The 115,343-nt window shown below is 32.6% G+C and carries 120 protein-coding genes, 2 riboswitches and 2 other annotated features (2 of these 124 only partly in view); of the genes, 101 read left to right on the top strand and 19 right to left on the bottom strand.

What is annotated here, in order from left to right:
- The 23 genes from mraY to ileS all read left to right on the top strand — a co-directional run.
- Nucleotides 1-301: the 3' end of a phospho-N-acetylmuramoyl-pentapeptide-transferase gene (gene mraY / locus CLOST_RS09590; RefSeq protein ID WP_013362110.1), read on the top strand. The gene continues 668 nt to the left of window position 1, outside the view; 301 of the gene's 969 nt are visible here — the last part of the coding sequence; its start codon lies off the left edge, out of view; it ends in the stop codon at nucleotides 299-301.
- A 12-nt stretch (nucleotides 302-313) separates the two neighbouring features.
- On the top strand, nucleotides 314-1,654 hold the full coding sequence (gene murD, locus CLOST_RS09585; RefSeq protein WP_013362109.1) for a UDP-N-acetylmuramoyl-L-alanine--D-glutamate ligase: 1,341 nt from the start codon (nucleotides 314-316) through the stop codon (nucleotides 1,652-1,654).
- A gap of 85 nt (nucleotides 1,655-1,739) precedes the next feature.
- Nucleotides 1,740-2,846, top strand: a complete 1,107-nt coding sequence (gene ftsW / locus CLOST_RS09580) for a putative lipid II flippase FtsW (RefSeq protein WP_013362108.1) — start codon at nucleotides 1,740-1,742, stop codon at nucleotides 2,844-2,846.
- Nucleotides 2,847-2,900: 54 nt separating this feature from the next.
- Nucleotides 2,901-3,995, top strand: coding sequence for an undecaprenyldiphospho-muramoylpentapeptide beta-N-acetylglucosaminyltransferase (gene murG / locus CLOST_RS09575; RefSeq protein WP_013362107.1), 1,095 nt, complete (start codon nucleotides 2,901-2,903; stop codon nucleotides 3,993-3,995).
- 1 nt (nucleotide 3,996) lies between these two features.
- A complete protein-coding gene (locus tag CLOST_RS09570; protein ID WP_013362106.1) occupies nucleotides 3,997-4,728 on the top strand; it encodes a cell division protein FtsQ/DivIB in 732 nt (243 codons plus the stop codon).
- A gap of 7 nt (nucleotides 4,729-4,735) precedes the next feature.
- Nucleotides 4,736-5,443, top strand: a complete 708-nt coding sequence (locus CLOST_RS09565) for a DUF881 domain-containing protein (RefSeq protein WP_013362105.1) — start codon at nucleotides 4,736-4,738, stop codon at nucleotides 5,441-5,443.
- Between the two features lie 10 nt (nucleotides 5,444-5,453).
- On the top strand, nucleotides 5,454-6,173 hold the full coding sequence (locus CLOST_RS09560; protein ID WP_013362104.1) for a DUF881 domain-containing protein: 720 nt from the start codon (nucleotides 5,454-5,456) through the stop codon (nucleotides 6,171-6,173).
- Entirely contained in the window at nucleotides 6,173-6,544 is a 372-nt protein-coding gene (locus CLOST_RS09555; protein WP_013362103.1) for a small basic family protein, read from the top strand. Before CLOST_RS09560 ends, CLOST_RS09555 begins: the two co-directional genes overlap by 1 nt.
- 97 nt (nucleotides 6,545-6,641) lie before the next feature.
- Nucleotides 6,642-7,751: a cell division protein FtsZ gene (ftsZ, locus tag CLOST_RS09550; RefSeq protein ID WP_013362102.1), complete on the top strand. Its 1,110-nt coding sequence runs from the start codon at nucleotides 6,642-6,644 to the stop codon at nucleotides 7,749-7,751.
- Nucleotides 7,752-7,835: 84 nt separating this feature from the next.
- Nucleotides 7,836-8,300 carry a transcriptional regulator NrdR gene (gene nrdR / locus CLOST_RS09545; RefSeq protein WP_013362101.1) on the top strand — a complete coding sequence of 155 codons (465 nt, stop codon included), beginning with the start codon at nucleotides 7,836-7,838 and terminating at the stop codon, nucleotides 8,298-8,300.
- 100 nt (nucleotides 8,301-8,400) lie between these two features.
- Complete coding sequence (locus CLOST_RS09540) at nucleotides 8,401-9,093, top strand: response regulator transcription factor (protein WP_013362100.1); 693 nt, start codon at nucleotides 8,401-8,403, stop codon at nucleotides 9,091-9,093.
- Nucleotides 9,090-10,379 carry a sensor histidine kinase gene (locus tag CLOST_RS09535; RefSeq protein WP_049779791.1) on the top strand — a complete coding sequence of 430 codons (1,290 nt, stop codon included), beginning with the start codon at nucleotides 9,090-9,092 and terminating at the stop codon, nucleotides 10,377-10,379. Before CLOST_RS09540 ends, CLOST_RS09535 begins: the two co-directional genes overlap by 4 nt.
- Nucleotides 10,380-10,472: 93 nt before the next feature.
- The gene (locus tag CLOST_RS09530) at nucleotides 10,473-11,810 is read left to right on the top strand and encodes a DUF512 domain-containing protein (RefSeq protein WP_013362098.1); all 1,338 of its coding nucleotides are present in this window, start codon (nucleotides 10,473-10,475) and stop codon (nucleotides 11,808-11,810) included.
- A 127-nt stretch (nucleotides 11,811-11,937) separates the two neighbouring features.
- On the top strand, nucleotides 11,938-13,254 hold the full coding sequence (gene der / locus CLOST_RS09525; protein WP_013362097.1) for a ribosome biogenesis GTPase Der: 1,317 nt from the start codon (nucleotides 11,938-11,940) through the stop codon (nucleotides 13,252-13,254).
- Between the two features lie 18 nt (nucleotides 13,255-13,272).
- On the top strand, nucleotides 13,273-13,863 hold the full coding sequence (plsY, locus tag CLOST_RS09520) for a glycerol-3-phosphate 1-O-acyltransferase PlsY (RefSeq protein WP_013362096.1): 591 nt from the start codon (nucleotides 13,273-13,275) through the stop codon (nucleotides 13,861-13,863).
- A 9-nt stretch (nucleotides 13,864-13,872) separates the two neighbouring features.
- Nucleotides 13,873-14,898: an NAD(P)H-dependent glycerol-3-phosphate dehydrogenase gene (locus tag CLOST_RS09515; RefSeq protein WP_013362095.1), complete on the top strand. Its 1,026-nt coding sequence runs from the start codon at nucleotides 13,873-13,875 to the stop codon at nucleotides 14,896-14,898.
- Between the two features lie 126 nt (nucleotides 14,899-15,024).
- On the top strand, nucleotides 15,025-16,212 hold the full coding sequence (locus tag CLOST_RS09510; protein ID WP_231853128.1) for a biotin/lipoyl attachment domain-containing protein: 1,188 nt from the start codon (nucleotides 15,025-15,027) through the stop codon (nucleotides 16,210-16,212).
- Nucleotides 16,212-16,907, top strand: coding sequence for a YggS family pyridoxal phosphate-dependent enzyme (locus CLOST_RS09505; protein WP_013362093.1), 696 nt, complete (start codon nucleotides 16,212-16,214; stop codon nucleotides 16,905-16,907). The genes CLOST_RS09510 and CLOST_RS09505 overlap by 1 nt, the downstream gene beginning before the upstream one ends.
- A gap of 11 nt (nucleotides 16,908-16,918) precedes the next feature.
- A complete protein-coding gene (locus CLOST_RS09500; protein ID WP_013362092.1) occupies nucleotides 16,919-17,362 on the top strand; it encodes a cell division protein SepF in 444 nt (147 codons plus the stop codon).
- Nucleotides 17,363-17,379: 17 nt separating this feature from the next.
- On the top strand, nucleotides 17,380-17,652 hold the full coding sequence (locus tag CLOST_RS09495) for a YggT family protein (protein ID WP_013362091.1): 273 nt from the start codon (nucleotides 17,380-17,382) through the stop codon (nucleotides 17,650-17,652).
- Nucleotides 17,653-17,663: 11 nt separating this feature from the next.
- The gene (locus CLOST_RS09490; protein WP_013362090.1) at nucleotides 17,664-18,449 is read left to right on the top strand and encodes a YlmH family RNA-binding protein; all 786 of its coding nucleotides are present in this window, start codon (nucleotides 17,664-17,666) and stop codon (nucleotides 18,447-18,449) included.
- A gap of 10 nt (nucleotides 18,450-18,459) precedes the next feature.
- A complete protein-coding gene (locus CLOST_RS09485) occupies nucleotides 18,460-18,912 on the top strand; it encodes a DivIVA domain-containing protein (RefSeq protein ID WP_013362089.1) in 453 nt (150 codons plus the stop codon).
- Between the two features lie 52 nt (nucleotides 18,913-18,964).
- Nucleotides 18,965-19,196, top strand: a binding site (T-box leader).
- A 106-nt stretch (nucleotides 19,197-19,302) separates the two neighbouring features.
- Entirely contained in the window at nucleotides 19,303-22,407 is a 3,105-nt protein-coding gene (gene ileS, locus CLOST_RS09480) for an isoleucine--tRNA ligase (RefSeq protein WP_013362088.1), read from the top strand.
- Between the two features lie 196 nt (nucleotides 22,408-22,603).
- Here the strand turns inward: ileS and CLOST_RS09475 are convergent, their stop codons facing one another.
- Complete coding sequence (locus tag CLOST_RS09475) at nucleotides 22,604-23,935, bottom strand: MATE family efflux transporter (protein WP_013362087.1); 1,332 nt, start codon at nucleotides 23,933-23,935, stop codon at nucleotides 22,604-22,606.
- Between the two features lie 116 nt (nucleotides 23,936-24,051).
- On the opposite strand from CLOST_RS09475, the gene CLOST_RS09470 reads away from it, so the two are divergent.
- From CLOST_RS09470 to CLOST_RS09440, 7 genes are all read left to right on the top strand, one after another.
- The gene (locus CLOST_RS09470; protein ID WP_013362086.1) at nucleotides 24,052-24,459 is read left to right on the top strand and encodes an arsenate reductase ArsC; all 408 of its coding nucleotides are present in this window, start codon (nucleotides 24,052-24,054) and stop codon (nucleotides 24,457-24,459) included.
- Between the two features lie 131 nt (nucleotides 24,460-24,590).
- Nucleotides 24,591-25,283 (top strand): 5'-methylthioadenosine/adenosylhomocysteine nucleosidase, encoded by a 693-nt coding sequence (locus CLOST_RS09465; RefSeq protein ID WP_013362085.1) that lies wholly within the window; start codon nucleotides 24,591-24,593, stop codon nucleotides 25,281-25,283.
- A gap of 1 nt (nucleotide 25,284) precedes the next feature.
- Nucleotides 25,285-26,304 carry a tryptophan--tRNA ligase gene (gene trpS / locus CLOST_RS09460; RefSeq protein ID WP_013362084.1) on the top strand — a complete coding sequence of 340 codons (1,020 nt, stop codon included), beginning with the start codon at nucleotides 25,285-25,287 and terminating at the stop codon, nucleotides 26,302-26,304.
- Between the two features lie 17 nt (nucleotides 26,305-26,321).
- Entirely contained in the window at nucleotides 26,322-26,774 is a 453-nt protein-coding gene (gene lspA, locus CLOST_RS09455; RefSeq protein ID WP_013362083.1) for a signal peptidase II, read from the top strand.
- Nucleotides 26,771-27,691: an RluA family pseudouridine synthase gene (locus CLOST_RS09450; protein ID WP_013362082.1), complete on the top strand. Its 921-nt coding sequence runs from the start codon at nucleotides 26,771-26,773 to the stop codon at nucleotides 27,689-27,691. The genes lspA and CLOST_RS09450 overlap by 4 nt, the downstream gene beginning before the upstream one ends.
- A 72-nt stretch (nucleotides 27,692-27,763) precedes the next feature.
- Nucleotides 27,764-28,297 carry a bifunctional pyr operon transcriptional regulator/uracil phosphoribosyltransferase PyrR gene (gene pyrR, locus CLOST_RS09445; RefSeq protein WP_013362081.1) on the top strand — a complete coding sequence of 178 codons (534 nt, stop codon included), beginning with the start codon at nucleotides 27,764-27,766 and terminating at the stop codon, nucleotides 28,295-28,297.
- 94 nt (nucleotides 28,298-28,391) lie between these two features.
- Nucleotides 28,392-29,639: a uracil-xanthine permease family protein gene (locus CLOST_RS09440; protein WP_013362080.1), complete on the top strand. Its 1,248-nt coding sequence runs from the start codon at nucleotides 28,392-28,394 to the stop codon at nucleotides 29,637-29,639.
- Between the two features lie 172 nt (nucleotides 29,640-29,811).
- Here CLOST_RS09440 and CLOST_RS09435 read toward each other — a convergent pair whose 3' ends face one another.
- Nucleotides 29,812-30,657: a LysR family transcriptional regulator gene (locus CLOST_RS09435; protein WP_013362079.1), complete on the bottom strand. Its 846-nt coding sequence runs from the start codon at nucleotides 30,655-30,657 to the stop codon at nucleotides 29,812-29,814.
- A gap of 139 nt (nucleotides 30,658-30,796) precedes the next feature.
- Here CLOST_RS09435 and CLOST_RS09430 point away from each other — a divergent pair, with 139 nt between their 5' ends.
- Nucleotides 30,797-31,825 carry a YeiH family protein gene (locus CLOST_RS09430; protein WP_013362078.1) on the top strand — a complete coding sequence of 343 codons (1,029 nt, stop codon included), beginning with the start codon at nucleotides 30,797-30,799 and terminating at the stop codon, nucleotides 31,823-31,825.
- A gap of 4 nt (nucleotides 31,826-31,829) precedes the next feature.
- On the opposite strand, the gene CLOST_RS09425 is transcribed toward CLOST_RS09430, so the two are convergent.
- A complete protein-coding gene (locus CLOST_RS09425; RefSeq protein WP_013362077.1) occupies nucleotides 31,830-32,789 on the bottom strand; it encodes a YihY/virulence factor BrkB family protein in 960 nt (319 codons plus the stop codon).
- Between the two features lie 149 nt (nucleotides 32,790-32,938).
- Nucleotides 32,939-34,711, bottom strand: a complete 1,773-nt coding sequence (locus CLOST_RS09420; protein WP_013362076.1) for an Rqc2 family fibronectin-binding protein — start codon at nucleotides 34,709-34,711, stop codon at nucleotides 32,939-32,941.
- A gap of 228 nt (nucleotides 34,712-34,939) precedes the next feature.
- Here CLOST_RS09420 and dapF point away from each other — a divergent pair, with 228 nt between their 5' ends.
- The 18 genes from dapF (at nucleotide 34,940) to CLOST_RS09330 (ending at nucleotide 51,494) form a co-directional block, all read left to right on the top strand.
- Entirely contained in the window at nucleotides 34,940-35,785 is an 846-nt protein-coding gene (gene dapF, locus CLOST_RS09415; protein WP_013362075.1) for a diaminopimelate epimerase, read from the top strand.
- Nucleotides 35,770-36,654: a YicC/YloC family endoribonuclease gene (locus CLOST_RS09410; RefSeq protein ID WP_041487179.1), complete on the top strand. Its 885-nt coding sequence runs from the start codon at nucleotides 35,770-35,772 to the stop codon at nucleotides 36,652-36,654. Before dapF ends, CLOST_RS09410 begins: the two co-directional genes overlap by 16 nt.
- Before the next feature lie 14 nt (nucleotides 36,655-36,668).
- Nucleotides 36,669-36,926: an extracellular matrix/biofilm regulator RemA gene (gene remA, locus CLOST_RS09405; protein ID WP_013362073.1), complete on the top strand. Its 258-nt coding sequence runs from the start codon at nucleotides 36,669-36,671 to the stop codon at nucleotides 36,924-36,926.
- Between the two features lie 15 nt (nucleotides 36,927-36,941).
- A complete protein-coding gene (gene gmk / locus CLOST_RS09400; protein WP_013362072.1) occupies nucleotides 36,942-37,556 on the top strand; it encodes a guanylate kinase in 615 nt (204 codons plus the stop codon).
- A 1-nt stretch (nucleotide 37,557) separates the two neighbouring features.
- Nucleotides 37,558-37,812, top strand: a complete 255-nt coding sequence (gene rpoZ, locus CLOST_RS13920; protein WP_013362071.1) for a DNA-directed RNA polymerase subunit omega — start codon at nucleotides 37,558-37,560, stop codon at nucleotides 37,810-37,812.
- Nucleotides 37,813-39,009 carry a bifunctional phosphopantothenoylcysteine decarboxylase/phosphopantothenate--cysteine ligase CoaBC gene (gene coaBC / locus CLOST_RS09390; protein WP_013362070.1) on the top strand — a complete coding sequence of 399 codons (1,197 nt, stop codon included), beginning with the start codon at nucleotides 37,813-37,815 and terminating at the stop codon, nucleotides 39,007-39,009. It begins immediately after the preceding gene.
- Nucleotides 39,010-39,083: 74 nt separating this feature from the next.
- Nucleotides 39,084-41,330: a replication restart helicase PriA gene (gene priA / locus CLOST_RS09385; RefSeq protein WP_013362069.1), complete on the top strand. Its 2,247-nt coding sequence runs from the start codon at nucleotides 39,084-39,086 to the stop codon at nucleotides 41,328-41,330.
- 128 nt (nucleotides 41,331-41,458) lie between these two features.
- Nucleotides 41,459-41,917: a peptide deformylase gene (gene def, locus CLOST_RS09380; RefSeq protein WP_013362068.1), complete on the top strand. Its 459-nt coding sequence runs from the start codon at nucleotides 41,459-41,461 to the stop codon at nucleotides 41,915-41,917.
- Between the two features lie 6 nt (nucleotides 41,918-41,923).
- The gene (gene fmt / locus CLOST_RS09375; protein ID WP_041487469.1) at nucleotides 41,924-42,859 is read left to right on the top strand and encodes a methionyl-tRNA formyltransferase; all 936 of its coding nucleotides are present in this window, start codon (nucleotides 41,924-41,926) and stop codon (nucleotides 42,857-42,859) included.
- Nucleotides 42,852-43,367, top strand: a complete 516-nt coding sequence (locus CLOST_RS09370; protein WP_013362066.1) for a DUF116 domain-containing protein — start codon at nucleotides 42,852-42,854, stop codon at nucleotides 43,365-43,367. The genes fmt and CLOST_RS09370 overlap by 8 nt, the downstream gene beginning before the upstream one ends.
- 1 nt (nucleotide 43,368) lies before the next feature.
- Nucleotides 43,369-44,058 (top strand): zinc metallopeptidase, encoded by a 690-nt coding sequence (locus tag CLOST_RS09365; RefSeq protein WP_013362065.1) that lies wholly within the window; start codon nucleotides 43,369-43,371, stop codon nucleotides 44,056-44,058.
- Nucleotides 44,059-44,133: 75 nt separating this feature from the next.
- Nucleotides 44,134-45,438, top strand: coding sequence for a 16S rRNA (cytosine(967)-C(5))-methyltransferase RsmB (gene rsmB / locus CLOST_RS09360; protein ID WP_041487178.1), 1,305 nt, complete (start codon nucleotides 44,134-44,136; stop codon nucleotides 45,436-45,438).
- Nucleotides 45,439-45,491: 53 nt separating this feature from the next.
- Nucleotides 45,492-46,517, top strand: coding sequence for a dual-specificity RNA methyltransferase RlmN (gene rlmN, locus CLOST_RS09355; RefSeq protein ID WP_013362063.1), 1,026 nt, complete (start codon nucleotides 45,492-45,494; stop codon nucleotides 46,515-46,517).
- 15 nt (nucleotides 46,518-46,532) lie between these two features.
- The gene (locus CLOST_RS09350; RefSeq protein WP_041487177.1) at nucleotides 46,533-47,276 is read left to right on the top strand and encodes a Stp1/IreP family PP2C-type Ser/Thr phosphatase; all 744 of its coding nucleotides are present in this window, start codon (nucleotides 46,533-46,535) and stop codon (nucleotides 47,274-47,276) included.
- Between the two features lie 22 nt (nucleotides 47,277-47,298).
- A complete protein-coding gene (pknB, locus tag CLOST_RS09345; RefSeq protein ID WP_041487467.1) occupies nucleotides 47,299-49,266 on the top strand; it encodes a Stk1 family PASTA domain-containing Ser/Thr kinase in 1,968 nt (655 codons plus the stop codon).
- A 21-nt stretch (nucleotides 49,267-49,287) separates the two neighbouring features.
- A complete protein-coding gene (gene rsgA, locus CLOST_RS13915; protein ID WP_013362060.1) occupies nucleotides 49,288-50,181 on the top strand; it encodes a ribosome small subunit-dependent GTPase A in 894 nt (297 codons plus the stop codon).
- Between the two features lie 5 nt (nucleotides 50,182-50,186).
- Nucleotides 50,187-50,843, top strand: a complete 657-nt coding sequence (gene rpe / locus CLOST_RS09335) for a ribulose-phosphate 3-epimerase (RefSeq protein WP_013362059.1) — start codon at nucleotides 50,187-50,189, stop codon at nucleotides 50,841-50,843.
- Between the two features lie 3 nt (nucleotides 50,844-50,846).
- On the top strand, nucleotides 50,847-51,494 hold the full coding sequence (locus tag CLOST_RS09330) for a thiamine diphosphokinase (RefSeq protein WP_013362058.1): 648 nt from the start codon (nucleotides 50,847-50,849) through the stop codon (nucleotides 51,492-51,494).
- A 181-nt stretch (nucleotides 51,495-51,675) separates the two neighbouring features.
- On the opposite strand, the gene rpmB is transcribed toward CLOST_RS09330, so the two are convergent.
- Nucleotides 51,676-51,867 (bottom strand): 50S ribosomal protein L28, encoded by a 192-nt coding sequence (gene rpmB, locus CLOST_RS09325; RefSeq protein WP_013362057.1) that lies wholly within the window; start codon nucleotides 51,865-51,867, stop codon nucleotides 51,676-51,678.
- A 206-nt stretch (nucleotides 51,868-52,073) separates the two neighbouring features.
- On the opposite strand from rpmB, the gene CLOST_RS09320 reads away from it, so the two are divergent.
- From CLOST_RS09320 to CLOST_RS09295, 6 genes are all read left to right on the top strand, one after another.
- Nucleotides 52,074-52,430 carry an Asp23/Gls24 family envelope stress response protein gene (locus tag CLOST_RS09320; RefSeq protein ID WP_013362056.1) on the top strand — a complete coding sequence of 119 codons (357 nt, stop codon included), beginning with the start codon at nucleotides 52,074-52,076 and terminating at the stop codon, nucleotides 52,428-52,430.
- Nucleotides 52,431-52,449: 19 nt separating this feature from the next.
- Nucleotides 52,450-54,093 (top strand): DAK2 domain-containing protein, encoded by a 1,644-nt coding sequence (locus tag CLOST_RS09315; protein ID WP_013362055.1) that lies wholly within the window; start codon nucleotides 52,450-52,452, stop codon nucleotides 54,091-54,093.
- A 97-nt stretch (nucleotides 54,094-54,190) separates the two neighbouring features.
- Entirely contained in the window at nucleotides 54,191-56,248 is a 2,058-nt protein-coding gene (recG, locus tag CLOST_RS09310; RefSeq protein ID WP_013362053.1) for an ATP-dependent DNA helicase RecG, read from the top strand.
- 12 nt (nucleotides 56,249-56,260) lie between these two features.
- Nucleotides 56,261-56,827 carry a 16S rRNA (guanine(966)-N(2))-methyltransferase RsmD gene (rsmD, locus tag CLOST_RS09305; protein WP_013362052.1) on the top strand — a complete coding sequence of 189 codons (567 nt, stop codon included), beginning with the start codon at nucleotides 56,261-56,263 and terminating at the stop codon, nucleotides 56,825-56,827.
- On the top strand, nucleotides 56,820-57,308 hold the full coding sequence (gene coaD / locus CLOST_RS09300; protein ID WP_013362051.1) for a pantetheine-phosphate adenylyltransferase: 489 nt from the start codon (nucleotides 56,820-56,822) through the stop codon (nucleotides 57,306-57,308). The genes rsmD and coaD overlap by 8 nt, the downstream gene beginning before the upstream one ends.
- Nucleotide 57,309: 1 nt before the next feature.
- A complete protein-coding gene (locus CLOST_RS09295) occupies nucleotides 57,310-57,759 on the top strand; it encodes a hypothetical protein (RefSeq protein ID WP_013362050.1) in 450 nt (149 codons plus the stop codon).
- 66 nt (nucleotides 57,760-57,825) lie between these two features.
- Here the strand turns inward: CLOST_RS09295 and CLOST_RS09290 are convergent, their stop codons facing one another.
- Together CLOST_RS09290 and CLOST_RS09285 are read right to left on the bottom strand one after the other, a co-directional pair.
- Complete coding sequence (locus tag CLOST_RS09290) at nucleotides 57,826-59,058, bottom strand: nucleotidyltransferase (RefSeq protein WP_013362049.1); 1,233 nt, start codon at nucleotides 59,056-59,058, stop codon at nucleotides 57,826-57,828.
- On the bottom strand, nucleotides 59,055-59,630 hold the full coding sequence (locus CLOST_RS09285) for a hypothetical protein (protein WP_013362048.1): 576 nt from the start codon (nucleotides 59,628-59,630) through the stop codon (nucleotides 59,055-59,057). The genes CLOST_RS09290 and CLOST_RS09285 overlap by 4 nt, the downstream gene beginning before the upstream one ends.
- Before the next feature lie 72 nt (nucleotides 59,631-59,702).
- Between CLOST_RS09285 and CLOST_RS09280 the strand changes: the two genes are divergently transcribed.
- From CLOST_RS09280 to CLOST_RS09225, 12 genes are all read left to right on the top strand, one after another.
- Entirely contained in the window at nucleotides 59,703-60,410 is a 708-nt protein-coding gene (locus tag CLOST_RS09280) for a tRNA threonylcarbamoyladenosine dehydratase (protein WP_013362047.1), read from the top strand.
- Between the two features lie 60 nt (nucleotides 60,411-60,470).
- Nucleotides 60,471-62,069: a DUF342 domain-containing protein gene (locus CLOST_RS09275; RefSeq protein WP_013362046.1), complete on the top strand. Its 1,599-nt coding sequence runs from the start codon at nucleotides 60,471-60,473 to the stop codon at nucleotides 62,067-62,069.
- 11 nt (nucleotides 62,070-62,080) lie between these two features.
- A complete protein-coding gene (locus CLOST_RS09270) occupies nucleotides 62,081-63,622 on the top strand; it encodes a GAF domain-containing protein (protein ID WP_013362045.1) in 1,542 nt (513 codons plus the stop codon).
- A gap of 148 nt (nucleotides 63,623-63,770) precedes the next feature.
- Nucleotides 63,771-65,546, top strand: a complete 1,776-nt coding sequence (locus CLOST_RS09265; RefSeq protein WP_013362044.1) for an EAL domain-containing protein — start codon at nucleotides 63,771-63,773, stop codon at nucleotides 65,544-65,546.
- Nucleotides 65,547-65,609: 63 nt separating this feature from the next.
- Complete coding sequence (locus tag CLOST_RS09260; protein WP_013362043.1) at nucleotides 65,610-66,068, top strand: YbaK/EbsC family protein; 459 nt, start codon at nucleotides 65,610-65,612, stop codon at nucleotides 66,066-66,068.
- Nucleotides 66,069-66,156: 88 nt separating this feature from the next.
- Nucleotides 66,157-66,315, top strand: a riboswitch (Lysine riboswitch).
- Between the two features lie 165 nt (nucleotides 66,316-66,480).
- On the top strand, nucleotides 66,481-67,374 hold the full coding sequence (gene dapA, locus CLOST_RS09255) for a 4-hydroxy-tetrahydrodipicolinate synthase (RefSeq protein WP_013362042.1): 894 nt from the start codon (nucleotides 66,481-66,483) through the stop codon (nucleotides 67,372-67,374).
- Entirely contained in the window at nucleotides 67,371-68,132 is a 762-nt protein-coding gene (gene dapB, locus CLOST_RS09250; protein WP_013362041.1) for a 4-hydroxy-tetrahydrodipicolinate reductase, read from the top strand. The genes dapA and dapB overlap by 4 nt, the downstream gene beginning before the upstream one ends.
- 97 nt (nucleotides 68,133-68,229) lie before the next feature.
- Entirely contained in the window at nucleotides 68,230-68,946 is a 717-nt protein-coding gene (dapD, locus tag CLOST_RS09245) for a 2,3,4,5-tetrahydropyridine-2,6-dicarboxylate N-acetyltransferase (RefSeq protein ID WP_013362040.1), read from the top strand.
- Nucleotides 68,947-69,079: 133 nt separating this feature from the next.
- A riboswitch (cobalamin riboswitch) is annotated at nucleotides 69,080-69,256 on the top strand.
- 114 nt (nucleotides 69,257-69,370) lie between these two features.
- Nucleotides 69,371-70,318, top strand: a complete 948-nt coding sequence (locus CLOST_RS09240) for an ABC transporter substrate-binding protein (RefSeq protein ID WP_013362039.1) — start codon at nucleotides 69,371-69,373, stop codon at nucleotides 70,316-70,318.
- Nucleotides 70,319-70,340: 22 nt separating this feature from the next.
- Nucleotides 70,341-71,393, top strand: coding sequence for a FecCD family ABC transporter permease (locus tag CLOST_RS09235; protein WP_013362038.1), 1,053 nt, complete (start codon nucleotides 70,341-70,343; stop codon nucleotides 71,391-71,393).
- 3 nt (nucleotides 71,394-71,396) lie between these two features.
- Nucleotides 71,397-72,212, top strand: a complete 816-nt coding sequence (locus CLOST_RS09230) for an ABC transporter ATP-binding protein (RefSeq protein ID WP_013362037.1) — start codon at nucleotides 71,397-71,399, stop codon at nucleotides 72,210-72,212.
- A 12-nt stretch (nucleotides 72,213-72,224) separates the two neighbouring features.
- Nucleotides 72,225-72,935 (top strand): pseudouridine synthase, encoded by a 711-nt coding sequence (locus CLOST_RS09225; protein ID WP_013362036.1) that lies wholly within the window; start codon nucleotides 72,225-72,227, stop codon nucleotides 72,933-72,935.
- Between the two features lie 41 nt (nucleotides 72,936-72,976).
- Here the strand turns inward: CLOST_RS09225 and glsA are convergent, their stop codons facing one another.
- The gene (gene glsA / locus CLOST_RS09220) at nucleotides 72,977-73,894 is read right to left on the bottom strand and encodes a glutaminase A (RefSeq protein ID WP_013362035.1); all 918 of its coding nucleotides are present in this window, start codon (nucleotides 73,892-73,894) and stop codon (nucleotides 72,977-72,979) included.
- Nucleotides 73,895-74,074: 180 nt separating this feature from the next.
- Here glsA and CLOST_RS09215 point away from each other — a divergent pair, with 180 nt between their 5' ends.
- From CLOST_RS09215 to CLOST_RS09195, 5 genes are read left to right on the top strand one after another with little or no spacing between them, the layout of a single operon-like run.
- Nucleotides 74,075-74,626 carry a ribonuclease domain-containing protein gene (locus tag CLOST_RS09215; RefSeq protein WP_013362034.1) on the top strand — a complete coding sequence of 184 codons (552 nt, stop codon included), beginning with the start codon at nucleotides 74,075-74,077 and terminating at the stop codon, nucleotides 74,624-74,626.
- 2 nt (nucleotides 74,627-74,628) lie between these two features.
- A complete protein-coding gene (locus tag CLOST_RS09210; protein ID WP_049779787.1) occupies nucleotides 74,629-74,919 on the top strand; it encodes a barstar family protein in 291 nt (96 codons plus the stop codon).
- On the top strand, nucleotides 74,919-75,533 hold the full coding sequence (locus tag CLOST_RS09205) for a HutD family protein (RefSeq protein WP_013362032.1): 615 nt from the start codon (nucleotides 74,919-74,921) through the stop codon (nucleotides 75,531-75,533). The genes CLOST_RS09210 and CLOST_RS09205 overlap by 1 nt, the downstream gene beginning before the upstream one ends.
- Nucleotides 75,534-75,588: 55 nt before the next feature.
- Nucleotides 75,589-75,849 carry a hypothetical protein gene (locus CLOST_RS09200; protein ID WP_013362031.1) on the top strand — a complete coding sequence of 87 codons (261 nt, stop codon included), beginning with the start codon at nucleotides 75,589-75,591 and terminating at the stop codon, nucleotides 75,847-75,849.
- Between the two features lie 16 nt (nucleotides 75,850-75,865).
- Complete coding sequence (locus CLOST_RS09195; RefSeq protein WP_013362030.1) at nucleotides 75,866-76,171, top strand: hypothetical protein; 306 nt, start codon at nucleotides 75,866-75,868, stop codon at nucleotides 76,169-76,171.
- Here the strand turns inward: CLOST_RS09195 and CLOST_RS09190 are convergent.
- Both CLOST_RS09190 and CLOST_RS09185 read right to left on the bottom strand, forming a co-directional pair.
- On the bottom strand, nucleotides 76,123-77,178 hold the full coding sequence (locus CLOST_RS09190) for an aromatic acid exporter family protein (RefSeq protein WP_013362029.1): 1,056 nt from the start codon (nucleotides 77,176-77,178) through the stop codon (nucleotides 76,123-76,125). The two genes, CLOST_RS09195 and CLOST_RS09190, sit on opposite strands and share 49 nt — an antisense overlap.
- Nucleotides 77,179-77,270: 92 nt before the next feature.
- On the bottom strand, nucleotides 77,271-77,612 hold the full coding sequence (locus CLOST_RS09185; protein ID WP_013362028.1) for a 4a-hydroxytetrahydrobiopterin dehydratase: 342 nt from the start codon (nucleotides 77,610-77,612) through the stop codon (nucleotides 77,271-77,273).
- 243 nt (nucleotides 77,613-77,855) lie between these two features.
- On the opposite strand from CLOST_RS09185, the gene CLOST_RS09180 reads away from it, so the two are divergent.
- Complete coding sequence (locus CLOST_RS09180; RefSeq protein ID WP_417202188.1) at nucleotides 77,856-78,878, top strand: NAD(P)H-dependent flavin oxidoreductase; 1,023 nt, start codon at nucleotides 77,856-77,858, stop codon at nucleotides 78,876-78,878.
- Nucleotides 78,879-78,986: 108 nt separating this feature from the next.
- Nucleotides 78,987-80,231, top strand: a complete 1,245-nt coding sequence (locus CLOST_RS09175) for a competence/damage-inducible protein A (protein WP_013362026.1) — start codon at nucleotides 78,987-78,989, stop codon at nucleotides 80,229-80,231.
- A gap of 152 nt (nucleotides 80,232-80,383) precedes the next feature.
- On the opposite strand, the gene CLOST_RS09170 is transcribed toward CLOST_RS09175, so the two are convergent.
- The 4 genes from CLOST_RS09170 to CLOST_RS09155 form a co-directional block, all read right to left on the bottom strand.
- Nucleotides 80,384-81,295, bottom strand: coding sequence for an NAD(P)-dependent oxidoreductase (locus CLOST_RS09170; RefSeq protein ID WP_013362025.1), 912 nt, complete (start codon nucleotides 81,293-81,295; stop codon nucleotides 80,384-80,386).
- Nucleotides 81,296-81,320: 25 nt separating this feature from the next.
- Nucleotides 81,321-82,382 (bottom strand): pyridoxal-phosphate-dependent aminotransferase family protein, encoded by a 1,062-nt coding sequence (locus tag CLOST_RS09165; protein WP_013362024.1) that lies wholly within the window; start codon nucleotides 82,380-82,382, stop codon nucleotides 81,321-81,323.
- A 104-nt stretch (nucleotides 82,383-82,486) separates the two neighbouring features.
- Nucleotides 82,487-82,706, bottom strand: a binding site (T-box leader).
- Between the two features lie 154 nt (nucleotides 82,707-82,860).
- Complete coding sequence (locus tag CLOST_RS09160; RefSeq protein ID WP_013362023.1) at nucleotides 82,861-83,073, bottom strand: DUF3006 domain-containing protein; 213 nt, start codon at nucleotides 83,071-83,073, stop codon at nucleotides 82,861-82,863.
- Between the two features lie 10 nt (nucleotides 83,074-83,083).
- Nucleotides 83,084-83,989: a ComEC/Rec2 family competence protein gene (locus CLOST_RS09155; protein ID WP_013362022.1), complete on the bottom strand. Its 906-nt coding sequence runs from the start codon at nucleotides 83,987-83,989 to the stop codon at nucleotides 83,084-83,086.
- A 195-nt stretch (nucleotides 83,990-84,184) separates the two neighbouring features.
- Here CLOST_RS09155 and CLOST_RS09150 point away from each other — a divergent pair, with 195 nt between their 5' ends.
- The 5 genes from CLOST_RS09150 (at nucleotide 84,185) to holA (ending at nucleotide 89,325) form a co-directional block, all read left to right on the top strand.
- Nucleotides 84,185-85,087 carry a DUF2156 domain-containing protein gene (locus tag CLOST_RS09150; protein ID WP_013362021.1) on the top strand — a complete coding sequence of 301 codons (903 nt, stop codon included), beginning with the start codon at nucleotides 84,185-84,187 and terminating at the stop codon, nucleotides 85,085-85,087.
- A 9-nt stretch (nucleotides 85,088-85,096) separates the two neighbouring features.
- Entirely contained in the window at nucleotides 85,097-86,260 is a 1,164-nt protein-coding gene (locus CLOST_RS09145; protein WP_013362020.1) for a GNAT family N-acetyltransferase, read from the top strand.
- A gap of 72 nt (nucleotides 86,261-86,332) precedes the next feature.
- Nucleotides 86,333-86,836: an ECF transporter S component gene (locus CLOST_RS09140; RefSeq protein WP_013362019.1), complete on the top strand. Its 504-nt coding sequence runs from the start codon at nucleotides 86,333-86,335 to the stop codon at nucleotides 86,834-86,836.
- A 154-nt stretch (nucleotides 86,837-86,990) separates the two neighbouring features.
- A complete protein-coding gene (locus tag CLOST_RS09135; RefSeq protein WP_013362018.1) occupies nucleotides 86,991-88,295 on the top strand; it encodes a ComEC/Rec2 family competence protein in 1,305 nt (434 codons plus the stop codon).
- Complete coding sequence (gene holA / locus CLOST_RS09130; protein ID WP_013362017.1) at nucleotides 88,264-89,325, top strand: DNA polymerase III subunit delta; 1,062 nt, start codon at nucleotides 88,264-88,266, stop codon at nucleotides 89,323-89,325. Before CLOST_RS09135 ends, holA begins: the two co-directional genes overlap by 32 nt.
- 140 nt (nucleotides 89,326-89,465) lie before the next feature.
- Here the strand turns inward: holA and rpsT are convergent, their stop codons facing one another.
- Nucleotides 89,466-89,735 carry a 30S ribosomal protein S20 gene (rpsT, locus tag CLOST_RS09125; RefSeq protein WP_013362016.1) on the bottom strand — a complete coding sequence of 90 codons (270 nt, stop codon included), beginning with the start codon at nucleotides 89,733-89,735 and terminating at the stop codon, nucleotides 89,466-89,468.
- A gap of 317 nt (nucleotides 89,736-90,052) precedes the next feature.
- On the opposite strand from rpsT, the gene lepA reads away from it, so the two are divergent.
- The 6 genes from lepA (at nucleotide 90,053) to CLOST_RS09095 (ending at nucleotide 96,719) form a co-directional block, all read left to right on the top strand.
- Nucleotides 90,053-91,855, top strand: a complete 1,803-nt coding sequence (gene lepA / locus CLOST_RS09120; RefSeq protein WP_013362015.1) for a translation elongation factor 4 — start codon at nucleotides 90,053-90,055, stop codon at nucleotides 91,853-91,855.
- Between the two features lie 221 nt (nucleotides 91,856-92,076).
- Complete coding sequence (nadA, locus tag CLOST_RS09115) at nucleotides 92,077-92,994, top strand: quinolinate synthase NadA (RefSeq protein WP_013362013.1); 918 nt, start codon at nucleotides 92,077-92,079, stop codon at nucleotides 92,992-92,994.
- Nucleotides 92,991-94,502, top strand: coding sequence for an L-aspartate oxidase (locus tag CLOST_RS09110; RefSeq protein ID WP_013362012.1), 1,512 nt, complete (start codon nucleotides 92,991-92,993; stop codon nucleotides 94,500-94,502). The genes nadA and CLOST_RS09110 overlap by 4 nt, the downstream gene beginning before the upstream one ends.
- A complete protein-coding gene (gene nadC / locus CLOST_RS09105) occupies nucleotides 94,483-95,313 on the top strand; it encodes a carboxylating nicotinate-nucleotide diphosphorylase (RefSeq protein ID WP_041487175.1) in 831 nt (276 codons plus the stop codon). The genes CLOST_RS09110 and nadC overlap by 20 nt, the downstream gene beginning before the upstream one ends.
- A gap of 237 nt (nucleotides 95,314-95,550) precedes the next feature.
- Nucleotides 95,551-96,021: a thioredoxin family protein gene (locus CLOST_RS09100; RefSeq protein ID WP_013362010.1), complete on the top strand. Its 471-nt coding sequence runs from the start codon at nucleotides 95,551-95,553 to the stop codon at nucleotides 96,019-96,021.
- Nucleotides 96,021-96,719 carry a cytochrome c biogenesis CcdA family protein gene (locus tag CLOST_RS09095; protein WP_013362009.1) on the top strand — a complete coding sequence of 233 codons (699 nt, stop codon included), beginning with the start codon at nucleotides 96,021-96,023 and terminating at the stop codon, nucleotides 96,717-96,719. The genes CLOST_RS09100 and CLOST_RS09095 overlap by 1 nt, the downstream gene beginning before the upstream one ends.
- Nucleotides 96,720-96,862: 143 nt before the next feature.
- Here the strand turns inward: CLOST_RS09095 and hemW are convergent, their stop codons facing one another.
- On the bottom strand, nucleotides 96,863-98,023 hold the full coding sequence (hemW, locus tag CLOST_RS09090) for a radical SAM family heme chaperone HemW (RefSeq protein WP_013362008.1): 1,161 nt from the start codon (nucleotides 98,021-98,023) through the stop codon (nucleotides 96,863-96,865).
- A gap of 231 nt (nucleotides 98,024-98,254) precedes the next feature.
- Between hemW and hrcA the strand changes: the two genes are divergently transcribed.
- The 11 genes from hrcA to CLOST_RS09035 all read left to right on the top strand — a co-directional run bounded on the left by hrcA (nucleotide 98,255) and on the right by CLOST_RS09035 (nucleotide 109,037).
- Complete coding sequence (gene hrcA, locus CLOST_RS09085) at nucleotides 98,255-99,301, top strand: heat-inducible transcriptional repressor HrcA (protein WP_013362007.1); 1,047 nt, start codon at nucleotides 98,255-98,257, stop codon at nucleotides 99,299-99,301.
- A 35-nt stretch (nucleotides 99,302-99,336) separates the two neighbouring features.
- A complete protein-coding gene (gene grpE / locus CLOST_RS09080; protein ID WP_013362006.1) occupies nucleotides 99,337-99,936 on the top strand; it encodes a nucleotide exchange factor GrpE in 600 nt (199 codons plus the stop codon).
- A gap of 73 nt (nucleotides 99,937-100,009) precedes the next feature.
- Nucleotides 100,010-101,836: a molecular chaperone DnaK gene (gene dnaK, locus CLOST_RS09075; protein ID WP_013362005.1), complete on the top strand. Its 1,827-nt coding sequence runs from the start codon at nucleotides 100,010-100,012 to the stop codon at nucleotides 101,834-101,836.
- A gap of 127 nt (nucleotides 101,837-101,963) precedes the next feature.
- On the top strand, nucleotides 101,964-103,112 hold the full coding sequence (gene dnaJ / locus CLOST_RS09070; protein WP_013362004.1) for a molecular chaperone DnaJ: 1,149 nt from the start codon (nucleotides 101,964-101,966) through the stop codon (nucleotides 103,110-103,112).
- 39 nt (nucleotides 103,113-103,151) lie between these two features.
- A complete protein-coding gene (prmA, locus tag CLOST_RS09065; RefSeq protein WP_013362003.1) occupies nucleotides 103,152-104,090 on the top strand; it encodes a 50S ribosomal protein L11 methyltransferase in 939 nt (312 codons plus the stop codon).
- A 10-nt stretch (nucleotides 104,091-104,100) separates the two neighbouring features.
- Complete coding sequence (locus CLOST_RS09060; RefSeq protein WP_013362002.1) at nucleotides 104,101-104,847, top strand: 16S rRNA (uracil(1498)-N(3))-methyltransferase; 747 nt, start codon at nucleotides 104,101-104,103, stop codon at nucleotides 104,845-104,847.
- A 227-nt stretch (nucleotides 104,848-105,074) separates the two neighbouring features.
- Complete coding sequence (gene mtaB / locus CLOST_RS09055; protein WP_013362001.1) at nucleotides 105,075-106,439, top strand: tRNA (N(6)-L-threonylcarbamoyladenosine(37)-C(2))-methylthiotransferase MtaB; 1,365 nt, start codon at nucleotides 105,075-105,077, stop codon at nucleotides 106,437-106,439.
- Nucleotides 106,440-106,510: 71 nt separating this feature from the next.
- Nucleotides 106,511-106,852, top strand: a complete 342-nt coding sequence (locus CLOST_RS09050) for a histidine triad nucleotide-binding protein (RefSeq protein ID WP_013362000.1) — start codon at nucleotides 106,511-106,513, stop codon at nucleotides 106,850-106,852.
- Between the two features lie 123 nt (nucleotides 106,853-106,975).
- Nucleotides 106,976-107,152 (top strand): 30S ribosomal protein S21, encoded by a 177-nt coding sequence (gene rpsU, locus CLOST_RS09045; RefSeq protein ID WP_005367905.1) that lies wholly within the window; start codon nucleotides 106,976-106,978, stop codon nucleotides 107,150-107,152.
- A gap of 15 nt (nucleotides 107,153-107,167) precedes the next feature.
- A complete protein-coding gene (locus CLOST_RS09040; protein ID WP_041487174.1) occupies nucleotides 107,168-107,611 on the top strand; it encodes a GatB/YqeY domain-containing protein in 444 nt (147 codons plus the stop codon).
- 151 nt (nucleotides 107,612-107,762) lie between these two features.
- On the top strand, nucleotides 107,763-109,037 hold the full coding sequence (locus tag CLOST_RS09035) for an MFS transporter (protein WP_013361998.1): 1,275 nt from the start codon (nucleotides 107,763-107,765) through the stop codon (nucleotides 109,035-109,037).
- Here CLOST_RS09035 and CLOST_RS14350 read toward each other — a convergent pair.
- Nucleotides 108,999-109,334, bottom strand: coding sequence for a LiaI-LiaF-like domain-containing protein (locus CLOST_RS14350; protein ID WP_081455106.1), 336 nt, complete (start codon nucleotides 109,332-109,334; stop codon nucleotides 108,999-109,001). The two genes, CLOST_RS09035 and CLOST_RS14350, sit on opposite strands and share 39 nt — an antisense overlap.
- An 856-nt stretch (nucleotides 109,335-110,190) precedes the next feature.
- Here CLOST_RS14350 and CLOST_RS09030 point away from each other — a divergent pair.
- The 4 genes from CLOST_RS09030 (at nucleotide 110,191) to CLOST_RS09015 (ending at nucleotide 113,837) form a co-directional block, all read left to right on the top strand.
- Complete coding sequence (locus CLOST_RS09030) at nucleotides 110,191-111,474, top strand: NfeD family protein (RefSeq protein WP_013361997.1); 1,284 nt, start codon at nucleotides 110,191-110,193, stop codon at nucleotides 111,472-111,474.
- 1 nt (nucleotide 111,475) lies between these two features.
- Nucleotides 111,476-112,486: a flotillin-like protein FloA gene (floA, locus tag CLOST_RS09025; protein WP_013361996.1), complete on the top strand. Its 1,011-nt coding sequence runs from the start codon at nucleotides 111,476-111,478 to the stop codon at nucleotides 112,484-112,486.
- Nucleotides 112,487-112,567: 81 nt separating this feature from the next.
- Entirely contained in the window at nucleotides 112,568-113,104 is a 537-nt protein-coding gene (locus CLOST_RS09020) for a hypothetical protein (RefSeq protein WP_013361995.1), read from the top strand.
- Between the two features lie 16 nt (nucleotides 113,105-113,120).
- Nucleotides 113,121-113,837, top strand: coding sequence for an MBL fold metallo-hydrolase (locus tag CLOST_RS09015; protein ID WP_013361994.1), 717 nt, complete (start codon nucleotides 113,121-113,123; stop codon nucleotides 113,835-113,837).
- A gap of 29 nt (nucleotides 113,838-113,866) precedes the next feature.
- Here CLOST_RS09015 and CLOST_RS09010 read toward each other — a convergent pair whose 3' ends face one another.
- Together CLOST_RS09010 and CLOST_RS09005 are read right to left on the bottom strand one after the other, a co-directional pair.
- On the bottom strand, nucleotides 113,867-114,301 hold the full coding sequence (locus CLOST_RS09010) for a S1 RNA-binding domain-containing protein (protein ID WP_013361993.1): 435 nt from the start codon (nucleotides 114,299-114,301) through the stop codon (nucleotides 113,867-113,869).
- A 168-nt stretch (nucleotides 114,302-114,469) separates the two neighbouring features.
- Entirely contained in the window at nucleotides 114,470-114,844 is a 375-nt protein-coding gene (locus CLOST_RS09005; RefSeq protein ID WP_013361992.1) for a class II SORL domain-containing protein, read from the bottom strand.
- Nucleotides 114,845-115,151: 307 nt separating this feature from the next.
- Here CLOST_RS09005 and CLOST_RS09000 point away from each other — a divergent pair, with 307 nt between their 5' ends.
- On the top strand, nucleotides 115,152-115,343 hold the 5' end (the start) of the coding sequence (locus tag CLOST_RS09000) for a PhoH family protein (protein ID WP_013361991.1). The gene runs 834 nt beyond the window's last position; the window shows 192 of its 1,026 coding nt (coding positions 1-192); its start codon is at nucleotides 115,152-115,154; its stop codon lies beyond the right edge, outside the window.

Raw genomic sequence — 115,343 nt, 5'->3', positions numbered from 1 at the left:
CTTTCCTGCCAAGGTGTTTATGGGTGATACTGGCTCTATGGCACTTGGTGGAGCAGTTGCAGCCGCAGCAGTTATATTAAATCTATCACTACTTGTACCTATAGTAGGATTTATTTATTTTGCAGAGAGCTTATCTGTAATCATTCAAGTATTTTCATTCAAAGTTTTTAAGAAAAGAGTGTTTAAGATGAGCCCTATTCACCATCATTTTGAGCTTTCTGGATGGAAAGAAACTAAGGTAGTGAAGGTTTTTTATTTGGTTACTATAGTTTTATGCTTTATCGGAATATTTGCGATATAAAGGAGAACCTCTATGAAAAACAATATTATAATTGTGGGACTTGGAAAAACGGGCTTTTGTGTTTTAGACTATTTTATTAATCAAGATGTAAATATTCAAGTTTTTGATTCTAAAACAGATTATGATTCTGATAAAATAGTTAAACTTTCTTCAAATAGAAATGTAATTTTTAACTTAGGAAAGAATCCTACTGGAGATGAAGAAGCTGATATGGTTGTCATGTCTCCTGGAATTTCGCTTGACCTAGAGTTTGTAAAAAAATTTATATCAAGAAATATTGAAGTGACAGGTGAAATTGAGCTTTCATATAGATATGGAAAGGGCAGATTTGTTGGAATTACAGGGACTAATGGTAAGACCACAACGACTACTTTGGTTGGGGATATATTTAAGGCATATAAATCAGATACGAAGGTAGTTGGAAATATTGGATATCCAGCACTTGAGCAGGCAGTTGTATCAGACGCTGATACTTTTTTAATTACAGAGCTTTCTAGCTTTCAGCTTGAGTCAATTAAGACATTTAGACCATGTATTTCAGCTATTCTAAACATTACTGAGGATCATCTAAATAGGCATAAGACTATGAGCGAGTATATGAAAGCTAAATTTAGGATTTTTGAAAATCAATCATCTGATGAATTTCTCGTTTTAAATTATGATGATGAACTGCTTAGACTAAGTCAATCTGAAATTAAACCTAAAATAATTTATTTCAGCAGAAGGGAAATTCTAAAAGAAGGAATTTTTGTTGAAAATGAGCAAATAGTTGCTTGTATTGGCAATACTAAAGAGTATATTATGGATGTGAAAGATATTTTACTTCTTGGTCAACATAATTTGGAAAATGTTCTAGCTGCTGTATCGATAGCGGTACTAGCAGGGATAGATAAATCTATCATAAAACAGGAAGTAATGAATTTTAGAGGCGTAGAGCATAGATTAGAGCTTGTTAGAACTTACAACGATGTAAATTACATAAACGATTCAAAAGCCACAAATCCAGATTCATCAATTAAGGCTTTAGAAGCTATGAATACACCTGTTATTTTAATAGCTGGAGGAATGGACAAGCAAAGTGATTACTCAAGCTTTATTGATTCATGCATTCCAAAAGTCAAGCACCTTATTTTGCTAGGAGAAACAAAGGATGTTATAGAAAAAACTGCAATTTCAAAAGGCTTAGGAAACATTACTAAAGTAGAGGATATGAAACAAGCAGTAGATGTGGCTTTTTTAAAGGCTAAAGAAGGAGATACTGTACTGCTTTCCCCGGCATGTGCTAGCTGGGACATGTATGAAAGCTTTGAGCATAGAGGAAAAGATTTTAAAAACTGTGTACTTAGCTTATAGTTAAAGGGAAAGACTTCTGTGGCTGAGTAGCAATCCTTGGTTTTTTAAATAATCATATTTCCTAAAAATAATATGGGTGGTAATTATGGAAAAAAACATAAGAAAATCTTCAGGAAATTTTGATGCTTGGATATTTTCTCTTACAGGTATTTTAGTTTTATTCGGTACCATAATGGTTTTTAGTGCGAGCTATGTTCAATCAGGGGTCAAACATAATGACCCTTTATTTTTCCTTAAAAAAAATATTGTATTTTCGATAATAGGCTTTGCAGGCATGCTTTTCGTATCAAAAATTAATTATAAAGTTTATAAAAAATATGCCCTTCCCCTTATGGGCGTAAATATTTTATTATTGCTTATGACTAGATTTTCTCCACTAGGCATAGAATTAAATTATGCTAAGAGATGGCTTGATATTGGTTTTTCTACTTTGATGACATCAGAGGTTACTAAGTTTGCTTGTATTATAATGACAGCTACAATCATAAGCAATAGAAAAAACCAAATAAACAACCTTGGCACTATAATTCAGCCATTTATTTATGTAGGGCTATCGGTCCTGTTAATAATAATTCAGCCGGATTTATCAACTAGTGTTACTATTTTGTTTGTTACCTTTGGAATGCTTTTTATTGCTGGTATGCATTATATCTACGTAGTTGGAATAGCTGGAATGGGAATATTTGGAATCGTACTTCTGATTTTATTTGAACCCTATAGATTGAAGAGATTTACTACATTTCTAGATCCATTTAAAGATCCTCTTGGAAATGGTTATCAAGTAATACAATCTCTTTATGCTCTTGGTTCAGGAGGGATTTTCGGATTAGGGCTAGGCAAAAGCAGACAAAAGTTCTTTTATCTTCCAGAACCCCAAAATGATTTTATTTTTGCAATTATAGGAGAAGAGCTAGGCTACATAGGAGGTATTTTTGTACTTATATTATTTGCATTTCTAATTCTAAGATGTCTTCAGCTTGTTGTGAAAGCTCCTGATATGTTTTCTTCTATGCTAGTTGCTGGGATAACTCTTCAGATAGGAATTCAGGTGCTTATTAATATTGGAGTTGCTACCTCTTCTATACCAAATACAGGATTGCCACTGCCATTTATAAGCTATGGAGGAACATCACTGGTGATTTTTATGTGTGCTATGGGCATAATACTAAATGTGTCTAGATACTCAAAATGATTAATAGAATTTTTTATATAAATTATGAGATGTTGAAATAAAGGAGAAAATTTAATGAAAGTAATAGTTTCAGGGGGAGGAACTGGAGGACATATATATCCAGCTCTATCCATAGCAAATTCTTTTAAGGTCAATAATCCAGACTGTGAAGTGACCTATATAGGAACGCCAAATAGTCTAGAAGAATCTATTGTGCCTAGCTATGGATACAAATTCATACCTATTGAAGTAAAGGGATTTCAGCGTAAGCTCTCTTTAGAAAATATAAAGCGTTCATATAAGCTTATAAGCTCTATTTCTAAGGTGAGAAAAATTTTAAAAGAAGAAAAACCAGATATTGTAATAGGTACAGGAGGTTATGTTTCTGGTCCTGTTGTTATGATGGCTGCGCTTATGGGTATAAGAACTGCTATACATGAGCAAAATGTTTTTCCAGGAATAACAAATAAGCTACTTGGGAAAAAAGTCAATAATGTGTTTTTAGGCTTTGAAGAGGCAAAGAAGTTTTTTGATTCTAAGAGCAACCCCGTGTTCGTTGGAAATCCAGTTAGAAATGAAAATTTTTCTATGACAAAATCTGAAGCTAGAGAAAAGCTTAACTTAAAACAAGAAAGCTTTATTCTACTAAGTGTTGGAGGAAGCGGAGGGTCTAAGAGTCTTAACAAAGCAATAAGAGATATGATTCCACAATTTGTTACTAAGGATGTAGTTGTGATACATGCTACGGGCAAGTTCCATTATGATACCTTTGCTGAAGGTTTCAATATTGACGATTACAAAGAAAATATAAAAATATATCCATATATAGAAAATATGGGTACTTATATGGCAGCAGCAGACGTTATTGTGTGTAGTGCTGGAGCTATAACGCTGGCTGAAGTCAATTATCTTGGGAAGCCTAGTATAGTAATTCCTAAAAAGTATACTGCGGAAAATCATCAAGAATACAATGCAAAAACAATTGAAAGCGCTGGAGCTGGATTTTGCGTATTAGAGGATGAGCTTTCTGCTGAGGTACTTAGGGAAAAACTATATAGTATTATGGAAGATGATAAGCTTAGACAAGCTATGGAAGAAAACAGCTTGAGCTTATCGAAGGAAAATCCTGCTCAGCTGATTTATAATATTTTGATGAAGAAAAGTGAATGATATGGAAAGAATCAATATAAGCAAAAAAAATATAGTTATAGGGATATTTGCATTCTTGATTTTGACTGTTTTTGGATATTTATTTCTACCTTATTTTTATTTTGAGAATGCAATTGTATTAGGGGAAACTAGCCTATCAAAAAAAGAAATATTAGAGCTCTCTAAAATAGATAAGGATAATAATATTTATAAAATTAGCTTGAAGGCAGCAGAAGGTAACATAAAAAGTAATCCTTATATAAAAGATATAAAAATTAAAAGAAAATTTCCAAAGACACTTATTTTTTCTATAAAGCAGAGATTTGAGTCAGCTGTTATACCTGTTACTGGAGGCTATGCAATAATAGATGAAGAAGGAGTTGTCCTTAAAATTCAAACAGATGTTGCATCTATGCAAAAACCAATAATCAGTGGAATAAAACCAGTTAAAGTTCAGCTAGGGAAGAAAATCCCAATAGAAAATGAAGAGCAATTTACAGCTATACTTAGTATGATTTCAGTTTCTCAAAATGCAAGATTACTTGAAAGCATATCCGACATAAACTTAAAGAATCTAGAAAATATATATATGACAACCGCAAATGGTATAACAGTGCTTCTAGGTGATGGAACTGGACTTAATGACAAGATGCTTAGATTAAATAAGATTTTGGTCGACTTGCACACTAAAGGAATCCACTATGGAGTAATTGATATGAGATATAATAGCAATCCTGTGTATAGGGAAGGATAGATTTAGTATGAAAAAGGAAAAGTTAATTTTTCTTATTTTTAGCTTTATAATTGGTATTACAATTGCCCTACAGCTTAAGAGTATAGATGACTTGACAGGTGGGGTAGCTTCGTCTCAAAAGTCCAGACAGCTTCAATCGGAGCTTAAATCTCTTAGAGACAAGAAAATAGGTCTAGAACAAGAGCTACAGGCATTAGAATTGAAAGCCAAGGAGCTAAAGGATTCTGAACTTCAAGAAGATTATATGGAGCAGGAGCTAAGAAAGGAAATTGATAAATTTGAGCTCATGCTAGGTCAAAAGGAAGCTATTGGACCTGGAATCGTAATTAAATTTCAATCGTCAGATCAAGACTCTCAGCAAACAGCTCTACTTACATATAATTATGAGCTTTTACTTTCAGTTATCAATAAGCTAAATGCTTCAGGAGCAGAAGGTATTGCTATAAATGAAGAACGGTATGTAAATACTACTTTCTTTCAACTAGTTGGAGATAAGCTTTATGTCAATGGGAATCCTATTTTTGAGCCTTATGAAATAAGGGCAGTAGGGAATCCAGATACTATGGAATCGGCATTAAACTTAAGATATGGAGTTTTATGGGAAATTCGAAAACACTATAACATAAATGCTAGTATAGAAAAAAAACCAGAACTGAAATTGCCAAGGTTCACGAAAAATGTTGAATTTAAATACTCTATGCCAGTAGAAAATTAAGGGTGAGGAAATGTCAGGTAATAAAACAAAAATAAATATGTTGGTTTTTATGACTTTTCTGCTGGGGATTATTTTAGTGCTTCAAATAAAAAGTGTAAGTTCTACACATGGATTAGTCACTCTAAAATCAATCCAGGAAATAGAAGAGCAGATTGAAGTTGAAAAAAACGAAATTATAAATCTTAATAATTTAATTAATCAAAAAGAAGATGAATATAAACGATATGAAGATGAGCTTGACAATAGTGGCTCTATAGTTCCAGTACTTCAAGAACAAAAGTTTATGATGGCTGACATTTCTGGAAACACAGATATTAAGGGCAGAGGAATTGTAGTAGAAATCAGGGATAGTAATAGAGAAATAAAGGATGGAGAAAATCCAAATAACATAATCGTGCACGACCAAGACGTGCTTCATATCATAAATGATCTCAAGCTTTCAGGTGCTGAGGCGATATCAGTAAATGGACAAAGGCTTCTTTTTATGTCTGAGATAAGATGTAGTGGACCAACAATTACCATAAATGGAAAAACTTTTGGACAACCTTTTGTTATTGCAGCTACTGGTCCTCTAGATGAGATGAAGCAAGCTATTACCGCGCCAGATTCATATGCCTACTTACTAAAAAGTGTTTATGGCATAGGAATAGATTTTTTTACAGAAGAAAGCTTAACTATACCTAAGTATAGCAAGAATATTAATTTTAAATATCTAAAGGAGGCACAGTGATGATTTGGGCCATTATTGGATTAGCACTAGGTGTTGTAGTTGGTTATTATGTGCCATTTACTTACCCTGATAACTATTCACTTTATGTTTCAGTAGCAATACTTGCTGCGATGGATTCGGTATTCGGGGCTATAAGGTCATCTATGGAAAACACCTATGATAATCTTATGTTCATTACAGGTTTTTTTACTAATGCAATACTAGCTGGATTTTTAGCATACCTTGGAGACAGGCTAGGGGTACCTTTGTATTATGCTCCTATTATTGTATTTGGAGGAAGGTTATTCCAAAATTTCGCATCTATAAGAAGACTTATTTTTAACAAACTTTATGCATCAAAAAAGAGAACAATGACAAAAGAACTAGAATAAGTTAAAATAATATTATATATTATTTTGCGCAAATACTAGTTTATAGATTATAATAAAAGTATTAAAATGACGAATAGTAATTTTAGGAGGGCATGCCATGCTACAATTTGATATTAGTACCAATGACAGCAAAGAAAAAATAAGAATAGTAGGTGTTGGCGGCGGTGGGGGTAACGCTGTTAACAGAATGATTCATGCAGGAATAGTAGGGGTTGAATATATAGCTGTTAACACAGACTCTCAGGCTCTTAACAAATCAGAAGCGGAATCAAAACTTCAAATTGGAGAAAAGCTGACTAGAGGGTTAGGTGCTGGAGCCAATCCAGAAATTGGAGAAAAAGCAGCTGAAGAGAGTGTAGAGGATATAAAAAATACTCTAGATGGAACAGATATGATTTTTATTACTGCAGGTATGGGAGGCGGAACAGGAACTGGAGCAGCACCTGTTGTAGCTAGAATAGCAAAAGAATTAGGCATACTTACAGTAGGAATAGTTACTAAGCCATTCTTTTTTGAAGGACCTCAAAAAATGAAAAAAGCAGAAAAAGGAATTGATGAGCTTAAGAAGAGCGTTGATACTTTAATTGTTATACCAAACGACAGAATATTGGAAATCTGTTCTAAAGATACAAAAATGGAAGATGCTTTTGAAATGGCAAATGAAGTACTTAAGCAAGGCGTTAAAGGTATTACAGACATAATTAAAGTACCTGGACTTATCAACGTAGACTTTGCCGATGTTAGAACTACGATGCTTGACAGAGGAATTGCCCATATGGGTACTGGAAAAGCAAAGGGAGAAAACAGAGCTCTTGAAGCTGCAAAAGCTGCTATTCATAGTCCATTACTTGAGACTACTGTTAAGGGCGCAAAAGCTGTGTTATTAAATGTTACTGCATCTAAGGATACCTTTACAATACATGAGTTTAATGAAGCTTCTAAGTTTATTACTGAAGCAGTAAATAGAGATGATTCTGAAATAATAGTTGGAACAGCGTATAGTGATGATGCAGGAGACGAAATAAGCATCACTGTTATAGCAACAGGATTTGATGGACATCCAGGAGGGCTGGAATCAAAGACTTTTAATCTGCTTGATGAGGCTGAAGTGGTTGAAGAGGAAATATTAGCAGAAGAGGAAGAACCAAAGGAAGAAGTAGAAAGTCTTGAACTTCCGCCATGGTTAGTTAGAACCAACAAGAAATAAACTTTTACACATGACCTGAAAAAGTCTGTCTCATTTTGAGTAGACTTTTTTCTTTACTAATTTAAAAATTTTGAGGTGGATGAAATGAAATGCCCTTATTGTGATTTTGATACATCAAAGGTTGTTGATTCACGACCTATTGAGGAAGGTAATTCCATAAGACGAAGAAGAGAATGTGAAAATTGTAAAAAAAGATTCACTACCTATGAGAAAATTGAGCAAGTAAATGTAATGATAGTTAAAAAAGATGGAGCAAGAGAGTTCTTTGATAGAGAAAAAATTTTAAAGGGAATAATTAGATCCTGTGAAAAAAGACCGATATCAATAAAGCAGATGGAAAATATAGTTACTGATATAGAAAAAGAAATAGTAAACATGATGCAAAGAGAAATTTCCAGTGAAGAAATTGGAAATCTTGTTATGGATAAGCTCAAAGATATAGATGAAGTTAGCTATGTTAGATTTGCTTCGGTATATAGACAGTTCAAGGATGTAAACAGCTTTTTGGATGAACTGAAAAATATAATAGAGGAAAAAAGCAGAAAATAGCTCATATTTATTTACAAACTTAACATGAGTTTTACAAAACAAGGTTAAATTTCATATATACTTGTGCTAGAGTGATTGGAAAATAGCATGGAGGTTGACTATGAATAAAAAAGTATTAATTGTAGATGATGAAGAAAATATAGTTGAGCTTTTGAAGTTTAATATGGAGCTTAAAGGATACAAAGTTGAATATGCCTACGATGGAGAAGAAGCTTTAAAAAAGGCGAAGGATATAAAACCAGGATTAATTTTACTCGATTTGATGCTACCTATTATGGATGGAACTAAGGTTTGCAGTAAAATAAGAGAAGATGAAGAATTAAAAGATACACCAATAATTATGCTTACGGCTAAGAACATGGAAAAAGACAAAATTTATGGTCTTGAACTAGGTGCTGATGATTATATCACTAAGCCATTTTCTATAAAGGAATTGATGGCTAGAGTAAAAGCTGTCACTAGAAGATATGCAGCTCCGAGCCAACCTATTATGGACACAAGTTTAGAAATAAGTGAGCTTTATATTGACATGGAAAATTATGAGGTTTTTAAAAGAAATGAGAAAATTGATTTAACCCTAAAGGAGTTTGAATTATTAAAACTTCTTGCTTTAAATAGAGGAAAGGTTTTAACTAGAAATTATCTTCTGGATAAAATATGGGGATATGAATATTTTGGAGAAACTAGAACTGTAGATGTCCACATAAGGCATTTGAGAAAAAAAATTGAGGATAACGATAAAAAACCTCAGTATATAGAAACTATAAGAGGAGTGGGGTATAAGATAAAATGACAATGGAAGCCATTATGAATGTTTTAGTTTTTCTGTTAGCAGCAGCGACTATTCTAATGGGCAAGTATACTCTTTCACTTAGAAGATATGTAAAAGAGCTAGGAAAAGCTTATGATGAAGTAACTAAGGGAAATTATATGGCCCAGATAAATTCATCATTTTCTGGAGATTTAGGTAAGGCTGGAAAAAGCTTTAACCTTATGACTAAAGAAATATATGGTAATATAGAAACACTCAAAGATAGAAACTCAAAGCTTAAAGCAATATTAAAAAGTATATCAAATGGTATAGTTGCAATAGATAAAGAACAAAATGTACTTCTTATGAATAAGGCAGCTAAAAATATCTTTGATTACCATGAAACTGATTACGAAGGAAGACCTTTCGAAATGATAGTAAAGGATCAGAGATTGCTTTTATGTATTTTGGATTTGTTTCATAAAAGAGAAAGAGCGCATACCCAGCTTCATCTTGGAACGGTTGATTATAAAATAAATGTAGATCCAATTAGACTTGATGACAATGATAAGATTGTAATAGGGGCTATAGTAAATATCGAAGACATAACAGAGAGAATAAAGCTTGAAACAATTAGAAGTGATTTTGTTGCAAATGTTACTCATGAGCTCAAAACTCCACTAACTTCAATAAATGGCTTTGTGGAAACCTTAAAATCAAACGCTGGAATCAATAAAGCTATGAGAACAAAATTCTTAGACATAATTGAGGTTGAATCCAATAGGCTTCAAAGATTAATTGATGATATATTAATATTGTCATTTATTGAAGGTAATAAAAGCCATTATTCAAATGAACCAGTAAATTTCGCTGATACAATAAATGAATGTATCAATTTAGTTTCAGAAACAATAAAAGACAAAAATGTAACAATAGATTTCAGCCCTATAGATAATCAGATATATTTAAAATCCAATCCAGATTTGATGAAGCAACTGATACTGAATCTTATAGACAATGCTATAAAGTATTCTAAAGAAGAAGGCTTTGTAAGGCTGACACTGCTTGAGGATTCGAAAAAGGTTCTTTTTTCAGTTGAAGATGATGGAATAGGTATACCAAGTGAAGATATTGATAGAATTTTTGAGAGATTCTATAGAGTTGATAAAGCGAGAAGCAAAAAAGTCGGAGGAACGGGTTTAGGGCTTGCAATTGTAAAGCATATAGTGTTAAACTTAAATGGTAATATAAAAGTTCATAGTGAGCTTAATAAGGGAAGTAAATTTATTATTGAATTTCCAAAAAACGATAAAGATGACTCCAAATAACGATTGAGTTTATTGGAGTCTTTTTTTGCATTAATGCCAAAAGGGCGCTAGTGTGGTATATTAGTATGTAGTTGAATATTGGAGTGGATGAATGTGGAACTAAAAAAAATGAAGTTTGAAAACAAAATAACTAAAATAGAGCCAGATTCTATTGCAGAGGAACTAGAAATAGAAGTAGGAGATATCCTAGTTGCAATAAATGCACAAAAAATTGAAGATATAATAGAATATCAGTTTCTTGAAGCTGATGAATATATTGAGCTTGAAATAGAAAAGCAATCTGGAGAACATATTATATATGAAATAGATAAGGATATAGATGAAGCCTTGGGCTTGGAATTTGAAAATCCAATTATAGATTCAGTTAAAACCTGTAGAAATAAATGTATTTTTTGCTTTATAGATCAGCTCCCAGAGGGTATGAGAGAAACACTATACTTTAAAGATGATGATTCTAGGCTTTCGTTTTTGCAGGGAAATTTTATAACCATGACAAATATGGGCGATAAAGAAATTGATAAAATGATAAAATATAGAATAAGCCCTGTAAATGTGTCGGTACACACAACAAATCCAACACTTAGAGCAAAGATGCTTGGCAATAGATTTGCAGGAGATGTACTAGATAAAATGAAACGACTTAAGTCTGCAGATATAACCATGAATGCTCAAATTGTACTTGTGCCAGATGTAAATGACAAAGAGGAGCTAGATAAAACCATAAATGATTTAGCTAGCCTATATCCTCAGCTTAACAGTGTTGCTATAGTTCCAATAGGAATAACAAAGTACAGAGAAAATTTATGCAAGGTTGAAATTTTTGACAAAGAATCAGCAAACGAAGTTATAAATCAGATTGATAAAATTCAAAATGAGCTATTGGCTAAATTAGGAACTAGGTTTGCTTTTCTATCTGATGAATTTTATGTGATGGCAAATAGAAATCTTCCAACAAAAGAAGCTTATGAAGGCTATGTGCAATTAGAAAATGGAGTTGGGCTTATATCGAAATTAGAACATGAAATTTATGAAGAACTTGAAAAAACACCTAAATATCCTATAAATAGGCATATTTCTATAGCGACAGGAAAAAGCGCTTTTGAGTTTATAAATAGTATGGCTAAGCTCATCATGAAAGAATTTGAAGGGCTAAAAATTGATGTGCATATGATTAGCAACGAGTTTTTTGGCGAAACCATAACAGTAGCTGGATTAATAACAGCTAGTGATATTGAAAAACAGTTAAAGGACAAGGACCTTGGGGAAGAACTAATTATACCAAGAAGTATGATGAAAGCTGATGAAGACATTTTTCTGGATAATATTACTTTAGATGAACTCAAGCAAAGGCTTAAAATTGAAATTGTCATATCAGAGGTTGAAGGAAGAGACTTTATAGATAAGCTTGTAGGAAGAGTACAAAAGAATTAGGAAAATATATAAGGGCAGTTTAATGCCAAAAAGAAAAGCTTTTAATAGCTATTACCAAGATTGTCTTTTTAGATGAGGGTTTGGTGTTTGAATGTATAAAAATAAGAATTATAAAGGAGTATGATTTATGAATCCAATAGTAGCAATAGTTGGAAGACCAAATGTCGGAAAATCGACATTATTTAATAGGATTGCTGGAGAAAGAATCGCAATAGTTGAGGATACCCCAGGAGTTACGAGAGATAGAATATATGCTCAGGCAGAATGGGTGAGTAAGCACTTTACAATTATAGATACTGGAGGAATAGAGCCGGATTCTGAGGAGCTGATTCCTAAAAAAATGAGACAGCAAGCAGAGCTGGCTATGGATATGGCTCAGGTAATTCTATTTGTAGTAGATGGAAAAGCTGGGCTTACTCCATCAGATAGGGATGTTGCACTTATGCTGCTAAAAACTAAGAAGCCAGTGCTTTTAGTAGTAAACAAAGTAGACAATAAAAATCTACCAGATGATTTTTATGATTTTTATGAGCTAGGTTTTGGAGAACCAATACCAGTGTCTTCAAGCATAGGCCTTGGAACGGGAGATTTACTAGATGAAGTCGTTAAAAACTTTCCACAGGATATGGATACTGAGCTAGATGAAGATGTTGTAAAGGTAGCTATTGTCGGAAAACCAAATGCAGGAAAATCTTCTATTCTAAATAGACTTATTGGTGAAGAGAGAGTTATAGTAAGCCCGATAGCAGGAACTACTAGAGATGCAATTGACACCTATATAGAAATGGATGGAAAAAAATATCTGTTCATAGATACTGCAGGGATTAGAAGAAAAAGCAAGGTTTACGAAAATATTGAAAAATACTCAGTTATTCGTGCTTATGCTTCAGTAGAAAAAGCCGATGTAGTTTTAACTGTTATAGATGCTACAGAAGGAATTTCTGAGCAGGATAGTAAAATTGCAGGGCTAGCACATGATGCTGGAAAGGCGTCAATAGTTGTAGTAAATAAATGGGATTTAATTGAAAAGGATAATCACTCAGTAAAGGAATATACTAAAAAAATTAGAGAAGAGCTACCATTTATGCAATACTGCCCTATACTTTTTGTATCGGCACTTACATCACAAAGAATGGGAAAAATAAAAGAAACTGTAGATTTCATTTTTGATGAGGCATCAAAGCGTGTGGCTACAGGAGTATTAAATGATGTAATCGGAGAGGCTGTAATGATGAACCAACCTCCATCTGATAAAGGTAAGCGTCTTAAGATATACTATGCAACTCAAGTAGGGGTAAGACCACCAACGTTTGCAATTTTTGTAAACGAAAAAGAGCTATTCCACTTTTCTTATCAGAGATATATTGAGAATAAACTAAGAGAAAACTTTGGATATGAAGGAACTCCTCTTAAAATATACGTAAGAGAAAAAAATAGAAAATAGCTTTGGAGGTACAGTTATATGAGCTGGATTTCGATAGTATTGATAAGTTATTTATTAGGTAATATTTCACCATCTTACTTTATAGGCAAAAAATTTAAAAATCTAGATATAAGAGAGCATGGTTCAGGAAATGCAGGAACTACAAATACACTTAGAGTATTGGGAGCAAAATATGCGCTCGTAGTTTTTGTAGTTGATTTCCTAAAAGGTCTAATTGCAACTCAAATAGGCTACAAAGCAGGTGGACTGGAATTTGCTCTAGTTGCTGCAGTGGCTGTTGTATTTGGGCATGTTTTTCCAGTACTCCTTAAATTCAAAGGTGGTAAAGGAGTAGCAACTAGTGTTGGAGCACTTCTTGGTCTATTTCATATTTATGGACTTATCGCGCTTTTGCTTGCGATAGCGCTTATAATGAAGACAAGATATGTATCACTTGGCTCTATTGTTGGTATGTCAACGCTTCCATTTATTTTATACTCAGCGCGTCAGCCTAGAGAATCAATTATAACTAGCATTGTTTTGGCAGGGTTTATTATATTTACGCATAGAGAAAATATTAAAAGACTCATAAACAAAACTGAGAGAAAATTAGGAGAGAAAACAAAATAGGAGGATAATATGGATACTATTTGTATTATGGGAGCAGGAAGCTGGGGAAGTGCCTTAGCTTTGCTTTTAAATAATAATGGACATAAAGTGAACCTATATGTTAGAAATGAATCTCAAGCAAATGAAATCATTAGTACAAATAAGAACAGCAAATATCTAGGAGATATAATTATACCTTCTGAGATAAATATTTTTACAGATTTAGACTCAGCGATTAAGGATGCATCAGTAATAGTGCTAGCTGTCTCTTCTCAAGCTACTAGAGCAGCTGTTATGAGTCTTCAAAATAAAATCAGTTCAAAGGTAATTTTAGTAAATGTATCTAAAGGTTTGGAAAAAGGGACTAATAAAAGAATATCTGAGGTTGTAGGAGAACTTTTGCCAAGCAATAGTTTCGTGGTTCTATCAGGACCATCTCATGCAGAAGAGGTTGCTGTAAAAATGCCTACGACTGTTGTAGCAGCTTCTGAAAATATTGAAGCAGCTGAGTACATTCAGGATGTTTTTAGCAGTGAATTTTTTAGAGTTTATACAAATCCAGATGTAATTGGAGTTGAGCTTGGAGGATCCTTAAAAAATATCATAGCCTTTGGAAGTGGAATTATAGATGGGCTAGGTTATGGAGATAATACAAAAGCTGGAATAATGACTAGAGGACTTGCTGAAATAGCTAGGCTAGGAGTTGCTCTAGGGGCTGATATATCGACTTTTGCAGGTCTATCAGGTATAGGAGATTTAATTGTAACCTGTACTTCTATGCACTCAAGAAATAGAAGAGCTGGAATAATGATAGGTCAAGGTAAAACTTTAGATGAAACTCTAGCAGAAATACAAATGGTAGTTGAAGGTATAACTGCAACTGAGGTAGCCTATAATCTAGCTCTAGAAAAAAACATAGATATGCCTATAACAGCTGAAATATATAAGGTTTTATACGAAGGCAAAGACATTAAAGAAACTATAAAAAGTCTAATGACTAGAACAAAAAAACATGAGACTGAGGACTTGATTCATTTAAAATACTCAGAGTTTTAATTACTAGAATTTTATTTTGCCATCTTAGGCTATAAACTATCAATAAGAATAAGAAAGTGTGAAAAATATATGCCAAAGTCAAAAAAGAAACGTTTTAATTTACTATATTTTTTAATATTTGGTTTTATGCTGTATTTTTGCTTTCATGTATACTTTGTTGTAAATGCGGCTACTATTAAAACTTACACTTTAGATTTGGGAGAAATATCTAATACTATAGAAAAAGATGTACTTATCCTAAGAGAAGAATATCAGCTTAAGGCTCCATCTGCAGGATATGTATCCTACTTTGCAGATGAAGGAGATAGAGTTAAAAGAGCAGATTTGGTAGCAAAAATTCAAAATGAAGAACTAAGTGGAGATGAACAGTCGACGCTTCAGATTTTGAACAGAAGAATAAATGAGTTAAAAAACAACGCAGCTATTCAAAACCCTGAAAAAGAAATTGAAGAGATAAATAATAAAATTGATTTTTTATACACTGATATATCTCATAGAATTGCTGAAAATGATATATCTTATATACCAGATTTAAAAGAGCAAATTCTTACGCTTATGGATAGAAAAAAGCTTCTAACTGGTGCATCGAGCCTAGGGAACATGACTGTGGAGCAGCTTGAAGCAAAAAAAGCTGAAATTCAGAATAAGCTTAGCTCGGAGAAATTTTATATAAAATCTATTAATCCTGGAGTTCTAGCTTTTTATAGCGACGGTTTACAAGATGATTTTTCTATTCTAAATAAAGATAAGCTATCTGTTACAAAAATAAATAAATTTCAAGATAAAAATCTCGTATCAGAAAGTGAAAGTGTCAATCAAGGAGATGTAATAGCATCTATTATTAATAACCACGTATGGTATTTAGCTACTGAGGTTACTCCTGAGGACATAAAAGTGATAGAAAGAGGTAAAGCAGTTGAAATCATTATTGATAAGGAAACTATTAAAGCAAAGCTAGAAGACTTTTATAAAGGCGAAGATGAGAAGTTTGTTGGGTTATTCAGTATTGAAGATGAAAATTTTGATTTTACTAAAAAGAGAAAATATAGGGCTCAAATTTGCTATGAAAATCCTAGCGGCTTATTGATTCCAAAAGACACTGTTACTAATTATGAAAACAAAAAAGGGGTATTTATAGTAAATGAGGTTGGAAGTGCTGTATTTAAGCCGATTGATACTATAGCTGGAGAAAATGAAAAGTATTATGTATTGAGGTATGATCCTAATGCCTTACAAAACTCCGAAAATATAAATCTTTATGATGAGCTTATAGTATCTCCTAAAAATATAAAAGATGGACAGAGGGTGAGATAATGAGTCAAATTAAGACTAATATTGAATTTGTAAATGAAGAAATAAAAAAGACATTAAATAAATGCGAAAGAAATGACGATGTAACTCTCATAGCTGTGAGTAAAACTGTAGGAGTCGAACAAATAAATGAGGCTTTAGACTCAGGAATTGAAAATTTGGGTGAGAATAAAGTCCAAGAGGTAGAAAAAAAACATCCAAATGTATCAAAAAAAGCTGTTTGGCACCTTATTGGCACTTTACAGACTAACAAAGTAAAATATATAATAAAGACAATAGACTTAATTCATTCATTAGATAGAATGCCTCTTGCAAAAGAAATTGATAAAAGAGCTAAAGAAAATGATTTAGTCATGGATTGTCTCATTCAAGTGAATATATCACTTGAGGATTCAAAGCATGGGTTACTTGCAGAAGATGTTATGGCTTTTGTAAAAGAGGTTTCTTTGAACTATAATAATATAAGAATTGTAGGACTTATGGGAATGGCTCCTTTTGAAGCTGAACCTGAGCAAACTAGACCTTATTTTAAAAAGTTAAAAAGCCTATTTGATGAATTGTCAAGTTTAGCACTTGAAAATGTTGAGATGAAGTATCTTTCGATGGGCATGACCAATGACTATAAAATAGCAATAGAAGAAGGCTCTAATATGATAAGAGTAGGAACAGGCATTTTTGGTGAAAGAAATTATGTATAGGAGGATTAGTTATGGCAGAAAAATTATCAGGAAAGATTAAAGACTTCCTTTTTGGAGGATTACGAGAAGATGATTTTGAGGATGATGAATATTTTGAAGAGGAAAACCTTTCTGTAGCACCAATTATTTCAAAGGCTTCATCAAATAAGGTTGTAAATATCAATCCTAATCAGCAGCAGATGAAGGTCATAGTTTATGAACCAACATCATATGATGATGCACCTACTATAGTTAATAGCTTAAAAACTAGAAATGCTGTAGTTGTAAATCTTGAAAATATCCATGATCCAGAAGTTTCAAAAACTATTTTCCATTTCTTAAATGGAGCTATTTATGCTATGGATGGAGATATTAGAAAGATATCAAAAGCTATATTTGTTCTTGCTCCTTCGAATATCGATATCGATGGAAACATTAAAAAAGAGCTTGAAAGTAAAGGTCTATTTAGATGGTAGACAAAAGGAGATTTTAGATGTGGGCAATTAGGACAGCTGTTAATTATTTTTTTGAAATCGTACAACTATTGGTGCTAATAAGAGTAATATTGTCATGGGTTCCAAATGTAAATATGTATTCTAAGCCAGTGAAATTTATTTATAATATCACTGAGCCTATAATGGAGCCAGTTAGAGAATTTACTGCAAGATACATAAATCTTGGACCAATAGATATTTCACCTATAATTGTCTTGTTCCTTCTAAGTTTTGTTAGAAATGTAGTTTTAAGATTATTGTTTATTTTATAAGTGAGAGTTAAATGGATAAAGAAAAGCTAACTTCTTTTATAAAAAATGTTGAACTAAAAAAAACTATAATTAAAAATCTTTCTAAGGCTGAAGGGGTCATTGACAATTATGACATTAGAAATACTGACTTTATGAACCCTTTTGAAAAAAAGAACTTCATATCGATTCTTAAGGGACTAGATTCTATAGGGTTTAGAGAGTGTAGTCCTTCAGCTATGCCCGAAAGGAGTATAATTCAGATATTTCCAGAATATATAGCAGAGGAATCTTTAGAAAAACCCTATGATATTATAAAAATAAGCGGAAATTTTAAATTTAATAAGCTCAGCCATAGAGACTATTTAGGGGCATTATTAGCTCTAGGGATAAAAAGGGAAAAGCTAGGAGATATTCACGTTCATGAAGCCTGCGCTTATATAATAGCAGACAAAAATGTAAGCCACTATATAATGTTTAACCTAACTTCTATAAATAAGGCTTCAATAACAGCCAAAATAATAGATGAAGACGATTTTGAAGAATCTATACCAAATTATCAAGAAAAAATTATCACCACTTCTTCGAGAAGAGCTGATGCTGTAGTTTCTGAAATTTTCAATCTTTCTAGGGCCAAAATTCAAGAATATATATTAAAAGAAAGATTGTATGTGGATTTTGAGCTATTTACTACAAATTCAAGAGAAATTAAGGACGGCTCTTTGATATCACTTAAAGGATATGGAAGAGCTATTTTTGATGAAGTTATATCTGAAACTAAAAAAGGCAGAATGAGGGCTAGGGTAAAAAAAGTACTTTAGGAGGATATATATGATTACACCACTTGATATAGAAAACAAAGAATTTAAAAAAGGCTTAAGAGGATATAACGAAAATGAAGTTGATAGTTATTTAGATGAAATCAAAAAAGAATATGAGAATCTTTATAGAGAAAATATAGAACTTAAAGATAAGTTAAATGCACTGACGGAGCAGATTAAAAGATATAAAACCATAGAGGAGACTTTAAAGGAAACTCTCATTGTAGCTCAGCAGACTGCTGAGGAAGTAAATGCAAGTGCTCAGAGAAAATCATCGCTTATAATTGATGAGGCTTATCATCAAGCGAAGAAAATTGTAGAACAGGCAAACAACGATGTTATTCAAATTAAAAAGGATTACGAAAACATCAGAAAAGAATTTGTAGTATTTAAAGGAAAATTTAAATCCTTGCTAGAAGATGGAATTTCAAGTATTGAAGAGACATTCAAAGATATAGAATAAATTCTTGCGTTTTTTAGCAATATAGTATAAAATAATCACTAAATATGAATACAAAAAGGCTATGATTAGGAGAGTAACTGATATAAATATTTCAGAGAGTAGAGGAAGAGGTGGGAACTCTACATAGGATTATCAGTGAAAATCACCTAGGAGCTAAAAAATCGAAAATAAGAATTCTTTATTTAGTAGATTTTTTCATCTTGCACGTGTTAAGTGCATTTGAGAGGTTCTGGTTATATGCCATGAACAACTAGGGTGGTACCGCGGAATTATTCGTCCCTGCATTTTTGCAGGGATTTTTTTGTGCAGATAATATAAGTGTATTTTATAAGCTTATTGTGGAAATAATAAGGGTTTACATTTTGAATATGATTTGAAGGGAGATATATTATGAAGTTTGAGAATTTGAATAATGCTGCAGTAAAAGATAATGAACAAAGTTTAACGGCATTTTGGAATGAAATTGACTTGCTAAAAAAGAGTGTAGAGGCTAGAGAGGATTCTCCGTCTTTTGTATTTTACGAAGGACCTCCAACTGCAAATGGGAAGCCAGGAATCCACCACGTTTTAGCTAGGACACTTAAAGATTCTGTATGTAGATATAAGACTATGAGCGGATATCAGGTTAAGAGAAAAGCAGGATGGGACACTCATGGACTACCTGTTGAGATTGAAGTAGAAAAAAAATTAAGCCTTGGCTCAAAGCAAGAGATTGAGGAATATGGAATTAAAGAATTCAATGAGGCTTGTAGAAAATCTGTATTTGAGTATGAAAGTTTGTGGAGACAGATGACAGAAAGAATGGGTTATCTTATCGATATGGATAATCCATATATCACTCTGGATAACAATTATATAGAATCTGTATGGTGGATTTTAGATAAATTCCATAAAGAAGGCTATATCTATGAAGGGCATAAAATTCTTCCATATTGCTCTCGTTGTGGGACAGGACTTGCTTCACACGAGGTTGCTCAAGGCTACAAAGAAGTTAAAACAAATACTTTGATTGCTAAATTCAAAAGAAAAGATGCAGAAAATGAATATTTCCTTGCATGGACAACTACACCTTGGACTCTAGCATCAAACGTAGCACTTGCAGTATCGCCAACAGAAGTTTATGTAAAAGTAAAGCAAGAAGATGAAATATACTATCTTTCAAAAACACTTGCACCAAAGGTATTAAAAGGTGAATATACTGTTTTAGAGGAAATCCTAGGAAAAGACCTTGAGTATATTGAGTACGAGCAACTTATGCCATTTGTAAAGCCTGACAAAAAAGCTTTCTTTGTTGTGCTTGGCGATTATGTTACAACAGAAGATGGTACAGGTATAGTTCATACAGCTCCTGCATTTGGTGAAGATGACTACAATGTTGGAAGAAAATATGGTCTTCCAGTGGTTCAGCCAGTAGGCGAAGATGGAAAGTATATAGGTACTATCTGGGATGGCAGATTTGTAATGGAAGAAGGCTTGGATGTAGATATTATCAAGTGGCTAGCTGCAGAAAACAAGCTTTACAGTAAAGAAAAAATGGACCACAATTATCCTCACTGCTGGAGATGCCAGACACCACTTCTATATTATGCAAAGCCAAGCTATTATATAGAAATGACAAAACTAAAAGACCAGCTAGTAAGCAATAACAATACAGTTAACTGGTTCCCAGATTATGTAGGAGAAAAGAGATTTGGAAACTGGTTAGAAAATGTAAACGACTGGGCGATATCACGTTCTAGATACTGGGGAACTCCACTTAACATCTGGACTTGCAGTTGTGGACATAAAGAGTCAATAGGCTCAATTAGTGAATTAGTAGAAAAGTCAATAGAGCCAATAGATGAGTCAATTGAACTTCATAGACCATACGTAGATGATATTCATATAAATTGCCCTAAATGTAATGAAAAAATGACTAGAGTTAAAGATGTTATAGATTGCTGGTTTGATTCAGGCTCAATGCCTTTTGCACAGCATCATTATCCTTTTGAGAACAAGGAAAATTTTGATGAGTTATTCCCAGCTGATTTTATTTGTGAAGGAATAGACCAAACTAGAGGATGGTTCTACTCTCTTATTGCTATATCTACATTTGTAATGGGAAAATCACCATACAAAAATGTACTAGTAAATGACCTTATACTAGATAAAGATGGCAAGAAAATGAGTAAATCAAGAGGAAACACTGTAGATCCGTTTGAAATGTTTGATAAGTATGGAGCGGACGTTTTAAGATGGTACCTACTTTATGTGTCTCCTGCATGGACTCCTACTAAGTTTGATGTGGATGCACTTAAAGAAGTTCAAAGCAAGTTCTTTGGGACAATTAAAAATGTATATAACTTCTTCTCATTATATGCAAACACAGACAATATAGACCCTAAGGAGTTTTTCATACCTTACAATGAAAGACCTGAGCTAGATAGATGGATACTTTCAAAATACAATAACCTAAAGAAATATGTGGAAGTTGAGCTTGATAGATATGACATGACAAAAACTGTTAGAGCAATTCAAGATTTTGTCAATGAAGATTTATCAAACTGGTACATCAGAAGAAGCAGAAGACGTTTCTGGGATACTGAGCTTACTTTAGATAAAAAATCTGTTTACAATACAACCTTTGAGGTTTTAGTTGGAATAGCTCAGATGGTTGCACCGTTTTCACCATTTTTATCTGAAGAGCTTTATAGAAAGCTAACTGGAGAATTATCTGTTCATATAAGCCACTACCCAAGATGTAACGATGAGCTTATAGATGAAAAGCTAGAGCATAAGATGGACCTTGTTAAAAACCTTGTTACACTAGGAAGAGCATCTAGAGAAGCCGCTAAAATCAAAGTTCGTCAGCCTATAGGAAAAGCATATATAGATGCATCTTATGAAGCTATAATGAAAGATTTGCTTCCGCTTATAGAAGAAGAGCTAAATGTTAAAGAGGTTATTTTCTCTAAAGATATCAATCAATATATGAATTTCAGCTTAAAGCCTAACTTTACAACATTAGGAAAAGCTCTAGGACCTAAGCTTAAGGAATTTTCAAGTAAGCTTTCAGCACTAGATGCTCCAGAAGCAGTAAATAAGCTTCAAAATGGAGACTCAATTGCTTTTGACTTAGCAGGAGAAAGCTTTACATTTACTAAAGACGATGTGCTTATAAATGTATCTCCTAAAGAAGGCTTTGACGTTGCTACAGAAAACAACTTATTTATAGTTCTTGATACTAATCTAACTCCAGAGCTTATAAATGAAGGCTTTGCTAGAGAATTTATATCAAAAATCCAACAAATGAGAAAAGCTCAAGATTTAGAAATGATGGATAAGATAAAAGTTTACTTTACTTCCACAGAAGAAGTTGCAAAGGCTATAGAGATTCACACTGATTACATCAAGGATGAAACTTTAGCTGTAGAAATAGTAAAAGGTGAAACAGGCAATATGCAAGAAGATGTAATTAATGGACATGATGCTAAAATTGCTGTTGAAAAACAATAATTATAAAGAAATATAGATTTGTTATAGATATAGGTTTACTTTATTGTCCATTTGGTATTAAAAAGGATTCAAACATCAAAGTTTGAATCCTTTTTTAAATAAAAAAGTTTAAGTTTTCTATGGTAATTATGATATTGCTATAATGAAATGTTCATATTAATTTATATTAGACAATAGTATATTTATTAAGCTATACCTATAAATTTGATTTAAGATAATAAAGCTCTTTTGATATAAAAAAGATTGCTACAGATGAAGCTATAAAATCAGATATAACATTGCTTATAAATACTCCTTGGATACCCCAAAAACGTGGGAGTATAAATAAAAGTGGAATAAGTATCATTCCGTATCTAAGCAAAGATAAAATGCTAGCTTTTTTAGGTTTGCTTACAGCTTGAAAATATTGAGAACTTACTGTATGAAGGCCTATAAGTGGAAGCATAAATAAATATAGCTTCATAGAATAATTTGTAAGCTTTAGAAGTTCTTTATCAGATGTAAAAATACCTGACAATAGAGAAGGATAAAACTGAATTATGGCAAATATACTAATTGATATAATAAATGATGAACCTAGAGTTAAAATAAGAGTTTCTCTCACCCTGTCATATCTTTTTGCTCCAAAATTATATCCGTTTATGGGTTGAGCACCCTGTATTATTCCTACTACAACCATATGATAGAAACTGTATATTGCCTGAACTATTGTCATTGCTGCCAAGTATAAATCATTTCCATACTCAACTACTGACCTATTAAAAATAATATTTACAAATGTAGCGAATATCTGCATATAAAAAGAAGGGGCGCCATTTTCTATGATTTCCTTAAAAAAAGATTTTTCTACGGGCATTGCAAATTTTAAGTTGATTGGAAAATTCTTTGATTTTGCAAATAGCCAAAATACAAGGACAGTAACATAAGTTTGTGAGATTACTGTAGCTAGGGCGGCTCCCTTTATACCCATATTAAAAGTAAAGATAAAAAGCGGATCTAAAATTATATTAAGTAAAGCACTTGAAACTACTATTTTCATTGATACAGAAGCTTTGCCGATTGCTCTTAGAGAGTTATTGAGACAAAAACCTGGAAGTCCAAAAATTGAACCTATAACCATTATAAAAATATAGTCTTTTGCATAAGGATAAACATCACTTGAAACCTTTAAAATATTTAGTATAGGATTCATAAAAACAATTATAATCACAGAAAAAATAGCCATGGCAATCATGATATATTTATATGCTTGATGTAGGATTACTTCCGCTTCGTGAGGTTTTTTCTCTCCGAGCTTAATAGAAATAAGGGTAGAAGAACCTATACCTATTAATAATACAAAAGCCATTTGAAGTATCTGAATTGGCATAGTTATACCAACACCTGAAAGTGCAAGGGGGCTTATTTTTTCTACAAATATTCTATCAACTATATTATAAACAGCAGAAATAAGCATGCTGGTTATAGCAGGAAGAGATAGCTGGAAAAGTAAGGCAGGTATTTTTTTTGATTCTAAGTCTTGATTCATGGTATCCTCCAGTATGGATTCTTATTTAATACAAAGTCACTTTACATTATATCAAAATCTATCTATACTATATACAAGAATATAAATCGATTTTTATCGATATGAAGGAGGCTCTTATGAAGTATAAATTAGCATTTGTTTGTGTTCACAATTCGTGTAGAAGCCAAATGGCAGAAGGCTGGGCAAAGGAATTAGGCTCTGATATTTTTGAAGTGTACTCAGCTGGAACACAGGAGTATCATGAAGTAAAGCCACTAGCCGTAGAAGTGATGAAAGAAGCTGGGGTAGATATAGGTAGTCATAAACCCAAACTGCTATCAGACATACCTTATGAATTAGACATATTAATTACTATGGGTTGCAATGTAGTTTGTCCTTTTGTACCGAATAAGTTTATGCAGGATTGGGGACTTGATGACCCTTCAGGAGGACCTATCGATGGCTATAGGACGACTAGAGATATTATAAAGCAAAAAGTAGAGGAACTAATAGAAAAAGTAAAATCCAAGGAAATTCAATTATAATTATCTTTGCTCGATTTTGCTGGGAATTTTAGAGTATTTTATCCAAAGAATTTAATTTTATGATATACTTTGAAGGATTAATATACTTATAATAGAAAGTAAATCATAAATGTAAATTTTAGGAGGCTTGTATGAATAAGTTTGGCATAATAGGAGCAATGGAAGAAGAAATAACTCTAGTGAAAGAGCTCATGAATGATATAAGAGTTTCAGAAGTAGCTGGACTTACATTCTATATGGGGAGAATCAATGACACTGATTTAGTCGTGGTTCGTTCAGGCATTGGAAAAGTAAATGCGGCTATGTGCACTCAAATACTTATAGATAGATTTGAAGTTAAGGCTATTATAAATATAGGAGTAGCTGGAGCTATAGCTGATGATTTAGAAATAGGAGATATAGTATTATCGACGAAGCTTATTGAGCATGACTTTGATGTTACTGCTTTTGGACATAAAAAAGGTGTGATTCCGAGAATGGATTCGAGCATATTTATAGCTGATGATAAGCTAATAGATATGGCATCTGTTGCGGCAAAGGATTTAAAGGATGTATATGTAAAAAAAGGCATAGTAGTTTCGGGAGACGTGTTTGTTTCTTCTTCTGAGCTTAAAGATGCTCTTCAAGCAGAATTTAATGCAGACTGCGCAGAAATGGAAGGAGCAGCAATAGCTCATGTTTGTATGCTTAATAAAATGCCATTTTTAGTAATAAGAGCTATGAGTGATAAAGCAAACGGTGAGGCACCAAGTAATTTCGATGAGTTTGTATTTGAATCAGCAAAGAATTCAAAAAAACTTATACTCAATATGCTAACTAAGTAGAATGGAGGGATTACAATTGGATAAAAAAACTATATTTAGCGGCATGCAGCCATCTGGAAAACTAACTCTTGGAAATTATCTAGGAGCTATGAAAAATTGGGTAGCATTACAAGATGAATATAATTGTTATTACTGCGTTGTAGACCTTCATGCCATAACAGTTCCACAAGTTCCAAAGGATTTGAGAAAAACGACTTTAGATGTGCTAGCTCAGTACATTGCAAGTGGAATTGATCCTGAGAAAAACACTTTATTTATTCAATCTCATGTGCCTGAGCATGCTGAGCTTTCATGGGTGTTAAATACTATGACCTATATGGGCGAGTTAAATAGAATGACTCAGTTCAAAGAAAAATCTCAGAAAAAAGCTGAGAATTTAAACGCAGGTTTATTTACCTACCCTGTACTTATGGCTGCGGATATACTACTATATTCAACTGACCTAGTTCCTGTTGGTGAGGACCAAAAACAGCACTTAGAGCTTGCAAGAGACTTGTCACAGAGATTCAACTCAAGATACAGCGATACCTTTATAGTTCCAGAAGGTTTTATACCTAAAGAGGGAGCTAGAATAATGAGTCTTCAGGAGCCGAGCCAAAAAATGTCAAAATCAGATGAGAATCCTAATGCTACGATTCTCATGTTAGATTCAGCCGATGCTATCACAAACAAAATAAAAAGAGCTGTAACTGATTCTATAGGGATTGTTGCGTATAACGATGAGCAAAAAGGGATAAAGAATCTCATTAACATATATTCAACCTTCACAGGGGAGTCTACGGAAGCTATAGTAAGTAAATACGAGGGTAAAGGCTATGGTGACTTTAAGCGAGAGACAGCAGAAGTAATAGTTGAGGGACTAAGACCTGTAAGAGAAAAATACGAATATCTTATGGAGAATAAAGACTATCTAGAGGAAATTTATGCAAAAGGTGCGGCAAAGGCACATAATAAGGCTAGAAAAACTTTAGATAAGGTTTATAGAAAAGTAGGATTTGTTCAAGCTAAAAGATTTGAATAGGTGAAAGGAAAAAGTAGATGTACTTTACATTAATTAGCATTCTAATAATAATAGACCAAGCTATAAAATGGATTTCTAGAACAAAGCTCACAAAATTTGAATCATATCCTGTAATTGATGGTTTTTTTCATTTTACCTATGTAGAAAACAGAGGAGCAGCTTTTGGAATGCTTCAAAATAAAACATGGTTTTTTGTTTTAATAACATTGGTAGTTGTAGGCTACATGATTTATTTTACTAAAAAAAATAAAAATATAGATAAAAAGCTAACCTTTGTTTTAAGCATAATAACTGCTGGGGCTATAGGAAATCTAATTGACAGAATATGGCTTGGATTTGTAGTTGATATGTTTGATTTTAGAGGTATTTGGCAGTTTGTATTCAATTTTGCTGATATTTGCGTTGTAGTCGGTGGGATATTGCTCATTTTTTTAATTATTAAGGACAAAGAAATTTTGGAGAAAATATGATAGAAGAAAAAAAATATTTTATAGTGGATGAGGAAGAAGAGGACTTAAGACTAGATGTGTTTATCTCATCTGCGCTTAGTGATTTATCTAGAACCTATATCCAGTCGCTCATAAAAGATAAAAAAGTTACGGTGAATGATAAGATAGAAAAATCGAGCTACAAGGTTGCTCAATTAGATAACATTTGCATTTTAATTCCTCCAGCAAAAGAGCTAGTTATCGAAGCAGAGGATATTCCTATAGAAATTTTATATGAAGATGAAGATTTAGCTGTTGTATATAAGGAAAGAGGAATGGTAGTTCATCCTGGAGCTGGAAATGCAAATCATACCCTTGTAAATGCTCTTATGTATCATTTCAAAGGACAGCTTTCGTCTATAAATGGAATAATTCGCCCTGGAATAGTACATAGGATTGACAAGGATACATCTGGACTACTTATGATTGCTAAAAGTGATATAGCTCATAGAGGACTAAGTGAGCAGCTTAAGGAGCACACAGTTCAAAGAACGTATACCTTTATATGTCATGGCAATATAAAGGCAGATGAATTTACAATAGATGCACCAATAGGAAGAAATCCAAGAGACAGAATGAAAATGGCTGTAGTCAGCGATGGCAAGCATGCGGTTACTCATATAACAAAAATAAAGTCTAACGAAAACTATTCGTATGCTATGGCAAATTTAGAAACAGGACGAACTCATCAGATTAGAGTGCATATGGCAAGTAAAGGGCTTCCACTTGTTGGGGACACCCTATATGGTCCTCATAACTCTAAGTTTAAAGCCCAAGGACAGCTTCTTCATGCTAAGACTCTTGGCTTTGTTCATCCAGTAACTGGTGAGTTTATGTTATTTGAAAAAGAAGAGCCAGAAATTTTTAAATCATTTTTGCAAAGATTTTTACTTGATTAAACTGTAGTAAAAAGGTATAATCATTAGAGAATTTAATGGAGGCTTCAAAAAATCCATTAAAGGAGGGATAAGATGCAAGAAAAAGCTCTTATTATGGATGACAAGGCTATGGATAGAGCAATAACTAGAATTGGCCATGAAATTATTGAAAAAAACAAAGGTGTAGATGAGGTAGCTCTAGTAGGAATTAAAACTAGAGGAGTCCCACTTGCCAAGAGAATTGCAAAAAAAATAGAACAAATTGAAGGTAAAAAAGTCACTGTTGGCGAGCTTGATATTTCACTTTATAGAGATGATTTATCTGAAAAAGCTGATCAAGCTGTCGTAAAGGAATCCAATTTGGGATTTGATGTGACAAAAAAAATCATTGTATTAGTAGATGATGTGCTATATACAGGAAGAACTGTAAGAGCAGCACTTGATGCTATTATGGATGTTGGAAGACCTCTTACTATTCAGCTAGCTGTGTTAATCGATAGAGGCCATAGAGAGCTACCGATAAGAGCAGATTATGTAGGAAAGAATGTCCCTACATCAAAGCTAGAGGTTATTAAAGTCAGCATTGAAGATGTTGATGGCAAAAACTATGTTTCAATAAATGAGTAATATAATGTTAACCTTTTAAATCAGTCCAGGGAGGCTGAAAAGGGGAGAAAATATAGTCTTTCTCCTCGCACGTAATCATAAGGAGGAAAAGATAATGTCAGAAAAAGCTATTAATGTTTCAGAAGTTAACACTCAATCAGTAAGTACAGCATTTAATCAATTAAAAAGAATAATACTTGCAGCTCAGCATCTTATTGCTATGTTTGGCGCTACTGTTTTAGTACCAATATTAACAGGAATGAACAGCTCGGTTGCACTTGTATGTGCCGGTATTGGAACCCTTATTTTTCATTTATGTACAAAGGGTAAAGTGCCGGTATTTTTAGGTTCAAGTTTTGCTTTTATACCTGTTATTATATCAGTTGGCGAAATATATGGAGATTTAGCATATGCTCAAGGTGGAATAATGGTTGCAGGGATGATGTATGTACTTATGTCTCTAATCGTAGCAGCTATAGGAGTAGATAAAGTTAAAAGCTTTTTTCCATCTCAAGTTATAGGGCCGATGATAGTAGTTATAGGTTTAAATCTAGTACCAGTAGCATTTTCAATGGCATCAAGTAATTTCATATTAGCTGGAATTACACTTGCAACTGCACTTTTAATTACATTTTTCGGTAAGGGATTTTTTAAGCAACTTGCTATTATTACAGCGGTATTTGTAGGATATTTATTATCTTGGCAGATGGGAGTTTTAGATACAAGTTCTATTACAAGTGCAGGATGGTTCGGTATGCCAGCATTTACAATGCCTAAATTTGATATAGGAGCTATATCGATAATTGCACCAGTTGTATTAGCGGTGTTTATGGAGCATATAGGAGACATTACAACTAATGGAACAGTGGTTGGAAAAAACTTCATGGAAGATCCAGGGCTAAACAGAACTTTAATTGGTGATGGACTGGCTACAATGGTTGCTGGATTTTTAGGAGGACCTGCAAATACTACTTATGGAGAAAACACAGGAGTACTTGCAATAACTAAAAACTACGACCCTTCTATACTTAGAATTACAGCTGTTATAGCAATAGTTTTAGGTACTATAGGAAAAGTAGGAGGCTTCCTTCAAAGTATTCCTACCTCAGTAATGGGTGGAATATCACTTATGTTATTTAGTATGATTTCACTTATTGGTGTTAGAACAATAAGAGATAGTAAGATTAAAATGGATATAAAGAATATTATAATAATGGTTGTTATTTTGATAATAGGTCTAGGTGGGAATGTTGGAATCAATATTGCAATCCCTGTAACTGAGCAAGTTAGTATAGCAGGACTTAGCTTAGCGGCTTTAGTTGGAGTAATTCTTAATAAAATAATATATAGTGTAGCGAAATAGTAAATCATTTAGAGTTATAAACAAAACTAAAAACTATATTAAATAAATTTTAATAGTATAAATAATCAACTATAAAATACCTCCAAATTAGAGAGTCTAATTATTATACTTTCTGCTGGGAGGTATTTTATTAGTTTTTGGAATAAAAATTGTGTGTAAATAGCTCTGTTTATCATTCGAAATAGGATATATATTTATTAGCATCAGTATTTTTAAGATACACAAAATTAAATTCTCTTGTTATATGATTATTTTTTATTTTGAAGGTCATAAGATTAGAATCGCTTTTTGCAACAGCATTATAAACAAATGAAATTCCAGCTTCGTAAATAACAAGCTTTTTTATAACCTCAAAGCTGCTGATACAAGTTGTAGTTTTAAATGAATCAAGAGAATGATTATTGTTTATTAAGATTTGTTCTAGAATTGCTCTAGTGCCAGAACCTTCTTCTCTAATTATAAGATTCTCATCAAATAATGATTCGATAGGTACTTCTTTGCCTGCAAAGGAATGGTTTTTAGCACAGATTCCTATAAAGGCTTCTTCTCTTAGCAGTTTATATTCGTAGTGAGCCTTGTCAAAAAAACCCTCTATTAAAGCCAATGAAATTTTTTTGTGATTTAAAGCATCAAGTAAATTGCTAGTATTATCAACATAAAGAGACAAATCAATATCTTTAGTATTTAATAGCTCTATAATGTTATCTGTTATTACATAATCTCCAATTGTTTTTGTAGCGCCTATGCGTATAGCTTGCTTGATTTTCTTAGAAAGCTGGTTTTTTATAGTAGCTTGGTTATAGTCAGCAGATCTTAAATAAGCTTCAAATAATACTCCCTCAGGAGTTTTGGATAATTTTCTTGAGCTGTATTTAAAAAAATTACATCCGTAATAGTTTTCCAGAAACTTAATATGTTGAGTCACAGCAGGCTGAGTCATATTAAGCTCCTCGGCAGTAATCCTATAATTCATAACATCGCAGAGCTTTAAAAATGTATATATTCTGCTATCTAACACAAAACCACCTCATAATAAAAAATTATTGATTAATAAAATATAATAATTAGAATTTATCATAAAACAATGATAATATCAATTCATAGAATACCATACTTATTAAGGCAATAATATATTATAGAAATGGAGTGACCTCAAGATGAGCAAAAAAATATTGGACTTATTACCAGGATTGGCTTTAGCAGTTGTTATTGCAATAGTAGCTAGATTTTTAGAAAATCTGCTTCCTATTCATTTGATAGGGGCGTCAGTAATAGCTTTATTTATAGGAATGCTTATAAATCACTACTATAAGTCAGATAAATTAAAGCCAGGGCTAAAATTTACATCTAAAAAAATATTAAAATTTGCAATTGTACTTTTAGGAGCATCACTTAGCATTAAAACAGTACTCACAATAGGAAAATTATCACTTACAGTTATGATATTTACTCTTTTGACCTGCTTTGGTGGAGGCTATATTATTGGAAAGCTTTTAAAGCTTAATTGGAAGCTGTCTAATCTTATTTCTGCTGGGACTGGAATATGTGGAGGGTCAGCAATAGCAGCTATTGCCCCAGTAATAGAAGCGGATGACAACGATATAGCTTATGCAATTTCAGCAACATTTTTATTTGATATGGCTATGATACTTTTATTTCCTGTTATGGGAAGAGCCTTGGGACTTAGTGATATGGCATATGGATTATGGGCAGGGACTGCTGTAAATGATACCTCTAGTGTTGTTGCAGCTGGGTTTGCATTTAGTGAAGCAGCTGGAGATTTTGCAACTATGGTTAAGCTTACAAGAACTCTTTCTATTGTTCCTGTAGTTCTCATTTTTTCAGTTGTAAGTGCTAAAATCAAGCAAAGCGAAGCTGGAGAAAAGCAAAATAGTGTGTATAGTCGTAAAAAAGTAAAAATTTCCTCTATTTTTCCTTGGTTTATATTAGGCTTCGTAGCTCTTACTATGGTAAATTCAATTGGTGTTATTCCTAGTGAGTTTGGACTATTAGCAAAAGACATAAGCAAATTTTTAATGGTAGCAGCACTTGCTGCCATAGGATTAAATACTGATATAACTGAAATGAAAAAATCAGGAATAGCTCCTATGATACACGGCTTTATAATTTCTGCACTTGTAGTCATAGTAGCATTGGTAGTGGAGTATTTTATGGGCATAGTATAGAAATTTAGTTAGAATCTATTAGATTTTCTTTTAATTCATTAAACTTATCATCTAAAATAGCTTCATCGGTTTTTGGAGCTATTTTAACTTCATCATGCTTAGATTTAGTTGCTTCATAATATCTGTATAAAATATCGTTTATTTCTCCACCTAGCACTAATATTATTCCAGTTAGGTATAACCAGAACATAAGGGCTATTACTGCCCCTATAGAGCCATATACAGCGCTATAATTAGCAAAGTTGTTTACATAGATACCAAACCCATAGGAAACTAATAACCAGCTTGTAACAGCAAAAAATGTGCCTGGTAGAGAATTTTTAAAAGGCTGATTTACATAAGGAACTATATGATATAAAAGAGCTATTGTAATAAATAATATAAAAAATACAATGACCCATCTAATATAAACCCAAACAAAAACTATAATATTAGATATTCTAAAAAAATCAGCTATTAAAAATGCAACATTTTTGCCTAAAGCAGGAAGCAAAAGCGAAATCACAATTGCAAACCCTAAAATAAGTGTAAAAAAAATTGAGACTGCTTTTTTTGTTATAAAATTTCTTTTATTCTCTACATCATAAGCTGTATTTAGAGCTATAATCAGAGAGTCTACAGCCTTTGAGGCTGAAAAAAGTGAAGCTAAAAGACCAATAGAAAGTAAAGAGGTGTTTCTAGTCTCGACGACAGATTCTAGATAGCCTCTTAAGAGCACTACTATTTCTTCAGGTGCTATTGCGCTTATTTCACGAATTATAGACTCTACAGATATATTTAAAAAACCTAAAAGAGCATTGAGAAATATTAAAAAAGGAAAAACCGAAAGCAAAAAGAAATAAGCAAGCTGACCTCCAGTTTGACTTATATTGTCTCTTGCAAATCTTTTTGGTAGCTCTAAAATCAAGTTTTTCAAACTATGCTTAGTTATAAGATTTAATGAAATACTTTCGTTTTTATCCAATTCAAACACCTCTGATCTATCTTTTTAATTCCATCTTTTTCTATGTGTATACCCTAATAAGGATGTATTTCACATCAAAAATCTTCTGAAGATAAATTAAGTACCCATGAAGCAATTTTTAATTGTCAATGGGTACCTAGGAATATGATTTAAGCTCTAAGTTTTACTACCTTTTCTTCATCAGGATTTACAAAAACTGTAGTTTGGTTATCATAAATTACCATTCCTGGCTTTGCGCCAGATGGTTTTTTAACATTTTTTCTAGCAGTATAATCTACGGCTACCTTTGATGACATTCTTGCCTTGCTAAAATAAGCTGCAAGCTCGGCAGCCTCCTCAAGAGTTTGGTTTGTTACTGTATCTAATGTAGCTTTTATAATAACATGTGAGCCAGGGATATCCTTAGTATGGAGCCATATGTCATCAGGAGATGAAAGCTTTGTAGTAAGCTCGTCGTTTTGTTTATTATTTTTTCCAACTAGTATTGTAATATTATCTGAGGATATAAACTGCATAGGGGCTGATGCTTCTATGGCTTTTACTTTTTTGGATGAAGTTTTTAATTTCAAATAGCCTTCACTATAAAGCTCCGTTCTAATTTCTTCGAGTTCATTTAGAGATTCAGAGCTTTCGATTGAAAGCATTACGTTTTGTAGATACATGAGCTCTTCTTTTGCAGAAGAAATCTGAGAGGATAGCTCTGATTTTCTTGTTTTTAGCTTATTATATTTTTTGTATAAGGATTGAATATTTTCGCTAGGAGTTTTGTTTATATCCAATTTTATGGTGATTTCAGCAGAGCTATCTTCTTGATTATAGTAATCTGAAACGGTAATCTCATCCATTCCTTTTTGGAGCATATAGATATGTGCAGTTAGCAAATCTGCTTGTTTTTTGTAATCTTCCATTTTATCGGTATCATTCATTTCTTGAAGCTGTTTTCCTAGCTTGTTTTCCAATCTATCTATCTTAGTTTGAAGGAGCTTTCTCATGCTCATAGATTTCTGGCTTAATCGCTCATTTCTATCTTTTGAGCTATAAAATGTCTCTGTTGCAAGACTTATTGATTCATAATTTTCTATACTCAAAAATTCATACATGGTCAGTTTTATCAGGCTGAAATCGATATATTTATCTAAGCGCTTATCGATTACTATGCAAGGATGAAAAATTTCATTTTTAATTTGATTTATTATCCTTTCAAAAGAATTAAAAATTCTCTCAAGAGATATATCAGAAATTAAATTTGTAGATAAATCTAAATCTATCGATGACCTGTAGCAAATTTCTTTAGCGATTAAAGGACTGATTCCGTCATAGCTGTTATATATAGCTTTGTACACAGGACTATCCTTTTCAGTGAGCTTCGATTTGAATTCACTTAAGCTAAGGTTAGAGAGGGGATTGATTTTGTTTTGTGAAGGAGCAAATTTATATTCCTTGCCTGGAAGAACCTCTCTTACTGAGCTAATGGTTATAGGAATTCTTTTTATTGAGTCGAGAATTTTGTTTGATTCCTTATCCACTAAGATAATATTGCTGTGTCTTCCCATTATTTCTATTGATAAAGTTCTAAGCTTAGGAGTTTTCAAATCATCTAGAGCCTCAATATCAATATTGATTACTCTTTCAAGACCTTCTTGTGATATAGAAATTATTCTTCCACCTTGAAGATATTTTCTAAGAATCATCAAAAACATAGGAGCTTTTAAGGGATTTTCTTTTTTATAACTTTCAGTAAGATAAATCCTCGGATTCGAGCTACTTGCACTTATAAGCAGCTTGTAAGTTTTTCCTTCATTTCTTATTGCAAGAAGAACCTCATCCTTTTCTGGCTGAGTAATCTTGTCAATTTTTCCACCTTTTAGAGTAGTGTTTAACTCGCAAATGATGCCATATATAGTTAAGCCATCTAAAGCCATAAAACTCACCTTCTTAATTTAAAATTTTGTTGTGATAGAAAGATTATATTCAATATTTCAGATAATGTCCAATTCAGCTGTATAATTAGGCAAGATAATAATTATCATGTTAATAAGATATCAAATTATAAAATATTTTTAATATTTTATTCGATTTTCATTTATTTTTTTCTATTTCCTTTATATAATATACACTAATGGAAAAATACCTTGTAAAGGAAGTGTCTTATGTTATTTTGGAAGATGCAAGGTGCAGGCAATGATTTCATATTGTTTAATAATTTGGATGGAAGATATGTGGACTATTCACAGCTTGCAAAAAAATTATGTGACAGACATTTTGGAATAGGCGCAGATGGTATGATGGCTTGCGAAAAATCTACAAGCTGTGACATAAAAATGGTCTACTATAATCAAGATGGTAGTAAAGCAGATATGTGTGGCAATGGAATAAGGTGTTTTTCTAAATTTATTTATGAAAATAAAATTGTTGATAAGACTTCTTTTTTAGTAGAAGCAGCGGCTAGGAATTATGATATTAGCTTGATTACTCAAAATGACGAAGTTAAGCTAGTTAAGGTAGAGATGGGATTACCTACCCTAGAACCTAAACTAATTCCAGCTCTAACAGATTATACTGAGTTCATAAATGAAGAAATTGTGATTGAGGATAGAAAATTTCTTGCAAGCGCTGTTTTAATTGGGGTTCCGCATTTAGTAATTTTTGAAGATGATATATCACTACAAGAATTAGATTATTACGGCTCCAGACTTGAACAAAATACAAAACTATTTCCTAAGAAAATAAATGTTAATTTTGTAAAGATAATAGATAAATCAACTATTGGTGTAAAAACTTATGAAAGAGGTTGTGGCTACACCTTAGCTTGTGGAACAGGGATGACATCGAGTGCATATATAGCAAATAAACTAGGCCTTGTAAATGACAAAGTAAAAGTTAGTTCTCCTGGGGGCGAGGTTGAAATAGAAATCCTAAAAGAAAAGCTTTATATGACTGGACCAGCTCAGAAAATATGTGATGGAAGGGTGGATGACGATTGGCTATTAGCATGACTGGATTTGGAAGAGGAGAATGTAAGACGGAAAAGTTTCAATTTACAGTGGAGGTAAAGTCCATAAATCACAGGTATCTTGATATAAATGTTAAGATGCCAAGAAAGATTATGCTTTTAGAAGAATGGGTCAGACAGCAAATAAAAAAGTATGTGCAAAGAGGTAGGGTAGAAGTTTTTATCAGAATGGAAAACATAGGTATCTCAGATGCAAAACTTTCAGTTGACACTGAGCTTGCGAAAGGATATTATGAATCTCTAGTTTTAATTAAAGACACCTTAAATACAAGAGATGATATTACAACTTCAGTTATAGGAAGATTCCCTGATGTCATAGTAAGCAGTGAAAACGAACTAGACCAAGAGGAGATTTTATCTGTTTTAGAATCAGCTTTAGTAGCTGCTCTTACAGAGCTTAAGAAGATGAGAGAAACAGAAGGCCTCCTGCTTCAAAAGGATACTCTTGAGCGTTGCGACGTTTTGGAAAGGGATATATTATCCGTAGAGGCATTGGCAGCTGATGTAGAAGCTGAATATAGAAATAAAATAAAACAAAAATTAGATGAATTTTTGAAGGTTTATGGATTTGAATCAGACCCTCAAAGAGTACTTCAAGAAGCTGCATTGTATGCCGATAGAAGTAGTATTACAGAAGAAATTGTAAGATTTAAAACTCATATCTCTCAGCTTAGAGACACAGTGATTAGTAATGATGGACTTGGGAGAAAGATGGACTTCTTGCTTCAAGAAATGAATAGAGAAATCAATACCATTGGTTCAAAATCTTCTAACATAGATGTTACTTCTTATGTGGTGGATTTGAAAAGTCAGCTAGAAAAAGTTAGAGAACAGATACAAAACATAGAGTAGGAGTTGCCAATCATATGAAGTTGATTAATATCGGTTTTGGTAATGTTGTTTCTGCTGCTAAAGTAGTAGCTATAGTAAGTCCAGAATCTGCACCTATTAAAAGGGTTATTCAAGATGCTAAAGATAAGGGCAGAGTCATTGATGCTACTTATGGAAGAAGAACGAGAGCAGTTATTATTACAGATAGTGATCATATAATTTTATGTCCAGTTCAGCCAGAAACTATGGCACATCGCTGTAATATAAAAGATGAGGGTCATCACGAAGAGTAAAAATAGGAGATTAATATGAAGAAAAAAGGTTTATTAGTAGTAGTTTCTGGCCCATCGGGAGCTGGAAAAGGTACTATATGCAAAAACTTCATGGAGCTAAATAAACAAATGCTCCTTTCGATTTCATCTACAACTAGAAATCCAAGAGAAAATGAAATAGATGGAGTAAATTATAATTTTATAACAAAGCAGGATTTTGAGGATTTGATAGGAACAGATTCCCTTTTGGAATATGTTCATGTATTTGGAAACTATTACGGAACACCTAAAAAATGGGTGCTTGAATGCATAGAAAAAGGAAAAGATGTGCTTCTTGAAATAGAAATAGTAGGGGCCATGAAAGTGAAAGAAAAGTATCCAGATGCTATTTTGGTTTTTGTTCTGCCTCCATCACTTAAGGAGCTAAAAAATAGAATTGTAACTAGAGGGACAGAAACTATTGAACAAATAGAAAACAGAATGGCAAGAGCAATGCAAGAAATAAAAACAATAGAAAAATACGACTACTTTATTTTTAACGACAATTTGACTAGAGCAGTAGATGATCTTGAAGCTATAATAAGCGCAGAAAAAAACAAAGTGAACCGATACAGCCAGGAAATTGTCAAAATTTATGAGGAGGAATTATAATATGCTTTATCCATCTATTAATGATTTATTAAATAAGGCTGATAGCAGATATTGCCTTGTAAACGAGGTATCAAAGCGTGCAAGACAGCTAGTTGAAGGAAGCGACAAAATGGTAGAGACTGTAGAGGAAAAGCCTGTATCAGTAGCTACATTTGAAGTTTTCGAAGAAAAAGTAACTTACAAGACTACATATTTTGAAGATTTTATGTTAAACGAGATGGAGGAAGCTTCTAAGGATAATAATGAGGTGAAATAAATGTCTAAAACAGTAGTTTTAGGAGTAAGTGGAGGAATTGCTGCATACAAGGCTTGTGATGTTGTATCTAGACTCAGAAAAGAAAATGTACAGGTTAATGTGATTATGACAAAACATGCTACTGAATTTGTATCAGCACTTACATTTCAGAGCATAAGCCAAAATCCAGTTGCAGTTGAGATGTTTGAACCAGTTACAAATTGGGATATTGAACACATATCTTTGGCAAAAAAAGCTGATATTTTTTTAATTGCGCCAGCTACTGCAAATGTAATTGGAAAAATAGCAAATGGAATTGCTGACGACATGCTTTCAACTACAGTCATGGCTACTAAAGCTCCTGTAGTAATAGCACCCGCTATGAATACGAATATGTATGAAAATCCTGTCACTCAGGCAAATATTCAAAAGCTTAAGGATTTGGGATATATTTTTATTGAACCAGGATACGGAAGACTAGCCTGTGGAGATTTAGGACCAGGAAAGCTAGCTGAACCTGATTTAATAGTTGAAAATATAAAATTTTTACTTAACAAGACTGATGAGTTAAAAGGGAAAAATGTTCTAGTAACAGCTGGCCCGACTCAAGAAGCTATAGATCCAGTAAGATATATAACCAACAAATCGACTGGTAAGATGGGTTATGCTCTTGCATATCAAGCAGCGCTTATGGGCGCAAAGGTAACTCTTGTTACTGGTCCTACAAATCTTGAGATACCTTTTGGAATTTCTGAGGTTATTAAAGTTAAAAGTGCTCAGCAGATGTATGAGGCAGTGACTTCTAGCTTTGATGAAATGGATATTGTTATTAAGTCTGCTGCGGTTGCCGATTATAAGCCTAAAAATATTTCAGATTCAAAAATTAAAAAATCTGATTCAGATTTAGTATTGGAGCTAGACAGAAATAAGGATATTTTATTTGAGCTTGGGAAACTAAAAACAAAACAAGTTTTAGTGGGCTTTGCTGCTGAAACAGATGATCTAATCGCTAATGCGCAAAAAAAATTAGCGAAGAAAAATCTAGATTTTATAGTTGCAAATGATTTAAAACAAGAGGGAGCTGGTTTTGCAGGAGATACCAATATTGTAAAGCTGCTGTTTGCAGATGGAAATATTCAAGAGCTACCGATTATGACAAAAAATCAGTTATCAAAAGAAATTTATGATAAAATCATATATATAATGCACAATAAATAAGCACAATGTGCTTATTTTTGTTTTACTTTGAATATAACGAAGTAATAAATCAAGTCTAAGTCAGGTGGCTATGTATGGTTGAAAAATATTGTAAGGTAATATTAATTCAAAAATCTAGATATATAGATAAAAAATTTACATATAAAACTTATCTCGATGTTTGCTTAGGTCAAATAGTATATGTTCCGTTTGGAAGAGGGAATAAGCAATTGGAGGCTATAATTGTCGAAATTCAAGAAAAATTGCCTTGCGATGAGGATAAGCTAAAAGAGATAGTTTCTCTAGGAGAAAAAACAAATCTAGACTATGACAAGATTGCTCTTGCATTTTGGATTAGAGATTATTATATGTGTAGTTATTTAGATGCACTAAGCTTACTTTATCCGTCTCAAATTAGAAAAGGAAGTGCTAAGTTTGAGGATTTTGTTGTCCTAAAGGACAAGCTTGCTTTGGAGCTTGAGTATTTAGACTTAAAAACAAATGCTCATGTAAAAAAATACTTATATAAATTGATACTGGATAATGTTGAGTTATCAAGGGATAGATTAAATGAAGAATTTAAGGGTAAAAATATTTCTGCATATATAAATAATCTTAAAGAAAAAGAAATAATTGAGATTAAAAGCAGTAGAATTTTTAGAGACTCAAGCAATGACAATATAAATAATACAACCTATATAAAGCATGCTTTGAATGAAGAGCAAAATAATACATTTGAAGAAATAAGTGATGAGCTGAGCACTAAAAACAGACCTGTTTTATTAAAAGGAATAACTGGATCTGGAAAGACAGAAATATATATGGAGCTCATAGACAAAATGATAGAAGAAGGTAAAGGCTCTATAGTATTAGTCCCTGAAATTTCACTTACTCCTCAAACCATTGCTAGATTTACAGCAAGATTCAAAGCAAAGGTAGCTGTCCTTCACAGTCACCTTAGTGTAGGGCAAAGATATGACGAATGGTCAAAGATAGAAAATATAGACGCTCCAGTAGTTATAGGAGCTCGCTCTGCTTTATTTGCTCCAGTTAGAAATCTAGGACTGATAGTCATAGATGAGTGCCATGAGGATGCATATAGGTCTGAGCTTAACCCAAAATATGATAGCGTAGAAGTAGCATGTAAATTAAATGAACTTCAAGCTGTGTCAGTAATCTTGGGCTCAGCAACCCCAAAAATAGAGCAATATTACAAAGCAAAAAATGAGGAATATAAGCTAGTTGAGCTGAATAAAAGAGCAAATAACAAGCCTCTTCCTTCGATTGAGATAATAGATATGAAAGAAGATGCGAAACTAGGAAATTTGTCTTTTTTGAGCTTTAGCCTGCAAACTAAAATAAGTTTGGCTATGAAAAAAAAGGAGCAGGTAATTCTGTTTTTAAACAGAAGAGGATATGCGAATTTTTTAAGCTGTGATAGCTGTGGACATGTACCAAAATGCAAAAACTGCGATATTTCTCTTACTTATCATAAGAAAAACCAAACCTTGAGATGTCATTATTGTAGTTTTGAAATTCCATTTCATAAATCATGTGAAAGCTGCAATGAAGGTACAATGAAAGATATTGGAATAGGAACTGAAAGAATTGAAGCTGAGGTAAGGGAGCTTTTTCCAGAGGCTAAGGTGTTTAGAATGGACAAAGACACTGTAAGCAGAAAAAACAGTCATAGCGAAATACTTTCAGCTTTTAAGCATACTAAAGGAGCGATACTTATTGGAACCCAAATGATAGGTAAAGGCTTGGATTTTCCAATGGTGAGCTTAGTAGGGGTTATAAATGCTGACCAAGGTTTAAATGCTCCAGATTTTAGAAGCTATGAGAGAATGTTTAGCCTTATTGAGCAGGTCGGCGGGAGAGCAGGCAGAGGGGATATAGATGGAAAGGTTTTAATTCAGACATTTTCTCCTGATAATTATGTTCTTAAATACATTTTAAATCATGATTTTGAAGGGTTTTATAATGAAGAAATAAAATTAAGAGAAAACTTCAGTTATCTTCCATACAGTAATATAATCAGAGTACTTGTAAGCAGTGTAAATGAGCAAAATGCAGCTAATAGCAGTATGCAAATTAAGGATGCAATTATTTTTTATTTAAAGAAAAAGTCTGTTCATAATGTCAATATTATGGGACCTTTTCCTTGTCTTGTAAATAAAATAGAAAATAAATACAGATGGCAGATTTTAATAAAAGATAGTGAAGTTGAAATTCATTTAATTAAGAGTATAATAAACTATATACTTACAGAAAAAAGAAGTGTAGTTCTTCTAGACAATGTAAATGCTTCAGTTGATATAAATCCTATCAATATGGTATAAATTCTATAGATAGGGTATAAACTATAGTTAAGAATACTTTGTAATCGAGGAATTGCTTATAAAACTATAATATTTTGTTATATTTATAGCAAGTTGGATAAACTATTTAAAAATTATGGAGGTAAGAAATGGCAATTAGAATTATTAGAACTGATGGAGACGAGGTACTAAGAAAAAAATCTCGCGCTGTTGACAAAATCAATGATAAGATTTTAGAGTTAGTGGAAGACATGATAGATACTATGTATGAAGCTGATGGTGTAGGACTTGCAGCTCCACAGGTTGGAGTGCTTAAAAGAGTAGTGGTTATAGATGTAGGAGATGGTCCTATAGTGATGATAAATCCAGAAATTCTAGAGTCTAGCGGAGAACAAACTGATGATGAAGGTTGTCTTAGCCTACCAGGAAAATTTGGCTGTGTTACTCGTCCGTATTATGTAAAAGCCAAAGCTTATGATACTGATATGAATGAATTTGTGGTTGAAGCTGAGGAGCTTTTCGCAAGAGCTATTTGTCATGAAATTGATCACCTAGACGGAATTTTGTTTAAGGACAAGGTAGAAGGAAGTTTAAACGAAAGTGAGTAGATGCAGATGAAAGCTATATTTATGGGAACACCTGAATTTGCTATTCCATCCTTTGAAGCACTATATGAAAGCGATTTTGAAATAGCTTTAGTAGTTACTCAGCCAGATAGACCAAAAGGTAGAGGTAAAAAGCTTTCATCTCCACCAGTAAAATTAGTTGCTCTAGAGCATGATATAGAAGTGTTTCAGCCAGAGCGAATTAAAGACAGTGAAGCTATTGAAAAGATAAAGCAAGTAAAACCTGACCTCATAATTGTTGTTGCTTTTGGTCAGATTCTTCCCAAAGAAATTTTAGAGCTTCCTAAATATGGGTGTATAAATGTACATGCTTCTCTTCTTCCTAAGTATAGAGGGGCAGCTCCGATTAATTTTGCTATAATTAATGGAGAGAAAAAAACAGGTGTTACTACAATGTATATGGAAGAAGGCCTAGATACGGGAGATATGCTTTTAAAAAATGAGGTTGAAATTACACCTGAGGATACAGCCTCTACACTTCATGATAAGCTTGCAATTGCTGGAAAGAAAACTTTAGCAGATACTTTAAAAGCTATAATAAATACAGAACTGGTTCCTGAAAAACAGGATGATTCTATTTCAAACTATGCACCTATAATGACAAAAGAGCTAGGGAAAATAAATTGGAATAGGTCAGCAGAATCCATATCTAATTTAGTTAGAGGAACTGATCCTTGGCCATCAGCCTACACTCTTTATGATAGTGCAGTGTTTAAACTCTTTGCTCCAGTTGTTTTAGATAAGCAATCTAAAGAAAAACCGGGAACTATAATAGCTGTGTCAAGCGAAGGCATTGATATAGCATCTGCTGATTATATTGTAAGGATAAAAGAAATACAAATTAGCGGCAAAAAAAGAATGCCAGTAGGTGAATTTCTAAAAGGGAATGTATTAGAAATAGGAAAGGTACTTGGCTATGAGTAAGTTTTTGAAAAAAGCTTATCCTCTTTTAGAAGGAACTGTTGACTTGCTTGGTATAGATAAAAATCACCTAAGAAAAAAAATGATAGATATGAGCAATAAAAAAACAAGAAGTAAGCAATTTCATTTAAAGCCAAATGAAATTCTAGTACTATTACCTCATTGCCTTCAGCTTCAAAGCTGTGACATAAGAATCACAACAAATATATACAACTGCAAAAGATGTAAAAAATGTGATATAGCTGAGATTGTAGCTGTTTGTGAAAAATACGGGGTAAGTGTTGTAGTAGCTACAGGTGGAACCCTTGCAAGGCGAGCAATAGTGGATATAAGACCAAAGGGAATAATAGCTGTAGCCTGTGAAAGAGATTTGACTAGTGGAATAGTCGACGTCGGAGAAATGGATGTAATAGGCATTTTGAATGATAGACCAAACGGCCCTTGTATAGATACTAAGGTAGATATAAAAAAACTTGAAGAAGCAATATTGTTTTATTTAGGAGGAGATTAGGATGTATTATCCTTATTTTGACAGCACTATGATTGTACTGATTCCAGCTATAATATTAGCTATGTATGCACAAAGCAAAGTTAAATCAACATACGAAAAATATGTTAGGATAGCAAGTCAAAAAGGCTACACTGGAGCAGAAGCGGCTAGAGCCATTTTAGATAGAAACGGTCTTACTGATGTAAGAATTGAGCATATAAGAGGAACCTTATCAGATCACTATGATCCAAGAACTAGGGTATTAAGACTTTCTGATATGGTTTACAGAGGAAATTCTATTTCTTCATCTGCTATAGCAGCTCATGAGGTAGGTCATGCTATTCAGCATGCAAGAGATTATGCCCCACTTCGTTTTAGAAATGCAATTGTGCCTGTTGTAAACTTTGCATCTAATCTTTCTTGGCTATTTATTTTAGCAGGTTTATTCTTGTCATTTACTGGATTGATTGATATAGGGATTATACTGTTTACAGGTTCAGTAGTATTTCAAATTGTAACTTTGCCAGTTGAGTTTAATGCAAGTAGCAGAGCACTAGATGAATTAGAATCTGTAGGAGTACTAACTAGAGAAGAAATTCCTCATAGTAAAAAGGTTTTAGATGCAGCAGCTCTTACCTATGTGGCAGCTACAGCTACAGCAGTAGCCCAACTTGTTAGATTACTATTATTAAGAGAGCGTTCTAGGGACTAGCGTTTTGCTGGTCCTTTGTTTTGAATATGATAATATAATTATAAAATGAGTAACAGTATTCATAAAGGAGCAATTATGAGCAATAATGCCAGAAAAATAGCATATGATATAATATACGATGTGAAGTATAACAAAGCTTATTCTAATATTTCAATAAACAAAGCCTTTAATAAAAATACTATCGATAACAGAGAAAAGGGATTTGTTACTGAGCTTGTTTATGGAGCTTTGAGTAGATTAATTTATTTGGATTATCAGATTGAGCAGTTTCTTGATATGAGAGCAAGTAAGCTATCCAAACAAGCTAAAACAGTTTTAGAAATGGGCTTTTATCAGCTTGAATTTATGGACAGTGTTTCTGATTTTGCATCAGTAGATGAAAGTGTAAAGCTTATAAAAAAAGTGGATAATAGAAGTGCAGGGATTATCAATGCAGTAATGAGAAAGAGAGTAAAAGAAGGAAAGGCCGAATATACAGACAAGATTTCAGATAAAGCAAAATCTCTATCTATAGAATTTTCAATTTCGGAGTATATAGCTAGAAGATTTTTGAAAATCTACAAAGAAGAATTTACTAGGCAATTATTAAGTAGCATGCTAGAAAAACCAAGTTTGTTTATTAGGCTTAACAAACTAAGAAGCACAGAAGCTGAACTATTTGAAAATCTTGAACAGCAAGGTATATATTCAAAGAAAAATGATATAATAGATAGCGCATATGAAATTAGTGGAATGAAAAATATTGGCTCAAATCCATTGTTTGTAAAGGGAGGCTTTGTTATTCAGGACTTATCTTCCATGCTTGCTGTAAAAGCTTTAAATCCTTTACCAGGAGATACTGTTTTAGATATCTGCAGTGCACCAGGAGGAAAGTCGTTCTATATTGCGGACCTAATGGAAAATAAAGGTCAGCTTGACTCTATGGATATATCTGAGCATAAAATTCAAATGCTTAAAAAAAGAGCAGTTGAGCTTGGGGTTGACATTATAAATGCTAGAGTTATGGACGCTACTGTTTTTAATGAAGAGATGACTAATAGATATGATAAAATTTTAGTAGATGCACCATGCTCAGGCTTTGGTATAATAAGAAGAAAACCAGAAATCAGATATAAGTCTTATGAAGATGTAAACCAGCTACCAGAAATTCAATATCAGATTTTATCAAATGCTTCAAAATATCTTAAGGATACAGGAAGCCTTGTTTACAGCACCTGTACGCTTGAGAAGAAAGAAAATATAGAAATAGTGGATAAATTTTTAGAAAATAATAAAGAGTTTTATTTAGAAGAAGAGCCAAAGGAGCTTTACCCACATATTCACAATACAGATGGATTTTTTATAGCAAAATTCAAAAAAGATATTAATAAATCAGTATAATATGTTTATATGTTAGTATATAATAATGGTAATTTGTTACAGAAAGGTAAATTATGAAATCAGATGCATTATCTCTAACCTTTAGTGAGTTAGAGGAAGAAATTGTTAAGCTTGGAGAACAGAAATTTAGAGCTAAGCAAATTTACCCGAAGCTAGTCCAAGGAATTTCATCTTTTGATGAAATAGGAAATATCTCAAAAGTACTCAAGGAAAAGTTAAAAGAGCGCTTATATATTTCTAAGGTGTCGGTATATAAGGTGCTTACTTCAGAACTTGATGGTACTAGAAAATATTTGCTCCAGTTAGATGATAAAAATATAATAGAAGCAGTGCTAATGAGATATAAGCATGGGCTTTCAATTTGCATATCCTCTCAAGTGGGATGTTTAATGGGATGCAGTTTTTGTGCATCAACTATAGATGGACTAGTTAGAAACCTTACTGCAGGAGAGATGATAGGCCAGATTCTTGCTGTTCAAAATGATGTAAAAGAACGTATATCTAATGTTGTAATGATGGGAAGTGGAGAACCACTTGATAATTTTGATAACCTAATTAAGTTTTTAGATATAGTACACCAAGAGGATTCTCTGAATATAGGCTATAGACATATAACTATATCTACTTGTGGAGTAGTGCCTAAGGTTAATGAACTTGCAAAATTAGGATATCCAATAAACTTAGCCATATCACTTCATGAGACCACTCATGAAAAAAGAAAAATCATTATGCCTGTAGAAAATGCCTATCCTATTGATTCGGTTATAAAGGCAGCAAAAGATTATGCAAATACTACAAAAAGGCGAGTTACCTTTGAATATGCACTTATAAAAGGTGTAAATGACTCAAACGAAGATGCAAACAGATTATCGAAGCTACTAAAAGGCATGCTGTGCCATGTAAATTTAATACCAGTAAATACAGTTGAAGAGCGTACATACAAAAGGCCAGACAAAGCTGCAATAAATGCTTTTCTTAGTGTTTTGAAAAGCAATCACATAGAAGCAACTGTCAGAAGAGAGATGGGAAAAGATATAAATGGAGCGTGTGGCCAGCTAAGACGAAGCATTGTTGATTAGAAAAGGGTGATAAACTTGGATTTTTCTTTTATAACTGACTGTGGAATGAAAAGACCTACTAACGAAGATTATTGTCATGCAGAAACTCTTATAATCCAAGGTGAGGAGACTGGTTTTTTTGCTGTGGCTGATGGAATGGGTGGCCATAACAAGGGGGAAGTAGCCAGTAAAATGGCTATTGATAAATTAAAAACCTACGTTTTTAGACATTTAGAAGATAATGCCGAGGGCGTAGGAGATTTAAAAATAATGCTATCAAGAGCTTTTTATGAAACAAACAAGCTCGTTTATGAAAAGGCCAATAAAGAAGATCAATTTGCTGGTATGGGAACTACCCTAATAGCAGCTATTATAAATTCAAATAACTTAATTGTAGCTAATGTTGGAGATAGTAGGGCTTATGTGTTTAGAGAGGATACCTTGCATCAGCTCACTGTTGACAATTCATATGTACAGGAATTGGTTAAGCAAGGAGTAATAAAGCCCGAAGATGCAAGAACTCATCCTCAAAAAAATGTAATCACTAGAGCTGTAGGAACCGACAAAAGTGTAAGAGTAGATTTTTATCATAAAGAGCTTCAGAAAAAAGATATAGTTATCCTATGCAGTGATGGACTAACCAATATGGTCGATGATTCTGAGATTCAAAATATTTTAAGAACCTGCATCAATCCACAAAATTGTTGTGACAGTCTTGTGGAATTAGCTAATAAAAAGGGTGGAAAAGATAATATAACAATAGTTTGTGTTATCCTATAATATCGTGAAAGATGGTGAAACAGTGAATAATAAAGTTTTAGGAAATAGATATCAGCTGATGGAAAAAATAGGAGAAGGCGGGATGGCAAATGTTTATACCGCTAGATGCCAGATACTAAATCGTATAGTTGCAGTAAAAATTTTAAAGGATGAGTTTTCAACTGACGAAGAATTTGTTAACAAATTCAAAAATGAAGCTCAGGCTGCAGCAAGCCTTAATCATCCTAATATTATAAATGTATATGATGTAGGTCAGGACAATGGCATATCTTACATAGTAATGGAGTATGTTGATGGAATAAATTTAAAAGAGCTCATTAAAAAAGAAGGAGCTTTAGATGAACAAAGAGCTATTAATATCGTAAAACAGATAGCCTTAGCTTTATCAGAAGCTCATAGTAAGAAAATTATCCACAGAGATATCAAGCCACACAATATTATGATAACTAAAGACAATATGGTTAAAGTAGGAGATTTTGGAATTGCAAAGGCTGTAAATAGCTCTACAATTACCAGTGTAGGGGCAGTTATGGGCTCAGTTCATTATTTTTCTCCGGAGCAGGCAAGAGGGGGATATATGGATGAGAGAAGTGATATATATTCACTTGGAATAGTCCTATATGAACTTCTTACAGGAAAGCTTCCATTTAGCGGAGAAACACCTGTAAATGTTGCTCTGAAGCATATCCACAGTAAGGTTGAGCTAGGTGAAGAAGATTTTGCAAACGTGTCACAGGATGCTCAGAATCTTATTTTGAAAATGACTCAACGTAATGTAGATAGAAGATACAAGAATGTAGAGCAACTAGTTGCAGATATTTCTAGTTTAGAGCAAAAGAAGCCTATAAATAATTTTATTGAAAGAGAAGAGGATTTTGAAACTAAGAGAATACTTTTTGGGCATCAAGAGCTGGACTTTTCAGATGATTATGAGGAAGATTATGATGACGAGGAAATTGACATGAAATCAAATAAAAAATCAAAAATAGCAGATAGAAAGCCAAAACGAAAGCATTCTAAGACTATGTCCATTTTTGCGATAATTGCAGCTTTGGTAGCTTCGCTTGTGTTTTTAGCAACTGTATTTATATTCTCAGGAGGAGAACTTCTACCTTCAAATGTCTTTGGTATTTTCTCATCCAATAAGATAGATACACCTTCACTTCTTGGAAAAACTCTAGAAGAAGCTGAGGAAGAAGCTACAAAGCTAGGTCTTAAAGTAGAAATGATATCTGAGGAACCAAATAGTAAATACGCAGAGGGAACTATTTCTAAACAAGAGCCAACTGTGGGAGTAAAAGTAAACGAAGGAGAGACCATAAAAGTTGTCATCTCTAAAGCATTAGCTGAAACTGTAAGTGTACCCAGTGTTGAAGGGATGAAGCTTACAGAGGCTCTAGAATTACTTGAGTCAAAAAATCTGCAGGAGGCTGTAGAGTATGAATTTACTGATCAGGAAGAAGATATTATTCTTTCGCAATCGCCAGCCGCTGGAGAAAACGTAGAGGAAAGAAGCATTATTAAGCTGAAAGTTAGCAGAGGACCAGAAGAAATACTTGAAATGGTTCCATCCCTTGTTGGCAAATCCTTAGAGGATGCAAAAGCCAATATAGGAAATTTTAAAGTGGGAGAACTAAGCTATAACGAAGATAAATCTAAAAAAGATGGAGTAGTATTATCGCAGATTCCAAAAGCAGATACTGAAGCAAAAAAAGGCAGTGAAATTAATCTAGTAATAAATAGACTAGAAAAAGAGGAGCAACCTCAAACAATTAAAACTAGCATGGCTATCATGCTTCCTGAAAAAGAAACAGTTGCACTTCAGATAAAGGATTTATCGACAGGAGCTGTAGTATATAACCAAACTATTAGACCAGCGGACTTAAATGGAATATTAATAGTGGATATAATAGGTAAAAATGGCGAAACAAAAGACTATGAAATATATATAGATGGTCAATATTATACAACCCAACAAGTAGCTTTTTAAAAAGTGAGGTAGATGTGGAGGATGGAAACAGGAAGAATTATAAAAGGTCTATCGAGTTTTTATTATGTTAAAAATTACGAAGATAATGAAGTATATGAATGCAGAGCGAGAGGTATATTTAGAAAAGATAGCATAAGCCCAGTCATAGGCGATGTGGTAGAAATGACGGTAGTGGACCCTGTGACAAAAAAAGGCATGATTGAAAGTGTAAAAGAGAGGTCGAGCTATTTGTTCAGACCTCCTATTGCCAATGTAACGAAGGCTCTATTGATTTTTGCTGTAAAAAGCCCTGAGCCAAATCTTTCACTAATAGACAGATTCATAGTTCTTGCAGAAAGAGAAAGACTTGATATTACTATTTGCTTTAATAAAGTAGATTTAGATACCGAAGGAAAATATGAAGATTATGTAAAAATCTATGAAAGAGCAGGTTACACGGTTATTGCTGCAAGTGTAAAGCATGATTTAGATTTTCAAAAGATAAAAGACGAGTTTAAAGATAATATAACGGTAATAGCTGGCCCTTCAGGTGTAGGAAAATCCAGTCTCTTAAATAAAATTGATCCAAAGCTAAACTTAAAAACATCTCAGATAAGTGAGAAGCTCCAAAGGGGTAGACATACGACAAGGTATGCTCAGCTTATTGAACTAGAAGAGAATGCACTAGTTGCTGACACTCCAGGATTTAGCTCATTGAACTTGGACTTGATTGACGAGGTTGAGCTAAAAGAATATTTTGTAGAATTTCATGAATATGACCATGAGTGTAAATTTGGATTTAAATGTATACATGAAAACGAGCCAGGATGCAAGGTAAAACAAGCTGTTTTAGATAAAGAAATACCAAATCAGCGATATGAAAGCTACTTGCAGTTATTAAAGGAAATTAGAAGTGATAAAAAACGGAGGTATTAAATACAATGATTAAATTAGCACCATCGATTCTATCAGCAGATTTTTCGAACCTTTTAAGTGATATCAAGGTTGTTGAGGATGCTGGATGCGAATATTTACACATAGATGTAATGGATGGACATTTTGTCCCTAATATTACAATTGGACCACCAGTTATAAATGCCCTTAAAGGCAAAATTGATATGGTTTTTGATGTGCATCTTATGATTGAAAATCCAGATAAATATATAGAGGCTTTTTCAGATGCTGGGGCTGACCTTATTGTAGTACATCAAGAAGCTTGCACACATCTTCACAGAACTATACAATCGATTAAAGCCTTAGGTAAAAAAGCAGGTGTTGCACTTAATCCTGCTACACCTATAGAAACTATAAAGCATATAATTCATGACATAGACATGGTTCTTATTATGACAGTAAATCCAGGTTTCGGGGGACAAAAATTCATCGAATCTATGATACCTAAAATAAAAGAGCTTAAATCACTATGTCTTAAAGAAAACGTGAATATAGATATCCAGGTTGATGGAGGAATTACCCCTGAAAATGTGAAGAAAGTAGTAAGCGCAGGAGCAAATATAATAGTTGCTGGATCTGCTATATTTGGCAGTAATGACATAAAGCAAACTGTTAAATTGTTTAGAGAAAATTCAGTGGTATAGATTATGAAAAAATGCTGTATATTTGTAAATGGAAATATGAAAACATCTGAGTTTTATAAAGAAACAGCTTCTTCGCATGAACTTTTGATATCAGCTGATGGAGCTTCAAACAGATTATTTGAATTGGGAATTGTACCAGACTATATTGTAGGGGATTTAGATTCAATTAAGAGTGAAGTTGAAGAGTATTATAAAACTCAAAAAACAGTTTTTATTAAATTTCCAGCGAAAAAAGATAAAACTGATACAGAACTTGCAATAGATTTAGCAAAAGAGATGGGCTATTCAAATATTACTATGCTGGGATTTTTAGGCGAGAGATTAGACCACATGTTAGGTAACATTTTTATGCTATATTATGCTCAGCAACTAGGGCTTAATCTAGAGCTTGTAGATGAAAATAATAAGGCATGGCTTATTACTAAAGGAAAAACTAAGATTTTAAATGAGAAGGCTAGAACCATATCCTTTATAACTTTAGGGGACAATGCTTATGGAATTACGCTTAAAGGATTTGCTTATCCACTTGATAATTATAATTTAGAGCTAGGCTCTACTAGATGCATATCGAACATAGTATCTGAGGATGAAGCTGAAGTAGAGCTAGAGATAGGGAAACTTATTGCTATCTTAACTAACCCAGAATTATAATTTAGTATGAATTAAGATTCCTATAATTAATTTAACAATGATTTTATGTATTTAAAAAATTGGTGTTTAATTAGAATGACTATTTAGGGATCTTAATATAAATCTGCAATAAAAAAGACTTGAAATCTTTTTAATTAAATTAATTAGAAAGATTCAAGTCTTTTTTTAAGTACATTGGTTGTTATACAGCTCTTTGTACTTTTCCAGAACGTAAGCATCTTGTACATACTTTTATTGTCTTTGGAGTTCCCTCAACTACTGCCTTAACGTTACGCAGATTTGGAGACCAAGTTCTTTTTGTATGACGATTTGAATGGCTGACATTATTGCCGCTTACTTTGCCTTTTCCGCATACCTCGCAAACTCTTGCCATTTCAAAAACCTCCTTATTTAACAGAATGATTAATAGAAAACAAATATTATGATACCATACAGAGCCTACAAAAAGCAGTACTAAGGTTAAATTTACTTGAACAAAATCTTGATATCATATATACTTTGAAAAGAGATAATTTATTAAAATAGGGTATAAATAAATTCTAAATAAAATAATATCACAGCGAACAAGGAGGTATATCAATGGCAGGTATCTTAGCAAATGAAAAAGGAAATGTATATATAGATAAAGAAGTTGTTGCTAAAATAGCAAGTCAAGCGGCAATGGAATGTTATGGTCTTGTTGGAATGGCATCAAAAAACAAATCTACAGGAATTGTAGAGCTACTCCAAGGTCCAAATGGAAGCAAGGGAGTAAAGGTTGACATTGCAGAGGAAACTGTTAGTATTGAGCTCTTTGTCATTATTCAATATGGAACCAAGATATCAGTAGTTGCAGATAATATAATCGATAGAGTTAAATATTATGTAGAAAATCAAACTGGACTTAAGGTAAGTAAAATCGATATTAATGTCCAAGGCGTAAGAGTTCAAAAGTAACAGGAGGTTCTTATATCACATGAACAAAATAGATGCAGTTTTATTAAAAGAAATGATTTTATCAGGGGCAAATAATCTTGTAAATGAAAAAGCACTGATAGATAAATTAAATGTGTTTCCAGTTCCAGATGGAGATACAGGTACAAATATGTCGCTTACAATTGAATCGGCTGTATCAGAGCTTGAAAATTCAAATATAAGTACAATTACAGAAATTGGAAAATCTATAACAAAAGGCTCGTTAATGGGAGCTAGAGGAAACTCAGGTGTAATATTATCTCAACTTTTAAGAGGATTCGCAAAATCTATAGAAAATAAAGAAGAGCTTACTATTGAAGATATAGCTTTAGCACTTGATTCTGCGAGAGAAGTGGCATATAAAGCCGTAATTAAGCCTGTAGAAGGAACTATTTTAACTGTAGTTAGACAAACAGCTGAAGAAGCCTTGAAAATATATAAAAATCATATGGATATGAAATTTTTTCTAGAAGAATTGCTAGAGGCATCAAATAATTCACTTAATCATACGCCAGAGCTTCTAAAAGCTCTTAAGGATGCTAATGTTGTTGACTCGGGTGGAAAAGGCTTTGTCGTATTTTTTGAGGGCTTGTATCGTGGTTTCATAGGTGAACCTGTAAAAAAGGATAAGTCTGAAAAGCTAGCACCAGCATTATTCGAAGAAGAAGATATCCATATATTCGAAGGTGAACTTGAATTTGGATACTGTACTGAATTTATGGTAAAAACCACTAAAATAATACCTGAAGACTTTAAAAAAGAGATTGAAAACTATGGAGACTCGCTGATTGTAGTTGGGGATGATGGACTAATTAAAATTCATATCCACACTAATAATCCAGGTGAGGTTATGGAAAAAGCTATAAATTATGGAGATTTAGATAGAATTAAAATTGAAAATATGAGGCTTCAGCATGAAGTTAGAATAGAGCAAAACAAGGATGCTAAAGCTGAGGTTGTATTAGAGTCAAGCAGAGCAGAAATTAACAAGGGCTTTGGTATAATATCTGTTGCTATGGGAGATGGACTTAGTAAGATAATGAAGGATTTTGGAGTAGACCATATTATAGAAGGTGGTCAGACTATGAATCCTAGTACAAAAGATTTCTTAGAAGCAATAGATAAAATTAAGGCAAATGATATCTTTATTTTACCGAATAACAGTAATATTATAATGGCTGCTACACAGGCTAGCGAAATTAGCACTAAAAATATAAAAGTTATTCCTACCAAAACAATACCTCAAGGTTTTCAAGCGCTTATGAATATGAGCTTACAATCTAGCTTTGAAGACAATTTAAGCTCAATGACTGAGTCTATTGGCTATGTAAAAAGCGGTCAGGTAACCTTTGCTGTTAGAGATACAAGCGCAGATGGGCTTGAAATATCAAAGGACGATGTAATAGGCATAGGTGAAAAGAAGATTGTATCTGCAGGCAAAGAAATAAGTGCCGTTACAAAAATGCTTATAGAAAATCTTGTAGATGAGGATAGCGAAATAATTAGCTTGTTTTATGGTGAAGATATCAATGAAGACGAAGCTGAGAGCCTTATAGAGGAATTAGAGGAAGCTTACCCAGATTTAGATATTGAACTATATCATGGGGGACAGCCTTTATATTATTATATTATTTCTGTGGAATAGATTATTTTATAGATAACAATAAAAAGGGAACCTCACGGTTTCCTTTTGTCTTTAAATCGAGTATCTATACTATTTTTTATAGAAAAAGAGGATGCTTATGAAATCGAAACTAGATTTGGAAATAGATATAATTCCAGGGATAGGACCAAAGAAAAAAACTGTTTACTACAAGCGGGGAATTAAAACCATAAAAGATTTGTTAATGCATTATCCCATGAGGTATGAAGATAGAAGACATTTTAAAAAGATTGCGGATGTGCATTTTGAAGAGAAAGTTTGTATTGAGGGGAAGATTATATCAGTAGATGTAAAGAAGCCCAAAAAAAATATGGTTATTTTAAGAATATGTATTTATGACAATACACAAAAAGCTTTTTTGACTGTTTTTAACAATCCTTATATACAAAGTCAGCTGACTATAGGAAGGACTATAAAAGCTTATGGTACGGCTAAAAGGATAAATGGGATTTGCAATATCAGCGCTCCAGAAATAGATTTTGACAATTACAGCAAAAAAACTGGAATAATATATCCAGTATATCCATTGACAAGAGGTTTATTTAATGATGAAATAATAAAGTCGATAAAGTGGATATTGCAAAGCTTAAATATAAAAGAGCTAGAGTATCTTAATTCTAAATATAGGCAACAATTGAGGTTATGTGAGCTAGATGATGCAATAAAAAATATTCATTTTCCAAAGGATCCCCTACTCATAAAGGTTGCGAAATTCAGGCTGGTTTTTGATGAGTTTTTTTTGCTCAATATTGGCTTATCTAGCATTAAGCATGGATTGGTTAAAGAACCAGGAATAAAGCATGAAAGCTCAGAAGAAACCAAATCTAAAATAGAAGCATTTGTAGAAGAATTGCCATTTGAGCTTACAAAAGCTCAGTCAAAAGTAATGCAAGAAATAATTGATGATATGGCTTCAGATAAACCTATGCAAAGACTGGTACAAGGAGATGTAGGCTCTGGGAAAACTGTAATTGCTATGATTGCGGCATATTATGCTTACATAAATGGATATCAATGTGCTCTTATGGCTCCGACTGAAATATTAGCGAAGCAGCATTACAATAATTTTTTAGATATATTTAAAAATACTAATGCAGAAATTAGGCTGCTAACTGGAAGTACAACAGCAAAAAGTAAAAGAACAGTTTATGAAGAGCTTTTAAATGGAAGCTGTGATATTGTAATTGGAACTCATGCTCTAATAGAAGACAAGGTTAAGTTTAACAACTTGAGCCTAGTAATAACGGATGAACAGCATAGATTTGGAGTGAGGCAAAGAAGCAAATTGCTACTTAAAAATCATCTTACAGTAGATATGCTAGTAATGACAGCAACCCCTATTCCAAGAACCTTAGCTTTTATTTTACACGGTGATTTAGACATTTCTGTAATTGACCAGATGCCATCAGGAAGAAAGCCTATTAAAACCTTTGCATCAAAGAAGCAAGAGGCAAATAAGGTTTATGATTTTGCAAAGCAAGAGATAGCTCTAGGACGACAGATATATATAGTGTGTCCACTAATAGAAGAAAGTGAAAATTTGGATATTCAAGCAGCAAATGAATTGTTTGAGAAGCTATCAGAATCGGTATTTAAAGGATATAAGCTAGCACTTTTGCACGGGAAGATGAAAGCTCAAGAAAAACAGGAAATAATGGATGCGTTTTCAAGTGGAAGAATAGATATACTCATATCAACTACAGTTATAGAAGTCGGAGTGAATGTGCCAAACTCATCTGTTATGATAATTCAAGATGCTCAGAGGTTTGGATTGTCACAGCTTCATCAGCTAAGAGGCAGAGTTGGAAGAGGAGAATATCAATCTTACTGTGTACTACTATATGAGGGTAAGAATAAATATATAGAGCAGAGAATGAAAATTATGCAAAATAGCAATGATGGTTTTGAAATATCACAAAAGGATTTAGAACTCAGAGGACCTGGAGAATATTTTGGAACAAGACAGCATGGATTAGACAATTTTAAGCTAGCAGATATTTCGAAACATATTTCAATTCTTAATCTTGCCAAGGATTTTGCAGATGAGGTAATGAGCGAAGATCCAGAATTGAAAAATGAAGAAAACAAGGCTATAAAAATAGAATTAGATAAACGATTTAATAAATTTATGGGTTAATGGAGTGGATATATGAGAGTTATAGCTGGGAAGGCAAGAGGAAAGAAGTTACTATCTCCTCAAACGGATAAGATAAGACCTACTCTAGATAGAGTAAAGGAATCACTGTTTAATATTATCGGCTTCGAAATTAGAGATTGTAGCTTTTTAGATTTATTTTGTGGAAGTGGAGCTATAGGAATTGAAGCAATCTCTAGAGATGCAGATAAAGTTTATTTTGTAGATAGAGATTCTAGCTCTATTGAGCTCACACAAAAAAATATAGAGTCTTGTAAATTTGATTCTACAAAATATAAAATACTAAAAGCAGACGCATTTGAGGCATTAAATTCGCTTGCAAACAAAGGAATAAAATTGGACTATATTTTTATGGATCCACCTTACGGATTTCTAGATATAGATAAAATCATTGAGAAAATATCTCAGCTCGATTTATTGAGCAGTGGAGGGCTTTTGATTGCAGAAACAGATATTGATGACTCTATATCTGAAAATATAGGAAAACTAAATAAAACTAGAGAAAAAAAATATTCAATAACCAAATTATCGTTTTACGAGAGGACTGAACATAATGGCTAAAATAGCAGTATATCCAGGGAGTTTTGACCCTATAACAAATGGGCATATTGATGTTATAAAAAGAGCGTCAAAGGTTTTCGATCATCTGATAGTTGCTGTTTTAGTAAATGACAGTAAAAAAAGTATGTTCACTCTTGATGAGAGACTAGATATATTAAAACACAGTATAGATAATCTAGATAATGTAAGCTTTGATAGTTTTTCAGGGTTACTTGTGGATTATTGCAAAGAAAAGCAATTATCAGCAATAGTGAGGGGCTTAAGAGCTATTTCAGATTTTGAATTTGAGCTACAAATGGCTCAGATGAATAGACAACTATATGATGAAACTGAAACAGTCTTTTTTACTACGAGTGAGCAATATTCATATTTAAGCTCAAGTCTAGTAAAGGAAGTTGCGAAATTTGGCGGAAAAATTGATGGACTTATACCAGATTATGCTATAATAAAGATGAAGCAAAAGTTGAGTAGGGGGGAGTAAAGTGGAGGTATTAAATCTTTTGGAACTTCTCGAGGATATAATTGAGGAAGGCTCTAAGCTACCTTTTGGAAATAAGGTAATGATTGATAAAAGTAAGGCACTGGAGATTCTTCGTGATGTACGTATTAGTCTTCCAGATGAAGTAAAGCAGGCTGAATGGATTAATACAGAAAGACAAAGGATCATCGATGATGCAAAAGAAGAAGCAGAAAAGATGATTAAGGACACTGAGGATTACATAAAGCAGAAAGTTGCTGATAGTGAAATCACTAAAAAAGCTCAAGAAAATGCTAAAGAAATCATTGAAAAAGCTGAAAACAAAGCTAAAGACTTAAAGGATGGGTCTAGAGAGTATGCAATTGAAGTACTTAAAAAGCTAGATACAGATTTAGGAAAGTTAAATAGCAGACTACAAAAAAATATGCAAGAATTAAGAGAATTTGATTTATAAAATGAAAAAGATTTTATCAAGCCTAGGCTAAAGATAAAATCTTTTTTTGTTGCTAAAATACGGCTTCTATTTTATAAAGACAGGAGATTTATAATAATCTTGATCTAAATTAGAACCTAAGTCAAAAGCTTTTTTGCTAGTTCTGTTAATTAAATTATAAATTCTAGTAGCTTTAGTATCGTAGTTAAAACTAATTCTTTGAAGCTCAGTTTCGGGGGTAAAGGCTGAAACCTTATTTATAATAGGAATAGAGCTAGTTTTCTTCATGAGATTAAGAAGCTCAGTTCCTTTCTGATTAAAAGCCAAAACTCTAACATATGGAGCTGGAGAAGTGGTATTTATTATAATATTCATATCAGTCTTAGTTATTTCTAGCAAAATATTAAATAAAATCCTCTTAATTCTCGTGTAAGTAAATCTTTTGCTTTTAATAGAGCTTGCAAGCTCATCCAAGGTAGAAGAAGTAAGAGCCTCTTTATAAATTTTATTGTGGAGTCCTTCATTTACGTCAAATATATCGCTTAATCTATCTAAATTGCAAATAATATTATAACGTATAAATTCAAAAAAACTTTCATCGTGAATTATTTTATCTAGCTTAACAAGTTCATCAATCATAGCATAGGTGGGTAGAGGAACAAAATTCTGCAAATTAATATCCAGAGTTGTTTTAAGCTGTTCCCTGATTGCTGTTGCACTGCAAATTTGCCCTACTAAATCTATACTATTATAGGTGCTTCCAGTACGTTTAATAGTGTGGGGCGTTATTGAGCTTTTTTGTAATATAAGCTGCTTAGTATATTCAAGCCCCAAAATATCGTTGGAGGTAGTGCTCAAATCCACTTTTGATATTGCTTTCAAAGCATTTTCTCTAGCTTTTGGATAAGGTATTCCTAATTTTAGGTTTTCTTTTATTGAATTACTTAGAAGCTCGCTTTCATTTGCAAGAAGCTCAGATGCCATCAATAAGCTTTCTACATCGTTTGATTCGCTCCCAAAGACTAAATTATCTACCATATTAAGCTGATTAAGTATTGAAATGCTCCCTTTTGCAAATATTTCTGAAGACTGTGAAGCGAATAAAACTGGCAATTCAATTACTAAATCCACTCCGTTTTTCACAGCTAAAGCAGCTCTATGCCATTTATCAAAAAGAGCTGGGCCTCCTCTTTGAATAAAATTGCCACTCATTATACCTATACAATGGGTGGCATTAGTTATTTGTTTGGATTTTTCAAGATGAAGCTTATGTCCATTGTGAAAAGGGTTGTATTCTACTATAAATGCTGTCGTTATCATGAAATCACATCCTTGATACTGTCGTGAATTTTTCTAAGGATACCTTTTTCTGGGTCTAACAATAGTTTTAGATGATGAGGACTTTTTGATGCAGTTTGCAAAAATTTATCTTCGTTTATAATCAAATGATAGTTTCTTCCAGAAACTATTCCTAAGTTTGAAAGGGGTCTATTATGAGAAGTTATTACCCTTAGAATTTTAGAAATATTATTTTGATTTTTTGCTAAATCCACTTTTGCTATATGGTCTATTAGCTGATTATATTTTTCCAAAACAGTATTTACAAAGGATAGGATTTCGTCCTTAGGAGAATTAGGTAGTTCTTTTGAAGATTTATACTCATCTTGCTTCAAGCTGTATTCAGAGTAGTGCTCTGATTCAGAGTGCATTTTTTCTAAATGATCATAAAATTGCTCTTTTGAAAGCCAAAAGTTATCGGAAAAATTAAAGGTGCTATTTTGAATTTCAAATGAGGGAGCAGATTTTTCCACACTATTTACACTGCTTACAACAGTTTGACGAGATACTAAAATATCGCTTACTCTACTTCTGTTTACTCTAGAAATTCTCATTTTACACCTCCACTAACTTATCTATATATTATATCGTAATTTGTATAGTATAATATAGGGCGAGGTGAAAAAATGAAAAAAGAATTTCAAAGATTAGGATTACTTTTTGGAGAAGAAAAAGTGGATTTATTAGCTAATAAACATGTGGCTATTTTTGGCATAGGTGGAGTAGGAAGCTACGCAGCAGAAGCTATTGCTCGAAGCAATGTAGGAAAAATAACCTTAGTTGATTTTGATGATGTGGATATTACAAATATAAATAGACAAATTCCTGCACTTTCATCCACTATTGGAAAAAAAAAGGCAGATGTAATGAAAAAAAGAATTGAAGATATAAACCGTGATTGCACTGTAATCGTACTAGATAAAAAATATCTGCCCGAAAATAGAGAAGAATTTTTTATAGAAGATTACGACTACATTGTTGACGCAATAGATATTATTACTTCGAAAATAGATTTGATAGTAGAAGCTAAGACTAGAAATATACCTATTATTTCATCTATGGGAATGGGTAATAAAATTGATCCTACAAAAATAAAAATTGAAGATATATACAAAACTCATATGTGCCCACTTGCAAAGGTACTAAGAAAAGAATTAAAGGCTCGAAATGTTAAAAACCTACTGACTGTGTTTTCTGAAGAGCAGCCACTAAAGCCAGTTATTACCTTAAACAGTGAGAGTAAAAAAGTAGTTCCAGGCTCTACAGGATTTGTACCATCTGTTGCAGGACTGATTATGGCTTCTAAAGTTATCCAAAATCTATTAGTTGAATGATTTTTTTAGAATATTGTGGTAAAATAAGTTTAACTATATTTTTTGAGAGGAATAAATTCTATGACTACCATATTTGAAGATAATAATGTATGTGTATTCTTACAAGAAACAAATGATAAAAGTGAAGTGTGGTTGATTGTAAAAAACCATTCTATTCCACTGAATTATTTAGATTCTATATGTAGAGATTTTCCTAGAATCAAGATATCTAATTTTATTTCATTAAAAAAAGCTTTTGATAATCCGAATGTAAGTGTATGTATAGGAGACTATAAGCCTAAGTTTGCTGTGAGCACATCAAAGGATGAAATGTATGCATACATAGATATAAATATGACCCAAAGCGAGCTTGAAAGCTTAGATTTAAATAAAATTAAGACAGACATCATCTCTGCATTAAATGAAGAGGGCATTAGAGAAGGAATAAATTTAGATAGTATTTCGCAGGATATGGAATCTTTTGCTAAAGTTCTTGTAGCAAAGGGGATAGAACCGGTTAGTGGAAAAGACGCAAAGGTAAAATATTTCCAGCTAAGTGAAAAAAAACCTACGATAAAAAGCGACGGAAAAGTAGATAACTATGAGATGAATTTGATAGATAAGGTTGAAAGAGGAGGGTGGCTAGGGGAAAAGATACTACCTACATTAGGCCAACCAGGCAAGACAGTTTCTGGAAAAACTGTATTAGCAAAACCAGGAAGAGATTATATGCTGAAGTTCGATGCTAAATCAGTAGATGAGGTGTTGGAAGAAGGGAAAATAAATCTCGTTGCAAAATTTGATGGTGCTGTAAAGTTTGAACAAGGTAAAATTGGAGTACACAATCATTTAGTGATAGACGAAAATGTGGGCTATTCCACTGGAAATATAGATTTTGATGGATATGTTACAATTAATGGAGTAGTTGAAGATTTATTTTCTGTAAGAGCGACTAAAGATATTTTCATAAAAGGAAAAATGGGAATAGGAGCTGTAGGAACAATACATTCTGTTAATGGAGATATATCTATACTAGGCGGAGTGAATGGAAAGAAAAAAGCAAAGCTCATAGCAGGTAGAAATGTGTATGTAAAATATGTGAATGAAGCTGAAATAGAAGCAAAAGGTGAAATTAACATAGGTTTATATGCTTTTGAAAGTATATTAAAAGGGGATAAAGTTATTTTATCTCCAGATAAAGGAAAGATTGTAGGAGGAGATATTCAAGCCAAGCATCTTGTATCTGCAAATACTTTTGGGAACTCAATGGAGAAAGCTACTAAAATTCAAGTTAAGGGATTTGACAGAAATAAAGTAAATGAAGAGCTGAATGTAATAAAAGTAAATTTCAATGAGACTATTGCAAAAGCCAATCGTTTAAAAAGAGAGCTTGAAATTCTTGAATTAAATCAAGATAATCTATCTGAAAAAGAAGAATTTACCTATAAAGGGATGCTTTTAACTTATGAAAATCTAATTGATGACATCAATAAACTAAATTATGATTTTAAGAAGCTAGAAGAATTCTTAAGAACAAAAGGCGAAGGAGAAGTAAAAATACTTGGAAGCGCATATCCTAAAACTGTTCTAGATATTAAGAATCTTCAAAAGGTTATAAGTAAGACTATGGCAGGCTCATTTTATGTCAAAGATAATAGCCTTCACCTAACGCAAATATAAAGGAGCAATATATGGATACATGCACGAGTCAAAATAAATGCATCTATAATATGGAAAAAATTCTAACCTCTGTAGATTATTTTTCTCAATTTTTAAGTTTAGAACAGATACTCTCTTACGGATATGAATTTTTTCATGACACCTTGGGGTTAAGAGCATCAGCTATATATTATTTAGATGAAGATAACTATAAGCTCATGAATCAGATAGGATACAAATGCGGTATCAATATTAAAGAACATAAAAAAACAGCAAAAACAAATAATCTTGCAACTTTGCATGGAAGAATTTTATATGATAATTTTGAGAAATATTTTGATGAAGCTTTCATTGACTATTTTGAACCAGAGCTGATTGTGCCTATGATTGTTAAGGACAAGCTATATGGGTTTATAATATCAGATGGTTTTTCTTACAATGATAGTACTCACTCGAGTGTACTCAGTATGGAATATCTAGAGGGAATGAAAACCTTGCTAAATTTGGCTCTTTCAAATACACTTTTATATCGAGACTATAAGAAATTGGCAAAAAATATGGATAAGGAATTATTTCAACAGTTTTCTATAAATCAAACTACTAAAATACTTTTAGCAGAAACAGATATCGAGAAGCTTTATAATTTATGTATAGATGTAGTCCGTGAGCTTACTTCAAGTAGCGTAACATCACTAATATTATATGATTCAATTCGAGACAAATTTATAACAAAGGGATATAGTGACATCATAAATTTCCAAAATTATTATGATGAATATGAGCTTTTAACTAATGAAATTGAGATGCAAAAATCAGTATTTGATTTAGAAAAAGATATGCATGAACTGAGAATTATATTCGAAAATCCAGAGCGATTGAAAAAAATTCCAGCAAAATATGTAATCATGATAGGAAAAAATCCTATAATGGGGTTTATAACTGTTGGAGAGCCAGTCAGTGGAGCTGTTTATGATAGTTCCACCATGAATCAAATAGAAAATGTTGGAAAAACTGTTTATCTTGCTTTAAAAAATGCAAATCATGTCGCAGAAATTAAAGAAAGAGAACGTGCTACAGCTGTTCAGCTAAAAAATATAAAAAAATTAAATGCAATGATTAGAAATATAAATTCTTGCTTAGAATTAGAGGAATTATTGGATATAACTCTAAAGACTTTAAATGTGGGATATAAGGTAAAACAAGTTGCAATTATATTAAAAGATTATGAGGGACTTTTGGTTAAATCAATTGGGTACAAATCTGATGAAATAAGTATTAAACCACATATATTTAGCGAAAGCTATGATGAAGTATTTTACAGTCAAAATTCGAGAAGTACAGAGGATTTTATTAGCATTAGTGAAGAAGATGCGGCAGAATCAAACTGTGTGATTTTACTTCCTATTAAATCAGATTATGTAGATATGACAGAAGATACCATATTAGGTTACTTGGTTATTACGAAATTAGAGGGAATTATGGAAGAAAGCCATATTGTAATATTCGAAACTTTAACTAGCAGTATTACTCCAGTAATAAAACAATTTATTGAATTAAGGAAATTTAAAAATTAGTATTTTTTTATTAAAAATATAAATTATATTTAAAAAGATATTCTATTTTTGAATATCTTTTTTTGTACTTTTGAGGTATAAATAGTATAATAATATTATTATGCATATAATAATTATTAATATAAATTATATTTTTAGGAGAGCTTTGATGAAAAAAAGAGGATACAATAAACATAATATAAATCACTTTAAAGTAATGGTATTGCCTCTTATGATTACTGCTATAGCCATTTTTGTTGGAAATATATTAACCTATGTTTACAATAATATCATGATAGCTTTTTTCATAAGCATCCTTGCAATAGTAACATTTTTATGGAGCCAAAACAAAAATATAATAACTCCGATAAAAAGACTTGAGCATGGTATCAATAAGATAGATTTAAGCAATAATTTATCTTATAGGCTTCCAATACATAGAAAAGATGTTTTTTATAGTATTTCACTTGCAATAAATGCTATCTTAAACAAAACAGAAGAATTATTTCATAAGATAAAAGATAATGAAGAAGCATTAATGAGCTCTAATGATGAAATTATGGCTGCGTACGAGCAACTTAGAGCATCTCAAATTGAGCTTGAAACTAAATACTCTGAAATTGAGCAATATAGTCAGGAGCTAGAAAAATTAAAAAGTCATATAGAACATATGGCTTATAATGATGAGCTTACTAATCTTCCAAATAGAAGAAGTTTTATGGAAAGATTAAGCAGTGAACTGGAATCTAAAAAGGAAGGCGCAATTATTTTTCTTGATATAGATAATTTTAAAGCCATAAACGATACTCTAGGACATGTACATGGAGATGAGCTCCTTAATAGAGTTGCGTATAGATTAAAGCTACTTCTTGGAGCTAATGCCTTTATATCTAGATTTGGAGGAGACGAGTTTTTAATTCTAATAAGTGATACTGATAAGGAATCAGTAGAAAATCTTGCAAAATCTATCAATGATATTTTTGATGAGCCATTCTTGCTGAACAATAATAAAATAAATGTAGATTTTAGTATGGGAATAACATTTTATCCAAAGGATAGCTCGGATATAAATGAGCTTATAATGAATGCAGATACAGCTATGTATCAAGTAAAAGCAACTGGAAGAAATCATTACAAATTCTTTGATTGTGAAATGATTGAATCTATAAAAGAAAAAGTGAAAATTGAAACCAAAATTAGAGAAGCCTTAAAAAATGATGGGTTTGTTCTCCATTACCAACCCCAAATTAAAGTTGATTCTCTTTCAATATATGGTTTTGAGGCCCTACTTAGATTTAAAAATGATACTCTATCCCCTGCTGTGTTTATACCTATAGCAGAAGAATCAGGTCTTATAATTGAAGTTGGTAGATGGGTTACAAATGAAGCTATTTTGCAGTTATATGACTGGAAAGAAAGACATATTAATCTAAAACCAATATCTATTAATTTATCAACAAAACAAATAATGGACACTGGATACATAGAGTTTCTTAGGGCAGGTCTTGAAAAATATGAGATACCTCCTGAGTTCATAGAAATTGAAATTACAGAAAGCATCTTGCTAGAAAAAACTGAAAGAACAATTGAATTTCTAAATGAATTAAAGCAGGTTGGAGTAAAAATAGCTCTGGACGATTTTGGAACTGGGTACTCATCTCTGAGTTATTTGACTTTCATACCTGTGGATAAAATTAAATTAGATAAATCATTAAGTGATAAATTTCTGGAGCTTACAAATATTAAAGTTATGGATAGTTTGATTTCACTAGCACATAGTCTTGAACTGGAAGTAATTGCAGAAGGCATTGAAGATTTAGAGCAATATAGAAGACTTAGAGTAGGAAAATGTGATTATATTCAGGGATATCTTTTTGGAAAACCAATAGAAATAAATGAAGCGGATAAAATTTATGATTCAAACTTATCATATGTAATAGCATAGCTTATGCTATTACATATTTTTTAGGATTATTAAAATTACAAAAGGCTTAAGGGGGAAAATTCCATGTCAGTCCAAAGCGTAAGAGAATTTTTTAAAAGTAAAAATCTAGATTATAAAATATATGAACTTGAGGAGAGTACTGCTACTGTTGAATTAGCAGCCAAAGCTCATAACGTAGAGCCGGCAATGATTGCCAAGAGTATGGCTCTTCGGTTGAAGGAAAGATACATAATTATTGTCACAGCAGGAGATGCAAAGTTAGATAATAAGAAATTTAAAGATGAATTTAAAGAAAAAATTCAGTTTTTAAAAGGTGACGAGGTACCAGAGATAACAGGTCATCCAGTTGGAGGAGTTTGTCCTTTTGGGTTAAAAGAAAATTTTGATGTTTACTTAGATGAATCATTAAAACGCTTTGATTTTGTATTCCCAGCTGCAGGTTCTGCAAATACCTCAATAAAAATTGCTCCAGATAATCTTAAAGATATAACAAATGCAACTTGGATATCAGTTTCAAAATAATTTTGAATAATTTCTTGACGTTTTATATTGCTTTATGTTACTATTTTAAAAATACCTAAGAATTTTAAATAAAAATTGAATACGTACAATACTTTAAAGAGGCTGCGGTTAGCTAAGAGTACTTTAATTAGGAAAGGGGCAACCGCCGAAGCATAAGCTAGAAATAGCTGTGCTGGGACTATGTTTAATAGACATAGTACTGTTATTATGAGATTGCCCAATCTCATAATATTGCGCTTTATAGTGTTGGGGCAAAAGGGAACTTTTATATTTCTGTGCGCATATATATAATAGTCGTGAGCCTTTTGCTCACGGCTATTTTTTTATACGAAATTAAGTTAGGTGTTAATATCTTTAGTATTTAAGTCTGATATTGATATTGTTAAAACTTACTTTTGAGAGGATGATATGTATGAGTATTTTTACAGGAAGTGCAGTAGCTTTAGTTACCCCATTTATTAACAATCAGGTTGATTATAAAGCATTAGAAAAATTAATAGAATGGCATCTAGAAGCTAAAACAGATGCTATAGTAGTTTGTGGAACTACAGGAGAATCATGTACACTTTCAAAAGATGAGAAAAAAGATGTGATAGCATTTACCATAAAAAAAGTATCAGGAAGAGTACCAGTAATAGCAGGAACTGGAGGCAACAATACCCAAGAAGCAATAGAGATGAGCTTATTTGCAGAAGGGATAGGAGCTGATGCCTTATTGCTTGTGACTCCTTACTACAATAAAACTACTCAAAGAGGTCTAGTTGCACACTACTTTGCAATAGCTGATCAAGTTAATATACCGATAATTTTATACAATGTACCATCTAGAACAGGTCTAAACATTCAGCCGGAGACTGTAAAAGAGCTAGCCACTCATAAAAACATAGTTGCAATCAAAGAAGCAAGTGGGGATTTAAGCCAGATAGCAAAAATTGCTAGACTTTGCCCTGATGGATTTGACATTTACTCTGGAAATGACGACCAAATACTTCCAGTATTATCGCTTGGTGGAGTAGGTGTGATATCAGTAGTTGCAAACATACTTCCAGATGAAACACACCAAATATGTGAATTATACTTTAATGGAATGACTCAGGAAGCTACTAAGCTCCAACTTGATATGCTAGATATAATAAATGCACTTTTTATTGAAACAAATCCAATTCCTGTAAAAGCAGCGTTAGAGATTATGGGGAAAATAAATGGAGAGCTTAGACTTCCACTTATTCCAATAAGTGATAGCAATAGAGAGCTATTAATTAAAAGTATTAAAAATTTTAATCAGTCTATGGGGGTGAGCGCTTGATTAACATAGGAATTTCAGGAATAAATGGAAGCATGGGCCAGATCCTATCAAAAAAAATAAGTGAAGATAATATGTTTACCCTAGTGATGGGAATAGATGCTAGACCAGAACTTTATGAAAATAAATGTAAGGTTTTTGAAAAGCCTGCTGATTCAAATATTTATCCTGATTTAATCATAGATTTTTCTCATCACTCATGTCTTGATGAATTATTGTTATTTGCTAAGGAGCATGGGATTAGTCTTGTTCTTGCAACTACAGGTTACGATGCAGCTCAAATTGAAAAAATACACAGCTATAGCTCAGATATTGCTATTTTATATTCTGCAAATATGTCTTTTGGAATAAATTTAGTAAAGACAATTTTAGAAAAATATTCAAAATTACTAGATGAGCGAAGCTATGATATTGAAATAATTGAAAAGCATCACAATAAGAAAGTAGATGCACCTAGTGGTACTGCATATATTTTAGCTGATGCAGTAAATTCTGGTATATCCACCCCAAAAAACTTTGTAAATGGAAGACAAGGAAGAACCAATCCTAGGACGACAAATGAAATAGGGATACATGCAGTTAGAGGAGGAAATATCTTTGGTGAACATGAAGTTATATTTGCAGGAAGCAGTGATATAATTGAGATAAAGCACACGGCACTTTCTAAGGATTTGTTTGCAGATGGAGCTATTGATGCTGCAAAATGGCTTTATATGAAAGAAAAAGGAATGTACTGCATGCAAGATATGTTTGAAATTTAAAAATTAAAAACAAAAATATATGGTTTTATACGTAGACCATAAATTACGTAAATAATAAAAAGGAGATTATGATAATTAATTTATCATAAAAAACATTATGACTAACGAAACTAAACTAACAGATGCATATGAAATTGCTAGATTTATAAAGGAAGCTAAGAAAACCACTCCGGTAAAGCTATATGTTAAGGGAGACCTAAATTATGAAGCCATTAATGAATTAATGGTTTTTGGAGAAGGAAAATCGAGAATTTTATTTGGAGAAGCTGATGAAATAAATAAATTTTTGGAGCTAAATAAAAACCAAATCGAGTTTTATTATATAGAAAATGATAGAAGAAATTCCGCTATTCCTATGTCAGACTATACAAAATTTGATGCGAGAATTGAGCCAGGTGCAGTAATTAGAGACAGAGTATCTATAGGAAAAAATGCCGTTATAATGATGGGAGCAGTAATAAATATTGGAGCAGAAATTGGCGATGAAACAATGATAGATATGAATGCTGTAGTTGGAGCTAGAGGAACAATAGGAAAAAGATCTCATATAGGAGCGGGAGCGGTCATTGCTGGTGTACTAGAACCACCTAGTAAAACACCAGTTATCGTGGGAGATGACGTTTTAGTTGGAGCAAATGCAGTAGTGCTAGAGGGTGTAGTAATTGGAAATAACAGTGTAGTTGCTGCTGGAGCTGTAGTTACTGAAGATGTCCCAGAAAATGTGGTTGTTGCTGGTTCGCCTGCGAGAATTATTAAGCTCAAGGATGAGAAAACTAAAGAAAAGACTCAAATATTAGATGATTTAAGAAAATAAAAAATAATAATCAAAAAATAACCTAATTTCTAGTTTCAATAGCTAAAAATTAGGTTATTTTTTTGAGATCTTATTTAAAAAGCAAATTTGTTGTTTTTGAATAAAACTGATATAATAAAAATTATAAGTTTAAAAAAATTATAAAAGATATGGTGCCCTTGATGGGTTAAAAGGGAAAGTGGTTAAATTCCACTGCAGCCCCCGCTACTGTATATGGGAACGAAATTCGATTAAGCCATTGGGAAACTGAGAAGGCCGAAGATTAGGATGAACCATGAGCCAGGAAACCTGCCTTATCTTATTATTACTATCTTCGGAGGGAGGATTGAAGTATTTATGTCGACACTTTCCTTTAAGGGTAAGTGTATTTTTATGCAAGGATACAAGCAGATTTAATAATTATATTTACGAAGGGGATATAAAAATGACATTTAATAAAAAAACCTTAGTAAGGACATTGATTTTATTTATGATAGCTTTGTTAAGCTTTACAGGTTGTCAGGCACCAGTCCAGACTGAAGAGCAGGAAAATATACAAACGAATACAGCTTCTAAGGGCTACCCACTTGAAATTACTGATTCTATGGGAAGAAAAGTCACTATAGAAAATGAACCTCAAAGGATAATATCCATAGCTCCAAATATCACAGAGACTATTTATGCGCTTGGTATGGAAGCTAAATTAGTAGCAAGGACGGATTATTGTGATTATCCTGAGCCGGTTTTAGAAAAGGAATCAATAGGGAGCTTAAGAGAGCCTAACATAGAAAAAATATTGGAGCTTAACCCTGATTTAATAATTGCATCTACTCATTTTGATCTAGATGTCTTAAAAAAATTAGAAGATTCAGGACTTACGGTAGCAGTTCTATATGGAGAGGAGAGCTTTGAAGGGGTATATGACACAATCTTAAAAACAGGAAGGCTATTAAATGCAGATGAAAATGCAAATGCCGTAGTAGCGGATATGCAAGCAAAGGTAAAGAAAGTTAAGGAGGCAGTTGAAAATCAGCCTAAACCAAAGGCATATTACGTAGTTTCTTATGGAGAAGGCGGAGACTATACAGCAACAGGAGAGACATTTATTTCTCAGATTATTGATATGGCTGGTGGAGAAAACATAGCAAATGATGCAACAGGATGGAAATATAATCTGGAGGCACTTGTAGAAAAAGATCCAGATATAGTGATTTGCTCAAAATACTTTGAAGCAAAAGCAGGAATAAAATCAGCAAATGGATATAATGAGCTAACAGCAGTTAAAGAGGGCAAATTATTTGAAATTGATAATAATATGCTAGACAGACAAGGACCTAGACTTGCTGATGGATTAGAAGCATTAGCAAAAATACTTCATCCTGACAAATTCTAATAATGACGAAATGAGGAAGGCTATGAGCTTTACAGAGAAAAAATCATTCTACAAATTAATGTTTATAATTTTGACAATAGTGTTGATGTTAGGGATAGTTATATCTAGTATGATTGGAGTAGCAGATATTTCTATAGATAAAGCAGTGAGAATTCTATTGTCAAAGCTGCCTCTTGTGGATGATTTAATCTCGCTTGATGATATTAAAAGAAATCAAATAACTATTATTTGGCAGATAAGACTTCCTAGAATAATATTAGCAGCTTTTGTGGGAATGGGATTGTCAGTATCAGGAGCGGCATTTCAGGGTATGTTCAAAAATCCAATGGCGGACCCCTACGTGCTTGGAATATCATCAGGAGCGGCACTAGGAGCTGCTATTGCTATGATTTTTGGTTTAGGTATAGGAGCGATTGGCATAGGAGGTGTTACTTTCTTTGCGTTTATAGGGGCTATTCTTACAGTAAGTCTTGTATACCTCATAGCAAAAACTGGAACGAAAATACCTGCAAGTACCTTGCTTCTTGCAGGTATATCAATAAATTATCTATTCTCAGCAGCAATATCGCTATTAATGCTCTTCAATCATGCGCAGATTGAAAAAATAGTATTTTGGCTTATGGGGAGTGTTTCTGCAGCAAGCTGGAATCAAGTTTACATCTTAGTTCCTATTGTAGTTTTAGGAACTATAGGAATAGGAATTTTTTCAAGAGATTTAAATATAATGTTACTTGGAGAAGACTCAGCAAATAGCTTGGGAGTAGAGGTTGAAAGAGTAAAAAAAATTTTGCTTTTTATATCATCTATGATAGTTGCTTCGGCAGTTTCAGTAAGTGGTATAATTGGGTTTGTGGGTCTTATTGTTCCTCACACTATAAGATTGCTTATTGGTCCAGATAATAGAGTACTCATACCATTCTCAGCTATTGGAGGAGCGATTTTTATGATATTAGCAGATACCATGGCTAGAGTTGCAATATCACCTACTGAGCTTCCTGTAGGGTCAATTACTTCATTGTTCGGAGCACCGTATTTTATTTATTTGCTTGTTAAAACAAAAAAGAAGGTGGCATGATTTATGTCTATGAGATTTGAAAATCATATAAAGGTAAAAAATTTAGATTGGAGCTACGGAGCTCAAGTAGTTCTAACTGATGTGAGTGTTAATATTGAAAAAGGGAAGTTTTATACTATATTAGGGCCTAATGGCTCAGGAAAGACAACCTTAGCAAAAATAATAACTAAAACTATGGATACTCCAAAAAATAAGGTTTTTTTATTAAGTGAAGACATTACAAAATTGACAAATAAGCAAACTGCTCGTAAAATTGCAACTGTACCTCAAAATACAATTATAGATTTTGATTTTTCTGTTATGGATATTGTGCTTATGGGAAGAGCTCCTTATCTTAGAAGATTTCAGTCTGAATCTAGCCTAGATTTTGAACTAGCTAAGGATGCAATGCTAAAGACAAATACATGGCATCTAAGAGATAAGAAAATCGATCAGATAAGTGGGGGAGAAAGACAGAGAGTTATTATTGCAAGGGCGATTACTCAAGATACTGAAGTTTTAATCCTCGATGAACCTATTTCAAATATAGATATTCATCACCAAATTCAGCTTCTTGAAGTTTTGAAAAAATTAAATAAAGAAAAAAATACAACAATAATTACTATACTTCATGATTTAAATCTTGCTGTGCAGTATAGTGATGAGATTTTCCTTTTATCGGATGGAAAGCTGGTAACTCATGGTAATCCACAAGCTGTTTTGACAAAGGAAATAATAGATGAGGTGTATAATATAGAAGTAGATATGGTGGTTCACCCTAGCACAGGAAAACCATATATTATACCAGTATTTAATGAGTTTCAAAAAACAGGAAGCTAAGAAAGGGTAAGTATGCGATTAAATAATTATATAAGCTCTTCAGGACTTTGCTCTAGAAGAAAAGCAGATGAACTAATTAAAAATAATAAAGTAAAAGTAAATTCGAAAATCGCAGATTTAGGATATCAGGTCAGTGAAGGTGATATCGTTGAAGTGGATGGGACTATAATTAAACCTAAAGAAGATAAGGTTTATATTGCACTATATAAACCAGTAGGTATTACCTGCACTACAGAAGAACATATTGAAGGTAACATTGTCGACTATGTGAATTATAAAGAGAGAATTTTTCCAATAGGAAGACTTGATAAGGATTCTGAGGGACTTATTCTTTTAACTAATGATGGAGATATAGTTAATCGTATTTTAAGAGAAGAAAATCATCATGAAAAAGAATATATAGTAACAGTAGATAAGCCTTTAGATAGCAAGACTTTAAAACAAATGAGCCAAGGAGTAAGAATATATAATCCTGTAAAAAACACTTATACAACTACTAAACCATGTAAAATTCATAAGATAAGTGAAAAAAGTTTTAAAATAGTTTTATCACAGGGCTTAAATAGACAAATAAGGCGTATGTGTCAGCATTTTGGCTATAAGGTTAGAAAACTAAAGCGTGTGAGAATATTAAATATTACTCTAGATGGATTATCATATGGGAAGTGGAGATTTTTAAATCAAGCAGAAGTGTCTAGCTTAAAGACAAAAACAGATATCTAGCTCCAGTTATATATACGGAGTTAAATATCTGTTTTATTTTTTTAAAAAATACTTAGATTTAGTTCATTGGCAAGATATTCTAAAACTTTTTTTCCTGCCATGCTGTTTCCATGAGAATCTAGGGCTGGACCTATAACAGCTATGCCCATGTTTTGAGGGGCCACGGCCATTATGCATCCACCTACACCACTTTTTGAAGGAAGTCCAACATCAACAGAAAATTGTCCTGAAGAATCGTAAAGTCCACAGGTAGTCATTATGGCTTTTACTATTCTGCATATTTCTATGCTCATTAATCTTTCATTTGACCACGGAGTTATGCCATTATTTGCTATCACACTAGCCATTTTTGCAACGTCTAGGGCAGTTATTTCAATAGAACAAAGCTTAAAATATGTATCCAGGACATCCTCGACATCTTTTTCAATCAGCCCAGCGCCTTTTAAGTAATAGGCGATGGCTCTATTGGTATTTCCTGTTAGCTTTTCTGACCGATAGACGGATTGATTTATATCTATAGCTGGGTTGTCTGCCATAATTTTAATCATGTTGTGGATTCTATTAAATTTCTCAATGCCGTTGTCCCCCTGGACCATCGAGGTACATACTATAGCACCAGCATTTATAAAAGGATTAAGTGGTTTATGAGATTCTCTAGTTTCTAATTTTACCATAGAGTTAAACGGGTCTGCTGAAGGCTCCATTCCAACACTAGAAAAAACAGTTTCTTTTCCTTTATCCATGAGAGCACAAATTAAGGTCACTACTTTAGAAACACTTTGGATAGTGAATTTAGTATGAGAATCTCCAGCACATAGCGTTGTATTATCAATATTGTAAATACAGACACCTAAAGCATCTGGATTCTCTTTAGCAAGCTCAGGTATGTATGAAGCGACAGCGCCATGGGCAGTCCAATGTCTGTTATTGTCAATAGCCTCTTGAAGTATCTTTTGCATATTGTCTCCTCCTGTGGTATAAATCTAAAAGTTTAACACACTAAATACATTATAACGTTTTTTTTCATATTTATGAAAACATTTTCCTTGTTTTTGAAATATTATAGAAAAATTGCAAATAATTACTAGAAGTATTATATAATATTGCTATAGAAATTGCTAATTTTAGGAGGTTTAGATGTGAATTTTAATATAAAAAAAGTATTTTCCATAGTTATGATGATTGTATACATTTTTTCCTTTGTAGCTTGTAGCCCATTGCAAACAGAAGAATATAATGATTCAGATATCACGCAAATAAACGAAAGTGAAGAAAGCTTAAAAGATTTAGAAAATCACCTAAATAAAGCATCAGGAACTTCAAATTTATCTAATGCCGAGATAGATGAAAAAGGGTATTACACAAGTAAAGCTGAGGTTGCATTATTTATTCATACTTACAATAAGCTGCCAAGAAATTATATAACTAAAAAAGATGCAGGGAGTATGGGATGGGAAGCTAGTGAAGGAAATCTATGGGAAGTGACAGATAAAATGAGCATTGGAGGAGATAGATTTGGAAATAGAGAAGGCAAGCTACCTAAAAAATCAGGCAGGGAGTACTTCGAATGTGATATAAATTATGAAGGAGGATTTAGAGGGCCAGAAAGATTAGTATATTCAAATGATGGATTAATATATTACACAAAGGATCATTATGATAGCTTTGAATTGCTTTACAAAGAGGAGTGATTATGATAAAAGTAGTTTTAGATGGGAAGGATATGAAAAATAAGGACTATGTACATCTTTATATAAAGCATCAATTGGATAACAACGAATACTACGGAAATAATTTAGATGCTCTTTGGGATGTTCTTATGAGCTACAGTTCAAAGATTGAAATTAGGCTCCTTAATAAGGAAAGCCTGATAGCTAATTTAGAAGACTATGGATATGCTCTTATAGATTTGTTTGAAGATGCATCAAAAGAAAATAAGAATGTTATATTTGAAATTCATAACACTCGTGAGGAGAAGCAATAATGAACTACAACCTAAAAATAATTCATAAAGAAGAATATCAGACATCCTATTGGTCAGGAGGAACTACTACGCAAATGTTGATTTTTCCCGAGCATTCTAGCTATGCTGTGAGAAATTTTGCATTTAGAATTAGCTCAGCTACTGTGGATTTAGATAAATCCGAATTCACAGAGCTTAAGGGGATTAATAGGTATATAACTCCATTAGATAACCTTCTAAGGCTTACACATAATAATAAAGATTTTATAGATTTGCAGCCATTTGAGGTTTATAATTTTTCTGGGGGGATTCCTACTACAAGCTATGGAAAAGCTAAGGATTTTAATCTTATGTTAAGTGAAAAAGCTTCAGGGAATCTTGAATCAGCAAAAATTGACAAAGTGTCTACCATCACTTTATTTAAGGATACCCTAGAAGTTGCATTTGAAAATAGATTTGAAATATTAATATCTCCATTTCATGATTTAAATATTAAGCTAGAAGATAAAGATATAATTTTATCAAAAATGGATTTGTTACTTGTAAATGCAAATAAACCAAATGCAAGCCTAGATATTGAAATTAACTGTGAAGAAGTAGCAGAAATTTTACTTTGTAGTATTAGTACAACCTGATAGTTTAACCAATTTTTGGGTATTATTATACAAAATAATATAGGGAGGGAATTTTATGAGTTTTATGGATAAAATGGCTCAGACGCTTAACAAAGTTGGGGAAAAAACATCGGAAGTTGCAAACACTACAAAAACAAAAATGGATATTGCAAAGGTTAAATCCAATGTTGACGAAAAGTATAAACTACTTGGAGAGCTTGTTTATACAGCATTAAAAGAAAATAAAACAGTTGACGACCAGGTTCAGGCTTATATAAATGAAATTGATATACTAAAAGCAGAAATAGCAAATTTAGAGTCACAATTAGGAGAATAAGACTGGAGGAATTCATATGAAAATTAAGGCAAAAGATCAAGTATTATCACTTTATAAGTCAAGGTATCCTGCACTGGATAAATTTTTTCTGCAGCATCTAGGAGAAGAATATGATAGGTATGCAGACAAAATTTCAGCCATGAAATCAATCGAGGAGTTTGATGAGTTCTTCGATTCCGAGGTGGAACGAAATGAACAACTATATAGGGACAATGCCAATATAGAAGGGATAGAATCATCATTGTCAGATCAATACATGGCTGTAATGGCTGCTTATGGGACAATAATGTTTTTTAGAGATAATATTTTAGCAGATGAGTAAATATTTTCTACTGATTTTTCTATAGTTTTAAGATTCCAAACTAAACGATTACTTTCGCTTCCAGAATAATCTATATGGTTATTCTGGAAGTTTTTGTTTTCTAAATTCAAATTATTAAAATCAATGTTATTAAGGCTTGCTATTACGTTATCTATAGAGCTTAATATTTTTTGGCTGTGAATGTGGAGGGAAGAATCCTCTTTATATGCAAAATAAATATCATAAGATAAATGATTTATCTTTTTTAAGTCATCAATTATTGTTGAAATAGTAACGAGCTCATCTTTTTGGACAGCTTTGTAAGGAAGTGCTGATTCGCTGAGCATAGTCTTGATGTTTGAATCAACTAATTCCACATCATTAAAAATGCTTTGATACAAGATATTTGAATTTTCATTAGGAATATCTGTGCCTAAAAGTTGATTTTTTATATGAGTAAGGCCTTTTAAGGTTTGGAGCTTAACAAATTCCAATCGCTTGTGACCGATTTTTTTGTAATAAAAAAATGAAAATAAATAATTATAAAATATAGCTATTGCTACACCTAAGCTTAGAGCTGCAATTCTCAATCTAAAGGTGAGCCAGATGCTAGGCTCTGATGCCGCATTTAGCTGTACAAACTGAGTCATATAAATACAGGTAAATATAGCTACTGGAGAAACCATCCTCCAGTTGATTTTTAGAGATGAATATAAGGTAAGTGCCATTCCTAGAGCTATAGTGTATACATTGATACCAAATAGCAAAATCAATATTCCAGTGCAAGCTGCTCCTAAAGTTGAAGCTAAAAGCTGATTAATTCCCCCTTTTATCCCGGAAACATTAACAGGCTCGAGATTGTACATAACTCCTAAAAGAACGGATATCATATCCAGATTTGCTATAGGCATTTTTGAACCTATGATATACCCAGTGGCAATTGCGACCATAGATTTTACAATATAAAGTTTAGAATCAAGAAGCATTGCTTCTTTATTAAATCCTAAAATGTTCGAAATACTTTTCATTTTTGCCTCCATTATTAATTATAAAAACTTAGTCCCTCGAGAGACTAAGTTTTATGTGTGTATTACGAAATATTACAAAAATTCAGGAAAGACTAAATAGCTAAATCATCGATTTTAGCGGCCATAATAAAGTCGTTGATACTAAGGCCGTGAATTTTGTGAGTTAATAGGATTACCTTTACTTTTCCCCAGCTTAGCTCTATATCAGGGTGATGACCTTCTACTTCAGCAACTTCTCCAACTTTATTTACGAAATTCAGGGCAGACATAAAATCTTTAAATCTAAATGTTCTCATAATCTTTGTATTATCATCAAGACTCCAGTCAGGATGGATAGCCTTCATTAATTCAAATAATTCATTTCCGTGAAGTGGGATAGTGCCAGTACTGCAAGCTTCACATTTTTTAGAAGACAAGTTATTGTTTTCGTTCATTTAAACCATCCTTTCATTTAACAGTATTAATTAAAATTATACCAGAAAATTAATTATAAATATGCTTTTTGCTTAAACATTAATGGTTAAATTGCAAAAATAAAAAAATACTTTGATTATCAAACTAAAATGGTTTAAAATAAATATGTATACTTTGATTATCAAAATATTTTAAAAGGAGAGATTACCATTAATAGTTTAAAACCAATAAAATTAGGTGACCGCATAGCAAAGCTTCCTATAATACAAGGAGCAATGGGTGTAGGAGTGTCACTATCTTCACTTGCATCAGCAGTAGCACGTGAAGGTGCTATAGGAGTTATTTCAGGAGTTCAGATAGGCTATGACGAGCCGGATTTTTTATCAAATAACAACGAAGCAAATGTAAGAGCACTAAAGAAGCATATAAAAAGAGCTAAAGAGCTTTGTGGTGATGGAATACTAGGAGTAAATCTATTAACAGCAATGAAAAACTATAAAGAAATGGTTGCGGCTGCAGTAGAAATGAAAATAGATTTAATAATCTCAGGAGCTGGACTTCCATTAGATTTACCAACTTTAGTAGAAGGCTCACAGACAAAAATTGTACCAATAGTATCATCAGGAAAAGCAGCAGCTCTTATATCCAAGGTATGGGACAAAAAATATAAAAGAATACCTGATATGGTTATAGTAGAAGGACCAGAAGCTGGAGGCCATTTAGGCTTTTCTAAGGAAGAACTAGCAAAAAATGAATTTAAACCGCTTGAAGAGCTAGTGACTGAAGTAATAGAAGCGATGAAACCATTTGAAGAAAAGTATAAAAAGCAGGTTCCAATAATTGCTGCTGGTGGGATATACTCAGGAGAGGATATTGCAAAGTTTATTAAACTAGGAGCGAGCGGTGTTCAAATGGCAACTAGATTTGTTGCAACTGAAGAATGTGATGCTCATATAAATTTTAAAAATTCATATGTAGATGCAAAAAAAGAGGATATAAGATTGGTACAAAGCCCCGTAGGTATGCCAGGAAGAGCTGTAGATAATGAGTTTACTAAAAAGCTAGATAAAGGCAATATTCCTGTAAAGCGTTGCTATGATTGCCTTATCCCTTGTAACCCAGCTACTACGCCATACTGCATTTCTCAAGCTCTTATCCAATCAGTAACAGGTGATATGGAAAATGGACTTGTTTTTGCGGGGACGAATGCTTATAAAATAGATAAAATAACTACAGTCAAGGATTTGATAAATGAGCTTTGCGAGGAAGCAAACAGTTATTTATAGAGAGTAATTATTCTTCTGTCTTGATAAGTTTAATTCGTTGATGTATTCTTAAAATGATATTTTAGTATTATGTTCTTTTTAATATAGATACTCAGGAGGATATAACTTATGAAAGCAGAGATAATTGCTGTAGGGACAGAGCTTTTAATGGGAGAAATTTTAAATAGCAATTCTAGGGATATTGCAAGAGAACTATATAATTTAGGGATAGATGTCTATCATCAATCTGTTGTAGGGGACAATCTAAACAGAGTATCCAAAGAGCTTGAGACAGCTTTTGAAAGAGCTGATTTAGTTATAACTACAGGAGGGCTTGGACCTACAAGAGATGACCTTACAAAGGAAGCAGCAGCTCATTTTTTAAAAAGAGATATGATACTTGATGAAGAGTCAATAAAGCATCTTGAGGATTTTTTTGGCTCAAGAGGTCTTCCTTTAAATGAAGGTAACAAAAGACAGGCTTATTTTCCAGAAGGAGCTAAGATAATTCCAAATGAAAATGGAACAGCTCCAGCTTGTATTATAGAATTTGATGAAAAGGTTCTAGTCATACTACCTGGTCCACCAAGAGAAGTAATACCTTTGATGGAAAAATATATTATTCCATATCTAGAAAAAAGAACTGGCAAAGTATTTATTTCGGATATCATTAATATTTCAGGTATAGGCGAAGGGCATATGGAAGAAAAAATTATGGATATCATAGAAGCTCAGGAAAATCCAACTGTGGCTCCATATGCAAAAGAGCACGGACTTACACTTAGAGTTACAGCTAGTGCTAGCACTGAGCAGGAAACGAGATTATTGCTAGAGCCTGTAGTAAAGAAAATATGCGATAGACTGGGTATGGATGTATACGCTATTGGAGATACGACTTTGGAAGCAGTTGTAGCATCTTTATTAATAGAGCAAAATCTATCTATATCAGTAGCTGAGTCTTGTAGTGGAGGACTGCTTGCTGGAAGACTTATAAATTATCCTGGAATATCCAAAGTATTTAAAGAAGGTTTTATAACTTACTCAAATGAATCGAAAATAAATACCTTGGGTGTTGATTCTAAAATTTTATCCAACTATGGAGCTGTAAGCGAAGAAGTTGCAAAGCAAATGGCAAAAGGTGCTGCAAATAGAGCAAAGAGTGATGTTGCTTTATCTATTACTGGAATAGCAGGTCCAGATGGAGGAACAGATGAAAAACCTGTAGGGCTTGTTTATATAGGTCTCTACTTACTTGGAGAAGTTAAGGTAATGAAGATGGACTCTTGGGGCTCTAGAGATAATGTGAGAAGAAGAGCAGTTTCTCAGGCGCTAGATATGCTAAGAAGAGAGTTACAAATTAGAGCTTCAAAATAAATTAAAAAAGGGACTGTGAAAAATTTAGTACGTATCTGTACTATTTTTTACAGTCCTTTTTTTAATAACTAGAATAACAGTCCAGTTGCTTTCGCTTTTAGTTTGAAAAATATATGCCTATATATTTTCTTGCTCAAATCCCTATTATATTATTATATTACGTTTTTTCTTTGTATAGGATGTAGGATTTGGGTTATTTCCATGCCTATTCTATAAAAAGCTTCATGAGTAGAGCCACCTAAATGAGGAGTTACAGAAACATTAGGATGATTGCAGATTCTTTCATTAGGATGTGGTTCGTTTAGAAATACGTCAATAGCTGCTCCTTTGATATAATCGTTATCTAAAGCTGTAAGAAGAGCATTTTCATCGATTACTCCTCCTCTAGCTGCATTTATGATATAAGCACTTGGCTTCATCAAAATAAATTCTTCCTCTTTTATAAGAGGCTCAGGTAAATATGGTGTGTGTATAGAAATAAAGTCAGCTTTTGGAAGCAAGTCTTTTAAATCGTGATAGGTTCCAGGCACATCGATATTTCCAAAATCATATAAATCGTTATAGATAATATTCATTCCAAGAGCATCAGCTTTTTTTGCTAGGCATTTACCAATTCTTCCAAATCCTATTATGCCAAGAGTTTTACCTTTAATTTCAGTTCCCAAATACGCTGCCTTATTCCACTGCCCATTTCTAAGGCTTACAATTGATTTATTAATATTTCTAGCAAGGACTAGAAGATGTCCAAGGGCTAATTCTGCCACAGAGTCAGTGCTGGCATTAGGAGTGTTATAGACCTCAATCCTGAGCTGATTTGCATAATCCATATCTATATTATCTGTTCCTACTCCTGCTCGAACAATCATTTTAAGAAGTCCGTTATGGCCCTTTGCGAGTAGCTTTCTATCAACTCTTGTATGAGATTTTACAATCAAAACGTCTACAGTTTGAATTATATCCATAAGTGCATCATAATCGTATTTCTGATTTATAATTTCATAACCAAAACCCTTAAGTATATCTATAGCATCTGCTTGAAGACCTTCATTTATTAATATTCTCATTTTATTTTCCTCCTATATATATCAATTAAATTAATTTATCAATGGTTTCTAAATAAGCCTTTAGTTCTTCTATAGTGGTATCTGCCATATGTGCGATTCTAAAAGTCTTATCCTTTAGCTTGCCGTATCCATTTGAAAATACGTAGCCTTGATCTTTTAGTTTTGAAGATAGAATTTTTAAATCAGTTTCTCTAGAATTCACAACTGCTGTCACTGTATCGGAATAGTTATTGTCCTTTACAAGGAGCTTATATCTATCTCTTGCCCAGTCTCTTGTAATATCAGCGAGTAGTTTATGTCTTTGAAATCTATTTTCTTTTTTCTCTATATTTATTATTTTGTTTAATTTATAATCCAAGGCATACATATGTGATAGTGAAGGCGTAGCTGGATATTGGTAGTCCTTGTTTATTGTATACTCATACAAAGTGAGCAAATCAAGATAATATCCTCTGTTTTCAACATGCTTTGTACGGTTTATTGCTTTATCTGATAGACTGCAGATAGAAAGTCCAGGAGGAAGCCCGAGGCATTTTTGGGTAGAGGTGACGCAAAAATCTATTTTACAAGAATCTACGTCTATATCTACTCCGCCAGTTGAGCTAACTGTATCTACAGCAAAGATTATTTCGCTATATTTTTTCATGACATTGGAGATATCGATAAGTGGATTTTCTACACCAGTAGAAGTTTCGTTGTGAGTTATTGCAGCAAAATCATAACAGCCTTTTTTTAGTATGCTGTCAATAAACTCTGCTTTGTTGCTATACCCTTCTTCTACTTCGTAAATATCAGCTTTTTTTCCGTTAGCTATTGCCATTTCATACCATCTTTTTCCGAAAGCTCCTAAGGAAAAGAACACTCCTTTTTTTAGTATAAGACTTTTTACAGCTGCCTCCATAAGCCCACTCCCTGAAGATGTGGACAATAGTATAGAGTTTTTTGTATTCCACAGAATCTGCATATTTTTTGATATAGATTGTTGGAGATAGGAGGCTGATTTACTCCTGTGACTTATCATTGGGCTGGACATAACTTTTAATACATCTTCTTCTACATTTACTGGTCCTGGAATAAATAACCTCATGCTCTACCCCCTTAATAAATTCATTAACGTTAATTAAAATACTTATTATAACTAAGCTAATTTTACAATCTGGATTTTGGATATTAAAAAAGACTCCGTCCCACAAAAGGGACGAAGTCTAAACTCCGCGTTGCCACCCAAATTAACCGCTATCATTGATAGCTGTTCACTTTGACACCTTTAACGCAGGCTTACGGTTCTGATTACTTGGATTTCCTCAGAACAGCTCAGAAATGGATTCCAAAAAATTTCTCACTGATTCGCACCAACCATCAGCTCTCTGAACAGAAATTATAATGTACTATTTTTCTTCATAGCTTTTCTTGTTTATTTAATGTCAGATTGTACATGTAATAAAATAATAAGTCAATAAAATAATTTTATATTTTTATAAAAATTATTTTATTGCAACCGCGACATGGTTCGAGTTAGCACTTGATAAATCTGTTTTGCTTATCTCAGTGAGCTGATTGGACTATTATTCAAATAGCTCATCCATCAAATCTTCGATTGCTTGTTTTTTATGTTTAGTTTCATCTATGCATAGATTTATTTTGCCATCTAGTAGTTCTATTACATCACCAGTAGAGATATTTTTTGGCAAGTCACTGATATTTACATCTATAAACTCATTGTTTTCAAGCTCGATAACGGCAATATCTCCCTCAAATCTATCTATTATTCCTTTCATAATCAGCCTCCTATTTATATTTTCTATAAGTGTAAGACCCTGGCTCTGTATTTGCAGTTATTGTTTTTCCATCTGTCCTAAAAATAATATCTCCTTGTTCATCAGTCCGGTACAAAGGAATATTAGTTGTTTCAAGTAAGTCTAGGACTTCCTTGTGAGGATGAGAATATTTGTTTTTATATCCACAAGATACTACAGCAGCTGAGGGTGCAACCGCATTTAAAAATTCTAGACTTGTTGATGAATGACTTCCATGATGACCTAGCTTTACAACATCCGACTTAAGGTTGTCACTAGATGCTAATATATCATATTCATTTTTATATTCGGCATCACCCATAAATAAAAAAGATGCTTGATTATAATCGAGCTTTACTACTATGGAATAGAGATTGTTATCACTTCCATAATCCTTTGATTTTATAGGAGATAAAATTTTAAGCTTTATATTTTCATCATAATCTAGTTCTCTGTCAGAATAACCTTCTTTTATGGATAGATTTTTTGACTTAGCTGCAAGCAAAACAGATTCAAAGGTATTTGTGGTATGGCTTTTTCTTGGAAGATAAAATTCCCCTATTTCAAAAGCCTCAATAACGTCATCTAGACCACCTATGTGATCGGCATCTGGATGAGTGCCGATTAATATGTCAATTTTTGATACGCCGTTTCTTTTTAAGTAAGAGATGACTTCACTTCCTTTGCTGTTGTCTCCAGCATCGATTAGCATAGTCCTACCATTTGGAGAAATTATCAAGGTACTATCACCTTGGCCTACATCTATAAAATGAACTTGAAGCCTTGTATCATTTTCTAAAATATCACAAGCTGAGAATAAAATAGAAGAAGCAATCAGGGCAAATATTAATAACACATTTAGAGAAAATTTTTTAAGTTTATTTTTATTGAAATTCATTTATGTCTCCTTTGATTTAACTAATTATTGTAATGCTAATTATAACATAATACATAAAAAGGTATTTGATTAGCAAGGAGGTTATTGGTGTATAATTTTTCTTAGGGAGTGTTACATTGGTTACATACTGATAAGGTATGTTATAATATAATATTATGATTAAAGTTTTTTGAGGAGGAGATTACAATCAATAAATTGGAAGATGAATGTAAACTTAAGCCCATAGGAATAAATTCTAAGGATGAGCTTGAAGAGTATTTTAATAAGGTGAGATATGAAGCCTGTGAATATAGCTTTATGACTATTTATATGTGGCAGCATGTTTTTAATACGAGCTATATGATAGAAGATGGCTATCTTAATATATTTGGAAGAGTAAACGACAGTTACTTTGCTATCCAGCCTATAACTGAGCCTGAGAATTATCAAAAAGCCTTTGAGGCTATAGAAGGCTGCTTTAATGGATTGGAACAAAAGTTAATTCTTAGAGCTGTTACTAAGCCATGGGTTGAATATTTATCTCAAAAATATCCTGATAGATTTGAGATAATTGAGGAGCGAGATTCTCACGATTATTTTTATGAAGCAGAAAAATTAAGGACATTATCAGGAAGAAAATATCACTCTAAGAAAAATCACTACAACAGTTTTTTAAAGGAATATGGAGATAGATTTGAGTATAGAAGATTAGGCTGCAAGGACTTTCCAGAAGCAATTGCTTTGATGGAAAGGTGGGCTGAGGATAAAGAAAAAGATCAGCATTTAGTTGGAGAAAGACTTGCAGTAGAAAAGGTATTTAAAAATTATCCTAAACTTACAGAAACAAAAGTTGGTGGAATTTATATAGATAATAATTTAGAAGCTTTTACTTTTGGAGAATTACTTAATCCTGATACTGTTGTTGTGCATGTGGAAAAAGCAAATCCTGAAATAAGAGGGCTTTATGCTGCTATCAATAAATTATTTTTAGAAAATGAATTTCCAGATGTTGAATTTGTGAATCGTGAAGAGGATTTAGGGTTAGATGGCCTGAGACAAGCCAAATTATCCTACAAGCCAATTAAACTAGTGGAAAAGTACACTCTGATTGAAAAATAGGAGGACTTTATGTCAGAAATAAGATATGCTTTGTATGAAGACCTTAAGGAAATAAGAGATTTATGGGAATATTCATTTTCAGATGAAGAGAGCTTTGTAAATTATTACTTTGAAAAAAGATACAATCCAGGGTGCAATTTGATTGTTAAGGACAGGGCATTACTTGCATCTCTTCAAAGAAATCCATATAAAATAAATATAAGCAATGATTCTCAGGACACGGCTTATGTAGTTGGAATAAGTGTATATCCAGAGCATAGAGGCAAAAAGCTAACCACAAAGCTTTTAAATAAAGCTTTGGAGGAAGCCTATAATTTGGGCGAGAAGATATCGCTATTGATGCCTATAGATACTGCTATATATAGACGATATGGTTATGAAAACTGTTTTAATTTATATAGCTTTGAGGTTAATCTGTCTGATATTGAGTATAAAAATAACAAATCTGTGAATCTTGAAAGAATCACAAAGATGACAGATGAGATTGCGGACTTTCTTATAGAAATTTATTTAGAGAAGGCAAAAAATTGGGATATTTATTTAGAAAGAGATAGAAACCATTATTACACTTATTTTGAAGAAATTAAAGTTGAATCAGGAGAGATTTTTTTAGCAAAAAATAAAGCTAATGAACCTATAGGGTATATGGTTTTCTATCCCAAAATGGAAGTATCTAAGGGTTATGTAAGAGAACTGTTTTATCTGGATTCTAGTGCTTTAGATTCCTTTATGACTCTTGTAGCTAGTCACAAGACTCAGATTGATAGCGTTACTATACAGCAACCTATAGATTCTCAACTTATGTATTATTTTGGATTTAACAATAAAATATCTGTAAATCTAAAGCCTTTTATGATGGCTAGGATAGTAGATGTAAAATATGTACTTGAAAAATTAGCTAAAGATATGATTTTAGATTTAAGGATAAAAATTAATGACGGTATTTTGAGTCAAAACAATCAGATTTTTCATATTAAAAATGGCTCAGTAGGAACTTCTGATAGTAAAGCTGACGCAGTAATGGATATAGGAACCCTAACGCAGCTTTATATGGGAGGGGTATCAATTTCATCAGCTTATGATTTAGGAAAAATTGAAGCCAAAAGCGATATTTTAACTCAACTTAATAGACTGTTTTCTGATAAAATTTCGTATGTGAATGAATATATCTAATTTTGTAACGATACACTATTTATTGATACTGGATTAAGATTTATGTAAAATATAAGTAAGGAGGGGAAACTTATGAATAAAACTCATAAATTAGTTACCTATAGCTTACTTATAGCACTTGTTTGTGTGGGTACAATGTTTATCAAAATACACGTACCTGCAACCAATGGTTATGTTAATATAGGAGATGCATTTATTATTATTTCTTCACTTATGTTTGGACCTGTAGCAGGAATGATTGCAGGGGGCATAGGTTCTGCGATGGCGGATTTATTATCTGGATATGCACATTTTGCTGTATTTACACTTATAGTAAAAGGTATAGAAGGATATATCATAGGTTGGTTATTCGTTAAATTTGGAGGAACTAAGCTAGTTGGAATGTACAGCTCGTTAGCCGGAGTAGCATTTATGGTTTTAGGCTATTTTATGGTTGAAACAGTTATGTATTCAAGTTATAAAGTTGCACTTCAGAGCATTGCATTTAACGGAGTCCAAGCGTTGGCTTCATTTATCATAGGATATCCAGTATTTTCCTATATATCTAAAAATGTAAAACTTAAATTCAATGTATAATAACAGCTACTAAAAAATTATTTTTAATATGAATTATAGCTATCTACGACCACATTATCCTTTTGGATATGTGGTTTTTTGTGAATAAAATAATTGACTGAATATAAAAAATACTTCATCATATTAGATATAGAAAAAGAATGGATGAGTGACTATGAGAAGATACTCTTTTGTTATATTCATTTGTATTTTTATTTCAGCAGTGTTTACCTTGGTATACCAAGAGTTAAGCTTTACAGAGTTAGAATCAATTGAGGTTTATCGGGAATATAAAATAGATCAGGTGGAAAAAAGACCAAATTACACTATGCTTTACTCAGGGGATTCAGCCATAATTCAGTATGAATATTCTAGCTTAGATTATACTGATAATATCCTGCCAGGGAGTGTAATTGCAGTTAAAGGTAAAGCTACTGCCTTAAAAGGACATCCTCAAAGAGGATATGCAAACTATTTAAGGTCAAGAGGATACAATTATTTGATAAATGGAAGCATTAATGATATAGTAAGCCATAAATCAAATTTTAGAACACTCATATACGAAATAAGAGAGTATTTAGGAAAATATATAGACTCTGTTTATAGAATGGATAGCCCTTTTGTAAAAGCTTTGGTTTATGGAGATAGAGCAGAGATGAATGAAAATGATACAGAGCTATTTTCTAAAACTGGAATTTCTCATCTCTTGGCAATATCTGGTTTTCACATTGGACTTCTAGCTTCTATGGCATTGATTCTGCTTAAAAAGTTACCAAGTAATATTAGGTATTTTATAGTTTTGGGTTTTATTTTTATATATGTCATTATTACTGGAGCAAGACCATCTGCCATAAGAGCTGGGATTTTCTATTTGATGTATATAGCTAGCATTTTTTATTGCAAGAGATATGATGTTATTAGCAGTGCGTTTTTACTTTCAAGCGTGCTAATAGCTTTGAATCCATATATTTTATACGACGCAGGCTTTACATTGTCATTTATGGCTGTTATTTCAATAGGTATGTTTTACCAAAGCATTAATGCTACTTTTGAAAAGACAAAGATACTGCCTAAATACATAGCTAACTTTACTAGTATGACAATATCAGCTCAAGTTTTAACTCTGCCCCTTACATATTTTTATTTTCAGAGAATATCAATTATATCAATTTTTTCTAATTTAATAAGCGTACCTCTAGTTACGTTAACCTATCCATTTATGTTATCTTCTTTAGTGCTTTATAAGATACCGTTTTTAGGGAATCTACTGGTGAGCATGGTTAAAAGCCTGAAATTTATTTTGTATTATTTCAATCAAAAGATATCAGCGTTTTCATTGTCTTATATTGACTTTGAAGCATCAAATATTTATACTACAATAGTTGCCTATGTTCTAATATTTACATTCTACTTTATCTTTGCTATCTATACCTTAAAGGAGAACAAAAATGAATTACAAGGATTTGCTGAAAAATATTGACAATGAAAAGGATAAGGTCTATCTCATCTATGGAGAAGAGGCTTATCGTATAGATTCTATATTAGATTATTTTAAGAATAAGCTAGAGCCAGCATTTAGAGATTTTAATCTGACTGTTATTGATGACAAGGTTATAGATATTGATAGGATAATAGAAAACTTTGAATCAGTGCCTTTTATGGATAAAAATAGAATAGTAGTGATAAAAAGCAGTGCATTCTTCAAAACTGGAACTAAGGGGCTGGCTAAAGAAGATGAAAAAAAATTACTCGCTTATCTTGAAAATCCAGCGGAAACGACTATAGTTTTATTTTGCCCACCAGAGGTAGATAAAAGATCTAGTTTGTTTAAACAACTTAAAAAAAATCATTGTATTTTCGAAGCAAACAAGCTTGAGATGAATGAACTTAAATTATGGTGCAAAGCCGTTTTAAAGAAATCAAATACCATTATTAGCGATTTGGAATTGGAAAGCTTTATTGAAAAAACTGGATATTATTATAAAGAGTCTGGGAAAAATTTAAGAGATTTAGAAAATGAACTAGTAAAAATTTCAGCTTTATATCAAAAACAAGGGAAAATTACAATTCAAGATATAGATTTAGTAATTCTTCAAAATTTTGAGAATAATATTTTTAGATTGATTGAAGATACCTTTAGTGGAGATTTTAAAAAGGCTTTGATTGAATTTAATCACATAATTGATTCTGGAGAGTCGGCACTTATGATTTTGACTATGTTTGGAAAACAACTCTCTATGATAACTAAATACCATATATTAAAGGCCAAGGGATACAATGAAGCTTTGATAGCCCAGAAGCTATCAATTCATCCATATGCTCTTAAAAAGGCGGGGATACACTCTCAAAAATTAAAGTACAAGGAAGCTTTGGTGCTATTAAACCTTTGCCTTGATACAGATTACAGGATTAAAAATGGTCAAATTAATGAGAGAATAGGTGTAGAGCTTATTCTTACAAAAATATGTCAGCGTATTAAGACAGAAAAAACATCCAAGGTCTTTGCTTAAAAAAAGCAACAAAAAAAGGAAGACATTAGTCATCCTTTATGTAAACTATTAAAACCCCAAGGTATATGGGGTTTTTATTTATGGTAAGCAAATACCTTAGTAAGCTTTACTATGTTAACGAACTAAAGCTGTCCTCTGAATTAGTTAGCTTTAGCAGCGTTTAATCTAGAAGCTAATTTTGATACTTTTCTAGCAGCAGCATTTTTATGAAGAGTTCCTTTAGCTGCGATTTGATGGATTTTCTTTTGAGCGTACTTGAAGTTTTCAGTAGCAGCTTCCATATTACCTTCAGCTAGAGCAGCCTCAAATCTTTTGATTGCTGTTTTTATTTGAGATTTTCTCATTCTGTTAATAAGAGTTTTCTTAGCAGTAACAGAAATTCTTTTCTTAGCAGATTTAATATTTGCCAATATATTCACCTCCTATTTTTTTGGATTCTTTCAATTAGTCAACAAAAAAGATTGTACCAAATAAGCGAGCAAAAGTAAAGGACAAAAAGCTTTATAACGTAAAAAAATTATTAATTTAAGTAGTTTCAGAAAGCTTTATGAGATAAATGTTAAAAATCATTATAATTCCACTTCAATTATAAAGGCGTTTCTGATAAGATAAAGCATATCCTAAAAATTTATTTACTCATCTTTATATATTATATAACGAAAAGAGAGATTTGTAACATAAAATTAACATTTAAATAAGAAAATTATTTTTAAGGAGGAAGAAGTAGTTGGATAGACAAAGCCGCACAAGAAATTTTAGTATAATTGCTCATATCGACCATGGAAAATCAACACTAGCTGATAGATTGATTGAAGATACAGGATTAGTACAATCAAGAGATATGAAGGCACAGCTTTTGGACAATATGGATTTGGAAAGAGAAAGAGGAATAACCATTAAACTTCAGTCTATTAGACTGGTTTACAAAGCAAAAGATGGAGAGGAATACTTTTTTAATTTAATTGATACTCCAGGTCACGTAGACTTTAACTACGAAGTATCTAGATCCCTTGCTGCCTGTGAAGGTGCTCTTCTTATAGTTGACGCAGCTCAGGGAGTGGAAGCTCAAACTTTAGCTAATGTATACTTGGCACTTGACCAAGATTTGGAAATAGTACCTGTAATCAATAAGATAGACCTTCCTAGTGCTAGACCTGAAGAAATCAAGACAGAAATAGAGGATATTATAGGACTAGATGCATCTGAGGCTCCTCTTATTTCAGCAAAAGACGGGACTAATATAGATCAGGTTCTAGAGGCGATAGTACATAAGGTACCAGCACCAAAAGGCGATATTGATGCACCACTTAAAGCTCTTATATTCGACTCGTATTACGATTCATACAAAGGAGTAATTTCTTACGTAAGAGTATTTGAGGGCAAGGTGAAAAAAGGCGATAGAATAAAAATGATGAATACAAAAAAGGTATTCGAGGTTACTGAAGTTGGAGTTGTTTCTCCTACTCATATTCCTGTAGAAGATTTAGTAGCAGGGGATGTAGGGTATATAGCAGCTTCTGTTAAGGATATCAGAAGCTCTAGGGTTGGAGATACTATCACCTTAGCTGATAACCCAACAGAACATCCTCTTCCAGGCTATAAGAAAGTTACACCTATGGTTTATTGTGGAATTTACCCTGCTGAAGGCGAAAAATATGAAAACGTAAGAGATGCACTAGAAAAGCTTCAAGTAAATGATGCAGCACTAGAATTTGAAGCAGAAACCTCTGCAGCTTTAGGTTTTGGATTTAGATGTGGATTCCTTGGCCTTCTTCATATGGAAATAATCCAAGAAAGACTAGAAAGAGAATTTGACTTAAATATGATAACTACCGCTCCATCTGTATTATTTAGAGTAATAAAAGCTGATGGAGAAGTACTCATGATACAAAATCCTACAAACCTTCCGCCTGTGCAGGAGATTGACCATATAGAAGAGCCTATAGTAAAGGCGAATATAATTGTACCTACGGATTATGTGGGGCCTGTAATGGAGCTTGCTCAGGAAAGAAGAGGTAATATGCTCAATATGGAGTATCTAGACACCAAAAGAGTTACACTTCACTACGAGATTCCATTAAATGAAGTTGTATATGATTTCTTCGACTCATTAAAATCTAGAACAAAGGGTTATGGCTCATTGGATTATGAATTTAAAGAGTATAAAGAAGCAAAACTAGTTAAGCTTGACATTCTAATCAACAGAGAGCAAGTGGATGCACTTTCATTTATAGTTCATGAAAGTACAGCCCAAACTAGAGGAAGAGTAATGTGTGAAAAGCTAAAGGACGAAATTCCAAAGCATCAGTTCCCAGTGCCTATACAAGCGGCAATAGGAACAAAGGTAGTAGCAAGAGAAACGATAAGTGCATATAGAAAAGACGTACTTGCGAAATGCTACGGTGGAGATATAAGCCGTAAGCGTAAGCTACTAGAAAAACAAAAAGAGGGTAAGAAAAGAATGAGACAAATTGGGAATGTAGAGGTTCCTCAAAAGGCATTTATGTCAGTTCTTAAGCTAGATAAATAAATTCAATAAATATTTTATAGGTAAAGAGCGCTTCTGAAAAGGGAGCGCTTTTTTTCGTCTAATAATTTAGTATTTATGAATTCTAGATTCATAGTAAGGCATTGCTCTTTTTATAATATTGAAAAATAAAGACTATAGTGATATATTGTTTACAGATGACAAGACAGCAGAAAAGTCACTAATATATTTTAAATATAAAAATTATAAAAGGAAGGCGAACCATGAAAGAAAACATACTTGAGCTAATAAAAAAACAGAAGCTTGAAGAGGATTGTGTAATTTTGGCGCATCATTATCAAATACCTGAAATCAAGCAGGTAGCTGATTACATAGGAGATTCATATTATTTGAGTGCTTTGGTAAGTAAGCTTAAAACACCTAAGATTTATTTCTGCGGAGTTAGATTTATGGCTGAAACAGCTAAAATATTATCGCCAGATAAAACAGTAATACTTGCTAATCCTGATGCTGGTTGTCCTATGGCCGATATGGTTTCACTTGATGACTTGATTGAGTTTAAGGAAAATAATCCCAACCATCTTATTGTTTCATATGTAAATACAAGTGCTGATATAAAAGCTCAAAGCGATATTTGTGTTACATCTTCCGTAGCTCTTAATATAATGAACACTGTAAAGGATAAAGAAATTTTATTTTTGCCAGATAGAAATTTAGGGAGATATATCAAGGAGAAGACTAAAAATGAAAATATTACTCTTTGGGAGGGCTTTTGCCCGATTCATGAAAGAGCAGAGCTAGAGGATATGAATGCTTTAAAATCTAAGCAGCCCGATGCTGTGGTACTTATTCATCCAGAATGCAAATGGGAGCTGGTTGAGCAAGCAGATTTCGTAGGTTCTACAACTGAAATTATGGATTTTGTAAGTAAATCTGACAAATCAAAATTTATTATAGGCACGGAGCTAGGTGTGCTTGAGTCTTTACAAAAGCAGCATCCTGAAAAAGAATTTTTCTTGTTATACGATGAATTTGTATGTAAAAATATGAAAAAAACAACTGCTCAAGATTTACTTAATGCTATGCAAGGAAAAGGTGGAGAAGTAATAAAGCTAGATGAAGATGTTATGGTGAAAGCTTCTAAAAGTCTTTATGAAATGATTAAAAGGAGTTCGAAATGAAATACGATGTTTTGATTATTGGAGCTGGAATAGCAGGACTTTATACAGCTTTGTCACTTCCTTCAAACCTAAAAGTGCTAGTCCTATCAAAGGATGAGATAAATAATTGTAACACTTATAGAGCGCAAGGTGGTATAGCTTGCGTTTGGGATGAAGATGATGATTTTGAAATCCATATGGAAGATAGTCTTAAGGCTGGAAATGGAAAAAATAATAAAAAAATGCTAGAAATTATGGTTAGTGAAGGACCGAAAAATATACAGAACTTAATTGATTATGGTGTGGATTTTGATAAAAACGAAAGAGGGTATGATCTGACGTTAGAAGGAGGGCATACAAAAAGAAGGATATTGCACTATAAGGACACTACTGGAAAAAGAGTTATTGAAGTGCTAGCTCAAAATGCCTTTAAAAAAAATAATATAGAAATTCATGAAAGAGCTATGGCTGTGGACATTACAAAATGCAGGAATGGCTTTTTAACCACTGTTTTAGATGAAAATGAGGAGTCTATGTACATAGAATCAGATTTTACTGTGATTGCCTCTGGAGGCATAGGAAGGCTCTATAAATATACTACGAACGCATCCATCGCTAGTGGAGATGGAATAACTCTAGCTAGTAAAGCCGGAGCAAAGCTAAAGCATATGGATTTGATTCAATTTCATCCTACAGGACTATATGAAAACAGCGGGGATAGATTCCTTATTTCTGAATCGGTTAGAGGAGAAGGAGGAATTTTAAGAAATAACAAAAAAGAAGCCTTTATGCATTTATATCATGAAATGGCTGATTTAGCTCCTAGGGATGTAGTATCAAAATCAATGCTTAAGGAAATGAAAAATTCTAATTCAAACTATTTATATTTAGATGTAACAGCAAAACCTAAAGAGTACCTAAAAAATAGATTTCCACATATATATAAAAGCTGTAAAAACAGAAAGCTAAGCATGGAAAAGGATTTTATTCCAGTCAGTCCCTGCCAGCATTACTTTATGGGAGGGATTGAAGTAGATGAATTTGGAAGTACAACTGTAGAGAACCTATATGCAACTGGAGAGTGTGCTTGTACTGAAGTTCATGGCAATAATAGATTAGCAAGTAATTCGTTATTAGAAGCCTTAGTATTTTCAAAAAGAGTAGCTAAGTCTATTGGTGGCAAGCACAGTAGATTAGGAAATAAAGATAAAAAATCTAATACTAAAGTAGAAGCTAGAATTCATGATGACTATGATTTAAAAGGCTTAAGCTATACTGAAAAAAAACATTTAGAATTAAGTGAAATAGAAAGCTTAAAAAATAAAGTTAGAGAGATAATGCAAAATAGCTTTTTTGTAAATTTTAATATTGATTATGCAGAAAAAAATATTGAAGCTATTAATGAGCTTAAGTCTGAATTAAATTTATATAAAAATAATAATAAAAATTTCTATGAGCTTGTATCATTAGCAGAAGTATCCAATATTATTTTAAAGGAGAAATTAAAAAATGCTAGAGTTTCAAATTGATAAACTGGTTAAAATGTGGCTAGAGGAAGATATTAATAATATTGACCTTGCTAGTAGTGTGATTTTTAATGAGGAGCATAAAAGTAAGAGCAAGTTTATGGCTAAGGAAGATGGAGTAATTTGCGGATGGGATATAGTAAGAAGAGTTTTTGAGCTTCTTAAGTATGAAGGTGAGGTGAAGGTTTTAAAACCAGATGGGGCAAGCGTTCAAAAGGGTGAATGCATAGCTGAGCTTTATGGCCGTACAAAATCTCTTTTGATGGGAGAAAGAGTTGCTCTTAATATCTTGTCTCATCTTAGTGGGATTTCAACTAAAACAAATAAGGCAGTAAGCGTGCTTTCTAGAGGGAATACAAAGCTTTTAGATACGAGAAAAACAACGCCAGGGCTTAGAATGCTGGAAAAATATGCTGTTAGGACTGGTGGTGGAGTAAACCACAGATACAATCTTTCGCAAGCTGTAATGATTAAGGATAATCATATAAAGGCATCTGGAGGCATAACAAATGCCTATGATAAAGTAAAATCTAAGTCAGGACCAATGACAGCTATAGAAATAGAGGTTAAAAACATTGAAGAGCTAAAAGAAGCTATTGTGCTTAAGCCAAACTTAATATTACTTGATAATATGAATGATAATCAGCTTAGAGAGTGCGTAAACTTATGTAATGGTTTAGTGCCACTTGAAGCTTCAGGAAATATGACCTTAGAGCGCCTAGACGAAATTAAAGACATAGGCCTTGATTATGTATCTATGGGAGAACTGACTCATTCAGTCAAAGCACTTGATATATCGATGAAATTAATATAGAAAAATTATAAGTCCAGTTTAAGTTAAAATGTACAAATTAATTCTTACATTTTAGCTTAAACTGGACTTTTTTTTAATTAAACTTTCTAATTTACTACTTTTTATGTAAAATAATAACACTAGATTCATAAGCTTCATTTTAAACTTAATTACTTTCTTCTTTTCAAATTTAGACTTTTTTGGTACAATTAAATGTAATATCTATATATTCTAAAAAAACGATATAAGAGGTGAGCTATGAACAAAAATATTAAGATTTTGATAATAGTCCTTGTAATAGGAGCGTTGGCAGCTATTTATTTCAATAAAAATTTATCTGATTCAAGTGAAAATATTCAAAAGGATAATATTGACCCAAGCAATAATAAAACTGAGGAAAGCTATGAAACTACAACAAATGAATACTATGATTTAGCAATAGAAAATGGATACCCTACATTTTTAGAATTTACAACTTCAACTTGCCCAGCCTGTAAGTATATGGAGCCTACGATAGAAGAAGCCAAGATAAAATTTAAAGGAAAAGCAAACGTAGTGGTTGTAAATTTAGATCTTCAGGAAAATGCTCATTTGGCGATGGCGTATAATGTAAGAGTAGTTCCTACCTTAGTATTTTTAGATAATGATGCAGTAATTAAATCGAGAACTGAAGGTGTAACTACACTTGATGATATAGAAAAAATGCTTAAAGAAGCAGGTATGCAGTAATGGACGTCGTACTTCAAATGTTTTCTGCATTTATGCTAGAGCATATATATATGGCTGTTCCGATAGCTTTTTTAGCAGGTGTCATATCAGCTTTTAGTCCGTGTGTACTCACAACAATTCCCTTAGTTATAGGCTATATGGGTAATAGCAAAATATCGGATAGAAAAAAAGGTCTATTATATTCTCTGATATTTACTTTAGGTTTAAGCATAACCTTTATTGCATTAGGATTTCTGACAGCTTATGTAGGAATGATTTTTTCTGGATATGGGAAGGTTATATATCTAGTGCTAGCTTTTATTATGATAGGAAGTAGTTTGAATATACTTGGGATTATAAATTTCAAAAAACAGGAAAATGCTTGTAGTATAGAAGAAAAGCCTGTGAGAAAAGGCTTGATTGGCATATTTACCTTAGGTCTATTTGGTGGATTTGCAGCTTCGCCTTGTGCTACTCCTGTGCTTGCAGCTATTCTTTCTTTTGTAGCAAGCAGAGGCAATCCAGTGCTAGGAGTTTTTATGCTGATGGCTTACAGCATAGGAAATAGTATACTTGTAATTCTTGCTGGAGTTTCGGTATCTACTTTAAATAGCCTTGTTACACAGCCCAAATATATAAAGCTTGCGAACAATTTAAAAAATATTTTGGCTGTTTTTATATTATTTGCTGGGCTATATGTGTTTTACCTAGCAGTATAGTTAATTAAGTATATGACTATAGATAAATAGCAGTCAATAATTTCATTTTTATACTATAAGATGTATTGTATTAAACAAAAAAGGAAGTTGCTCTCAGTTACTACAAAAGCACTTCCTTTTTTGTTTAATATAAAAATTTTAGTTTAAGATAATAATGTTAAAAAAGCATAATTACTAAGCTCAAAGCCTTTTAATGTAAGACTTACTTTGGAAGCATCATAAATTAAAAGACCTTCATTTAAGAGTTTATCTAATTTGGGCTTGTAACTTGCTAAAAAATTTATGCTAAATCTTGAATTTATATCTTCAAAATTAATGCCTTCCTTCATTCGGAGCCTTAAAAATATCCATTCTTCAAAGGCCATAGTATCATCAATGAGCTCTGTGCTTTCTATTGGCAAACTATTTTTTGATAGTAAATCGATGTATTCTTCTATGCTACTGGTATTAGAATATCTGCTGTTATCGAAAAAAGAATGTGAAGAAACTCCAAAACCCAAATAAGGCTTGACTTTCCAGTAAGTTATATTGTGGCTACACTTTCTGCCAGAAAGAGCAAAATTAGATATTTCATAATGCTCATAGCCAGCTGATGTAAGCATATTTACTGCCAGCTCATACATGTTTATATCCTCATCCTCGGTTGGAAAGGTTATCTTGTTTTCCTTATGAAGCTTATATAGCGCAGTACCTTCTTCTAATATAAGAGAGTAGCAGGATATATGATCTGGCTTTAAAGCTAATACTTTTTGAATGGAGGTTTTAAAGGATTCAATAGTTTGATTTGCAATGGCATACATCAAATCTATGTTAATATTACTAATTCCGTGGGCTTTGAGAATATCTATAGATTCTTCAAGATCTTTGAAGCTATGAATTCGGTTTAGTACCTTAAGCTCTATTTCATTTGCTGACTGAAGTCCAAGGCTAACTCTATTGATACCATATTGCTTCATGGTGTCAGCTTTTTTTGAAGTAATAGTTTTAGGATTTGCTTCTATAGTATATTCTATATTATTTGAATTGCAATTTAGCTGTAGTATTTCATCTATGCTTTTAATCAGAAGTTCAAATAAATTGTCGCTTAAGCTAGTGGGTGTACCTCCGCCTATGAATATAGTTGAGATTTGATTTTTATCAATTGTAGATTTATACAATAGTAGCTCTTTTAATAAAGCATTTATATAGGGCTCATGAAAAGCAGTGGAATTTGCGAAGGAAACAAAATCACAATAAGAGCATTTGCTAAGACAAAATGGAATATGAAAATATAGACTTAATTTTTCTTTTTCTGGATAATTCATAATTTATTACTCCTCTTTGGTAAAGCTTATTTTAACTTGATATATTATACTCTACAGTATCCAAATAAAAAATAAAATAAATATTAGAAAAATAAATATTAAGATGTTGACAACTCAAAACAGAATAGTTATTATATATTTAGAGTTAGCACTCGAACATAATGAGTGCTAACAAATAAACCAATAATTATTTAATATAGATGTATTTGTTTGATAAAACGAGGTGACAGTATGGCGTCAAACTTAGAGTTGAGCGATAGAAAGCTTAGAATATTACAGTTTATAATTCAAGAATATATAGAGACGGCTGAACCCGTAGGCTCTAGGACTATTTCAAAAAATAAAACATTAGGCGTAAGTGCTGCTACTATAAGAAATGAAATGGCAGACCTTGAAGAAATGGGATTATTATTACAGCCTCATACTTCAGCTGGAAGAATTCCTTCCCATGATGCTTATAGACTGTATGTAGACAAGTTAATGGGTGTTATTGGACTTAATAAAAAAGAAAAGGATGAAATCGAAGGAGCGCTTGTTGGGAATATAGAGCAGATACAAGAACTACTTGAGGATTCCTTAGCTCTGCTGACCCAGATAACAAACTATACATCTGTAGCTATCTCACAAAAAGTAGAAAAATCTAAAAAGATAAAGCAATTAAATTTAGTTCATATTGATTCTATGACTGCTGTTTTAATAATGGTTATGGAAGATGGGACTGTGAGAAATAGCAAGTTTAAATTAAGTGTTCCAGTTTCTGAAGAGAAGCTTGAGCTCATATCAAGGACATTAAATGACAATATAAGAGGCAAAATAATTGAAGACTTTGATATGAATTTTATTAATTATATTAAGCATCAAATCAAGGAGTACAATAAGATTTTTGACGATATGTTCACGGTTATGAAATCGAACATGGATAAAAATCTTTCTTTTAATGTACTACTAAATGGAGCTACTAATATTTTTAATTTCCCTGAATTTAGTGATATAGGCAAAGCAAAATCTTTTTTAAATCTTTTAGAGCAGAAAAACGAAGTGGCTAGCCTGCTAGAAGAAAAGGGAATACGAAAAGGCAATGTAAATATAATAATAGGCGATGACTCGATTGATGATGTACTTGGAAGCTGCTCGATTATCACAACAGAGTATGAATACAAAGGAAAAACAATCGGGAAGCTTGGAATAATCGGACCAAAGAGGATGGATTATGACAGAGCTTATTCTGTCATGAATTATATTACTAAACGCCTTAATAAACTTATGAACAATACTTAAATATAGATAGAGGTTATAAGAAAGGAGGATTTGAATTGTCACTTAATGACGAAGCCCTAAACGAAGATAAAGACACCATAGAGGAAGGACAAGAAAATACAAATACAATGCAAAAGGAGCAGGACATGACTCAGGATGATATCAGAGAGGTTGATGAACAAGAAGACTTGATAAATGAAGAAGAATCGGCTGAAACAGCTCAAATAGAAAAACTTCAGCAAGAAATTGAAGAGATGAAAGCACTTGCCCAAAGAACTCAGGCAGATTTTATGAACTACAAAAAAAGAGTGGAAAAAGAAAAAAGCGAACTAACAGTATTTGCAAATGAAAAAATAGTAACTGAGATGCTGACAATTGTAGATAATTTTGAGCGTGCTTTACAAAGTGAAAAAGAAAATTCAGAAACAGCTTTTTATAAAGGTGTAGAATTAATACTAAAGCAGCTTATGGATACTCTTTATAAATTTGGTTTAGAAGAGCTTGATGCTTTGAACCAAGATTTTGATCCTAATTTCCATCATGCAGTAATGCAGGAAGAAGCAGATGAGCCTGACAAGGTAATCGATGTGCTTCAAAAAGGATATAAGCTAAAGGATAAGGTAATAAGACCATCAATGGTAAAGGTTAGTAAATAGAAGCTATGAAAATACTTTGTTAAATCAGTAATAGCGATATAAATTTACAAAATATATTGAGGAGGAAATAATAATGGCAAAAACAATAGGTATAGATTTAGGAACAACAAACTCATGTGTATCAGTTATGGAGGGTGGAGAACCAGTTGTAATTCCAAATGCTGAAGGAATGCGTACGACTCCATCAGTGGTTGCTTTTTCAAAGGATGGAGAAAGAATAGTTGGAGAGCCAGCTAAAAGACAAGCTGTTACAAATCCAGATAGAACTATTGCATCTATCAAAAGAGAAATGGGAAGAGATCATAAGGTTACAATAGATGGAAAAGACTACTCTCCACAAGAGATTTCAGCTATTATTCTTCAAAAATTAAAATCAGATGCTGAGGCATATCTAGGAGATACTGTAACTGAAGCAGTAATTACTGTTCCAGCCTACTTTACAGATGCACAAAGACAAGCTACTAAGGATGCAGGAAAAATAGCAGGACTTAATGTTAAAAGAATTATTAACGAGCCTACAGCTGCTTCACTAGCTTATGGACTTGATAAAACTGACCATGAAGAAAAAATACTAGTATTTGACCTTGGTGGAGGAACATTTGACGTATCTATTCTAGAAATCGGCGATGGAACATTTGAAGTTTTATCAACTAGCGGAAACAATCAACTAGGTGGAGACGATTTTGATGAAGTTTTAGTAAACTATATAGCAGATGAATTTAAAAAGACTGAAGGTGTTGATTTAAGACAAGATAAGATGAGCCATCAAAGACTTAAGGATGCTGCAGAAAAAGCTAAAAAAGAGCTTTCATCTACTTTAAACACAAATGTTAATCTTCCATTTATCACAGCAACTGCAGAAGGCCCTAAGCACCTTAATATGGATATATCTAGAGCTAAGTTTGAAGAAATTACAGCATTCTTAGTAGAAAAAACTATGGAGCCAACTAGAAAAGCTCTTGCTGACTCAGGTTTATCTATGTCAGAAGTAGATAAAGTAATCCTAGTTGGAGGCTCAACTAGAATTCCAGCTGTTCAAGAAGCGATTAAGAAATTTACTGGAAAAGAACCTCATAAAGGAATCAATCCTGATGAGTGCGTGGCAATAGGCGCGGCTATTCAAGCTGGGGTACTTGCTGGAGATGTTAAAGATGTTTTATTGCTTGATGTTACACCTTTATCTCTAGGAATAGAGACATTAGGTGGAGTATTCACTAAAATAATCGAAAGAAATACTACTATTCCTACAAAGAAATCTCAAGTATTTTCTACAGCAGCAGATAATCAAACAGCAGTAGATATACACGTTCTTCAAGGAGAGCGCTCTATGGCAGGAGATAATGTTACTTTAGGTAGATTCCAGCTTATGGATATACCAGCGGCTCCAAGAGGAATTCCTCAAATTGAAGTTACTTTTGATATAGATTCAAATGGTATAGTGCATGTTGGAGCAAAAGATTTAGGAACTGGTAAAGAACAAAAAATTACTATTACTTCAAGTACTAATCTTTCTGATGATGAAATAAACAAAAAAGTTAAAGAAGCAGAAATGCATGCGGAAGAAGATAAAAAGAAAAAAGAAAAAATGGAAGCACTTAACCAAGCAGAATCTACAATCTACCAAACTGAAAAAACTATAAAAGATATGGGAGACAAAGTTTCTGCAGCTGAGAAAGAAGCAGTAGAAGCTGCGATTGCTGGATTAAAAGAAGTAAAAGACAAAGCTGATGCAACAGGAGAGCAAATCAGAGCAGAAATAGATAAAGTAATGCAAGCAATCCATCCGATTTCGCAGAAAATGTATGAGCAGGCTCAGGCTCAGCAAGGAGCAGAGCAACAATCTCAAGCTGGTGACGATGTAGTTGATGCTGATTATGAAGTGGTTGACGAAGACAAATAAAAAGATTAGACTAAATAGCAGACACAATAAATTATAGCTTGCAATATTGCAAGCTATAATTTTGTAGCTTAAATATAAAATAGTCGAAACTATAACTATAAATCAGTGATTAATAGGCGGTGAAAGTGTGGAAAAGCGTGATTATTATGAGGTTCTTGGTATTTCTAAGGATGCCTCAGAACAAGAAATAAAAAAAGCATATAGAAAAATGGCAATGAAATATCACCCTGATAAGAATCAAGGAGATAAGGATTCAGAAGAGCATTTTAAAGAAGTAAATGAGGCATACGAAGTTCTTTCAGACCCTCAAAAAAGAAGAACTTATGATCAATTTGGTCATGCGGGATTCTCTGGTGGAGGATTTGGACAGGGAGGATTCTCAGGCGGACAAGGCTTTGGGGGCTTTGAAGATATCTTTGGAGATATTTTTGGAGATATGTTTGGTGGAGGCTTTGGTGGCGCAGGAAGAAGCTCTAGAAAGACAGGGCCAAGAAAAGGCGCTGATATGAGACTAAGAATGGAGCTTAAGTTTGAGGAAGCTGCATTTGGAATAGAAAGAGAAATATCGATTCAAAGAGAAGAAGAGTGTGACACTTGTCATGGAAGTGGAGCAAAGCCTGGAACTAGTACTACTACTTGCCCTACTTGTAATGGAACAGGAGAGGTAAGACAAACTACAAGAACTCCTTTTGGAAATATGATGAACGTAGCTCCATGCCCTAATTGTCAAGGTGCAGGTACTATTATAGAACATAAATGTGAAACTTGTTTTGGTCAAGGAAGAGTCAAAAAAGCTAAGAAAATCAATGTTAAAATTCCAGCAGGAGTAGATGATGGAGCAACCATTAAGATGTCTGGAGAGGGACAGCTTGGCCATAAGGGTGGACCTAGGGGAGATCTATATATAATAATAAATGTAATCCCTCATAAGCTTTTTGAAAGAGACGGTTACAATGTTTATCTTGAAATGCCGATAACATTTGTGCAAGCAGCACTAGGCGATGAAGTAGAAGTACCAACTTTAGATGGCAAAGTAAAATATAAAATACCTGAAGGAACTCAGTCAGGAACGGTATTTAGACTTAGAGGCAAGGGTATTCCACATCTAAGAAGCACTCAAAGAGGAGACCAACTTGTGAAAGTATCTGTAGAGGTTCCTAAGAAATTATCAGATAAACAAAAAGATTTACTTAGAGACTTTGCTAAAGAAACTGGAACAGAGGTTAACGAGCAAAGCAGAAATTTTTTTGATAAAGTGAGAGATATTTTTAAGTAATTTTTTTAATTATGCCAGACTTTTCTCAGGAGGAAAACAATGAAATGGACTGAAATAAAAGTAAAAACTACAACAGAAGCTGTTGAAGCAGTTGCAAATATTTTTTATGAAATAGGTGCACAAGGTGTTGTAATAGAAGATCCTAATGATTTTTTATATCAGCAAAAGGATGAGCTTTCTTGGGACTATATTGAAGAAGAAGTATTTTTTAATGGTTATGAAGGAGCTATAGTTAAGGCTTATCTTTCTGAAGAAGAAAATGTTCTGGCAAAAATAGAATCAATCAAAGAGAGCGTTAATAATCTTCCTAGCTTTGGGATAAATATAGGCGATGGAATTGTTGAGCTTGAAGAAGTGAATCAGCAGGACTGGGAAAATGCGTGGAAACAATATTATAAGCCTGTCAAGGTATCGGATAAGATAGTAATCAAGCCTACATGGGAAGAATACAATGCAAAGCTAAATGAACTAGTTATTGAGCTTGATCCAGGAATGGCTTTTGGAACAGGCACTCATGAAACAACGAATATGTGCATTCAGGCTTTAGAAAGGCATATAGATTCAAATTGTAGCGTGCTAGATATAGGGTGCGGAAGTGGGATTTTATCTATAGCTGCAGCTAAACTGGGAGCAGACAGAGTCTTAGGCGTAGATTTAGATCCAGTAGCTGTAAAAGTGTCAAAAGAAAATATAGAGCAGAATAATCTACTTGGCTTTGTAGAAATAAGACATGGAAATCTTATGGATGTTGTAACTGAAAAAGCAGATATCGTAGTTGCGAATATAATTGCTGATATAGTTATTAAGCTTGCTGATGAGGTCGCAAACTACATGAAGGAAGATGGACTTTTTATTTCCTCAGGGATAATAATGCCAAGACTTGAAGAAGTTAAAAAAGCAATAGAAGATAAAGGCTTTAAAATATTGGAAGTTAATACTCAAGGCGAGTGGGCATGCATCACAGCTAAGGCTTTATAGGTGATTTAAAATGGATAGATTTTTTATAAGACAGGAAATATCCCAATCAACTTTCATAGAAAATCAAGAGGATGTAAAGCATATATCTAAAGTATTAAGGCTTAGAGTAAATGACAAAATAGAGGTTGTAGATTCTAACGAAAAAGAATATCTATGCGAAATTATTGCTATTTCAAAAGACAGTGTTGAGTATAAGGTGATTGAAGAAGTTGCTATAAAAAGAGAACTAGGAGTTCAGATTAAAGTATACCAAGGAGTTCCTAAGGGTCAAAAACTGGATTTAATCGCTCAAAAGCTAACGGAAATAGGAGTATATTCTATTACCCCTGTTGAATTTAAGCGCTGTGTTAGCTCCATAAAAGAAGAAAAAGAAGATAAAAAAATTGCAAGGCTTCAAAGAATTATTTATGAGGCAGCCAAGCAAAGCAAAAGAAATCACATACCTAAGATAGAAAGTCCGATGACTTTTAAAGAACTCGTCAAAGAATTAAAAAGCAATACCATAAATATTGTTTTCTATGAGTGTGAAGAAGAAAATAATTTAAAATCTTACTTTGCTTCACTAGATTTATCAGACATAGAAAGTATTGGAGTAATAGTAGGACCTGAAGGTGGAATAACTCCTGAGGAAATAGAATTACTAGAATCAAATGGATGTAAGGTGCTGACTTTAGGTGCTAGAATACTTAGAACAGAAACAGCAGCAGTGGTTGCTAGTGCTATAATAGCATATGAAGCTGAAAATATACAAACATAGTAAGAATCTAACTGGTTATAAAAAGTGAGATTGTTAATGGAAATAGGAAACCTAGTTATATTCACAATAATTTTGTAAAATCAATGATGCTTTTAAAGTTCGCAGTCTAGTTTGATTAGACCTTAGGCTTTAAAAGCATTTTTGCTTTTTAAATTTTTATAATATACTTTTTTTATCTTGTTTTTTATGATAGAATCTTTTCTTGAATTATTAATAGGAGGAAGATTATGTTAAAACCTAAAGTGCAGTTGTCCTTATTTGCAGAGGATTTTTATAATAGATATCAAAGACATAAGCAAGTAGCATTTTTTACGCTGGGTTGTAAAGTTAATCAGTATGAGACAGATGCAATGGAGCATCTTTTTAGAGATGCAGGGTACGAAGTAACGGATTTTGAAAGCTTTGCTGATGTATATGTGATTAATACTTGTACAGTAACCTCTATGTCAGATAAAAAATCAAGACAAATGATTAGAAGAGCAAAAAAACATAATGAAAATGCAATAATTGCCGTTGTAGGGTGTTATTCTCAAAAATCACCTGATGAAGTAATCGCTATCGAGGGCGTTAATCTTGTCATGGGAACTAGCGATAGAAATAAGATAGTTACAGAAGTAGAAAAGCTAGATGTGAAGGATCATGTTGTTGAAGTAGAAGATATAATGAAGCAAAGAGTATTTGAAGCTCTTTCTATAGAAGAAACTTATGGAAAGACTAGAGCATTTTTGAAAATTCAAGAGGGCTGTGATAGATTTTGTAGTTATTGTATTATTCCATATACAAGAGGGCCAGTAAGAAGTAGGTCGATTAACGATATAATTTCTGAGGTGAAATCTCTTGCGAAAAATGGATATAAGGAAGTTGTATTAACAGGAATCCATGTAGCTTCTTATGGCAAGGATTTGGGTGATATAAGACTAATAGATGTAATAAAAGCAATTAATAATATAGATGGAATACATAGAATAAGAACTAGCTCAGTGGAGCCTCTTATTATAACCGATGATTTTTTAAGTGAGCTTAAAGAAATTGATAAATTCTGTCCACATTTTCATTTATCTCTTCAAAGTGGAAGCGATAGTGTGCTTGAGAGAATGAACAGACGTTATGATAAAGCAGAGTATAAATCAGCTGTCGATAAAATTAGAAAAATTTATCCTGATGCTGCGATTACTACGGATATAATAGTTGGATTTCCAGGAGAAAGTGATGCTGAGTTTGAAGAAACAAGAGCATACTTAGAGGATATAAATCTTTATGAGATGCATATATTTAAATTCTCACCTAGAGAAGGAACTAAGGCTGCAGCTATGGACAATCAAGTTAAGCCAGAGATTAAGAATCATAGAAGTGAAGTGCTTATTGAGCTTGCAAAAAAAAATAAGCTCGAGTTTGAAAAAAAGCTAGTTGGCAAAGAGGCTGAAGTACTTTTTGAGTCGTCTGAAAATGGTATCTATGAAGGGCATACAACTAATTACGTAAAAGTTTATGTGCAATCAGACTTGGATTTAATTGGTGAAATAGCTCGAGTAAATATTGATAGACTAGAGAATAAAAAAATATTTGGAAAAATAATACAAAATGAGATTTAATATTATGAAAATTCTAATTAATGAGGTATAATAGTTTAGATATATACATAGCTTAGCTAGGGGGTGTTATAATGTCAGATTGTATTTTTTGCTCTATAGTAAATGGCGATATCCCATCAAATAAAGTTTATGAAGATGATGAAATATTAGCGTTCAGAGACATAGCTCCTGAAGCTCCCGTACATATTGTTATTGTTCCGAAATTGCACGTGGCTAATATTTTAGAGTTGGATGAGTCAAGTGATTTAGGACAAAAGATGCTAAAGGTAGCATCGAGAATCGCAAAAGATGAGGGAATTGCCGAGTCAGGGTTTAGAATAGTAAACAATTGCAATGCAGATGGAGGGCAGACAGTTTTCCATTTACATTTTCATTTATTAGGGGGAAGAAATCTTAAGTGGCCTCCAGGTTAAAAAACTCTTGAAATAATAGTGATTTCAGTTTATAATGATTTAGTATCAATGCCCAGCCAATAAATAGATTGACAACTCCATATTATCGTAACAGTGTTAGTAATGGAGGGGAGGGATAAGGAAATGGCAACAGAAGTAAAAGTTAAAGAGAATGAATCATTAGACAGCGCTCTTAAGAGATTTAAGCGTCAATGCGCTCTTTCAGGTGTAATGTCTGAAGTTAGAAAGAGAGAACATTACGACAAGCCGAGTGTTAAGAGAAAGAAAAAAGCTGAGGCAGCGAGGAAAAAGAAAAGATAAATAGAGGTGAATGTTATGACTCTTAAGGACAAACTTATGGATGACCTTAAAGAATCCATGAAAAATAAAGAACAAGTAAGAAAGTCAGTGGTTACCCTTATTCGTTCTGCTGTAAAACAAAAGGAAGTGGATGAAAGAGTCGAACTCTCTGATGAAGATGTTTTAGCAATTATAGCCAAACAAGTTAAGCAGAGAAAAGATGCACTTGAAGAATTTAAAAAAGCGCAAAGAGAAGATTTAATCCTGCAGACAGAGCAAGAGATAGACATTCTTACGCAGTATCTTCCAAAACAGCTTACAGATGATGAGCTGGAGTCTATTATTCAAGAAATAATCAATCAAATTGGCGCATCAACAATGAAAGATATGGGCAAAATCATGGGCTTGGCTACGCCAAAAGTGCAAGGCAGAGCTGATGGAAGAAGAATCAACGAAATAGCTAAGAAATTCCTTAATTAACGCATACTAAGAGGCCTTTGGCCTCTTTTTTATATAATAATATTGTGAATAAAGCAAGGATTTTCAGAATCTATGAGCAATCCTAATTGCCCTAATGGGTAGAGTTATTATTATCGTTTTTTAATTTCTGAGCATAGAAGGTGAAAAGGCTATGGAACAAAGTAGTATAGTCAATAATAAATCTAGGAAATCTATAAAACATAGAATAGTAGCTAATAAAGAAGGGATAATAGTTTGGGGAGCTCTTGTACTTAATATGATTTTGGTATTTATACAAAGATTATATATAGGTGTTATGCCTGATTATTTAATGCAAAGGCTGAACATAGATATAAGTCAGCTCTCATTTTTGACATCGGCAGCATTTTATGGATACGCTGTATTTCAGATTCCATCTGGTATATTAATTGATAAAGTAGGAGTTAGAACCTTAAATATTTGGGGAGGGTTGTTAACTCTTCTGGGATCCTTGTTATTTAGCATAACCGATAGTTATTATTTGGCATGGATAGCGAGATTTTTTATAGGTGCAGGAACCTCTGTTGTAATAATATCTATTATGAAGGTTCAAGCATTGTGGTTTAAGCCAATTTATTTTTCTCAGCTTTCGGCGCTTATGGCACTGATATCGAATTTAGGAATGTTTGCAGGGACTTTACCCTTAGCTATATTAATAAAATTTACAGGAGCGCAAACTACTCTGTACATAATTTCGGTACTTAGCTTATTAGGACTTATTTTAGTTTTATTTTTTGTAAGAGAAAAAAAGGAAAAAAATGAAGAGCTTGATGTGAGTAATATACATAAGGCTAGAGGCTTTTCTCAAGCTATAAAAGAGGTTTTGACCACTAGGGGAACCTATCCATCGATGTTCATAATATTTTTTTTCATATCTACTATGACATCTATGATGGGACTTTGGGCAGTCAATTATCTTACAAGTGTATATGATATGAGCAAGATAGTAGCTTCAGGCTATGTAGTTTTCTTTACATTTGGATTTATAGCAGGCTCGCCTGTAATGTCACTATCAGATAGATTGTTAAAAGGCAATTATAAGAAAAGCTTATTGTTTTTTACAGGAGCATATTTTTTACTATGGTTTTATTTTTTAATAATAAAAGCAGGAAAGCCTCCTGTAAATCAAATACCAGTTATATTTTTCTTGATGGGAATTGCAGTTATGGTTCATATTTTAGCATTTACAGCTTCAAAGGATGCAAATAAAATTGAAAATGCAGGAGTTGCTACTTCTGTAGTAAACACCATGGAATTTATAGGAAGTGGAATTATAAATTTTTTAATTGCTCTTAATCTACAAAGAGGGGTCCCTACAGAAAAAGCATTCTTAATAATACTGGTATTTTCTGCAGGGGCATTTATAGCCTCACTTTTTGTCAGATTTGACAATCAAGCTAATTCCTAGAATTATAAGTAGAATTGGCCAGAACTTATCAATGAACATAAACAAGTTAAAGTGAAATAAGTTTAGATTATCCCCTAAAAGAACGAGTCCGGATAAACAAACTAGGGAGTTGAAGATTATATTTTTTGATCCACTAGGTCTCAGAAGGCCGTCTATACCTAAGTAAATGATTATAAGAGGCCAGTAAATTCTAATGAGCTGCCAGGGAGTATGAGAAATATAACCTAAGCTGTTCAAAAATAATAATATACCTAACGCAATTAGCAGTAATCCTGATATTTTAGAAAAAGATTTCATTTGATTATCCTCCAGCTTTACTAGTTTTACTTATCTATTTCTATTATAACAATGATTAGTTTAAAAAAAATTACAAATTTTTTATAAATTACTGTTTAAAATAATATTTAAATGGTAAATATAAAATAAGAAGGATGAAAGTCCTTCTTTAAATACAGAAACTTTATTACACCGTATTGTTTACAACAGTTTCACAATTTCTAAATATATGATTTATCTGTTTAAGTTTTAAGATTATCATATAAATAGAAAAAGATTTAAATCTTTAAAGTATGGTTTTAGGTTTGAAGTGTGAGTATTGAGAATTTAGGATTTTGAAAGATTTAAATCAATTTTTTAGAAACAAAATGTAAGAGTAAGAAAGTTTCAAAGCAACAAATTCTTAAATTGAAACAAGCTTTAAGAGTTTCAAATGAAGCAAAGAGAAACAAAGAAGAACCAATGAAACAAATTTAAGAAGCAAGATTTAAAAGTTGAGTTTCAAATTTAGTTTTAAGTTTTAAGAGTGTTTCAAAAAGTTTCGATGATTCAAAGTTTCAAAGTTTCAAAGATTTAAAAAACCTTAGTAACAAAAAGTTTAAAAGAAAGAATTTTAGAAGTTTTGCTTGAGAACCATTTTAGAAATGTTTTTCACCCAAATGAATAAAATTTAAGAGGTAGTTAATGGATCAAAGTTTTCTAAACAATACGGATGGAACTAAAGTTTCAAAATGAGACCGGTTATAGTAGATAATTTACTTTAACCGGTCTTATATTTTTTGTTTATTGTATTTAGATTGTAATAAATTAACAGTTTAAATGGTATATACTTATTATAAAACAAAACGCTCAAAGCATAATGAAGGGGAGGTGTATCATGAAACGTATTTTATTAATATTTGCTCTTATGTTATCTATTATTCCTAGCTTAAGCTTTGGGGCTTCTGACAATGTGTACGTTATAGAAATAAGCGGGGAAGTCAATCCTGGAATGCTCAACTATGTAAGAGAAAATATTGAAGATGCAAATAATAAAAATGCAGACTTGATTTTATTTGAGGTGGATACATTAGGAGGTAGAATTGATTCTGCAGAGAAAATTAGCCAAGAAATATTAAAATCGAAAGTGAAAACAGCTTCATATGTAAACACTAAAGCAGAATCAGCAGGAGTGTTGCTTAGCATTTCAGCTAATTCACTTTATATGGCTCCAGCGTCTACTATAGGCTCAGCTGAACCTATACCTAATACTGAAAAAACTTTATCCTACTGGAAATCGCTTCTTGAAACTACAGCAGAAAAAAGAGGAAGGGATCATAAACTAGTAGCAGCAATGGCAGATTCTTCTATAGAAATAGATAATTTAGTAGGAAAAGATAAACTGCTAAATCTTACGACAAATAAAGCTAAAGAACTTAATTTTTCAGATGGGACTATGAATTCAAGACAAGAAATCTATGAAGATTTAGGGTTAAGCGCTGTTAATGAAATTATTACTGTGAGGAAGCTTTCTGATAATATTATCGGATTTATATCATCATCGTTAATTAGTCAGCTTTTATTAACTTTAGGATTTGTAGGGCTCGTAGTGGAAGTTATAACACCGGGCTTTGGATTTGGAGGATTTCTTTCAATTGTTGGATTCTCATTATTTTTTGCAGGGTCTATTATTTCTGGAAGCACAACCTCATTTGCAATAATAGTATTTTTACTGGGAATAATTCTTCTGCTTGTTGAAATATTCATGCCTGGATTTGGTATATTTGGAATAGCAGGGATAGCTGGTATATTAGGAAGTATTGTAATGGCATCTACCTCAGTTAATCAAGCAATTATGTCAATTGGGATATCGCTTCTTATCACAACTACAATAGTAGCTTTGATTATAAAGTATCTTCCTAAAAGGAATTTATCAAAAACCTTATTCCTTGGTACTAATTTAGATAAAGAAAATGGTTTTGTTTCATCGAAAGAAGATACTTCTTATATTGGCATGACAGCAAAAACTCTAACCTATTTAAGACCTTCGGGAAAAATTGAGATAGATGGGAAAATGTTAGATGCTATTTCTGAAGGCAGGTATATAGAAAAAGATAAAATTGTGGTAGTATTAAGTGTAGAAGGCAGTAGACTTAAAGTAAAAGAAAAGGAAGGTGAATAACATGGATTTAGCACCATTGATTTCAATTGTAGTAATTTTTGTATTAATAATTTTCTTACTATCTATGTTTTTAAGCTTTGTTCCCCTAGGACTATGGGTTACAGCTCTATTTTCTGGAGTAAAGGTATCAATTATGACTCTTGTAGGGATGAGATTTAGAAGAGTTCAACCTATTAAGATAGTAAATCCTATGATTAAAGCAACTAAGGCTGGATTAAATCTATCTATTGATAAGCTAGAGGCTCACTATCTTGCTGGAGGAGATGTAAATTCAGTAGTAGATGCACTTATAGCAGCTCAAAGAGCAAATATAAACTTAGAATTTGAGCAGGCTGCGGCTATTGACTTAGCAGGAAGAGATGTTCTTGAAGCTGTTCAGGTTTCTGTTAATCCAAAGGTGATAGAGACACCTATTATTTCAGCTGTTGCAAAAGATGGTATTGAGGTGAAAGTTAAGGCTAGAGTTACTGTAAGGGCTAATATAGAAAGACTTGTTGGTGGAGCTGGTGAAGAAACTATAATTGCCAGAGTTGGCGAAGGTGTAGTTACTACAGTAGGTAGCTCTACAAATCATAAAGAGGTATTAGAAAATCCAGATAAAATATCCAAAACAGTTCTTGATAAAGGACTTGATTCAGGAACGGCATTTGAAATTTTGTCTATAGATATTGCAGATATAGATATCGGAAGAAATATAGGAGCTCAACTTCAAACTGATCAGGCTGAAGCTGATAAGAAAATAGCTCAGGCAAAAGCAGAGGAAAGAAGAGCTATGGCTATAGCTCAAGAACAAGAAATGAAAGCTACTGTGGTTCAAATGCAAGCTAAGCTAGTTGAATCGGAGTCAGAAGTTCCGCTAGCTATTGCTGAAGCGTTCAAAAATGGAAAATTAGGCATAATGGATTATTATAATATGAAAAATATTATGGCAGATACTCAAATGAGGGAATCCATAGCAAACAGTGAAGAAAGAGACCAAGAGCACGCTGAGTCTGATAAACATAAAAAGTAATAATAAATATACTTGCTGCATGATTATGTGGCAAGTATATTCTCTATTGTGAATTAAGCTTTAATCAAGAGAGGTGACAAAATGGATGGTTTGATAAGTTTGATTATTTTTTTTATAATTTCTTCGATTTTTTCAGGGAAAAAAAATGAAAAAAAGAAGTCAATTAAACAGAAAAATAATCAAAATACGGATGAAACAGCCTCAAATAACTCTCAGTGGATGGAAGATATTTGGAATGAAATGAAAACAGGACCAGCTAAAGACTTAATATCTATGGACAAAGTTGAAAGCCTTGCTAAAAAGGCCAAATCATTAAAAAACAAATCTATTGAAGCTGAGAAAAAAAGCTTTGAGAGTAAAAAAAATAAGTCAAATACTCAGACTTTATACAAAAAAGATAATGTAAATTACGATATTTCTGTTGAAAGCAATGAAGGAAAATCTTTAAATTCTGACTATGTTTTAAGAAGCGATACTAGCTCTATAGCTTATTCGGAAACAGCTAAGTATAAACGAAAAAAAGATTTATTTAGAAATCAAGATGATTTAAAAAGGGCAGTAATTATGAAAGAAATTATCGACAGACCACTTAGTATGAGAAATCTTAGGAAATTTTAATTTAGGAGGGGTATGATTGAAAATAACGTATTTGTTTCACAGTGGCTTTATGGTTGAACTTGATAACAATCTATTTATTTTCGACTATTTTAAAGATAACTGTAAGAAAAACAGATATAGAGATTGTGGTCAACTAAAACCTTCAGATATACCAAAAGATAAAAATGTGTATATCTTTGTATCTCATGGACATTATGACCATTTCGACAAAGAAATTCTTACCTTTAATGCAGATAATGTAAATTATATTTTTTATAAAGAAATAAGAGTAAAAAATGAACAAGACAATATCTATTATATGAATCCTTATGAAACTTTGATTATTGATGATATTAATATAAAGACGTATGGCTCTACAGATGAAGGGATATCATTTTTGATATCGGCAGAATCGAAGACTATATTTCATGCAGGAGATTTAAACTGGTGGCATTGGGAAGGCGAAACGCCAGATGAAAAGGAATATGCAAAAAAAGCTTTTTTATCTGAAATAGAAAAAATAACTGAAAATAATATAGATATTGCTTTTTTTCCAGTAGATCCTAGATTAGAGCATGCATATTACATGGGTGGAGAATACTTTATTGAAAAAATCAAGCCAAAGATATTCATCCCTATGCACTTCCAAGATGTATATGATGTTACAGATAAGTTTAAAAAACATATGATAAATAAAACAGATATCGAGATTTTGACTATCCGTGAGCGTGGAGAAATAATATATAAAGATTAAAAGGAATCTAAATTAGATTCCTTTGTTTTTTATCTCTTTAATCTTCTATTTATATCTGTTTGTCTGTCGTTAGACTGTTTAGTCCATTCTTTAAGCATATCTTCAAGGTTTACTGATTTTTCTGGCTCTTTTTTAAATGAAGGCTTATCATTTCTTTCGAAACGATCAGATCTTTCTCTATTATCTCTAGAAAATCTTGGTTCTTTATCTGCTACTGGTTTTGGATTTGCATCTTTAATAGATAGAGAAATCTTGCCAGAATCAGGCTCAATCGATATGATTTTAACTTTGACAGTGTCTCCTTCAGATAAAGCATCATTTACTTCTTTGATGTAGTCATGAGAAATCTGAGAAATATGTACTAGACCTCTTTTATTGTCTGCAAGAGAAATAAAAGCTCCAAATGGTTTTAATTGAACCACTTTACCTTCAACTATCATACCAACTTCTAAATTATTTGACATAAACACACTCCTATAATTAATGATAGTATAATTATAGCATAAATTAACGCTAAAAAACACAAAAAGCAGGATTATAATCCTGCTTTTTGTTAAAATTAAAATAAAACTTACTTAATTCATGCATTTATGGAAGCTGTAAATTTCTATATAAATATAAATTTAGCTAGATTATATTACAGTTACATCAGCTGAATTTTCCCATAATCCGTGGATATTGCAGTAGCTAATAGCTATTAGCTTTCCAGAAGAAGGTAGCTTAACCTTTGCAATAGCTACTGGCTCTGTAAACATTTCGCCTTCTCCATGAGCCATAAAATTGTAAGTTCCAAGCTCAACTGGGAATTTAGCTCCTTCTGCTAGGAAGAAAAGCTTAAACCATGAAATATGATGTTCTAAAGTGTTTGGATGTGCTATTGCATCCCCAATTGATAATTTAATTTCAGTCAAAACATTTGCTGAAATAGATTCTGGTGCATGAATAACAGGAACGTGTTTTTCGCCTTTCCAATCACCAGTTTGTAAGTAGTTTGCTAATATAGACATTATATTACCCCCTAAATTTAAAATTGTGATGAACAGTAAGTAAAGCTTTCGTTATCTTCTTTAAGGATACATAAGCTTACTGCATTCGTGTATATTCCTACCCTATGAAAAAGACTTCTAAACATTAAGAAAGAATTCTAGGGTATTAAAAAAATAAAATGGTCAGTGTAAAGCTTAAGTAAATAAATACTTTGCACTGCTTAGCTATGTTAATAAGTTCTTTGAAATGGTATAATAAAAAAAAGGCTAAAATTGTAAAATTAATTGTTTTGCTAATATAATACAACTTACCAAGGAGGAAAATTGTTTGTTGGAACAAAAGAAACTCGAACTTCACGATGAAGCTTTTCAAAGAGAGCTATTCGGAAATTTTGATAAAAATATAAAGATGATAGAAGAACAATTTGGCATTCACGTTGTGCTTAGAGATGGCAATGTTGTTCTTATAGGTGACAAAACTCAAGTTGAAAATGCAGAAAGATTAATGCATGATTTGTTT

The sequence above is a fragment of the Acetoanaerobium sticklandii genome, assembly GCF_000196455.1.
Taxonomy (GTDB): domain Bacteria; phylum Bacillota; class Clostridia; order Peptostreptococcales; family Filifactoraceae; genus Acetoanaerobium; species Acetoanaerobium sticklandii.
This window is presented reverse-complemented; position numbering and strand designations above follow the sequence as displayed.

Excerpts from the sequence above, each read along its gene's own strand:
- murD (WP_013362109.1), top strand. The coding sequence starts at position 314 with ATGAAAAACAATATTATAATTGTGGGACTTGGAAAAACGGGCTTTTGT.
- ftsW (WP_013362108.1), top strand. The coding sequence starts at position 1,740 with ATGGAAAAAAACATAAGAAAATCTTCAGGAAATTTTGATGCTTGGATA.
- murG (WP_013362107.1), top strand. The coding sequence starts at position 2,901 with ATGAAAGTAATAGTTTCAGGGGGAGGAACTGGAGGACATATATATCCA.
- CLOST_RS09570 (WP_013362106.1), top strand. The coding sequence starts at position 3,997 with ATGGAAAGAATCAATATAAGCAAAAAAAATATAGTTATAGGGATATTT.
- CLOST_RS09565 (WP_013362105.1), top strand. The coding sequence starts at position 4,736 with ATGAAAAAGGAAAAGTTAATTTTTCTTATTTTTAGCTTTATAATTGGT.
- CLOST_RS09560 (WP_013362104.1), top strand. The coding sequence starts at position 5,454 with ATGTCAGGTAATAAAACAAAAATAAATATGTTGGTTTTTATGACTTTT.
- CLOST_RS09555 (WP_013362103.1), top strand. The coding sequence starts at position 6,173 with ATGATTTGGGCCATTATTGGATTAGCACTAGGTGTTGTAGTTGGTTAT.
- ftsZ (WP_013362102.1), top strand. The coding sequence starts at position 6,642 with ATGCTACAATTTGATATTAGTACCAATGACAGCAAAGAAAAAATAAGA.
- nrdR (WP_013362101.1), top strand. The coding sequence starts at position 7,836 with ATGAAATGCCCTTATTGTGATTTTGATACATCAAAGGTTGTTGATTCA.
- CLOST_RS09540 (WP_013362100.1), top strand. The coding sequence starts at position 8,401 with ATGAATAAAAAAGTATTAATTGTAGATGATGAAGAAAATATAGTTGAG.
- CLOST_RS09535 (WP_049779791.1), top strand. The coding sequence starts at position 9,090 with ATGACAATGGAAGCCATTATGAATGTTTTAGTTTTTCTGTTAGCAGCA.
- der (WP_013362097.1), top strand. The coding sequence starts at position 11,938 with ATGAATCCAATAGTAGCAATAGTTGGAAGACCAAATGTCGGAAAATCG.
- plsY (WP_013362096.1), top strand. The coding sequence starts at position 13,273 with ATGAGCTGGATTTCGATAGTATTGATAAGTTATTTATTAGGTAATATT.
- CLOST_RS09515 (WP_013362095.1), top strand. The coding sequence starts at position 13,873 with ATGGATACTATTTGTATTATGGGAGCAGGAAGCTGGGGAAGTGCCTTA.
- CLOST_RS09510 (WP_231853128.1), top strand. The coding sequence starts at position 15,025 with ATGCTGTATTTTTGCTTTCATGTATACTTTGTTGTAAATGCGGCTACT.
- CLOST_RS09505 (WP_013362093.1), top strand. The coding sequence starts at position 16,212 with ATGAGTCAAATTAAGACTAATATTGAATTTGTAAATGAAGAAATAAAA.
- CLOST_RS09500 (WP_013362092.1), top strand. The coding sequence starts at position 16,919 with ATGGCAGAAAAATTATCAGGAAAGATTAAAGACTTCCTTTTTGGAGGA.
- CLOST_RS09495 (WP_013362091.1), top strand. The coding sequence starts at position 17,380 with ATGTGGGCAATTAGGACAGCTGTTAATTATTTTTTTGAAATCGTACAA.
- CLOST_RS09490 (WP_013362090.1), top strand. The coding sequence starts at position 17,664 with ATGGATAAAGAAAAGCTAACTTCTTTTATAAAAAATGTTGAACTAAAA.
- CLOST_RS09485 (WP_013362089.1), top strand. The coding sequence starts at position 18,460 with ATGATTACACCACTTGATATAGAAAACAAAGAATTTAAAAAAGGCTTA.
- ileS (WP_013362088.1), top strand. The coding sequence starts at position 19,303 with ATGAAGTTTGAGAATTTGAATAATGCTGCAGTAAAAGATAATGAACAA.
- CLOST_RS09475 (WP_013362087.1), bottom strand. The coding sequence starts at position 23,935 with ATGAATCAAGACTTAGAATCAAAAAAAATACCTGCCTTACTTTTCCAG.
- CLOST_RS09470 (WP_013362086.1), top strand. The coding sequence starts at position 24,052 with ATGAAGTATAAATTAGCATTTGTTTGTGTTCACAATTCGTGTAGAAGC.
- CLOST_RS09465 (WP_013362085.1), top strand. The coding sequence starts at position 24,591 with ATGAATAAGTTTGGCATAATAGGAGCAATGGAAGAAGAAATAACTCTA.
- trpS (WP_013362084.1), top strand. The coding sequence starts at position 25,285 with ATGGAGGGATTACAATTGGATAAAAAAACTATATTTAGCGGCATGCAG.
- lspA (WP_013362083.1), top strand. The coding sequence starts at position 26,322 with ATGTACTTTACATTAATTAGCATTCTAATAATAATAGACCAAGCTATA.
- CLOST_RS09450 (WP_013362082.1), top strand. The coding sequence starts at position 26,771 with ATGATAGAAGAAAAAAAATATTTTATAGTGGATGAGGAAGAAGAGGAC.
- pyrR (WP_013362081.1), top strand. The coding sequence starts at position 27,764 with ATGCAAGAAAAAGCTCTTATTATGGATGACAAGGCTATGGATAGAGCA.
- CLOST_RS09440 (WP_013362080.1), top strand. The coding sequence starts at position 28,392 with ATGTCAGAAAAAGCTATTAATGTTTCAGAAGTTAACACTCAATCAGTA.
- CLOST_RS09430 (WP_013362078.1), top strand. The coding sequence starts at position 30,797 with ATGAGCAAAAAAATATTGGACTTATTACCAGGATTGGCTTTAGCAGTT.
- CLOST_RS09420 (WP_013362076.1), bottom strand. The coding sequence starts at position 34,711 with ATGGCTTTAGATGGCTTAACTATATATGGCATCATTTGCGAGTTAAAC.
- dapF (WP_013362075.1), top strand. The coding sequence starts at position 34,940 with ATGTTATTTTGGAAGATGCAAGGTGCAGGCAATGATTTCATATTGTTT.
- remA (WP_013362073.1), top strand. The coding sequence starts at position 36,669 with ATGAAGTTGATTAATATCGGTTTTGGTAATGTTGTTTCTGCTGCTAAA.
- gmk (WP_013362072.1), top strand. The coding sequence starts at position 36,942 with ATGAAGAAAAAAGGTTTATTAGTAGTAGTTTCTGGCCCATCGGGAGCT.
- rpoZ (WP_013362071.1), top strand. The coding sequence starts at position 37,558 with ATGCTTTATCCATCTATTAATGATTTATTAAATAAGGCTGATAGCAGA.
- coaBC (WP_013362070.1), top strand. The coding sequence starts at position 37,813 with ATGTCTAAAACAGTAGTTTTAGGAGTAAGTGGAGGAATTGCTGCATAC.
- priA (WP_013362069.1), top strand. The coding sequence starts at position 39,084 with ATGGTTGAAAAATATTGTAAGGTAATATTAATTCAAAAATCTAGATAT.
- def (WP_013362068.1), top strand. The coding sequence starts at position 41,459 with ATGGCAATTAGAATTATTAGAACTGATGGAGACGAGGTACTAAGAAAA.
- fmt (WP_041487469.1), top strand. The coding sequence starts at position 41,924 with ATGAAAGCTATATTTATGGGAACACCTGAATTTGCTATTCCATCCTTT.
- CLOST_RS09370 (WP_013362066.1), top strand. The coding sequence starts at position 42,852 with ATGAGTAAGTTTTTGAAAAAAGCTTATCCTCTTTTAGAAGGAACTGTT.
- CLOST_RS09365 (WP_013362065.1), top strand. The coding sequence starts at position 43,369 with ATGTATTATCCTTATTTTGACAGCACTATGATTGTACTGATTCCAGCT.
- rsmB (WP_041487178.1), top strand. The coding sequence starts at position 44,134 with ATGAGCAATAATGCCAGAAAAATAGCATATGATATAATATACGATGTG.
- rlmN (WP_013362063.1), top strand. The coding sequence starts at position 45,492 with ATGAAATCAGATGCATTATCTCTAACCTTTAGTGAGTTAGAGGAAGAA.
- rsgA (WP_013362060.1), top strand. The coding sequence starts at position 49,288 with ATGGAAACAGGAAGAATTATAAAAGGTCTATCGAGTTTTTATTATGTT.
- rpe (WP_013362059.1), top strand. The coding sequence starts at position 50,187 with ATGATTAAATTAGCACCATCGATTCTATCAGCAGATTTTTCGAACCTT.
- CLOST_RS09330 (WP_013362058.1), top strand. The coding sequence starts at position 50,847 with ATGAAAAAATGCTGTATATTTGTAAATGGAAATATGAAAACATCTGAG.
- rpmB (WP_013362057.1), bottom strand. The coding sequence starts at position 51,867 with ATGGCAAGAGTTTGCGAGGTATGCGGAAAAGGCAAAGTAAGCGGCAAT.
- CLOST_RS09320 (WP_013362056.1), top strand. The coding sequence starts at position 52,074 with ATGGCAGGTATCTTAGCAAATGAAAAAGGAAATGTATATATAGATAAA.
- CLOST_RS09315 (WP_013362055.1), top strand. The coding sequence starts at position 52,450 with ATGAACAAAATAGATGCAGTTTTATTAAAAGAAATGATTTTATCAGGG.
- recG (WP_013362053.1), top strand. The coding sequence starts at position 54,191 with ATGAAATCGAAACTAGATTTGGAAATAGATATAATTCCAGGGATAGGA.
- rsmD (WP_013362052.1), top strand. The coding sequence starts at position 56,261 with ATGAGAGTTATAGCTGGGAAGGCAAGAGGAAAGAAGTTACTATCTCCT.
- coaD (WP_013362051.1), top strand. The coding sequence starts at position 56,820 with ATGGCTAAAATAGCAGTATATCCAGGGAGTTTTGACCCTATAACAAAT.
- CLOST_RS09290 (WP_013362049.1), bottom strand. The coding sequence starts at position 59,058 with ATGATAACGACAGCATTTATAGTAGAATACAACCCTTTTCACAATGGA.
- CLOST_RS09285 (WP_013362048.1), bottom strand. The coding sequence starts at position 59,630 with ATGAGAATTTCTAGAGTAAACAGAAGTAGAGTAAGCGATATTTTAGTA.
- CLOST_RS09280 (WP_013362047.1), top strand. The coding sequence starts at position 59,703 with ATGAAAAAAGAATTTCAAAGATTAGGATTACTTTTTGGAGAAGAAAAA.
- CLOST_RS09275 (WP_013362046.1), top strand. The coding sequence starts at position 60,471 with ATGACTACCATATTTGAAGATAATAATGTATGTGTATTCTTACAAGAA.
- CLOST_RS09270 (WP_013362045.1), top strand. The coding sequence starts at position 62,081 with ATGGATACATGCACGAGTCAAAATAAATGCATCTATAATATGGAAAAA.
- CLOST_RS09265 (WP_013362044.1), top strand. The coding sequence starts at position 63,771 with ATGAAAAAAAGAGGATACAATAAACATAATATAAATCACTTTAAAGTA.
- CLOST_RS09260 (WP_013362043.1), top strand. The coding sequence starts at position 65,610 with ATGTCAGTCCAAAGCGTAAGAGAATTTTTTAAAAGTAAAAATCTAGAT.
- dapA (WP_013362042.1), top strand. The coding sequence starts at position 66,481 with ATGAGTATTTTTACAGGAAGTGCAGTAGCTTTAGTTACCCCATTTATT.
- dapD (WP_013362040.1), top strand. The coding sequence starts at position 68,230 with ATGACTAACGAAACTAAACTAACAGATGCATATGAAATTGCTAGATTT.
- CLOST_RS09240 (WP_013362039.1), top strand. The coding sequence starts at position 69,371 with ATGACATTTAATAAAAAAACCTTAGTAAGGACATTGATTTTATTTATG.
- CLOST_RS09235 (WP_013362038.1), top strand. The coding sequence starts at position 70,341 with ATGAGCTTTACAGAGAAAAAATCATTCTACAAATTAATGTTTATAATT.
- CLOST_RS09230 (WP_013362037.1), top strand. The coding sequence starts at position 71,397 with ATGTCTATGAGATTTGAAAATCATATAAAGGTAAAAAATTTAGATTGG.
- CLOST_RS09225 (WP_013362036.1), top strand. The coding sequence starts at position 72,225 with ATGCGATTAAATAATTATATAAGCTCTTCAGGACTTTGCTCTAGAAGA.
- glsA (WP_013362035.1), bottom strand. The coding sequence starts at position 73,894 with ATGCAAAAGATACTTCAAGAGGCTATTGACAATAACAGACATTGGACT.
- CLOST_RS09210 (WP_049779787.1), top strand. The coding sequence starts at position 74,629 with ATGATAAAAGTAGTTTTAGATGGGAAGGATATGAAAAATAAGGACTAT.
- CLOST_RS09205 (WP_013362032.1), top strand. The coding sequence starts at position 74,919 with ATGAACTACAACCTAAAAATAATTCATAAAGAAGAATATCAGACATCC.
- CLOST_RS09200 (WP_013362031.1), top strand. The coding sequence starts at position 75,589 with ATGAGTTTTATGGATAAAATGGCTCAGACGCTTAACAAAGTTGGGGAA.
- CLOST_RS09195 (WP_013362030.1), top strand. The coding sequence starts at position 75,866 with ATGAAAATTAAGGCAAAAGATCAAGTATTATCACTTTATAAGTCAAGG.
- CLOST_RS09190 (WP_013362029.1), bottom strand. The coding sequence starts at position 77,178 with ATGAAAAGTATTTCGAACATTTTAGGATTTAATAAAGAAGCAATGCTT.
- CLOST_RS09185 (WP_013362028.1), bottom strand. The coding sequence starts at position 77,612 with ATGAACGAAAACAATAACTTGTCTTCTAAAAAATGTGAAGCTTGCAGT.
- CLOST_RS09175 (WP_013362026.1), top strand. The coding sequence starts at position 78,987 with ATGAAAGCAGAGATAATTGCTGTAGGGACAGAGCTTTTAATGGGAGAA.
- CLOST_RS09170 (WP_013362025.1), bottom strand. The coding sequence starts at position 81,295 with ATGAGAATATTAATAAATGAAGGTCTTCAAGCAGATGCTATAGATATA.
- CLOST_RS09165 (WP_013362024.1), bottom strand. The coding sequence starts at position 82,382 with ATGAGGTTATTTATTCCAGGACCAGTAAATGTAGAAGAAGATGTATTA.
- CLOST_RS09160 (WP_013362023.1), bottom strand. The coding sequence starts at position 83,073 with ATGAAAGGAATAATAGATAGATTTGAGGGAGATATTGCCGTTATCGAG.
- CLOST_RS09155 (WP_013362022.1), bottom strand. The coding sequence starts at position 83,989 with ATGAATTTCAATAAAAATAAACTTAAAAAATTTTCTCTAAATGTGTTA.
- CLOST_RS09145 (WP_013362020.1), top strand. The coding sequence starts at position 85,097 with ATGTCAGAAATAAGATATGCTTTGTATGAAGACCTTAAGGAAATAAGA.
- CLOST_RS09140 (WP_013362019.1), top strand. The coding sequence starts at position 86,333 with ATGAATAAAACTCATAAATTAGTTACCTATAGCTTACTTATAGCACTT.
- CLOST_RS09135 (WP_013362018.1), top strand. The coding sequence starts at position 86,991 with ATGAGAAGATACTCTTTTGTTATATTCATTTGTATTTTTATTTCAGCA.
- holA (WP_013362017.1), top strand. The coding sequence starts at position 88,264 with ATGAATTACAAGGATTTGCTGAAAAATATTGACAATGAAAAGGATAAG.
- nadA (WP_013362013.1), top strand. The coding sequence starts at position 92,077 with ATGAAAGAAAACATACTTGAGCTAATAAAAAAACAGAAGCTTGAAGAG.
- CLOST_RS09110 (WP_013362012.1), top strand. The coding sequence starts at position 92,991 with ATGAAATACGATGTTTTGATTATTGGAGCTGGAATAGCAGGACTTTAT.
- nadC (WP_041487175.1), top strand. The coding sequence starts at position 94,483 with ATGCTAGAGTTTCAAATTGATAAACTGGTTAAAATGTGGCTAGAGGAA.
- CLOST_RS09100 (WP_013362010.1), top strand. The coding sequence starts at position 95,551 with ATGAACAAAAATATTAAGATTTTGATAATAGTCCTTGTAATAGGAGCG.
- CLOST_RS09095 (WP_013362009.1), top strand. The coding sequence starts at position 96,021 with ATGGACGTCGTACTTCAAATGTTTTCTGCATTTATGCTAGAGCATATA.
- hemW (WP_013362008.1), bottom strand. The coding sequence starts at position 98,023 with ATGAATTATCCAGAAAAAGAAAAATTAAGTCTATATTTTCATATTCCA.
- hrcA (WP_013362007.1), top strand. The coding sequence starts at position 98,255 with ATGGCGTCAAACTTAGAGTTGAGCGATAGAAAGCTTAGAATATTACAG.
- dnaK (WP_013362005.1), top strand. The coding sequence starts at position 100,010 with ATGGCAAAAACAATAGGTATAGATTTAGGAACAACAAACTCATGTGTA.
- prmA (WP_013362003.1), top strand. The coding sequence starts at position 103,152 with ATGAAATGGACTGAAATAAAAGTAAAAACTACAACAGAAGCTGTTGAA.
- CLOST_RS09060 (WP_013362002.1), top strand. The coding sequence starts at position 104,101 with ATGGATAGATTTTTTATAAGACAGGAAATATCCCAATCAACTTTCATA.
- mtaB (WP_013362001.1), top strand. The coding sequence starts at position 105,075 with ATGTTAAAACCTAAAGTGCAGTTGTCCTTATTTGCAGAGGATTTTTAT.
- CLOST_RS09050 (WP_013362000.1), top strand. The coding sequence starts at position 106,511 with ATGTCAGATTGTATTTTTTGCTCTATAGTAAATGGCGATATCCCATCA.
- rpsU (WP_005367905.1), top strand. The coding sequence starts at position 106,976 with ATGGCAACAGAAGTAAAAGTTAAAGAGAATGAATCATTAGACAGCGCT.
- CLOST_RS09040 (WP_041487174.1), top strand. The coding sequence starts at position 107,168 with ATGACTCTTAAGGACAAACTTATGGATGACCTTAAAGAATCCATGAAA.
- CLOST_RS09035 (WP_013361998.1), top strand. The coding sequence starts at position 107,763 with ATGGAACAAAGTAGTATAGTCAATAATAAATCTAGGAAATCTATAAAA.
- CLOST_RS14350 (WP_081455106.1), bottom strand. The coding sequence starts at position 109,334 with ATGAAATCTTTTTCTAAAATATCAGGATTACTGCTAATTGCGTTAGGT.
- CLOST_RS09030 (WP_013361997.1), top strand. The coding sequence starts at position 110,191 with ATGAAACGTATTTTATTAATATTTGCTCTTATGTTATCTATTATTCCT.
- floA (WP_013361996.1), top strand. The coding sequence starts at position 111,476 with ATGGATTTAGCACCATTGATTTCAATTGTAGTAATTTTTGTATTAATA.
- CLOST_RS09020 (WP_013361995.1), top strand. The coding sequence starts at position 112,568 with ATGGATGGTTTGATAAGTTTGATTATTTTTTTTATAATTTCTTCGATT.
- CLOST_RS09010 (WP_013361993.1), bottom strand. The coding sequence starts at position 114,301 with ATGTCAAATAATTTAGAAGTTGGTATGATAGTTGAAGGTAAAGTGGTT.
- CLOST_RS09005 (WP_013361992.1), bottom strand. The coding sequence starts at position 114,844 with ATGTCTATATTAGCAAACTACTTACAAACTGGTGATTGGAAAGGCGAA.